99 protein-coding genes, 9 tRNA genes and 1 other RNA gene (1 of these 109 running past the window's edge) are annotated in these 115,343 nt (G+C 27.7%); 48 read left to right on the top strand and 61 right to left on the bottom strand.

Going from position 1 to position 115,343, the window contains the following annotated elements:
- Window positions 1-379, bottom strand: partial view of a riboflavin synthase subunit alpha gene (locus D9V69_RS00545; protein WP_158356401.1) — the 5' portion only. It extends 239 nt beyond the left edge of the window; only the first 379 of its 618 coding nucleotides appear in the window; its start codon is at window positions 377-379; its stop codon lies off the left edge, out of view.
- Between the two features lie 230 nt (window positions 380-609).
- On the opposite strand from D9V69_RS00545, the gene D9V69_RS00540 reads away from it, so the two are divergent.
- Window positions 610-683, top strand: a tRNA-Val gene (locus tag D9V69_RS00540).
- Entirely contained in the window at window positions 660-2,036 is a 1,377-nt protein-coding gene (gene tilS, locus D9V69_RS00535; protein WP_261979631.1) for a tRNA lysidine(34) synthetase TilS, read from the top strand. The genes D9V69_RS00540 and tilS overlap by 24 nt, the downstream gene beginning before the upstream one ends.
- A gap of 5 nt (window positions 2,037-2,041) precedes the next feature.
- Here the strand turns inward: tilS and metG are convergent, their stop codons facing one another.
- The 12 genes from metG to smrB all read right to left on the bottom strand — a co-directional run bounded on the left by metG (window position 2,042) and on the right by smrB (window position 14,207).
- Window positions 2,042-3,676, bottom strand: a complete 1,635-nt coding sequence (metG, locus tag D9V69_RS00530) for a methionine--tRNA ligase (protein WP_410051803.1) — start codon at window positions 3,674-3,676, stop codon at window positions 2,042-2,044.
- 84 nt (window positions 3,677-3,760) lie between these two features.
- The gene (gene dcd / locus D9V69_RS00525; RefSeq protein ID WP_158356399.1) at window positions 3,761-4,342 is read right to left on the bottom strand and encodes a dCTP deaminase; all 582 of its coding nucleotides are present in this window, start codon (window positions 4,340-4,342) and stop codon (window positions 3,761-3,763) included.
- 177 nt (window positions 4,343-4,519) lie between these two features.
- Complete coding sequence (gndA, locus tag D9V69_RS00520; protein ID WP_158356398.1) at window positions 4,520-5,950, bottom strand: NADP-dependent phosphogluconate dehydrogenase; 1,431 nt, start codon at window positions 5,948-5,950, stop codon at window positions 4,520-4,522.
- A gap of 214 nt (window positions 5,951-6,164) precedes the next feature.
- Window positions 6,165-6,779, bottom strand: coding sequence for a bifunctional phosphoribosyl-AMP cyclohydrolase/phosphoribosyl-ATP diphosphatase HisIE (hisIE, locus tag D9V69_RS00515; protein ID WP_158356397.1), 615 nt, complete (start codon window positions 6,777-6,779; stop codon window positions 6,165-6,167).
- Window positions 6,773-7,549, bottom strand: a complete 777-nt coding sequence (gene hisF / locus D9V69_RS00510; RefSeq protein WP_158356396.1) for an imidazole glycerol phosphate synthase subunit HisF — start codon at window positions 7,547-7,549, stop codon at window positions 6,773-6,775. The genes hisIE and hisF overlap by 7 nt, the downstream gene beginning before the upstream one ends.
- Complete coding sequence (hisA, locus tag D9V69_RS00505) at window positions 7,528-8,265, bottom strand: 1-(5-phosphoribosyl)-5-[(5-phosphoribosylamino)methylideneamino]imidazole-4-carboxamide isomerase (RefSeq protein ID WP_158356395.1); 738 nt, start codon at window positions 8,263-8,265, stop codon at window positions 7,528-7,530. Before hisA ends, hisF begins: the two co-directional genes overlap by 22 nt.
- Before the next feature lie 4 nt (window positions 8,266-8,269).
- A complete protein-coding gene (hisH, locus tag D9V69_RS00500) occupies window positions 8,270-8,863 on the bottom strand; it encodes an imidazole glycerol phosphate synthase subunit HisH (protein ID WP_158356394.1) in 594 nt (197 codons plus the stop codon).
- Complete coding sequence (gene hisB, locus D9V69_RS00495) at window positions 8,863-9,924, bottom strand: bifunctional histidinol-phosphatase/imidazoleglycerol-phosphate dehydratase HisB (protein ID WP_158356393.1); 1,062 nt, start codon at window positions 9,922-9,924, stop codon at window positions 8,863-8,865. The genes hisH and hisB overlap by 1 nt, the downstream gene beginning before the upstream one ends.
- Window positions 9,921-11,018, bottom strand: a complete 1,098-nt coding sequence (gene hisC / locus D9V69_RS00490; protein WP_158356392.1) for a histidinol-phosphate transaminase — start codon at window positions 11,016-11,018, stop codon at window positions 9,921-9,923. Before hisC ends, hisB begins: the two co-directional genes overlap by 4 nt.
- Window positions 11,008-12,324 (bottom strand): histidinol dehydrogenase, encoded by a 1,317-nt coding sequence (gene hisD, locus D9V69_RS00485; protein ID WP_158356842.1) that lies wholly within the window; start codon window positions 12,322-12,324, stop codon window positions 11,008-11,010. The genes hisC and hisD overlap by 11 nt, the downstream gene beginning before the upstream one ends.
- A gap of 9 nt (window positions 12,325-12,333) precedes the next feature.
- Entirely contained in the window at window positions 12,334-13,233 is a 900-nt protein-coding gene (gene hisG, locus D9V69_RS00480; RefSeq protein ID WP_158356391.1) for an ATP phosphoribosyltransferase, read from the bottom strand.
- A 440-nt stretch (window positions 13,234-13,673) separates the two neighbouring features.
- Entirely contained in the window at window positions 13,674-14,207 is a 534-nt protein-coding gene (gene smrB, locus D9V69_RS00475; protein WP_158356390.1) for an endonuclease SmrB, read from the bottom strand.
- 227 nt (window positions 14,208-14,434) lie between these two features.
- On the opposite strand from smrB, the gene aroC reads away from it, so the two are divergent.
- The 3 genes from aroC to D9V69_RS00460 all read left to right on the top strand — a co-directional run bounded on the left by aroC (window position 14,435) and on the right by D9V69_RS00460 (window position 17,324).
- On the top strand, window positions 14,435-15,499 hold the full coding sequence (gene aroC / locus D9V69_RS00470) for a chorismate synthase (RefSeq protein ID WP_158356389.1): 1,065 nt from the start codon (window positions 14,435-14,437) through the stop codon (window positions 15,497-15,499).
- 693 nt (window positions 15,500-16,192) lie between these two features.
- Window positions 16,193-17,077, top strand: a complete 885-nt coding sequence (gene dapA, locus D9V69_RS00465; protein WP_158356388.1) for a 4-hydroxy-tetrahydrodipicolinate synthase — start codon at window positions 16,193-16,195, stop codon at window positions 17,075-17,077.
- Complete coding sequence (locus D9V69_RS00460; protein ID WP_158356387.1) at window positions 17,055-17,324, top strand: hypothetical protein; 270 nt, start codon at window positions 17,055-17,057, stop codon at window positions 17,322-17,324. Before dapA ends, D9V69_RS00460 begins: the two co-directional genes overlap by 23 nt.
- 160 nt (window positions 17,325-17,484) lie before the next feature.
- Here the strand turns inward: D9V69_RS00460 and dapE are convergent, their stop codons facing one another.
- The 4 genes from dapE to D9V69_RS00440 all read right to left on the bottom strand — a co-directional run bounded on the left by dapE (window position 17,485) and on the right by D9V69_RS00440 (window position 23,172).
- A complete protein-coding gene (dapE, locus tag D9V69_RS00455; protein WP_158356386.1) occupies window positions 17,485-18,612 on the bottom strand; it encodes a succinyl-diaminopimelate desuccinylase in 1,128 nt (375 codons plus the stop codon).
- Window positions 18,613-18,713: 101 nt separating this feature from the next.
- Window positions 18,714-20,711 (bottom strand): transketolase, encoded by a 1,998-nt coding sequence (gene tkt, locus D9V69_RS00450; protein ID WP_158356385.1) that lies wholly within the window; start codon window positions 20,709-20,711, stop codon window positions 18,714-18,716.
- Between the two features lie 38 nt (window positions 20,712-20,749).
- Window positions 20,750-21,703 carry a transaldolase gene (tal, locus tag D9V69_RS00445; RefSeq protein ID WP_158356384.1) on the bottom strand — a complete coding sequence of 318 codons (954 nt, stop codon included), beginning with the start codon at window positions 21,701-21,703 and terminating at the stop codon, window positions 20,750-20,752.
- Between the two features lie 230 nt (window positions 21,704-21,933).
- Window positions 21,934-23,172: a beta-ketoacyl synthase N-terminal-like domain-containing protein gene (locus D9V69_RS00440; protein WP_158356383.1), complete on the bottom strand. Its 1,239-nt coding sequence runs from the start codon at window positions 23,170-23,172 to the stop codon at window positions 21,934-21,936.
- 157 nt (window positions 23,173-23,329) lie between these two features.
- Here D9V69_RS00440 and rsmI point away from each other — a divergent pair, with 157 nt between their 5' ends.
- Entirely contained in the window at window positions 23,330-24,187 is an 858-nt protein-coding gene (gene rsmI, locus D9V69_RS00435; protein ID WP_158356382.1) for a 16S rRNA (cytidine(1402)-2'-O)-methyltransferase, read from the top strand.
- Window positions 24,188-24,210: 23 nt separating this feature from the next.
- An RNA gene (gene rnpB, locus D9V69_RS00430) (RNase P RNA component class A) lies at window positions 24,211-24,579 on the top strand.
- Window positions 24,580-24,673: 94 nt separating this feature from the next.
- On the opposite strand, the gene pmbA is transcribed toward rnpB, so the two are convergent.
- Window positions 24,674-26,014 carry a metalloprotease PmbA gene (pmbA, locus tag D9V69_RS00425; protein WP_158356381.1) on the bottom strand — a complete coding sequence of 447 codons (1,341 nt, stop codon included), beginning with the start codon at window positions 26,012-26,014 and terminating at the stop codon, window positions 24,674-24,676.
- A 192-nt stretch (window positions 26,015-26,206) separates the two neighbouring features.
- Here pmbA and ppa point away from each other — a divergent pair, with 192 nt between their 5' ends.
- Window positions 26,207-26,746 carry an inorganic diphosphatase gene (gene ppa / locus D9V69_RS00420; RefSeq protein ID WP_158356380.1) on the top strand — a complete coding sequence of 180 codons (540 nt, stop codon included), beginning with the start codon at window positions 26,207-26,209 and terminating at the stop codon, window positions 26,744-26,746.
- Between the two features lie 29 nt (window positions 26,747-26,775).
- On the opposite strand, the gene D9V69_RS00415 is transcribed toward ppa, so the two are convergent.
- Window positions 26,776-29,670 carry a translocation/assembly module TamB gene (locus D9V69_RS00415; RefSeq protein WP_158356379.1) on the bottom strand — a complete coding sequence of 965 codons (2,895 nt, stop codon included), beginning with the start codon at window positions 29,668-29,670 and terminating at the stop codon, window positions 26,776-26,778.
- Window positions 29,671-29,962: 292 nt separating this feature from the next.
- Here D9V69_RS00415 and rpmB point away from each other — a divergent pair, with 292 nt between their 5' ends.
- Both rpmB and rpmG read left to right on the top strand, forming a co-directional pair.
- Complete coding sequence (gene rpmB / locus D9V69_RS00410; protein WP_158356378.1) at window positions 29,963-30,187, top strand: 50S ribosomal protein L28; 225 nt, start codon at window positions 29,963-29,965, stop codon at window positions 30,185-30,187.
- Window positions 30,188-30,355, top strand: coding sequence for a 50S ribosomal protein L33 (rpmG, locus tag D9V69_RS00405; RefSeq protein WP_158356377.1), 168 nt, complete (start codon window positions 30,188-30,190; stop codon window positions 30,353-30,355). It abuts the gene before it with no gap.
- 91 nt (window positions 30,356-30,446) lie between these two features.
- Here rpmG and fliR read toward each other — a convergent pair whose 3' ends face one another.
- From fliR to fliF, 11 genes are all read right to left on the bottom strand, one after another.
- Complete coding sequence (gene fliR / locus D9V69_RS00400) at window positions 30,447-31,223, bottom strand: flagellar biosynthetic protein FliR (protein WP_158356376.1); 777 nt, start codon at window positions 31,221-31,223, stop codon at window positions 30,447-30,449.
- A complete protein-coding gene (gene fliQ / locus D9V69_RS00395) occupies window positions 31,223-31,492 on the bottom strand; it encodes a flagellar biosynthesis protein FliQ (RefSeq protein ID WP_158356375.1) in 270 nt (89 codons plus the stop codon). Before fliQ ends, fliR begins: the two co-directional genes overlap by 1 nt.
- 62 nt (window positions 31,493-31,554) lie before the next feature.
- Complete coding sequence (gene fliP, locus D9V69_RS03100; protein ID WP_410051807.1) at window positions 31,555-32,673, bottom strand: flagellar type III secretion system pore protein FliP; 1,119 nt, start codon at window positions 32,671-32,673, stop codon at window positions 31,555-31,557.
- A 33-nt stretch (window positions 32,674-32,706) separates the two neighbouring features.
- The gene (locus D9V69_RS00385) at window positions 32,707-33,117 is read right to left on the bottom strand and encodes a FliM/FliN family flagellar motor switch protein (protein ID WP_158356373.1); all 411 of its coding nucleotides are present in this window, start codon (window positions 33,115-33,117) and stop codon (window positions 32,707-32,709) included.
- Window positions 33,110-34,054: a FliM/FliN family flagellar motor switch protein gene (locus D9V69_RS00380; protein ID WP_158356372.1), complete on the bottom strand. Its 945-nt coding sequence runs from the start codon at window positions 34,052-34,054 to the stop codon at window positions 33,110-33,112. The genes D9V69_RS00385 and D9V69_RS00380 overlap by 8 nt, the downstream gene beginning before the upstream one ends.
- A 102-nt stretch (window positions 34,055-34,156) precedes the next feature.
- Window positions 34,157-35,299 (bottom strand): flagellar hook-length control protein FliK, encoded by a 1,143-nt coding sequence (locus D9V69_RS00375; RefSeq protein WP_158356371.1) that lies wholly within the window; start codon window positions 35,297-35,299, stop codon window positions 34,157-34,159.
- 8 nt (window positions 35,300-35,307) lie between these two features.
- Window positions 35,308-35,748 carry a flagellar FliJ family protein gene (locus tag D9V69_RS00370; RefSeq protein WP_158356370.1) on the bottom strand — a complete coding sequence of 147 codons (441 nt, stop codon included), beginning with the start codon at window positions 35,746-35,748 and terminating at the stop codon, window positions 35,308-35,310.
- A gap of 19 nt (window positions 35,749-35,767) precedes the next feature.
- Window positions 35,768-37,138, bottom strand: coding sequence for a FliI/YscN family ATPase (locus D9V69_RS00365; protein WP_158356369.1), 1,371 nt, complete (start codon window positions 37,136-37,138; stop codon window positions 35,768-35,770).
- Window positions 37,138-37,809 carry a FliH/SctL family protein gene (locus D9V69_RS00360; protein WP_158356368.1) on the bottom strand — a complete coding sequence of 224 codons (672 nt, stop codon included), beginning with the start codon at window positions 37,807-37,809 and terminating at the stop codon, window positions 37,138-37,140. Before D9V69_RS00360 ends, D9V69_RS00365 begins: the two co-directional genes overlap by 1 nt.
- Window positions 37,799-38,797 carry a flagellar motor switch protein FliG gene (gene fliG / locus D9V69_RS00355; RefSeq protein WP_158356367.1) on the bottom strand — a complete coding sequence of 333 codons (999 nt, stop codon included), beginning with the start codon at window positions 38,795-38,797 and terminating at the stop codon, window positions 37,799-37,801. The genes D9V69_RS00360 and fliG overlap by 11 nt, the downstream gene beginning before the upstream one ends.
- Window positions 38,794-40,425, bottom strand: a complete 1,632-nt coding sequence (gene fliF, locus D9V69_RS00350) for a flagellar basal-body MS-ring/collar protein FliF (RefSeq protein ID WP_158356366.1) — start codon at window positions 40,423-40,425, stop codon at window positions 38,794-38,796. Before fliF ends, fliG begins: the two co-directional genes overlap by 4 nt.
- 245 nt (window positions 40,426-40,670) lie before the next feature.
- Here fliF and fliE point away from each other — a divergent pair, with 245 nt between their 5' ends.
- Entirely contained in the window at window positions 40,671-40,982 is a 312-nt protein-coding gene (gene fliE / locus D9V69_RS00345) for a flagellar hook-basal body complex protein FliE (RefSeq protein WP_158356365.1), read from the top strand.
- 93 nt (window positions 40,983-41,075) lie between these two features.
- On the opposite strand, the gene D9V69_RS00340 is transcribed toward fliE, so the two are convergent.
- Window positions 41,076-41,148: transfer RNA gene (locus tag D9V69_RS00340), tRNA-Ala, on the bottom strand.
- A gap of 215 nt (window positions 41,149-41,363) precedes the next feature.
- On the bottom strand, window positions 41,364-42,773 hold the full coding sequence (gene gltX, locus D9V69_RS00335) for a glutamate--tRNA ligase (RefSeq protein WP_158356364.1): 1,410 nt from the start codon (window positions 42,771-42,773) through the stop codon (window positions 41,364-41,366).
- A gap of 208 nt (window positions 42,774-42,981) precedes the next feature.
- On the opposite strand from gltX, the gene D9V69_RS00330 reads away from it, so the two are divergent.
- Both D9V69_RS00330 and D9V69_RS00325 read left to right on the top strand, forming a co-directional pair.
- Window positions 42,982-43,057: transfer RNA gene (locus D9V69_RS00330), tRNA-Val, on the top strand.
- Between the two features lie 7 nt (window positions 43,058-43,064).
- A tRNA-Lys gene (locus D9V69_RS00325) sits at window positions 43,065-43,137 on the top strand.
- Window positions 43,138-43,186: 49 nt separating this feature from the next.
- Here D9V69_RS00325 and ligA read toward each other — a convergent pair.
- The gene (ligA, locus tag D9V69_RS00320) at window positions 43,187-45,211 is read right to left on the bottom strand and encodes an NAD-dependent DNA ligase LigA (protein ID WP_158356363.1); all 2,025 of its coding nucleotides are present in this window, start codon (window positions 45,209-45,211) and stop codon (window positions 43,187-43,189) included.
- Between the two features lie 206 nt (window positions 45,212-45,417).
- Between ligA and cysK the strand changes: the two genes are divergently transcribed.
- The 5 genes from cysK to D9V69_RS00295 all read left to right on the top strand — a co-directional run bounded on the left by cysK (window position 45,418) and on the right by D9V69_RS00295 (window position 50,108).
- Window positions 45,418-46,383: a cysteine synthase A gene (gene cysK, locus D9V69_RS00315; RefSeq protein ID WP_158356362.1), complete on the top strand. Its 966-nt coding sequence runs from the start codon at window positions 45,418-45,420 to the stop codon at window positions 46,381-46,383.
- A 165-nt stretch (window positions 46,384-46,548) separates the two neighbouring features.
- The gene (locus tag D9V69_RS00310) at window positions 46,549-46,806 is read left to right on the top strand and encodes an HPr family phosphocarrier protein (protein WP_158356361.1); all 258 of its coding nucleotides are present in this window, start codon (window positions 46,549-46,551) and stop codon (window positions 46,804-46,806) included.
- A gap of 147 nt (window positions 46,807-46,953) precedes the next feature.
- Entirely contained in the window at window positions 46,954-48,663 is a 1,710-nt protein-coding gene (gene ptsI / locus D9V69_RS00305; protein ID WP_158356360.1) for a phosphoenolpyruvate-protein phosphotransferase PtsI, read from the top strand.
- A 67-nt stretch (window positions 48,664-48,730) separates the two neighbouring features.
- Window positions 48,731-49,234, top strand: a complete 504-nt coding sequence (gene crr / locus D9V69_RS00300; protein ID WP_158356359.1) for a PTS glucose transporter subunit IIA — start codon at window positions 48,731-48,733, stop codon at window positions 49,232-49,234.
- Between the two features lie 76 nt (window positions 49,235-49,310).
- Window positions 49,311-50,108 (top strand): undecaprenyl-diphosphate phosphatase, encoded by a 798-nt coding sequence (locus D9V69_RS00295; protein ID WP_158356358.1) that lies wholly within the window; start codon window positions 49,311-49,313, stop codon window positions 50,106-50,108.
- Window positions 50,109-50,157: 49 nt separating this feature from the next.
- On the opposite strand, the gene D9V69_RS00290 is transcribed toward D9V69_RS00295, so the two are convergent.
- The gene (locus D9V69_RS00290) at window positions 50,158-51,390 is read right to left on the bottom strand and encodes a tRNA CCA-pyrophosphorylase (RefSeq protein ID WP_158356357.1); all 1,233 of its coding nucleotides are present in this window, start codon (window positions 51,388-51,390) and stop codon (window positions 50,158-50,160) included.
- A gap of 139 nt (window positions 51,391-51,529) precedes the next feature.
- Here D9V69_RS00290 and rfaE1 point away from each other — a divergent pair, with 139 nt between their 5' ends.
- Window positions 51,530-52,477 (top strand): D-glycero-beta-D-manno-heptose-7-phosphate kinase, encoded by a 948-nt coding sequence (gene rfaE1 / locus D9V69_RS00285; protein ID WP_158356356.1) that lies wholly within the window; start codon window positions 51,530-51,532, stop codon window positions 52,475-52,477.
- Between the two features lie 287 nt (window positions 52,478-52,764).
- Window positions 52,765-53,427 (top strand): 3,4-dihydroxy-2-butanone-4-phosphate synthase, encoded by a 663-nt coding sequence (gene ribB, locus D9V69_RS00280; protein ID WP_158356355.1) that lies wholly within the window; start codon window positions 52,765-52,767, stop codon window positions 53,425-53,427.
- On the opposite strand, the gene tsaD is transcribed toward ribB, so the two are convergent.
- Complete coding sequence (gene tsaD / locus D9V69_RS00275; RefSeq protein WP_158356354.1) at window positions 53,419-54,429, bottom strand: tRNA (adenosine(37)-N6)-threonylcarbamoyltransferase complex transferase subunit TsaD; 1,011 nt, start codon at window positions 54,427-54,429, stop codon at window positions 53,419-53,421. The genes ribB and tsaD overlap by 9 nt on opposite strands.
- 230 nt (window positions 54,430-54,659) lie before the next feature.
- On the opposite strand from tsaD, the gene rpsU reads away from it, so the two are divergent.
- From rpsU to rpoD, 3 genes are all read left to right on the top strand, one after another.
- On the top strand, window positions 54,660-54,875 hold the full coding sequence (gene rpsU, locus D9V69_RS00270; protein WP_158337957.1) for a 30S ribosomal protein S21: 216 nt from the start codon (window positions 54,660-54,662) through the stop codon (window positions 54,873-54,875).
- A gap of 84 nt (window positions 54,876-54,959) precedes the next feature.
- The gene (gene dnaG / locus D9V69_RS00265) at window positions 54,960-56,714 is read left to right on the top strand and encodes a DNA primase (RefSeq protein ID WP_158356353.1); all 1,755 of its coding nucleotides are present in this window, start codon (window positions 54,960-54,962) and stop codon (window positions 56,712-56,714) included.
- 134 nt (window positions 56,715-56,848) lie between these two features.
- On the top strand, window positions 56,849-58,690 hold the full coding sequence (gene rpoD / locus D9V69_RS00260; protein WP_158356352.1) for an RNA polymerase sigma factor RpoD: 1,842 nt from the start codon (window positions 56,849-56,851) through the stop codon (window positions 58,688-58,690).
- Between the two features lie 90 nt (window positions 58,691-58,780).
- Here rpoD and cysE read toward each other — a convergent pair whose 3' ends face one another.
- From cysE to metF, 6 genes are all read right to left on the bottom strand, one after another.
- Window positions 58,781-59,608, bottom strand: a complete 828-nt coding sequence (gene cysE / locus D9V69_RS00255; protein WP_158356351.1) for a serine O-acetyltransferase — start codon at window positions 59,606-59,608, stop codon at window positions 58,781-58,783.
- 84 nt (window positions 59,609-59,692) lie between these two features.
- Window positions 59,693-60,139, bottom strand: a complete 447-nt coding sequence (gene secB / locus D9V69_RS00250) for a protein-export chaperone SecB (protein WP_158356350.1) — start codon at window positions 60,137-60,139, stop codon at window positions 59,693-59,695.
- A gap of 91 nt (window positions 60,140-60,230) precedes the next feature.
- Window positions 60,231-60,665 carry a rhodanese-like domain-containing protein gene (locus tag D9V69_RS00245; protein ID WP_158356349.1) on the bottom strand — a complete coding sequence of 145 codons (435 nt, stop codon included), beginning with the start codon at window positions 60,663-60,665 and terminating at the stop codon, window positions 60,231-60,233.
- Window positions 60,666-60,811: 146 nt separating this feature from the next.
- Window positions 60,812-62,191: an argininosuccinate lyase gene (gene argH / locus D9V69_RS00240; protein WP_158356348.1), complete on the bottom strand. Its 1,380-nt coding sequence runs from the start codon at window positions 62,189-62,191 to the stop codon at window positions 60,812-60,814.
- Between the two features lie 46 nt (window positions 62,192-62,237).
- Complete coding sequence (locus D9V69_RS00235) at window positions 62,238-63,443, bottom strand: argininosuccinate synthase (RefSeq protein ID WP_158356347.1); 1,206 nt, start codon at window positions 63,441-63,443, stop codon at window positions 62,238-62,240.
- A 1,019-nt stretch (window positions 63,444-64,462) separates the two neighbouring features.
- Window positions 64,463-65,341, bottom strand: a complete 879-nt coding sequence (metF, locus tag D9V69_RS00230; RefSeq protein ID WP_158356346.1) for a methylenetetrahydrofolate reductase — start codon at window positions 65,339-65,341, stop codon at window positions 64,463-64,465.
- Window positions 65,342-65,462: 121 nt separating this feature from the next.
- Here metF and murB point away from each other — a divergent pair, with 121 nt between their 5' ends.
- The 15 genes from murB (at window position 65,463) to purH (ending at window position 81,355) form a co-directional block, all read left to right on the top strand.
- A complete protein-coding gene (gene murB / locus D9V69_RS00225) occupies window positions 65,463-66,518 on the top strand; it encodes a UDP-N-acetylmuramate dehydrogenase (protein WP_158356841.1) in 1,056 nt (351 codons plus the stop codon).
- 102 nt (window positions 66,519-66,620) lie between these two features.
- A tRNA-Thr gene (locus tag D9V69_RS00220) sits at window positions 66,621-66,693 on the top strand.
- Between the two features lie 15 nt (window positions 66,694-66,708).
- Window positions 66,709-66,790, top strand: a tRNA-Tyr gene (locus D9V69_RS00215).
- 5 nt (window positions 66,791-66,795) lie between these two features.
- Window positions 66,796-66,867: transfer RNA gene (locus D9V69_RS00210), tRNA-Gly, on the top strand.
- A gap of 18 nt (window positions 66,868-66,885) precedes the next feature.
- Window positions 66,886-66,959 (top strand) — tRNA-Thr (locus tag D9V69_RS00205).
- A 200-nt stretch (window positions 66,960-67,159) separates the two neighbouring features.
- Window positions 67,160-67,540, top strand: a complete 381-nt coding sequence (secE, locus tag D9V69_RS00200) for a preprotein translocase subunit SecE (RefSeq protein ID WP_158356345.1) — start codon at window positions 67,160-67,162, stop codon at window positions 67,538-67,540.
- Window positions 67,541-67,542: 2 nt separating this feature from the next.
- Window positions 67,543-68,088, top strand: coding sequence for a transcription termination/antitermination protein NusG (gene nusG / locus D9V69_RS00195; protein WP_158356344.1), 546 nt, complete (start codon window positions 67,543-67,545; stop codon window positions 68,086-68,088).
- Window positions 68,089-68,129: 41 nt separating this feature from the next.
- Entirely contained in the window at window positions 68,130-68,558 is a 429-nt protein-coding gene (gene rplK / locus D9V69_RS00190; protein ID WP_158356343.1) for a 50S ribosomal protein L11, read from the top strand.
- A gap of 1 nt (window position 68,559) precedes the next feature.
- Window positions 68,560-69,255 (top strand): 50S ribosomal protein L1, encoded by a 696-nt coding sequence (gene rplA, locus D9V69_RS00185; RefSeq protein WP_158356342.1) that lies wholly within the window; start codon window positions 68,560-68,562, stop codon window positions 69,253-69,255.
- A gap of 263 nt (window positions 69,256-69,518) precedes the next feature.
- Entirely contained in the window at window positions 69,519-70,016 is a 498-nt protein-coding gene (gene rplJ, locus D9V69_RS00180) for a 50S ribosomal protein L10 (RefSeq protein ID WP_158356341.1), read from the top strand.
- 68 nt (window positions 70,017-70,084) lie between these two features.
- Window positions 70,085-70,450 (top strand): 50S ribosomal protein L7/L12, encoded by a 366-nt coding sequence (gene rplL, locus D9V69_RS00175; protein ID WP_158356340.1) that lies wholly within the window; start codon window positions 70,085-70,087, stop codon window positions 70,448-70,450.
- Window positions 70,451-70,647: 197 nt separating this feature from the next.
- Window positions 70,648-74,673, top strand: a complete 4,026-nt coding sequence (gene rpoB, locus D9V69_RS00170; RefSeq protein WP_158356339.1) for a DNA-directed RNA polymerase subunit beta — start codon at window positions 70,648-70,650, stop codon at window positions 74,671-74,673.
- A 65-nt stretch (window positions 74,674-74,738) separates the two neighbouring features.
- Window positions 74,739-78,959, top strand: a complete 4,221-nt coding sequence (gene rpoC, locus D9V69_RS00165) for a DNA-directed RNA polymerase subunit beta' (RefSeq protein WP_158356338.1) — start codon at window positions 74,739-74,741, stop codon at window positions 78,957-78,959.
- 452 nt (window positions 78,960-79,411) lie between these two features.
- Complete coding sequence (locus D9V69_RS00160) at window positions 79,412-79,687, top strand: HU family DNA-binding protein (RefSeq protein ID WP_410051806.1); 276 nt, start codon at window positions 79,412-79,414, stop codon at window positions 79,685-79,687.
- An 87-nt stretch (window positions 79,688-79,774) separates the two neighbouring features.
- Window positions 79,775-81,355 (top strand): bifunctional phosphoribosylaminoimidazolecarboxamide formyltransferase/IMP cyclohydrolase, encoded by a 1,581-nt coding sequence (gene purH, locus D9V69_RS00155; protein ID WP_158356840.1) that lies wholly within the window; start codon window positions 79,775-79,777, stop codon window positions 81,353-81,355.
- Window positions 81,356-81,523: 168 nt separating this feature from the next.
- Here the strand turns inward: purH and metE are convergent, their stop codons facing one another.
- Window positions 81,524-83,800, bottom strand: coding sequence for a 5-methyltetrahydropteroyltriglutamate--homocysteine S-methyltransferase (gene metE / locus D9V69_RS00150; RefSeq protein WP_158356336.1), 2,277 nt, complete (start codon window positions 83,798-83,800; stop codon window positions 81,524-81,526).
- 140 nt (window positions 83,801-83,940) lie between these two features.
- Between metE and metR the strand changes: the two genes are divergently transcribed.
- Complete coding sequence (gene metR, locus D9V69_RS00145; RefSeq protein ID WP_158356335.1) at window positions 83,941-84,870, top strand: HTH-type transcriptional regulator MetR; 930 nt, start codon at window positions 83,941-83,943, stop codon at window positions 84,868-84,870.
- Window positions 84,871-84,905: 35 nt separating this feature from the next.
- Here metR and D9V69_RS00140 read toward each other — a convergent pair whose 3' ends face one another.
- Window positions 84,906-85,718 (bottom strand): Cof-type HAD-IIB family hydrolase, encoded by an 813-nt coding sequence (locus D9V69_RS00140; protein ID WP_158356334.1) that lies wholly within the window; start codon window positions 85,716-85,718, stop codon window positions 84,906-84,908.
- 195 nt (window positions 85,719-85,913) lie between these two features.
- Here D9V69_RS00140 and glmU point away from each other — a divergent pair, with 195 nt between their 5' ends.
- Both glmU and glmS read left to right on the top strand, forming a co-directional pair.
- Window positions 85,914-87,287, top strand: coding sequence for a bifunctional UDP-N-acetylglucosamine diphosphorylase/glucosamine-1-phosphate N-acetyltransferase GlmU (glmU, locus tag D9V69_RS00135; RefSeq protein ID WP_158356333.1), 1,374 nt, complete (start codon window positions 85,914-85,916; stop codon window positions 87,285-87,287).
- A 76-nt stretch (window positions 87,288-87,363) separates the two neighbouring features.
- Window positions 87,364-89,190, top strand: a complete 1,827-nt coding sequence (glmS, locus tag D9V69_RS00130) for a glutamine--fructose-6-phosphate transaminase (isomerizing) (protein ID WP_158356332.1) — start codon at window positions 87,364-87,366, stop codon at window positions 89,188-89,190.
- Between the two features lie 136 nt (window positions 89,191-89,326).
- Here the strand turns inward: glmS and rpoH are convergent, their stop codons facing one another.
- Entirely contained in the window at window positions 89,327-90,184 is an 858-nt protein-coding gene (gene rpoH, locus D9V69_RS00125; protein ID WP_158356331.1) for an RNA polymerase sigma factor RpoH, read from the bottom strand.
- Between the two features lie 114 nt (window positions 90,185-90,298).
- A complete protein-coding gene (gene ftsY, locus D9V69_RS00120) occupies window positions 90,299-91,504 on the bottom strand; it encodes a signal recognition particle-docking protein FtsY (RefSeq protein ID WP_410051800.1) in 1,206 nt (401 codons plus the stop codon).
- A 112-nt stretch (window positions 91,505-91,616) separates the two neighbouring features.
- Between ftsY and rsmD the strand changes: the two genes are divergently transcribed.
- The 3 genes from rsmD to dnaC all read left to right on the top strand — a co-directional run bounded on the left by rsmD (window position 91,617) and on the right by dnaC (window position 93,500).
- Window positions 91,617-92,195, top strand: a complete 579-nt coding sequence (gene rsmD, locus D9V69_RS00115; RefSeq protein ID WP_158356330.1) for a 16S rRNA (guanine(966)-N(2))-methyltransferase RsmD — start codon at window positions 91,617-91,619, stop codon at window positions 92,193-92,195.
- 70 nt (window positions 92,196-92,265) lie between these two features.
- Complete coding sequence (locus D9V69_RS00110; RefSeq protein ID WP_158356329.1) at window positions 92,266-92,760, top strand: DnaT-like ssDNA-binding domain-containing protein; 495 nt, start codon at window positions 92,266-92,268, stop codon at window positions 92,758-92,760.
- A complete protein-coding gene (gene dnaC, locus D9V69_RS00105; protein WP_158356328.1) occupies window positions 92,760-93,500 on the top strand; it encodes a DNA replication protein DnaC in 741 nt (246 codons plus the stop codon). Before D9V69_RS00110 ends, dnaC begins: the two co-directional genes overlap by 1 nt.
- Before the next feature lie 16 nt (window positions 93,501-93,516).
- Here dnaC and efp read toward each other — a convergent pair whose 3' ends face one another.
- The 3 genes from efp to D9V69_RS00090 form a co-directional block, all read right to left on the bottom strand.
- Entirely contained in the window at window positions 93,517-94,086 is a 570-nt protein-coding gene (gene efp / locus D9V69_RS00100; RefSeq protein WP_158356327.1) for an elongation factor P, read from the bottom strand.
- A gap of 873 nt (window positions 94,087-94,959) precedes the next feature.
- Window positions 94,960-96,606 (bottom strand): chaperonin GroEL, encoded by a 1,647-nt coding sequence (gene groL, locus D9V69_RS00095; protein ID WP_158356326.1) that lies wholly within the window; start codon window positions 96,604-96,606, stop codon window positions 94,960-94,962.
- Between the two features lie 84 nt (window positions 96,607-96,690).
- Entirely contained in the window at window positions 96,691-96,981 is a 291-nt protein-coding gene (locus D9V69_RS00090) for a co-chaperone GroES (protein ID WP_158356325.1), read from the bottom strand.
- A gap of 256 nt (window positions 96,982-97,237) precedes the next feature.
- On the opposite strand from D9V69_RS00090, the gene D9V69_RS00085 reads away from it, so the two are divergent.
- A tRNA-Phe gene (locus tag D9V69_RS00085) sits at window positions 97,238-97,310 on the top strand.
- A gap of 13 nt (window positions 97,311-97,323) precedes the next feature.
- Here D9V69_RS00085 and mnmE read toward each other — a convergent pair.
- From mnmE to rpmH, 4 genes are all read right to left on the bottom strand, one after another.
- Window positions 97,324-98,682: a tRNA uridine-5-carboxymethylaminomethyl(34) synthesis GTPase MnmE gene (mnmE, locus tag D9V69_RS00080; RefSeq protein WP_158356324.1), complete on the bottom strand. Its 1,359-nt coding sequence runs from the start codon at window positions 98,680-98,682 to the stop codon at window positions 97,324-97,326.
- Window positions 98,683-98,755: 73 nt separating this feature from the next.
- Window positions 98,756-100,351 (bottom strand): membrane protein insertase YidC, encoded by a 1,596-nt coding sequence (gene yidC, locus D9V69_RS00075; RefSeq protein ID WP_158356323.1) that lies wholly within the window; start codon window positions 100,349-100,351, stop codon window positions 98,756-98,758.
- Window positions 100,352-100,522: 171 nt separating this feature from the next.
- Window positions 100,523-100,873 (bottom strand): ribonuclease P protein component, encoded by a 351-nt coding sequence (gene rnpA, locus D9V69_RS00070; RefSeq protein ID WP_158356322.1) that lies wholly within the window; start codon window positions 100,871-100,873, stop codon window positions 100,523-100,525.
- Window positions 100,874-100,886: 13 nt separating this feature from the next.
- On the bottom strand, window positions 100,887-101,030 hold the full coding sequence (gene rpmH / locus D9V69_RS00065; RefSeq protein ID WP_158356321.1) for a 50S ribosomal protein L34: 144 nt from the start codon (window positions 101,028-101,030) through the stop codon (window positions 100,887-100,889).
- 445 nt (window positions 101,031-101,475) lie between these two features.
- Here rpmH and dnaA point away from each other — a divergent pair, with 445 nt between their 5' ends.
- From dnaA to gyrB, 3 genes are all read left to right on the top strand, one after another.
- Window positions 101,476-102,828 carry a chromosomal replication initiator protein DnaA gene (gene dnaA, locus D9V69_RS00060; protein ID WP_158356320.1) on the top strand — a complete coding sequence of 451 codons (1,353 nt, stop codon included), beginning with the start codon at window positions 101,476-101,478 and terminating at the stop codon, window positions 102,826-102,828.
- A gap of 6 nt (window positions 102,829-102,834) precedes the next feature.
- Complete coding sequence (gene dnaN, locus D9V69_RS00055; protein ID WP_158356319.1) at window positions 102,835-103,935, top strand: DNA polymerase III subunit beta; 1,101 nt, start codon at window positions 102,835-102,837, stop codon at window positions 103,933-103,935.
- 76 nt (window positions 103,936-104,011) lie between these two features.
- Window positions 104,012-106,414 carry a DNA topoisomerase (ATP-hydrolyzing) subunit B gene (gene gyrB / locus D9V69_RS00050; protein WP_158356318.1) on the top strand — a complete coding sequence of 801 codons (2,403 nt, stop codon included), beginning with the start codon at window positions 104,012-104,014 and terminating at the stop codon, window positions 106,412-106,414.
- A 48-nt stretch (window positions 106,415-106,462) separates the two neighbouring features.
- Here gyrB and D9V69_RS00045 read toward each other — a convergent pair whose 3' ends face one another.
- The 9 genes from D9V69_RS00045 to mnmG all read right to left on the bottom strand — a co-directional run bounded on the left by D9V69_RS00045 (window position 106,463) and on the right by mnmG (window position 115,140).
- Complete coding sequence (locus D9V69_RS00045) at window positions 106,463-106,876, bottom strand: F0F1 ATP synthase subunit epsilon (protein WP_158356317.1); 414 nt, start codon at window positions 106,874-106,876, stop codon at window positions 106,463-106,465.
- 16 nt (window positions 106,877-106,892) lie between these two features.
- Complete coding sequence (gene atpD / locus D9V69_RS00040; protein ID WP_158356316.1) at window positions 106,893-108,290, bottom strand: F0F1 ATP synthase subunit beta; 1,398 nt, start codon at window positions 108,288-108,290, stop codon at window positions 106,893-106,895.
- 25 nt (window positions 108,291-108,315) lie between these two features.
- Window positions 108,316-109,188, bottom strand: coding sequence for a F0F1 ATP synthase subunit gamma (atpG, locus tag D9V69_RS00035; protein WP_158356315.1), 873 nt, complete (start codon window positions 109,186-109,188; stop codon window positions 108,316-108,318).
- 31 nt (window positions 109,189-109,219) lie between these two features.
- Window positions 109,220-110,758: a F0F1 ATP synthase subunit alpha gene (gene atpA, locus D9V69_RS00030; protein WP_158356314.1), complete on the bottom strand. Its 1,539-nt coding sequence runs from the start codon at window positions 110,756-110,758 to the stop codon at window positions 109,220-109,222.
- 14 nt (window positions 110,759-110,772) lie between these two features.
- Window positions 110,773-111,306, bottom strand: coding sequence for a F0F1 ATP synthase subunit delta (locus tag D9V69_RS00025; RefSeq protein WP_158356313.1), 534 nt, complete (start codon window positions 111,304-111,306; stop codon window positions 110,773-110,775).
- Window positions 111,306-111,803: a F0F1 ATP synthase subunit B gene (locus D9V69_RS00020; protein ID WP_158356312.1), complete on the bottom strand. Its 498-nt coding sequence runs from the start codon at window positions 111,801-111,803 to the stop codon at window positions 111,306-111,308. Before D9V69_RS00020 ends, D9V69_RS00025 begins: the two co-directional genes overlap by 1 nt.
- 112 nt (window positions 111,804-111,915) lie before the next feature.
- Window positions 111,916-112,155, bottom strand: a complete 240-nt coding sequence (gene atpE, locus D9V69_RS00015) for a F0F1 ATP synthase subunit C (RefSeq protein WP_158356311.1) — start codon at window positions 112,153-112,155, stop codon at window positions 111,916-111,918.
- A 43-nt stretch (window positions 112,156-112,198) separates the two neighbouring features.
- On the bottom strand, window positions 112,199-113,020 hold the full coding sequence (gene atpB / locus D9V69_RS00010) for a F0F1 ATP synthase subunit A (RefSeq protein ID WP_158356310.1): 822 nt from the start codon (window positions 113,018-113,020) through the stop codon (window positions 112,199-112,201).
- 233 nt (window positions 113,021-113,253) lie between these two features.
- Window positions 113,254-115,140 carry a tRNA uridine-5-carboxymethylaminomethyl(34) synthesis enzyme MnmG gene (gene mnmG, locus D9V69_RS00005; protein WP_158356309.1) on the bottom strand — a complete coding sequence of 629 codons (1,887 nt, stop codon included), beginning with the start codon at window positions 115,138-115,140 and terminating at the stop codon, window positions 113,254-113,256.
- Window positions 115,141-115,343 lie beyond the last annotated feature (203 nt).

The raw sequence follows: 115,343 nt of genomic DNA, 5'->3' as shown, positions 1-115,343 counted from the left end.
CGTTGACCTTTAACCATATAACATGATTATTATCATATTTTTGTACATCAGACACTTCGACTGTACTTATAACGTGTCCAGATATTATATGACCACCTATTTCGTCTCCATATTTTAGTGCGCGTTCAACATTAATTTTATCTCCAATCTTTAACATTCCTAAATTAGTTTTTTTTAATGTTTCTTCTATAACATCACATATTATATTGTTTTGATGAATATGTTTTATAGTGAGACAACATCCGTTATGTGATATTGAATCACCTAATTGCAAAGTTTTAGAAAAATTAGACCATAATTTTACGGTTAATGTATCCATTTTAATTTTTTTTTCTATAAAAACAATAGTAGCAATGCCATTAACAATTCCTGTAAACATAATATTTCCTTGAGCATAAATGTTTAATTTATATGATATTTAATCATAATGTTATATTAAAATTTATATGTTATATTAAAAATAAAAATTTTTATAATAACAAACAACTTTTTTACATTAGTTTTTTAACAGATATACCCTTCAAGTATTCAATAAAATATTTGTATATTTGATGGAAAATAATATATAATAAAAATGGTATAAAATAATTAATCATATTTACAATATTTACGTTCGTAGCTCAATTGGTTAGAGCGCTACCATGACATGGTAGAAGTTAGTGGTTCAAGTCCGCTCGAACGTAGAAAAAATTTTTTTGGATCATAAATTATTGATTAAAAATATTATCTTATCATCTAAATATAAATCTTTTTTAATAGCTTATAGTGGTGGATTAGATTCCACAGTACTACTACACAAATTAATTGAATTAAAAACGCATATTCCAGAGATTACAATCCGCGCCATTCATATTAACCATAATCTTCATCATTTATCAAAAATGTGGAGCAAACACTGTGAAGAGAATTGTGAAAAATATCAAATACCATTAGTAGTAAAAAACATTAATATTGATACGAATAAAAATTACTCTGAAAAAGAATTAAGAATTCAACGTTATCGTCTTATTTATAAATGTTTGTTGATTGAAGAAATATTACTCACTGGTCATCACATGAATGATCAATGTGAAACATTTTTTTTATCTTTAAAAAGAGGTAGTGGCCCTACTGGGTTATCTGCTATGTCATTTCAAACGCAACTCGGTGATAAAAAATTTTTTCGACCGATGTTAAATCAAACAAAAAAAACATTAGAAAGTTGGGCGCGTAATAATAAAATAACATGGATTGAAGATTTTAGTAATTTTAATACAAATTATGATCGCAATTATATCAGACATAAAATTATTCCAATTTTAGAAAAAAAATGGCCTTTTTTTTTAAAAAATTGTTTTCGAACTACAAAAATATGTCAAGAAGAAACTGCTTTATTAAACTATTTTTTAATGAAAAAAATTAAAAAATTCATCAAAGATGATAATTCTTTAAACATAACAGACTTCAAGAACATCAAAAAAGAAATATGCACTGCGTTTATAAGAATGTGGATTGCATTGCAAAAAATAAAAATGCCATCTTATAAAAACATTCAATGTATTTATCATCAAATGATTTTTAGCAAAATAGATGCCAATCCAAAATTTTTCTTAAATAAACACGAGATACGACGTTATAAAAATTCACTTTATTTATTGAAAAAAAAATCTAGTTTAAACAATACCCTGTTATTTTGGCATGACAAAAACCAAACATTAATTCTTCCGAATGATTTAGGATATTTAACTAAAAACAAAAAAGGCATTGATCTTCCGGAACCTGATGACAATGATTTAATCAATATTCGTTTTCAATATGAGGGTAATATCTTAATCTTAGGGAAAAAACATAGCAAGAAAATAAAAAAAATCTGGCAAGAAACAAATATTCCTCCTTGGTTACGTCATCAAATTCCATTGTTATTTTACAACGACACTTTAATTAGCGCATTAGGTGTATTTGTTGTTAAAATTAATAATAGCAAAAAAAAAACATGGAGCATATCTTGGAATAGTAATATAATATTAAACCATCAAAATAATTTTGTATTCGAATAAACAGATTATTGACACATCTTAATTAAGTCATTGATTTTTTTTATATTGATTCTTTGATACAATGGAGTAAACTTGTTTAATTTATGATGTAATAATGGTTGATCTATGCTATCTAAAGTCAATTTTGATATTAAAAAATTTTCTGTTTTTATAGCTAGATCGGGCAATATTGGTTTTAAAAAAATCATTACTATTCTAAATAAATTAATTCCCATGCTGCAAATTTCTTGTAATACATATTGATTTTTTTCTGTTTTTTGAATTGTCCAAGGTTTTTTTTCATTAATATATTTATTTGCAATATCTATTAATCTCATAGACTCTTGAATAACAAGATTGAATTCTCTATTTTCAAAATATTTTTCAATGACAACACTTGCTTCTACAAAATATTGATATATTTTCATATCACTTAATTTTTTAGATAAATAACCATTAAAATTCTTTTCTATAAAACTAACATTTCTTGAGGCTAGGTTTACTAATTTATTTACAATATCGCTGTTAATTTTTTGAACAAATTGTTCTAAATTAATTTCAATGTCATTAGTATTATTTGACAACTTACTTGCATAATAATAACGCAAACTATCTGAATTGAAACACTTAATCCAATCTTTTGCTTTGATCAAAGCAGAAATACGTGATTTCGATAATTTAATTCCATTTATTGTAAGATAACCATGAACAAAAATACCGTTAGGTTTTCTTAAAGATGCAGCTTCTAATATTGCAGGCCAAAACAGGGTATGAAAATAAATAATATCTTTTCCTATAAAATGATATAATTCATAATTCGATTGTTCATTCCAGAGATCATTAAAATTTAATCTAGGTTTTTTATAACACAGATTTTTAAAAGTGCTTATATAACCAATTGGAGCATCTAACCAAACATAAAAATATTTGTTTGGAAATCTTGGTATTTTAAAGCCAAAATATGGCGCATCTCTAGAAATACACCATGATTTCAAACCTAATTCAAACCATTCTTCTGTTTTTTTTAAAACAGATTTTGATAAAACACCAGAATTAACCCATTTTTTTAACATACTTTTGAAAGAAGGCAAACGAAAATATAAATGTTTAGTCTTTTTTAAAATAGGCTTGCTGCCAGAAATGACAGATATAGGATTAACTAAATCTATCGGTTCATAAGTGGCACCACAATGATCACAATTATCTCCATATTGATTTTCTGCATTACAAAAAACACATTGACCTTGGATAAACCTATCTGGAAGAAACATATTTTTTACATTATCGTAAAACTGAAAAATAGTTTTTTCTTGAATCAATTTTTTTTTATTTAATATTGCGAATATCTTTCTAGATAAGAACAAATTTTCTATACTATGCGTAGAATGATAATTATCATGAGAAATATTAAAATTAATAAAATCTTGTTGATGTTCTTTTTGTATTTTTTTAATTAAATCGTTTGGCGATATCCCTAATTTTTTAGATTTTAACATAATAGCTGTTCCGTGTGCGTCGTCAGCAGAAACAAACCAAACTTCATTTCCCTTCATTCTATGATAGCGAACCCAAATATCTGCTTGAATATGTTCAAGCATATGACCAATATGAATAGAACCATTTGCATAAGGTAGAGCACAAGTAACTAAAATTTTTCTCATAAGATTTAACGTAATATTATTTTTTAAAAACATATAATATACAAAATAAAAATATTCGTAAATCATTAATTTATTAACGTCATGTTATTCTTTATCAATACGACTAGGCATGACTCCAGTTTGAATTTTATATTTTGCCTCATTACGAGAATGATAAGGATGTAATACTGCTCTAGAAAGCATTTCAAAACTGAGTGCAGCAATTTTCATTTTAGGATATAATCCTAAAGTTAATTTTCCAGCATTAAAAATTTCTAATACAATATTACCCTTCCATCCAGGATCAATACGATGTGCAGTTGCATGAATCATCAATCCTAAACGAGCTAAAGATGAGCGACCATCTAACCAACCCACTAAATTATTAGGAATTGCAATACTTTCAAAAGTAGAAGATAATACCAACGAACCCGGTTGCAAAAAAAGCGGTTTATTACGAGAAAATATTATCTCATTACTCATAGTTTCTTGTAATGCCAAGTTCATATTTTTTCTAGAATCAGATAAATTAATATAAGATTTAATATGATCATGAAAAAAACGAAATTTGTTACTAAGATGAATATCAACAGTAATACCATGAATCAATTTTTTTTTAGGATAAGGTGTAATAATTAATTTTTTCTGGATTAACAATTCTTCAATCTCTCGATCACATAAACGCATTGTTTTGCCTATTTATAGCATATTTTTTGAAAGGTTTTTATATTTAAAATATATACATAATATATATAATGTTTAATAGCAGAGATTTTTTTTTAACATCGTCTGCTATTGCGATTTTTCAATCCAAATACCATTCGCATTGCACACAGAATGCATCAAAAAAATAACGTCTACAATTTAATTGGTATTAAAGCGTTTTCTTGTACTCTTCCAATCTGTATGAAAATAACCAGTTTTGTCAATTCTTCGATAAGTATGGGCCCCAAAATAATCTCTTTGAGCTTGAATAAGATTAGCCGGTAAATTTATAGAACGATAACCATCATAATACGAAATAGCTGCAGAAAAAGCAGGAACTGCAATACCATATTGTATCGCTTGTATAACTACGTTACGTAATGAAATTTGATATTCATTAGCTATTTTTGAAAAATATGGTGTTAATAACAGGTTAACTATATTTTGATTAGAAACATACTCTTTTTGTATCTTTTCTAAAAAATTTGCTCGGATGATACATCCAGATCTAAAGATTTTAGCAATCTCACCACATTGTAAGTTCCAAGAATATTTTTCTGAAGCTTTATTTAATTGAGCAAAGCCTTGTGCATAAGAAATTATTTTTCCTAAATATAACGCTTTTCTAATTTCTTCAACAAAACTTTTTTTATCTTGAATGCGTTGATTAACACTAGGCCCTGTTAGTATTTTTGAGGCTATTATGCGTTGTTTTTTCAGAAAAGACAAATAACGTAAGAAGACTGATTCAGTGATTAATGAAAGAGGCTCACGAACTTCTAAAGCGTTTTGACTAATCCATTTTCCTGTTCCTTTTTCTTCAGCTATATCTAAAATATAATCTATTAAATATTTGCCATTTTGATCTTTGAATATAAAAATGTCCTTTGTAATATCTATTAAATAACTATTTAATTCACCTTTATTCCATTCAAAAAAAATATCAGATAGTTCTTCATTAGTCATATTCAATAAATACTTTAATAAAAAATATGCTTCTCCAATCAATTGCATATCTCCATATTCAATGCCATTATGTATCATTTTTACATAATGTCCAGAACCATTTGGACCAATATAAGCAACACATGGTTCGTTATCAAATTTTGCTGATATTTTATTTAACATTGAAGATACTAAATCATATGCTTTTTTTTGCCCTCCAGGCATAATTGCAGGTCCTGTTAAGGCTCCTAACTCACCTCCAGAAACACCCATTCCAATAAAATTAATACCATATTTAGATAAATGATTACTTCTTCGCATAGTATCTTTATAAAACGTATTACCCCCATCAATTAATATATCCTCTTTATCTAAATATGGCATAATAGACTCAATAGTATCATCTGTCGCTTTTCCAGCTTGTACCATTAATAAAATACATCTGGGTTTAGTAAGAGATTCTACAAAGTCTTTTATAGAAAAATATGGAAAAATATTTTTCCCTGTATTGTTATGAATCACTGTTTCTGTCACCGATTTAGTACGATTAAAGATTGAGACAGTGTAATCATTACTTGCAATATTTAATGCTAAATTTCTTCCCATAACAGCCATTCCGACTACACCAATTTGTTGTTTTGACATATTATTCTCCATCTATAAAATTTTATAAATTTTTTAAAAAAATTTTTTCTTATATCTGCAATAAAAAAAAATATAAACATTGAATATGTGAGATAAATTTAAACAATATCAATATAGATCATGTATATTTTATATGTTATTGATACTTTATTAATATTAAAATACACATAAAAAAAACAATTTAATCTCATATAATGATGTTAAAGCAATATGTCTATGCAGTTTTATTTCTGCTTTTTAAATTATCAAGAATCATATTGAAATTTAAATGTTGATCGTGCAACAATACAATTAAATGATAAATTAAATCCGAAGATTCATTAATCAATTCATTTTTATCTTTTTTCATTGCAGCTAATATTGTTTCAACCGCTTCTTCACCAACTTTTTGTGCTATGCGACTGGTACCAGATTGATATAAATAAGATGTATATGAATTTTTTGCACAAGTTTTATTATTTTCTATAATTTTTTCTAGTTCAAAAAGAAAATTTGTATTATTATTTTTTAAAGAAAAACAACTTTCATTACCTAAATGACATGTTAAGTTTTTAGAAGTTGTTAAAATTAAAAGCGTATCATAATCACAATCTGTAGTAATTTCAATTACTTTCAAGTAATTGCCTGATGTTTCTCCTTTTGTCCATAAGCGCTTTTTAGTACGCGAATAAAATGTTACTACACCATCTTTTTGAGTTTTTAATAAGGCTGTCTCATTCATGTATCCATGCATTAAAACTTTATGAGAAATATAATCTTGTATAATGACAGGCAACATGCCATTTGTTTTAATCCAATTAAGATTTAGTATATTTTTTTTATTTAACATAGTCTAATTTCTATTCCTTTTTTAATTAAAAAATTTTTTAAATTTTTTATGTTCACTATATTTTTATGAAAAACAGATGCAGCTAAAACTCCATCTACATTAGTACAATACAGTGCTTGATAAAAATGTTCCATATTTCCAGCGCCTCCTGAAGCAATTAATGGTACCTTACAAATTGCTCTCATCTTTTTTAGTTGTGAAATATCATAACCATTTTGCAATCCATCTTTATTCATCATATTTAAAACAATTTCACCTGCACCTTGTTCTTGAACTTTTTTTATCCAATGACATGTTTTCCATTGAGTTTGATATGTTTTGCTGATATCTCCTGTATATTGTTGTACCATGTAACAATTTTTTAATTCATCAAACCAAGAATCTATGCCTACAACCATACATTGAACACCAAAACATTCTGAAATTTTAGTAATTAAATTTGGATCCAACAAAGCTGAAGAATTAATTGAAATCTTATCTGCACCGCTTTCTAAAACATTTTTTGCATCTTTTACTGTTTTAATTCCTCCAGCAACACAAAATGGTATATTGATTACTTTTGCAATTTTTTTTATCCAACTTCTATCGACTAACTTATTACTTGTAGAAGCTGCAATATCATAAAATACTAATTCATCTATACCTTCATCTGCATAACGTTGAGATAATGGCAATATATCGCCTATAATTTGATGATCTTTAAATTGAACTCCTTTGACAACTAAACCATTTCGAACATCAAGACATGCTATGATTCGTTTTGCCAACATTTTAATGCGTCCTCTATAGTAAATTTTTTTTCTAATAAACTACGACCAATAATAACATTGTGTACTCCAGTTTTTTTTAAAGAAACAATATCGTTTAATACTGACACTCCACCAGAAGCTTGAAATTTTATATTTTTAAAGTTTTTAACAAGATCTTGATATAGCTTAAAATTTGGACCTGATAAAGTACCATCTTTAGATATGTCCGTGCATAATACATGTTTTAATTGACTTGACGAAAAATATTCAATAATGTCTTCTAAAAAATAGTTAGTTTTCTTTTGCCAACCATTAATATGAATCTCTTTTTTATTATTATTAATATGTACGTCTAATGCTAAAACGATTCTATCAGGACCATAAATATCTAACCATTTTTTCACTTGAATTTTATTTTTTATAGCACAAGAGCCAATGATGACTCTAGTAGCACCACAATCAAGAAGATTTTGTATATCTTCTATATTTCTAATTCCACCTCCAATTTGTATAGGAATAATACCATACGATAGTATTTTTTTTAATAAATTCAACTGTCTGTTTTTGCTGTTTTTTGCTCCATCTAAATCTACTAGATGCACTATTTTTATTCCCTTTAATTTATACTCTTCTAAACATTCGCGTAAATTTACATTATAATCTTTTTGATTAAGATAATTACCCTGATATAAACGAACTGGTTTTCCATTAATTAAATCAAAAGCAGGAATAATCATTAAATTATATCTCCAAAAAATTTTTTAACAGTATTGATCCCAATTTTCCTGATTTTTCCGGATGAAATTGCACTCCAAAAAAATTGTTTTTTTGTATTGCTGAAGTGAAATGATTACCATAAATTGTTGTTGATAAAGTATATTTATTAATTGGCACAACATAACTGTGAACAAAATAAAATTTAGAATAATTTGGTATGTTTTTAAATAATGGATGTGATTTTTGAAAACTAATATTATTCCATCCAATATGCGGTAATGGTAAGTCATTACTTTTTAAACGCAACACGGAAGATTCAATGACTCCAATAGTTTTTACACCTTGACATTCTTCACTAAAATTACAAAGTAATTGCATGCCAAGACATATACCTAAAATAGGTTTTTTGAAGTTTTTAATAATATTAATTAATTGTTTGTCATATAAATGTTTCATTACTGCAGTAGCAGTACCTACACCAGGAAGAAATATTTTTTTTGCATTCATAATTATAGATAAATCAGAACTAACCGTGGTTCGATAACCTAATTTTTCTACTGCAACCTTGATTGAAGTTAAATTAGCACAACTAGTATCAAGTATAACTATATTATTCATTATAATATTCCTTTTGAAGTTGGCAGTTTTTTCCCTTGCACACTAATTGCTTGACGCAATGCACAACCAAAAGACTTAAACAAACTTTCAGCACAGTGATGATCATTTTTTCCTCTAGCATTAAGATGTAATGTAATTCTCATAGAATAAACTAGGGAATAAAAAAAATGTTCGATCATTGCAGTATTAAGATCACCAACCATTTGATAATGAAATGTCGATTGAAATTTTAAATATGGACGATTTGATATATCTATTACACAATGAGATACGCTTTCATCCATAGGGACATAAAAACCAAATCTAGATAATCCATGTTTACTACCTAATGCTTGCAATAATGCTTCTCCTAAAGCAATACCTGCATCTTCTACAGTATGATGATCATCAACATTAAGATCTCCTATTACAGATATTTTTATACAAATTCCACTATGAACTGATAGTTGTTCTAACATATGATCAAAAAAATTAATTCCTGTACTTATTTCACTGTTTTCTTCTGAATCTAAAAAAACTTGAACATTAATTTTAGTTTCTTTTGTATTTCTTATCACTTGCGCACATCTGTTTTTTTTCATGATTGCGTTTTTGATTTGAATCCAATTAAACATTTTTTCTTTATATTGAATTCCAGAGATCCCAAGATTTTTTGCTAAAATCATATCTGTTTTTCTATCACCGATAACATAACTATGTAGCGAATCTATTTTTTTTAACCATGGTTTTATCATATGAATTTTAGGTTTACGGCATTTGCAATCATCATGTATAAAATGAGGACAAATTAATACATCATCAAAAGTGACTCCTTGTGAATCAAAAACATGCAACATAAATAAATGAGGTTGATTAAAATTTTCTAAGGGAAAAGATGCAGTTCCCAATCCATCTTGGTTTGTAACCATAATTAATTTGTAATCAAGGTTTGATAACTCAGACAATGCAAGAATAACATTTTTTTTAAATTTTAATTTTCTCATTGAATCTATTTGAAAATTGTTATCTGGTTCATCTATTAACGTGCCATCTCGATCAATAAATAAATATTTTTTTTTCATGCTAAACCTCTTTTAGAAAATGCTGCAGAAAATGTTTTTAATTCTTGAATGACACGAAAACATTCTGCACGTGTACCAATAGTAATTCTTAAACATTGTTCTAAATTCATCTTTGAGTTTTGTTTTCTCAAAATAATACCTTTTTTCCAAAATGTGTTAAAAATTTCTTCAAACATAAAAAATCGCACTAATATATAATTAGTATGACTGTTAAATATTTTTTTTACACAAGATAATTGCTTCAATTCATTAATCAACCAAATACGATTATCATTTAACTCTGAAACACGGTTTTTCATTATTTGGATGAAACGTTGACTTAAAGATTGAATAGCAATATTAGATACAGGTATAGATATTGGATAAGGACTAATTACTTTATTTAAAATATGTATTATTTCTTTATGCGCTAAAATAAAACCACATCTTATTCCAGCTAAAGCAAATGCTTTAGATAATGTCCTTAAAATTACTAAGTTCGAATACTTTTTTAAGTAAAATATCATACTTTTTTCAGGTATAAATTCAATATACGCTTCATCCAAAATTATCAAAGCGCGATTTTCAGTCATTTCTAATAAACTTATTAAATCGCCTTTGGAAATAATGTTTCCAGTAGGATTGTTTGGATGGCAAATATATAACAATTTTACATTTTTTAAGTTTAATTGAATATTGAATAAATCTAATTGCCAAGTATTTTTAATAGAAGGAACTTCTTTTATTGTTATGCCAGCAATTTTAGCATTTATTTTATACATATCATACGTTGGAGGACAATAAATGATGGAGTCTTTTCCTGGATCACAAAAAGCTTTAATTAGTAACTCAATTCCTTCATCAGCACCTCTAGTTGCTAAAATTTGTTCAGGAAGTACTCCTGCATATTCAGAATAAGACGATATTAAATCACTCGGTTGGCATTCTGGATATCTATTAAATATTTTTTTTTTTAATTCAAAAGGCGTAAATATAGGTGATTCATTTGCGTTTAATAAAACATCACCATGTTGACCACCAATGCGTCTTGCAGATTCATATGGTTGTAACTTTTGAATATTAGGTCTCACTAGTTTTTTAAAATTATCTATCATATTTTTTTCCCTTTAAAAAATCAGCTCGAATTTTGACAGCATGTTTATGAGCTTGAAGTTTTTCTTCAGAAGATAAAATTTCTAAAGTATTAGCTATATTCAATAATCCTTCAGAAGTTAGCTCTTGAACCAATATACGTTTTTGAAAATCAGCTACGCCTAAGGCTGAATCAACGTTAGATTTTCCATAAGTGGGTAAAACATGATTTGTACCAGAAGCATAGTCTCCTGCAGATTCTGGAGACCATGCTCCTAAAAAAACAGAACTAGCATTTAAAATATGATTGAGAATTGTTCTAGGTTCTTGAGTTTGAATAATTAGATGTTCCGGTGCATACATATTAGATATGTTAATACATTCCGATAAATCCTTGGTAACAATAATCACGCTATTTTTCAAAACCGCTTCAATCTCCAGTAATCTACTTAATGTCTTAATTTGTTGATTTAGAGCAATAATGACTTTATGAGCTAACTTTATACAAGGAGTTAATAAAATTACTTGAGAAGAAGTGCCATGTTCAGCTTGTGATAATAAATCAGAAGCAATAAAATCTGCGTTAGCATACTTATCAGCAATAATCAATAATTCTGATGGTCCTGCTAACATATCTATAGACGATCCATTAAAAACAGAACTTACTTGTCGTTTTGCTTCTGTAACATATGCATTCCCTGGACCAAAGATTTTATCAACTTTAGGTACTGTTTCAGTGCCAAAAGCAAGGGCAGCTATAGCTTGAGCTCCACCAACGCGAAATATTTTATCAATACCACAAACATTCGATGCGTATAATATTTTTTTACTGATTGGAGGCGGTGAGCATAGTACTATTTGTTTACATCCAGCAATTTGAGCGGGTATTGCAAGCATCAAAACAGTTGAGAATAAAGTTGCCGTACCGCTAGGAATATAAATACCAATAGAATTTAGGGGTAAATATATTTGTTGACAACGCACTCCAGATTGCGTTTCTATATCTACATTTGATGACATTTGCGCTTCATGAAAAGATGTAATGTTTTTTTTTGCAATTAAAATTGCATTTTTTAATTTTTTGCTTATATCATAAGACGATTCAGATATTTCTCCTTTCGAAACCTGTAAATCTTTTATACGAATTTTATCGAATAATATAGAGTAATTTTGTATAGCTTGATCACCAAAACATTGCACATCTTTTATAATTTTTTTTACAACTTTTTTTATTTTTCCACCCGTCTGTAAAACAGGTCTACATAATATTTTTTTTTGGTCATGAGAATTTAACTTATTCCAAAAAATAAGATTCTTCACATCTGTCATCATTGTTATTTACTCCATCATTTTTTCGATTGGCAAAACTAAAATAGAACTAGCTCCTAAAAATTTTAACTTTTCCATTGTTTCCCAAAATAATGTCTCACTACTGACCATATGCATGGCTACTCGATTTTCATCACCTGCTAACTTTAAAATAGTTGGTCTTTCCGCTCCATGTAATAAAGATATTACCGCGTCTAGTTTTTTAATTGGAGCATGTAACATGATATATTTCGATTCACGCGCTTTAATTACACCTTGAATACGTGTCATGAGTTTATTAATAATTTCTTTTTTCATATTATTTATATCTCCATTTTTACAAATTAAACATGCATAAGAATGATAAATAACTTGTACTTCACGCAATCCATTAGCTTCTAAAGTTGCTCCTGTTGAAACTAAATCACAAATGGCATCTGCCAAACCAACTCTAGGCGCTACTTCAACAGATCCATTTAACTTACAAGATTTAAACGGAATGTTTTTATCATCTAAATATTTTTTTAACAAATGTGGATAAGAGGTTGCTATTCTAAAATTTTTCAAAGATTCTATACTAGAATATTCAGTATTTAAGGGAAGCGCCAAAGATAATCTACATACTCCAAAATCAAGTCGTCTTAATGTTTGATATGAATATTCACATTTTTGTGATTTACGGTGTAACAGTTCTTCTTCAAGCACATTCTCTCCAACAATACCCAGATCTACCACACCATCCATGACCAATCCAGGAATATCATCATCACGAACTAACATGACATCAATAGGCATATTTTCAGCAAATGCAATGAGTTTTTGCTTTTGTAAATTAATTTTAATACCGCAGCAAGCGAGTAATTTTATAGAATCAGTACTTAATCGACCAGTTTTTTGCATTGCTATACGTACACGATAGTTATCTAACATATTAAAAATTCCTTAAAAATTTTTTGTCTATGCAAATTCGAACTCTTAAAAATAAAAAAACCCAAAAAAGGGCTTTTGAAATATTTTATGATCATAACAACATGAATTATAATGATGTAATAATAAATATAAGAAAAGTTATATTATTATACAATGAACACATAACAAATAAAAAATTGTTATATATCAATATATTAATATACAATATAATAGAAGTTAATTAAAAAAAATAAAAAATTTTTACATTGAAAACAGAACAAGAGTTTTTAGATCATATATAATCATTATTATTTTGGATAAAAAAGATAGAACAAGAACATCAATATAAGTTGATAATTTATTGAAGATAATTAATATTAAAATATAGAAATTATTCAACAAAACGCATATAAATGTTTTTTTCCAAAAAATATTTAAGTACAACTTCTTTACTAAATCATTTAAATTTTAAGTTCAATTAAAACAATAATTGCAGCATCGCTCCCAAACATTTTCGGAGCTTGATGAAATGCTATTATATCTGGATGTTGAGATAGCCAAAAAGGAGTTTGCTTTTTTAAGATATGCTTACCATGTCCATGCATAATATGTGCACAAAATATTTTTTCTTTTTGACATGTCGTAATCAACTCACCTAATGCTTTTTGCGCTTGATATTGATTCAATCCATGTAAATCAAGAAAAATATCCGGATCATATTTTCCATGTTTTAAATTTTTCAAAATATTAAAAGAACGTTTATTTCTAATATAAGACACTGGATTATCTTTAAATAAATCTTTTTTATTTCTATAAGAAAAATAATGACTATGAGCATTTTGCTCGAATATAATACGTTTAGACATTGTGCTAGTATGATTGTGGTTATGGATTCTAGGATGAAAAATAGTATCTTGTACGATCTCACGAGTGCCATTAAGATATTGACGAAATAAAAAATTGCTATTGGCACTGCTAGTCTGATTTTTATTCATAATTTTCACCAAAACATGTCATATTGAAAATACATTTCATTTGTTATTTGTTTAATAATTATATAATTTAGTTTTTATAAAAACAACAAATAAAAAATGTTATAATTAGTAATTTTTTACATCTCAAGATATATTATTTTGATAATATTTAAAAATAAAAAATGATTTTTTATATTTCTTCTGTATAGTTGTAATATTTCATTTTAACAAAAATAATAGAAAAATATATGTCTGGAAATACGATTGGTAAAAATTTTTGTGTCACCACGTTTGGAGAGTCACACGGTACCGCATTAGGATGCATCATTGATGGTACTCCGCCAGGTCTTGAGTTGTCTTGTATAGACTTACAGCACGATTTGAATCGTAGAAGACCCGGCGTTTCTCGTTATACCACTCCTCGTCGTGAATTAGATCAAGTTCAAATTTTGTCCGGAGTGTTTAATGGAATAACCACTGGTACTAGTATTGGTTTAATCATTTACAATAGCGATCAACGTTCAAAAGATTATGAAGATATTAAAGATGTATTTAGACCAGGTCATGCTGATTACACTTATGAAAAAAAATATGGAATCAGAGATTATCGTGGAGGAGGAAGATCATCTGCTCGTGAAACTGCTATGCGAGTTGCTGCAGGAGCTGTTGCAAAAAAATATCTCAAACAAAAATATAATGTTAAAATAGGCGCATATTTATCAGCCATGGGCCATATTAATTGTTCATTTAAATCTTGGAAAGAAAGAGAAAAAAATAGTTTTTTTTGTTCTGATCCTGAAAAAATCTTCGAGCTAGAAGAATTAATAAAATATTTAAAAAAAACCGGTGATTCAATTGGAGCGCAAGTTACTCTTGTTATTGAAAATGTCCCCGTTGGTCTTGGAGAACCAGTTTTTGATCGTCTCGATGCTGATTTAGCACATGCATTAATGAGTATAAATGCTTCAAAAGCGGTAGAAATTGGAGATGGTTGTTCGGTCATTCAACAAAAAGGCAGCGAACATCGTGATGAAATAACGTCAAAAGGATTTACTACTAATCATTCTGGAGGAATTTTAGGGGGTATTAGCAACGGAGAAAATATTGTTATAAAAGTAGCATTTAAACCAACGTCAAGCATCAGAAAAACAGGCAAGACAATAAACAAAAATAAAGAACAAGTAGAAATAAGTGTTAAAGGTCGACATGATCCATGTGTAGGTATTCGTGCTGTACCAATAACAGAAGCAATGGCAGCAATTGTATTAATGGACCACTTATTGCGATTTCAAGGACAATGTAGTAAATCATAATAGCTGCAAAATACTATGTTTTAATTAAAACATTACGCTACTAAATATAATGATATTTAGTAGTTTTACTAAAATATAAAAATGTTTATATCTTGTTTATAAAACAAGATTACTACATTATCAAATTTTTGGATTAAGATTTATAAAATATATTATAATAAAAAACAGTTAATACAAATTAAATTTGTAATATCATTACTATTTTAGTATAAAATATTTTTTATAGTGAATCTTGCAATAAACACACATTCTTAATCATAAAAAATTAACAAAACATGACTTTTACATCAAGTGACATTTTAAAAAAATAATGTTAAAAGCATACTTTCTAAAATTTTAAAATTTTTTAAATCATAATGATTTCTCTCTCATATTATAAATTTTATCATCCCATCTATAGCTATTATCATAAAAAATAAGATATTATCTTTTGTATAAAAATATAATATTTTTATTAGTGTTTTAAAATCATTAATAAAATAAATTACAGAGCATCAGTTTTAGATTCTAGTATGTTCATTGTATAACATACGACTTATACAATTGTGAATTCTATAATTAATGATTCACAATTAACGATATAGCAAGTATTAAATAATCTTTGTACATTGAAAATAATATATTTTTAAAAAATATAATCATTCAAAGAAACATTGAACATGTTGAAAATTTTTTTATTCAGGAGGATAATTAATGTTCACAGGAAGTATTGTTGCACTCATTACACCCATGGATGAAAAAGGTCAAATCTGTCGTACAAGTTTGAAAAAATTAGTAGATTATCATGTATTGAATAAAACTACAGCAATCGTTTCTATTGGAACAACTGGAGAATCTGCAACATTAAGTCAAGAGGAACATATAAAAGTAGTTATGCTTACTTTAGAATTAGCAGATGATCGCATTCCGATTATCGCAGGAACTGGTGCAAATGCGACAACAGAAGCTGTATCTTTAACACAGAGATTTGAAAACTCTGGCATTGCTGCCTGTTTAACTGTTACACCATATTATAATAAACCTACACAAACAGGATTATATCAACATTTTAAAGCTATTTCAGAAAACACTGAATTACCTCAGATTTTATATAATGTTCCTAGTCGTACTGGATGCGATTTATTACCAGAAACAATATCCAAACTATCTGTTTTTAAAAATATTATAGGAATTAAAGAAGCCACTGGTGATTTATCAAGAATTAATAAAATAAAAGCATCAGTGCCAAATGATTTTTTACTAATTAGTGGAGATGATATTACAGCATTAGATTTTATACAGTTAGGAGGAAACGGTGTCATATCAGTGACAGCTAATATCGCAGCTAGAGAAATGACAAAACTCTGTTCATATGCATTAAAAGGTGAGTTTATAAAAGCAAGATTAATAAATCAAAGATTGATGTATTTACATGAAGCTTTATTTTTAGAATCAAATCCTATACCAGTAAAATGGTTAGCTCAAAAAATAGGTTTGATCAAATATAATACACTTCGTTTACCGATGACATCAGCTTCAAAATTTACATGTTTACAACTTGAAAAAGCCATTCAAAATGCTAAAATTCAACAACATTAAAAATAAAAAAACATCTTTTATGCTTAAAATCATCTTTCAAATATTCAATATATTTTTAATCACATCTTGTACATTAGTAGATATAGAAAGAGATAATGATCTTTTATTTCATGAAGCACAAAAACAACTAAAGAAACTGATCATACCAAAAGATGTATTTATTCCAAATATGAATCAAGAATATAATATTCCAAGTGACGACAAAGATTTACAAAAAAACAATTATGATATATTTCCTCCTATATAAACAATTATGTAGTATAGAAAAAATATCTAAAAATCATTTATCAAGATTCTAATAAGTCAATAAAAGATGCAGAGTATCTTTATGATATTCTGCATTGTTAATGCAGTATCGTTTCTAAAAATTTTTTATAATGTACAAATATAGAAAAACATGTTCAAGATTAAGTGAGTAATTCTTTCATAATATTTTCATACATTAAACTTAATAATTGCAAATCTAATATTTTTACGCACTCATTCACTTTATGAATTGTACTATTAACCAAGCCGAGTTCAACGATTTCAGAACCCATTGATGCAATAAACCGTCCATCAGAAGTGCCTCCATCAGTAGAAAAAATAGGTTCTTTTTTATTATAAGATACGATCGATTTTATTACAGAATCTGCTAAAACGCTCTTTTGACTAAAAAATGGTTGAGCAGACAGAAACCATTTTATGGTATAATTTAAATTACTTTTATCTAAAACATCTATAATTTTGTTTTTAATTTGAACATCAGAAATTTCTGTACTAAATCGGACATTGAATTGGACAAACAAGTTTCCTGGAATGACATTATTGGAACCATCTCCAGCATGAATATTAGAAACATTAATAGCAGTTGGAGAAAAATAATTATTACCACTATCAAATTTAATAGATAAAATTTTTAAAATAACAGGTATTCCTTTGTGTATTGGATTTTCAGCTAAATGAGGATAAGCAATATGTCCTTGTATACCATGAATGATAACATCAGCAGTTATTGAACCACGTCTCCCATTTTTTACAACATCTCCTACAATAGCAATGCTTGACGGCTCTCCTATTACACAATAATTAATCGTGTCATGTTGAGATTTTAAGTATTCGACCACTTTAACAGTACCATCAATAGCAGTAGATTCTTCATCTGAAGTAATAAGAAAAGATAAACGTCCTTTGTAGTTTGGAAATTTTTTTATAAATCTTTCAGCAGCAATAATCATTGCTGATAATGCGCCCTTCATATCTACTGACCCCCTACCAAACAAAAATCCATTTTTAATAATAGGTTTAAATGGATGATTATCCCAACACTCTTCATTGCCTGGAGAAACTACATCTGTATGTCCTGCAAATGTTAAAGTCTTTCCTACACCCTTATAAGCCCAAAAATTTTTAGTATTATTCACGTTGATAGTATTAATTTGAAATCCTAGTTTACGTAAACGTTTTATAATAATATTTTGACATCCTAAGTCTTGAGGGCTAATAGATGGAATACGGATTAATGTTTGTGCTAATTGGGTTATTGAGCAAGTCATATTGTTCCTAAATTTTTTTATTTTATAAATATTTTTTCACATTCAACATCAATGGGGCAAAAAATTAAGCCCCATATCTCTTAAAAATTATTAAATAAAATTTAAGATGTTAATAACATCATTGCTTTATTAACTATGTTATCTACACTAAAACCAAACTTTTTAAATAAATGTTCTGCTGGAGCAGATTCTCCAAATGTTTTCATGCCAATAATTACGCCATTCAGACCTATATATTTGTACCAAAAGTCTTCTACACCAGCTTCTATTGCAATTTTTTTATTAAAATTAGACGGTAAAACAGATTCTTTATATGTATCATCCTGTCTATCAAAAATATCAGTAGAAGGCATTGAGACAACTCTGACAGAATATCCTAAAGAAACAATTTTTTTTGCTGCCAATAAAGTAATGTGAACTTCTGATCCTGTCGAAATAAAAATTAAATCTAGTAATGCTTTAGATTCATATAACACATATGCTCCACGAGCAATATTTTTTAACTGTGTTAAATTTTTTTCAGATTGAAAAAGCATCTGACGAGATAAAATAAGAGCTGTAGGTCCTGATTTTTTTTCTATTGCATATTTCCAAGCACATGCTGTTTCTACTTGATCACTAGGCCGCCAAACATCTAGATTTGGAGTCATTCTTAAAGTGGCTAATTGTTCAATGGGTTGATGTGTAGGACCATCTTCACCTAAACCAATAGAATCATGCGTATAGACAAAAATATGTTTTGTGTTCATTAATGCAGCCATACGCACTGCATTACGAGCATATTCAAAAAAGATCAAAAAAGTAGCTGTATATGGAATAAAACCACCATGATGAAATATACCATTAGCAATAGCAGTCATACCAAATTCGCGTACTCCATAGTGAATATAATTTCCAGAAAGATTTTTAAAAATAGAATTAGAAAAAGAACATTTCGTTAAATTACTAGGTGATAGATCTGCTGATCCACCAATTAATTCAGGTAACATTTTTCCAAATTTTTCTAACACATATTGTGATGCTTGTCGACTAGCTATATTTTTTGGATTGTTTTGCAAGTAATCAATATAACTTTGAGCTGTTTCAAACCAGTTTTTAGGGAGCTGATTATTAACTCTTCTTAAATATTCAACAGCTAAATTAGGATATTTTTCTTTATAGAAAAAAAACTTTTTTTTCCATTTCTCTTCTATCTCTATACCTTTTTTAACACAATTCCATTTTTTATACATTTCTAATGGTATTTTAAAAGGAGGATATTTCCAATTTAGTTTTTTTCTTGTTAAAGCAACTTCTTCTTCTCCTAAGGGAGCACCATGTATTTCTGCAGTTCCTGACTTATTGGGCGAACCAAAACCAATAATAGTGTTACAAATAATAATAGAAGGCTGATTTTTTACTGATTTTGCTTTCTTGATGCTGCATATTATCGATTCTGGATCATGACCATTAACATTATCTAATACATGCCAATTATAAGATTCAAAACGTTTCACTGTGTCATCCGTAAACCAATTACATACCGGACCATCTATTGAAATGCCATTCTTATCATAAAAAACAATCAACTTACCAAGATTTAAAGTGCCTGCTAAAGAGCATACTTCATGGGAAATACCCTCCATTAAACAACCATCACCTACAAAAACCCAAGTATGATGATCCACGATATTAAATTCATTTCGGTTAAAATAAGAACTTAAAATTCGCTCTGCAATCGCCATACCAACAGCATTAGCTAAACCCTGCCCTAAAGGACCAGTTGTCACTTCAACACCTGGAGTAACATCTATTTCAGGATGCCCTGGAGTTTTAGAATTAATTTGTCTAAAATTTTTTAATTCTTCTATAGAGAGATCATATCCGGTAAGATGTAATAAACTATATAACAACATTGAACCGTGTCCATTAGATAAGACAAAACGATCACGATTACTCCAAGCAGGATTTTTTGGATTATGTTTGAGAAAATCTCTCCATAATACTTCTGCAATATCTGCCATGCCCATAGGCATTCCAGGATGCCCTGATTGAGCTGTTTGAACAGCATCAATACTAAGAATACGAATTGCATTAGATAATTGTTTTCTTGAAAACATATTTTTTCCTTAAAAAATCAGTTTTAATACTGATGTATTTATATTTTTTTAGATAGTATTTTTTCTAAACAAATCTGATCTTTTCCAAAATTTCGTATACCTTCAGATAATTTTTCGACAGCCATAACATCTTCATTATGTTCCCATCTGAATTCTTCTTCAGACAATGTTTTAGGAGGAGATAGAAAAACATCAGGAAGACCTAGTTGTTTTTTTAATTTCTGAGTATTATTAGATTCTAATTCTTTTAATAAAACAGGCGCTATAGTCAATCGATCACATCCAGATAAATACAATATTTGTTGGACATTACGAAAACTTGCCCCCATAATTATAGTTTTATAATTATGTTTTTTAAAAAAATCATATATTTTACAAACTGATACAACACCAGGATCTTTTCCTACGAAATCTTTTGATATTAAATTTTTTGCAACATACCAATCATAAATACGACCAACAAAAGGAGAAATTAAAAAAACTTTTGATTCTGCACATGCTCGCGCTTGAGCAAATGAAAATATAAGAGTTAAATTACAAAGAATATTTTCTTTTTTTAACTCTTCTGCAGCTTTAATACATTCCCATGTTGCAGCTAGTTTAATTAAAACTTTATTTCTTGAAATTCCTTGCTCTTCATATAAATTAATTAATTTTTTTGCTTTGATGATAGATTTTTCTTTGCTAAAAGATAAACGAGCATCGACTTCGCTAGAAATATAACCAGGTATATATTTTAAAATTTCTATTCCTATATCTACTAATAGTTTATCACTTGCATTTGCGATTCTGTCTTCATATAAACCTCCTTTCTTTTTAGCGTAGGCTACAGCTTGATCAATAAAACGTTGATTCAAACTGGATGTGGCTGCTTGTAGAATTAAAGATGGATTCGTGGTTGCATCATTTGGTTTGTATTTGCGAATCGATTGAATATCACCGGTATCAGCAACAACAACAGTAAATTTTTTTAATTCATTTAATTGATTCATCTTTTCTTGCTCCATCGAAAATATAAAATATCAAAAAACATTTATATCATACATCAAGATTGCTGTGCTTCATACACAATGCACAATTTATAATTAACAAGAAAAAAATCATTTTAATACTATACATATTAAAATGATTTTCTTAATTTAAATCATTAAAACAATACATTCTTTTTATATAAAAATTTTATTTTTGATGGTCTTAATAAAACATTTTTCTCTTTTATTGATTATAAAGTATGTGAATATTTTTTTACTATCAATGAAACATTGTTACCACCAAAACCTAAACTATTTGACATGGCTGTATCAATCTTTATATCCATTCTTTTTTGAATAATATTCATATTTTTTGCATATGGTTCTAATGTTTCAATGTTGATTGAAGGTGCAATAAAATTATATTTAAACATTAACAATATATAGATAATTTCATGTACACCTGCTGCACCTAATGAATGTCCCGTTATTGATTTCGTTGCAGAGATAATTGGTTGTTTTTCATTGATAAAGACTTCTTTAATCGCTTTTAATTCTATTAAATCACCAATTTTAGTAGATGTTCCATGTGTGTTAATATAATCAATAGATGCATTATTTTCTTTTTTAGCTAATTGCATACAACGTACAGTACCCTTTCCTGAAGGAATTATCATGTTATCACCATCAGAAATGCTAGAATATCCAATAATTTCTGCATAAATATGAGCAGAACGAGATAAAGCAAAATTTAATTCTTCAATAACTAATATTCCAGAACCACCAGAAATTACAAAACCATCACGATTTATATCATAAACACGTGATGCAGTTTTAGGACGATTATTGAATTTCGTAGAAAGTGCTTTCATTACATCAAATTCATAAGATAATTCTAGACTAATTTCATCCCCTCCTCCTGCGAAAACAAGATCTTGTATTCCATATTTAATCAATTGAAAAGCATTTCCAATGCAATTAGCTGAAGTAGAACACGCCGAATTAATAGAATAAGTAACTCCATAAATATTAAAAAATGTAGATAAACAAGCTGATATTCCAGAAGGCATTTTTTGAATAGCTAAATATGGATTAATAGAATTAAAAGAACGTTTATTTCGTATAGAACCAGTTAAATTACTGCATGCATAATATTTTGCTGGAGCGCAACCTGAACCTACAATTAATCCGACACGAGGATTTTTTTGATATTGTTGAGTGCTGATTTTAGCATCTTTGATAGCATTTAACATAGCTATATAAGCATATACAGAAGCATCATTCATAAAGCGCAACATTTTTCTTGGGATGATAAAATTTGCATTATTTAATTTTATATTACCCCATACTTGACTATTCATATTGAGTTGTTTCATTGATTCTGAAAAAATCACACCAGAATGTCCATGATATAAAGCATTAAAAATTTCTTTCTCGCTGTTTCCAATACTAGACACAATACCGAAACCTGTAATCACTACTCTCTTCACTGACAATCCTTATACCCATCACAAAATATAATGCAAGTTTTTTATAAGAAATATATATTTTAGATTAGATAAATTAAACATATTGATTACAACTCTTATTTATAAAAAAATGTTAACATTTTAATATAAATATACAAAAATATTTTATGGAGAAAAAATGCATCAATTAAAAACTGGCACTCTTTATATTGTACCAACCCCGATTGGTAACTTATTAGATATTACTTACAGAGGATTAGAAATATTGAAAAATGTTGATTTAATCGTTGCAGAAAATATTCAACATACTAATATTTTACTACAAAAATTCAATATTACAAATCATCTAGTATTAATGAACAAAGATAACGAAAATCAAAAAAGTGATAATTTAATTAAAAAATTACAAGCAGGAGTCAGCATTGCTTTAGTTTCTAATGCAGGCACACCAGTAATCAATGATCCTGGTTTTATTTTAGTAAAAAAATGCTATTTTTTTAATATTAAAGTTATTCCTTTGCCTGGAGCATGTGCTGCTATCACTGCTTTAAGTGCTTCTGGCCTTGCAAATAATCGTTTTTGTTATGAAGGATTTCTTCCTTCCAAAAAAACCGCTAGATGTAATTTATTATTGTCTTTAAAAAATGAAACTCGCACAATTATTTTTTATGAATCGAAATATAGAATATTACAAAGCATGGAAGATATAATAGATCAGATAGATAAAAATAGATACATGGTAATTGCTAGAGAAATAACAAAAAAATGGGAATCTATACATAGAGATAAAGCTCACTTAATGCTAAAGTGGCTTAAAGAAGACAAATGTCGTTACAAAGGAGAACTAGTGATTATCATAGAAGGTTTTAAAAAAATTTTAAAACATAACGTATCAAAAAAGGTATGGGATACTTTTTGTCTTTTAAGAGATGTTTTATCATTGAAAAAATCAGTTACACTCACTGCTAAAATACACCAAGTTAGCAAAAACAATTTATATCAATATGCAATAAAAAAAGACAGTGACAACACCTGATAAATAATATATGATTCAATTTTGAAGTTGACCAAACAGTCGCTGTTTAATTTTTTTATTTACAAAAATTAAAAAGAGGAAAGTCCGGGCTCCATAGAGCAGGGTGCCAGATAACACCTGGAAAGCGTGAGCTTATGACTAGTGCAACAGAAAAAAAACCACCTATTTTTTTAAAAATAAGGCCAGGGTGAAAAGGTGTGGTAAGAGCACACCGCATAATTGGCAACAATTTATGGCATGGTAAACTCCACCCGGAGCAAAGCTAAATATAGGTTAATTTTGTATTGCTCGTACTATACAAACCTGGGTAAGCTGCTTGAATTAATAAGTGATTATTAATCTAGATGAATGACTGTTACATACAGAACCCGGCTTATAGGTCAACTTCATCAATTCAGATTAAATTACCCGATCTGATCATTTTGACGTATTTTGTAACATAATTCATTCATCACGATTAATATGTATATTTAAAAAATAAGATTTTTAATGTCCAGAAATTTGCATTTCCGACAATAATACTGAACCACATTGAATATTATTACGTATATCAACATCATTACTAATACTAAGAATATTTTTCCACATATCCTTCAAATTCGAAGAAATGGTAATTTCATTAATCGGATAGGTGATAGAACCTTTTTCAACCCAAAAACCTATTGCTCCACGTGAATAATTGCCATTAATAATATCCACTCCTTGACCCATTAATTCGGTAACCAAAACACCTTGATGCATTGTTTTTAATAATTCTTTAAATGAAACGTTATGATGAGTAATAATCCAATTAGAAATGCCTCCAGCGTTTCCTGTACTTCTTAGTTGCAACTTTCGAGAATTATACGTATTTAATAACCAAGTTTGTAATATTCCTTTTTTCACAATATATTTTATTGTTGTAGAGACTCCTTCTTCATCAAATGGTTTACTTCCTAAACCCTGTTTTAAATGAGGGTGTTCTTGAATGTTAAGCCAATCAGGAAAGATGTTTTTATCTAAATCATTAATTAAAAATGTAGATTTTTGATAAACTTTATCACCATTAAGAGCGCTGATAAGATGAGAAAAGAAAACATGAGATATTTCTGCAGAAAAAATAACTGGACACTTCTGACTATTTATTTTTTTAGATCCGAGTCTTGATATAGCACGAGAAGAGGCGTTTTTTCCAAGTATTTCTGGTTTTTCTAAATTATTAATTTTTCTAGAAACAGAATAATAAAAATCTCTTTGCATAGAATGTTTATCTTTTGCAATCATGCAATTATAAGAAGTGTAACGAGTAGATTTATATTTTTCTAACATACCTAAGCTATTTCCAAAAACATTAATATCAATATAACTATTAAAAAAACTACCTTCACTGTTAACAATTCTTTTATCAAATTTAAATGCTTCTTTTTCAGACAAAATAAGAAATTTAACAACATCTTCGATATTTAATTCAATGGGATGAAATAAATCAAGATCAAAAGCATTAAAACACAATAACTCAATATCTGGTAATCCTGAAAAAAAATCAGAAGAAGAATATTTTGAAATGTTAATAGCTGTATCTAACATATTTTGAATAGATGAAATACTAAAATCTTTAGAAGATACGCTACCTTTAGAAAATTTATTGTAAACTGTGATAAACAACGCGCCATCTTTATTATACTCTACATTCTCAATAATACCGTTTCTTACATTAACACTAATACCTATTCGTTTTTTTATAAATACTTCAATGCCAATGGTTTTATTTTTTACTAAATTTAGTGTTTTTTTTACAGTGTCTATAAGCTGTATTTCTTCATTGTTTATTTCCTTTACTAATTGCATACATCAATCCTCTAAAAATACATGTAAAAAAATGTTGTATTATTAAAAATCACATACAAACTATAGATATAATTATTTTTGAATGATAATATTGATTTGATATTATACTCTTATTTAAATTATAAAAGAATTATCTGAAAAAAATATATTAAAAAAATCATTCATTCTATAAAAAAATTTGAAGGAATAAATATGAATTTTAAAAAAATACTTGCGGGTAAAAACATACCTCATGACATCTACGTTATTATAGAAATCTCGTTGAACTCATCTCCAATTAAATATGAAATGAACAAAACATTAAATGTTCTTTTTGTAGATCGTTTTATACCTACACCAATGTTTTACCCTTGTAATTATGGATATATTAACCAAACTATCTCTTTAGATGGAGATCCTTTAGATGTACTAGTACCTTCGTATCATCCTATACAATCTAATTGTGTTATTCATTGTAGACCTATTGGTATATTAAAAATGCTTGATGAATCGGGAGAAGATAACAAAATTTTAGCTGTGCCAAGTAATGATGTATGTCTGGAATATGAAAATATGCACAATATATCAGATATATCAGAATTATTAAAAAAACAAATTGCTCATTTTTTTGCGCACTATAAACAATTAGAAAAAGAAAAATGGGTTAAAATAATAGGATGGGGAGATTGTAATGAAGCAAAAGAAGAAATTATGACTTCATACAATCGTGCGATTACTCTAAGTTGTAAGTAAACTATTTATATAAAAATATTTTAAAAATATTAAATCACGAAGTTTTTTTCATTGATTGCAAAATAAAATAAGGGAAATTTCATATATCCAAATATGTCATACTTTTCAAGTAAGTAATGTAAATTTAAACAAGTAGAAAAACAAAATTTTATTTTAGGAATCATTTCTATTGCTATTTTATTGCTCTTAAATAAGAGGGTCCATTCTGCTTTATCAACATTTTTTAATACATTGTGTAACGTAAATACAATCTTACCATGCTTCATAAAAATTGATTGATTAATTTTTAATTTGAATAATTTATTAGAAAAAGAAGGAAAAAATAATTTTATATATTTTAATAAATTATTACTATGAATAACAACTTGTTTGAGAGACATATTCGATAAAACTTTTTTTTGATTCCAATTTCCAGAAATTATTATATCACCGTTCAATGTTCCCATAACTTTTTTAAAATGTCTTGTAAAAAAATTAATAGTAGAGATTGGAAACGCATCAACAAAAAATTTACCATTCAAATTTTTTTTATCATATATATCTATAATATTCAAATATCCGGAAATTTTATTAGATTCTAATAAATTCGTTGTTTTTTTTAATATCCATTGAGTTTGAAGATTGTTTTTGTTCAACTGAATGGATAGTTCTAATCCATCTAAATACTCTGAAAATATCTTGTTTTTAATTTCTCTTTTGAATTCTATTGTATCTGTTTTTAAAAACATTGTTCCGTTAAAACTACTGATTACATCATCCCAATATAATCTTGTATGGATAGAAACTTGGCTTTTGAAATCTATAAAAGATCGATTCAACATGTTAAATAGCATTTTATTAGTGTTATATATAAAAGATGAAAATATATTGTTTATGATAATATGACTTTTGTTCTGATTATCTTTCTTAATATTTTTTTGATATACATCAGAATGAGAATTATTTTTTACTGAAAATATTCCTAAAATAGTGCTAATATTCATTTTTTTAAATGAACCATTCCAACTGTGTTTTTGATCATTTAAAGCGCCATACAAAACAAAATTTGCATACCATGTTTTGTTTTTAATCAAAAACAATAATTTTTGTTTATTTTGTTTCCAAATAGATTGAATATACAAAGAATTAATATAAAATTTTTTAAAATCTATTTTTTTTGCATGAAAAAATATTGATCCTAAAAATTTTCTTTGAATATCTATATTAGCAATCATGTGAAACGATTTTAAATAAAAATCATGAAAATTAATGTTATGACCAAACGTTTTACTATTGATTTTTGTATTTGAAAAATTATAACCATGTATTTTTACATGAGATGTAATATTTCCTTTTAAATGAGGCAAAAAATAATCTAAATAAGAAGCATAAAAAATAGCATCAACATCATATTTTTTTCCTACAATACCTTTTAAAAAAAATTTATTTTGACCTAAAAATACATGTATCTTTGGAATAGCTATTACATCTGCATTATTATAATCAATAGATCCTAGTACAGAGATTGCTTTTTGCATTATATAACCGTGTAAATATATCTTTGGAACAGATAGATCATATGTATGATTATTAGATTGACCTAATATATTTATTGTTCCGATTAAATCGAATATATTTCTATTGATTAAATGTTTTTTAAAGCTATTTCGTTCTGTGATAAATATTTTTTTCTTGACTGAAATAATTTTTACTTTATTAAATAACATTTTACTAAAACTACCCTGTGCGTGCATATTAAATACAAAAGATGATAGATTTTGAAAATTAAAAACACTTTTTATGAAGATTGAATAATTGTTTAATGTTCCTTTTACAACTGCGTTAAAATTTTTTAATTGGATATCATAACTATTTTTTATAAAAATAGGCAGATTAATACTTTTAATCTGCACAAAAAATGGGTATTTAAAAGAATTAAAAAAAAGCACTCCAGAACAGCGTATAAAACGTAAAGTTTTAGATATTATATGAAATTGAAATGTTTCATTTAAGCAACCTATAAATAAGATATCATTGATTCGATAATTTAAACTCGGTATTAATAGGTTGTTATGCATCACACAAGAGATTTGACTATCTTTATTAAAAAAAATTTTTCCATAAGATTCCATCTTAAATAGTTTAGAACATATTTTAATATCTTTGATCTTTAAGATGTTCTGTTTTATTTGAGCCCTTAATATTAATTCAAAAAAATCTATTTTTTTATAGTTTTTAAAATGTATTTTTTTGCATTTTAAAAACATTACATTAATATTTAATGGAAAAAAAATTTTTTTTTCAAGGAAAAAAAGATTTTGTTTTTTTTCGTTTTGATGAAAAGTATTAATATTAAAAAAAGATTTTTCTCGAACAACTTTGTTTAAATAAACATTTTTAGATATTACTTCAATAATATCGATATAAGTAGGAAAGATGGTAATATGATTATTTAAAAATTCTATTTTTGTTAAAACATTCGATAAAAATATTTCTGTTTCAGGTATTTTAAACAATATTTTATCTACATGTATTTTTTTAAAAAAAATAGGATATTCAATATGTTGATTTTTTTCAAAAAAAATATGTTTTATTTGTTTTTGGTTAAAATCATTAAATTGATTTTTATTAATAGAAATCTTTAAATCTTTTGCTTCAATACAGTCAAACATTGTAGATGATTTAAACATAGATTGCATATCTAATAAAACGTGTATACTATTAGCTCTAATAGAAGCTCCAAAAATCTTACAATTGAAATTTTTTAATGTAAAATCATGCCAATTACCAGATACTTCTTCCGTTTGAAAATCTAAAAAAAAGCGACTGGCAACATTTAAAATACATCTAAATCCTATATTACTTTCTATAAATAACAAAAACGCAACAAAAAGAACAGACAAAAAAATCAAAAATCTTGACAAAGATCTATGATATATACTCATAAAACAATTTTCCTGATGAAAATTTCATTTAATATATATAAATATTTAAAAAAAAATATATTATATTTTATATAAAAAATATTATTGAATACATTAAAAAATTATAGAAAGAGTATATTATTCAGATACCATATAAAATATACATATAATATATGTTGACAAATTTCAACATATATTAAAGAATCGTTATAGTTTTTTGATATGTTAAAACATGTTTATAATAAATAAATACTTATAATGCGCGTTAAATTTTCTCAATAATATTAGTTTTTTTTAATTTAAGAGATAAAATATGTCACGTATATGTCAAGTTACAGGTAAAAAAAGAATGATTGGCAACAATCGTTCCCACGCCATGAATGCAACTAAAAGAAAATTTTTAATTAATATAAAATATCATAAATTTTGGATTGCTGATGAAAAAAGATTTATAAAATTACGCATTTCTGCAAATGGCATGAGATATATTAATAAAAAAGGAATAGAAGCTGTTATTAGAAAAATACAGGATAAATAAATGGCAAAAAAAAATCGAGAAAAAATTAAAATGATATCCTCTGCAGGAACAGGACATTATTATACAACAACTAAAAATAAAAGAAATACACCAGATAAATTACAACTTAAGAAATATGATCCCATAATTCGCAAACACGTATTGTATAATGAAGGAAAAATAAAATAATAATTTTATTAAAGTATAATTTTCAAAAAAATTATACTTTAATTACATGCTTTTCGCATCAAAAACCTGACAGGTTCAATATACGAACAAACTATGTTTTTAAAAAAGTTTGTGATATAAAGTACATCAATTCATGTAATGAATTTTCAAAAAACGGGAAAACAATAGATGATAAATAATATAGTGCAAATATTCCTGCTAATAAATTCAATGGAAAACCAATAGAAAAAATAGAGATTTGAGGAGCAAAACGATTAGCTATACTCATAACACATGACACTGTTAATAACGTGATAATTACAGGAAAAATTAGCAAAAGACCACTTAAAAATATATGACTGGAAAATTTCAACAAAATTAAAAAAATACTTGAATTTAAAAAATAATAATCAATCGGCATACTATAAAAACTATCAACTAAAATCGCAATTAAATACAAATGTACATTGAGACTTAAAAAAAACAAAAAAAATATTATATTTAATAAACGCGATATTATGGAAGCACCAATGTGACTGTTGCTATTAAAAAAATTTGCAAACGATAAACCCATTTGCAATCCTATAATTTCTCCGGAAAAATTAACCACAGCAAATAAAAGCTGTGCAGTAAAACCTAAAACAAAACCAATTAATATTTGTTGAAACAATAATAATATTCCAAAATATGAAAATAATACAGTATGTACTTCCGGTAAAACAGGAGATATCAAAAAACTAATAATAACAGCTAATCCAATTTTAATTTTTTTGTTAATGAGTTTATCGTTAAAAACTGGAGCTATAGAAAAAAAAGATAAAATTCTCACCATAGGCCAAAAAATACTACTAATTAATGTTAGCAGTTGAAAACTATTAAGTGTGAACATTATTTAATAATCAATGGTATATTGTAAAATAAGTCATGCGTATAATCAATCATGACTCCCAACATCCAAGGCCCAAGGATTACTATTACACCTAAAACAGAGACAATTTTAGGAATAAACGATAATGTTTGTTCATTTACTTGCGTAGCTGCTTGTAAAATACTGATAATTAAACCACTCATTAACGCTGCTAGTAATAATGGTAATGCAAGAATTAATATAATTTTCATAGCATTATGAAATAATTCCATTACATATTCAGACGTCATAAAAATCTCCATTGTTTCATTTATTATAAATGAATTTATTATATAAAATGTATTAAAATAGATTATCCATTAAAACTTTGCGCTAAAGAAGAAATTAATAATTGCCATCCATCAACTAATACAAATAACATTAATTTAAAAGGTAAAGAAATAGTTGACGGTGGAACCATCATCATACCAAGTGCCATTAAAACACTAGCAACAACTAAATCAATAATTAAAAAAGGAACAAAAATAGTGAAACCAATCTGAAAAGCCGTTTTGAGTTCACTTGTAACAAATGACGGTAATAAAATTCTCATAGGTATATCATATTTATTTTTATAAGAAGAAATATGTGCTAATTTCGAAAACAATTCTAAATCAGGGTTACGTGTCTGATTTAACATAAATTCTTTTAATGGTATGGAACCTGTTATAATAGCATCTTCCATACTGATTTTATCTTTGCTAAATGGTATATAAGCATCTTGATAAATCTTGTCAAAAGTTGGAGACATAATAAAAAAAGTCAAAAAAAGCGCTAAACCGATTAATATTTGATTTGGTGGAGCATAAGGTGTTCCTAATGCATTACGTAGTAATCCAAAAACAATAATAATCCTTGTAAAACTCGTCATCATCAAGAGAAATGCCGGTAGAAAAGTTAAAGATGTAAGAAAAACTAAAGTTTGTATTGGAACAGACCATGTTTGCCCTCCATCGTTTGTAAGATGACTTGTTAATCCAGGAAGTTCTGCACGAGCAGTTGGACAAAATAGTAAAAAAAATAAAAAAGGAATGATTCGATAAAACATTGTTTTTTTCCAAGATGTTTTAGAAATCTTTTTCAAAAAATTCTGAAAAACATTTTTTTTGTAGAACGAACTGCCATGTATTTTATGTTCTGTCTTATCCTTACTTAGAACAGATGGAATAGTATATAAATGGTTGATGTTTGTTGAGGTCACTCCTAAAATCAATTTAACTTCTTTTACGTCTATGATCAAAACAGATGCGTGTGGACCAATAGATAATCTGTCTATGATTTTAATAGAAGATTGTATATGGTGCATTTTAAAAAAAGATGTTTTTTTTAAAAGCCAGCCAATAATTAATATTAATAATATTATTTGAGCTAATGCGCTAACTATTTGCCACAAATTTATACCATTCAACGTTAATTGAAAGGTATTAAGCATAGATTCATAAAATATGTTATTTTTCATAAGATATTATATTTCAGATGAAATATTTATAAATTTTAAATCATTTTTTAAACCAGTAATACGTAAACCATATGTATTCTCTAATACTACAATTTCACCAGATGCAATTAACTGTCCGTTTAAAAAAATATCTAAAGAATCTTGTATACATTTATCTAAAACTAACATACTACCTTTTGAAAAATTTAAAAAATCTTTAATTTTAATTTTTGATTTTCCTAATTGTGCGGTAATAGTAACATTTGCATTAAGTAAGATTTGTTTTTTGTATAATGATTCTTTATCAGTCTCATTTGAGATGTTTTGATCTGTTATTTTTTCGGACAATGCATCACTAATAAATTTATTATTTTTGGATTTTTTTTTATTAGAATTGACTATTTTTTTATTGTTAAATTTCTCTTTTGTACTACTCATAAGAACATTCCTTATCTTTGTTCAATTCTAAATTATAGTGGTTAATAAATTCTTCTACAAACACAACAGTTTGTTGATTAAATCTTTGATAATTCCCAAAAAATATCGGTTTATCATCTAAAACACCTATTATTTGATCAGGTTTTTTCAGAGGTAATACATCACCTACAGATAAAGCGCAAAATTTATCATAAGGCATGGAAATGTCAGTTATTTTAGCTACAATATTCAACTCAATATCATATATATCTTTTAACGAAAAACAATCATTAATATTGTTGCTAATTTTTGGTTTTTTATTAAAAAAAAGTGGTTTTTTATTTAATGTTTTTATAGCAAACAATGGAATTAACACATTAAAAAACACTTCTATACCATCTATATTCAAGTCAAAATAATTAATTAAATACATTTCATTAGAATCAAAAACAGGTGTATTAGGATCTAATATCATTCTTGCATCAATAAAAGTAATATCTGAAGAAAAAAATTCTTTAATACTATCATTTAAATTACTCAGGACAAAATTTGTTATTTTTTGAACAATGAATAGTTCAGCAGACGTCATTTTATTTTTTTCATCTGATTTATAAACTGAATTACCACGACCACCAAATAATAAATCTATAATAACAGACAAAAAATTAACAGAAAAAGTAATAAAAGATTTATTTTTAAATGGTAATATTTGTATCAGATTCGATGTGCCAATATTAATTTTTTTATAATGCAATAACGATTTAATTTGTATACTATGAGAAAATATTTGAACATTTTTTTTAGTAAAAAAAACAAGATCTCTTTTGATTTTCTTTCCAAAAAAATCATTAAAATTTTCTAAAATATTAATTTCATCTTCTTTTAAAAACGCAGATAAACTTTTTTCTCTTTGATAAACCTTTTGGAGTTTATTGTGTAAATTATTACTTTTCCCCATTATACACCTCAAAGGCAAATATTTTTAGAAGATAAACTAAAAACTTTATATTTTAAAAAATATATTGTCAAAGTATTTTATTATAAAAAATATTTTTGATTTTTAAACATATACATCAACTGTTTGATTATTTATTACTGTTTTGATTTTATTTGAATTCAATATTTTGTGAAATTGGTTGCAATTAAATATTCTTGTATTATGTTGAAATTTGTCTTTTAAAACGTTTAAAATATTAATTTTTCTTAATTTAATACCTTTTTTTATTAAAGAATTACGTAACAAATAAACATGATCATCTAAAAAATTTCTTACTTCTTTTTGATTAGAAAACAAATTTAATACTGCATAATCATCGTTCATATTTATTTTTATATATATATCACCCAACTGTTTTGGTTTAAAATAAATATCTGCTTGATGTCTTTTATTATCTAAAGATAAAAGTATCTTGTTAACAATATTTTTTTTCCATTTAATAGAATTTGTAGAATTTTCATTCAATGATTGATTCACTTTAAATTTTAAAGATTTGTTCTTACTACATGACCTTGCAGAATCAATAAAATGTATTATGTTTTTGTTTTTGTTTTTAGAATGATAAAAAAATACCTCATTTTTGTGGTTTTTATCATATTTAGCAATGTTTAAATATGTTTTATTTTGAAGTGTGTGTTTATCATTTTTACTATCATTGATGTTAGGAAAAATTATTTTATTACTATAATGATTATTTAATTCTAATGAATATGATTTTTTCAAGTTGATATCATTGATCAATTTATTTTTTTTGAAAAAGTTTTTTTTACAATGATCAAATTTACCATTAAATAAATCTTGCGCTAATTTTGACAACTTTTGTTCACTGGATTTTATTTGATTTTTTTGCGTTTTTAAATTAACTATATCATCTGATAAAACAGTGTTCATATGATCTAACGTTGTTTTTGGTATTGAATTTTGAAAATCATTTGAATGATCAGATTTAATATTATCTTCTTTTTTATTCAAAATATTTAATAAATGACTCATAATTAAATTAGTATAAAACATGTTTTTGTCATGTTTTTTTTCTTCTGTAACAATATTATCAAATTCTATTTTATTGTTAATAGATTTTTGATTTAATTCGTCATAAATACATTGATATAGTTTTAACGTTTCTATAGATAATTTATGATGTTTTGCATAACCATGAGAAAAATTATTTTTGTGTATTGCAATATCTCCAATGATTTTTAACATGACAATAATTATCCTTTTTTTAAAAATTTCAATTGAATATCATTATCGTTTAAAATACGTGCTTGTATTTTTTTTGATTTTAATATTTTTTTTTTGTTTTTTATGTTTAAAATGTGCCAAATTTTTCTTTTATTTTCATGTTTAAACCAATTTAATATACTCTTTTTAAGAATATTATCATTTTTTTTTAAAAATATTTCATTGTCTTGAATAATTTTTCTTAACAGAATGATGAAATCGTTATAATGTATCCATTTATGCACGCATATTCCGAAAACAATTTCTTTATATATTTTTTTTATGTATTCTTGCTCATAATTATTTAAAACTTGTAATTGTTTTGTATCATGCATTCTTTTATCATGTAATATTTTAATATTTAAAATGGTTTTTCTTAACTGTGTTTTTTGTATTTTTTCTAAAAGAGAAAATGTTATGTTTTTTTTCATAAAATAATATATTGTGCAATCACGCACTACTAGAAAAGATTTCCTTTAATTTTTTAACAGAATCGGCATAAGAACTTTTTTCTGATATATCTTGTTGTAAAAATGCTTCTATTTTTGGCAATAATTTTATAGAATCATCTAAAACCGCATCAGTTCCACTCACATAAGCGCCTACATTTAATAAATCTCGATTTTTCTGATAAACAGAAACTAACTTTTTGAAATATAAAGCTCTTTCATATTGAACAGTATCGATAATATCTGGCATAATACGACTTACTGAAGATTCAATATCGATCGCAGGATAATGACCTAAACTCGCATAATATTGAGACAAAAAAATGTGCCCATCTAATATAGAACGAGCAATATACGCAACCGGATTTTGTTCGTCTTCTTCTTCCATTAAAACTGTATAAAAAGCAGTGATGGAACCCTGTTTTTTGTTAATATTCCCTATACGCTCTAATAAATTGGCAATTTTTGAAAATATAGAAGATGGATAACCTTGAAATACAGGCAATTCTCCTAAAGAAAATGCAATTTCTCGTTCTGCCATAGCATAACGAGTTAAAGAATCCATTATTAATAATACGTGTTTATTTTGTTTGCAAAAATATTCTGCAACACTAGTAGCATAAGATGCCGCCTGTACTTTCAAAAATGGAGAAACACTTGCTGGAGCTGCAATAATGACTGATTTTGATAAATTATTATATTTTGTTACGTTATCTATAAAGTATTTTACTTCTCTTCCTCTTTCCCCAATTAATGCAATGACAAAGACATCTACTTGAGTGTGTCGTGCAATCATTTCAAGTAAAATACTTTTACCAAGACCAGGAGTAGAAAACAATCCTATTCTTTGACCTTTTCCAATGGTTAAAAGTGCATTAATAGATCTTATTCCAACATCTAAAACATCAGTAATTCTTTTTCGATGCAACGGATTAACATAAGCGTTGTTATTAATTGTATAATTTTCAGCATCAATTTTAGGTAATCCATCTAAAGGTGCTCCATTTCCATCTAATATTCTTCCTAAAACTCTATCTCCTAATGGAATCTTTTTAACTACAAAGTTTGTATTGACATCTAATCTTGAAAAAACTTTTGCGCCCGGACAGATTCCATTTGTTTCTGAGAAAGACAATAATAAAGTTTTTTCTTCAGAAAAACTAATTACTTCACTTTTAATATAAACATATTTATCTTCTGATAATATTTCAATAAAACATTGAGATCCAATTGGAACTTTCAACCCTGTTACTTCTAATACTAATCCTTTCACAGAGACAATACTACCATATCGAATAAAATTAGGAAGATTACGAATCTTACTATCCAAAGAAGAAAGTTGTTTAAATAATTGAGTAAATCTCAAAGTCATTAATAGTCCTCTAAATCAATAAGACGACGTAACTCTTGCCATCTAGCTTCAACTGTAGCATCTATATTACTATCACTATTTTGTGACTTGATTTTAAATCCATTTTTATCAATTTTATCATCATAAGTAATTTGCCATTTATAACTTTTAAAGCAATCTTGAAAAGTATTTTCGATAAAATTTTTATTGCTAGGATGCGCTGTAATTATTATATTATTTAAGCATAGTTCTTTTACTTGTAAAATTTTTTTGATGTTATCTTTTAAATATGACTGATCAACATTAATTTTTTTTCCAATTAAGTAAGACGCAAAATGAGATAAAATTTTTAAAATCATGTTGTATAATTTATATTCTGATACAACAAAATGTTTGTCACATTCTAAAAAAAAATTATTTAATGTTTTCTTTAAAAGAATTTGATCTTGTTTTCCTTCTAACAACCCTGTTTCAAAACCCTTTTGATATGAAATATTTTTGATTTTTTCTAATTGTAGATCATTATTAATACTTTCATTAAGAATCGTTTTTTTCTTTTCAAATAAATGAAAATCTTCTTTATTAAATTGATCTACATTGCTTAAAAAAAATTTATTTTTGTTTGTGTTCTTTAAAGATATTTTTTTTGGATACCATTTTGTCCATTTTTTTTTTAAGCTTTCACTCGACATAGTTCTCTCTTAGATTATTTAGTGAAACGTTTCCATTATTTACAATGCTTTTAATCATAATTAAAATTAATTTTTGTTCATTCTGAATAGCAATATCGGAAATGTAAGAGTTCTTTTCTAAAATATCGGATAATTTTTTAGCTTCTGCATCAGGCATATTTTTAAAAAATTTTTCTTTAATAAGAAAATCTACTTTTTGCAACGCAACGCATAATTTTTCTTTTTCTATGTTCTTGATGAGTATTTTAATATATTCATCATCTAAATTAACAATATTATTGAATGAAAACATTTCTTTTAAAAGAATATCTGCTATATTTTTATTTAGTGTACTAATATTTTTTATAGTATCACGTTCATATTGAATCTTCATAGAATTTAAAATACTTACAGCAGTTTTTACACCTCCTTTTTCTGATAAAAGTAACTTTTTATTATTTAATAAATTATTAATGACTTTATTTAATTCTATTAAACTAGATTCTTCAATACCATGAAACTCTGTAATTCTTGAAATAATTTCCGCTCTTTGTTTTGCATTTAAATATGACAAAATTTGTGCTGCTTGATTCTTGTCTAAATAAATTAATATTGTAGTAATAATTTGCGCATGTTCACTACTTAGCAACAAAGCTAATTGTTCGCTATTCATATAATTTAGTGCTTTAATGCATATTTTAGCATTGCGTACTTCTAATGCTTCGTTAATAAGAGAAGTTCCTTTTTGCTCTCCTAACGCTGTTGATAACATATCAAAAAGATATTTATCATTAAAATTTTTTTGTAACGCATTGTTTTGTATTATACAATTATCGCATTCAAGGAGAACTTTATCTAAAACATCTGAAGGAACACCCTGCATATTGATCATAGCATCAACAATCTCTTGTATTTCAAAGGGAGTTAAGTGTTTCAATATTTCCCCAGCTTGAACCGATCCGATTGACATTAATAATAATGCGCTTTTTTGAGTACCGTTTAAAATCATTTTTTATCACTCATCCATTGACGAATAATCAACGCTATAGTACGTGGATTTTGATTAGAAATATTAGAAATATGATCAACTACTTGATTTGAATCATTATTGTTTATTTTGTTTTCAATAATATTCTCATCAAAATTATTGTTTGTCTCTATTGAATTGGTATCATTTTCAATAATATTTTCTCGTAATCTTTTATTTCGAGAGTTAGAGCAAAAATATTTTTTTAAAAAAAATAAAAGTAATAAAGTAGATAAACACCAAGGTGCTAAAGAAAATAAAAAATCTGATATTTTAAAAGACTGCGGAATAAATACATTAATTGGCAATTGTGAATTGTATTTAGCAAAAGGAGCATTAACAAGGTGAATACTATCACCTCTAGATTTAGAATATCCTATAGCTTCACGTATTAAATTTTTAACGTTTTTTATTTTTTCTGAAGTTAAAGGAATTAATTTTCCATTTTGATCTTTAGTAAAATTAATAACAACAGCAGCGGATAATCTTTTAATTTCTCCTACGTTCATTTTAGTATGTGACACGCTATGGTTTAATTCATAGTTTGTAACCTTTTCATGACCAATATTAGCATTAACAGGCGATTGATGATAAAGATTTAAGTTTTTATTTTTTTTCAGAAGATCTGCATTATTCAATTTCTTGTTAGATAAAAAATTATGCATTGCTGTATTATCTTGTTCTGTTTTATCATGAATACTTATTTGTGTAGAACGTATTGATTGATTATCACTATTAGTGTTAGGAGAATATTTTTCTTTTGTTTGTTCTTTTGCATTAAAATCTATTTGAGCGGTAACTTGAGCATAAACATTTCCAAATCCTAGCAGTGGTTCCAAAATATTTTTAATTCTATTTTTATATCGAGACTCAATTTCTTCAGAATATTTAAATTGCAGATTATTCAGTTCATGATTATTACCAAAAGAAGAGGTATCATTCAATAATTTTCCTGATTGATCAACAATAGATATATCGTCTACTGAAAGGTTTGATACGCTACTGGAAATTAAATGCAGTATTGCATTTGTTTGTTCCATATCTAATCTTTTTCCAGTATTTAATTCTATCACTACTGAAGCAGATGGTTTTTTTTTGTCTTCTAGAAACAATGATGATTTAGGAATAGCAAGATGTATTCTTGCATTTTTTATTGCATCAATCCTCTGTATTGTACGTGATAACTCCCCTTCTAATGCACGCTGATAATTTATTTGTTCATTAAATTGACTCATACCAAATCTTGCTTGATCTAATAATTCAAAACCTACTGAACCAATGCGAGGTAGATTTTTTTCTGACAAGCGTAAACGAGTTGTATCAATGTCATTTTTAGGAATCGATATTTTTCCTGAAATATCACTTAATTTATAAGGAATCTTCATATGATTTAACTGATTTACAATAGCATTACTATCTTCATTAGATAAATTATCATATAATGTTTGATATTCTGGAGATTTTATCCATATTGAAACAGAAACGGCAGTAATCACTGCTGCTGCCAACAAAATTACTAAAATACGAGAATTTTTTATAATACGAGATAAAAATTGTTTAAATTTTTTTTTCTCTTCTAAGACTGAATCTTCTATAGTACTGAAATTCATGAAATCTTCCTATCTGAATGGTGAGTTCTAACTATATTAATGAATAAAAATTGACTAATAGCATGAAATAAAAAAATTTCCTGTTAAATTATTTTTAATTCAATTATATTAAGAATAATTACAAAACAATTTTTAATTAATTATGTATAATTGTCTTCAATCTCTCTTGAAAAAATTTTTTCTGAGTTTTAAGAACATTATAATAATTTTTAAAAATTCAAAAAATAAAAATTTTAGAGGAAAATATGTTTATCGATAATATAAATAATCAAAATTTTAATACAAAAATTAATGTGTTAGATAATAATGCAAAAAAACAAAACTACATAGAACCTAAAAGTTTTGTTGATCATATAAAAACAGCATTAGGAGAAATCAGTAGCATTCAAAATAATGCAAAAATTGATGCTGAAAAATTTATGTTAAATAAATCCGAAATACCTTTAAATGATATCATGATAAATATACAAAAATCTGCTATATCTATGCAAATGGCTATTCAAGTAAGAAATAAACTTGTTTCGTCTTATCAAGAGATAATGAATCAACAAATTTAATACATTGAACTGTGCTAATTAATTTAGCACAGTTTTATTATCGAGATATTTCATTGTTATATTTAAACTGCATGCTAAATTTAGAAGTCATTATGGAGCTAAGCGGATTTGAACCACTGACATCTTGCATGCCATGCAAGCGCTCTGCCAACTGAGCTATAGCCCCGAAAAATATTACAATATAAAAACCCATGAATTCTGTCAATATTATTTTTTTAAAATGACCCTATAAGACATAAGATTTCTAAAAATATAAAATACTATTAAAAATATGTGTTTAAATAAAAACAAAAAATATGATCTTATTAAAAAATACAACTGTATCAATCTTTTTGATAAAATATAAAATATATTTTATACAGTCTAAAAAAATACAAAAAATTAAAGATTTTTTTTTCTAACACACTTTATTGCTTTTTTAATTCGGAATAACGTAGTGTTATATCCTAATAAATATATTACTAAATTAATACTCGGCGAATATTGATCGCCAGTGATCGCAGTTCTTAAAATCATATTCAAGTCAGCTTTCTTTAACTTCATTTTTACAGATAAATCATTCATTGTTTGAGATATCATTAAATCATTCCAAATAGATATATTTTTTAAGCAACGATAAGATTCTTCTAAAACAGAGACATTATTCAATATTAAATATTTTTTTGTAGCTGCATTTTCGACTATATCAAACTCTTCATAGAACATGCGAAATGAATTTGCCATTTCATTGATAGTATTAAAACGATGTCTTAATAAATGAATCATCTTCTCTAAACAAGGGCCATTTTTAAGATTAATTTTTTTTTGGTGCATTTTGACTTTTAATAGATTACTAATATTTTCTAACGGTAAATTATTTATATAATGCTTGTTAATCCAAAATAATTTTTTCATATTAATAATACTAGGCGATTTAGTAATAAATTTTAAACTAAACAATTTTATCATTTCTGAAATGTTAAAAATCTCTTGATTACGATGAGACCATCCTAATTTAACAACGTAATTTAGCAATGCTTCAGGCAAAAAACCTTTCTCATCAAAATCCATGATGTTTTCATTTGTATTTCTTTTAGAAATTTTATTCCCTTGTTCATCTAAAATCATAGATAAATGCGCATATACTGGTATTTTTGATCCTAGAGATTGCAAAATATTAATTTGACGAGGTGTGTTATTAATATGATCTTCTCCACGAATAACATGGGTAATTTTCATATCTAAATCATCTATGACTACGCAAAAATTATAAGTAGGCATACCGTTAGAACGTTGAATAATTAAATCATCTAATTCAGAATTTTCAAAAGTGATATTTCCTCTTATCGCATCATTAAATGTCACTTTTCCAGAAATTGGATTTTTAAATCTTATTACATATTCTTTGTTATATATTTTATTAATATTTAAATCTCTACAATACCTAGAATAACGTGGTTTAACACCGTTTTTAATTTGTTTAATTCGATCTAATTCCAATTTTTGAGATGAGCAAAAACATTTATATGCGCTACCTTGTTTAAGCATTCTATTAATAACATCTTTATATCTATCTAAACGTTTAGTTTGAAAATATGGACCTTCATCCCAATTCAATCCTAACCATCTTAATTCATGCAAAATATTGTCAACTGAATGTTTTTGCGAACGTTGAAGATCAGTATCTTCTATACGAAGAACAAATTTTCCGTTATAATGTTTTGCAAATAACCAAGAATATAAAGCGGTTCGAATACTTCCAAGATGCAAGCTTCCAGTAGGACTAGGTGCAAAACGAGTTTTTATATTCATATACGCCTTATTAAAAATATAATTTTGAAAATTAAAAATTTTGTTATTAATGTAAGACACATTGTTCTTTTGTTTAAAAATGTTTATTATTTAGATTAAAATTTAATCATTATGATTAAAATTACAACAAACAAATCTTTTTTTTAAAAAAAAGATTGACTCTATTTCTTCTAGCTTTACAATACAGTTAATAAAAAATTTATTTTAAGGGTGATTAGCTCAGTTGGTAGAGCTCCTCCTTTACACGGAGGAAGTCGGCGGTTCGAGTCCGTCATCACCCACCAAAAATCAGGGTCGTTAGCTCAGTTGGTAGAGCAGTTGACTTTTAATCAATTGGTCGCAGGTTCAAATCCTGCACGACCCAAAATAAATATAATGTGCATATGTCACATTTTAACATTAAAAATATCTTATTAAATTTTATTTTTTGATATTAATTTCGTTAACTCTACTTCATTAATTCTTTTGATATTTAAACGTTCAGCTTTAAAAAATTTAGATCCAAATTTTTTTCCATAAATTAATATATCAGTATTTTTTGAAATGCTATTGGTAATTGTAGCACCTAAATCTATTAATATATCTTTCAATGTTTGTCTTAAAAAACGCTTAAAAACACCAGTTAAAACAATTTTTTTATTAAAGAAAAAAGTGTTCTTCTTGTATTGATGAATATATTTTAAATGATAAACAATTTTTATTTCTTTCAATAATTTAGTCAAAATAATATTATTAGAATCTGTGGAAAAGTAATTAGCAATATTATTCGCCAATACTGTTCCTATTCCAAATATGTCTGTAAGTTCTAGAACATCAGCTGCAATTAATTCCTGAATATTAGAAAAATGATTGGCAATTTTTTTTGCAACAACTTCACCTATGTTAGGTATACCTAACCCATAAATAAAAGATTTAAAATGAACTGTTCTAGATTTATTTAACGAATTAACGATTTGTGTGCTTTTTTTACGTCCAACATTTTTTAATTTAATTAAATCAAAAGACTTAAGATAAAAAAAATCGATTGGATTATTGACAAGTTTTTTTTTTATTAATTCATTTATGATGTTAAGACTAAGACCTGATACATTCAAAGATTTTTTTGAAAAAAAATGATGTAAAGTTTTTGTCTTTTGAGCATTACAAGTTAGTCGAGCATTACAACGAATAACTTGTTCTGCTTTATTTTGTGACAATTTTGTATTACATACAGGGCACAATATGGGAAAAAGTACTTTTTTAGCGTTTTTTGAGCGATTAGTGTTAATAGTTTTTAATATTTTTGGTATAACATCACCAGAACGACAAATTAAAATAGCATCATGAATATGCAAGTTTAATTTTTCTATTTCATTACTATTGTATAATGAAGCTTTTTTAATGATCACTCCAGATATATTAACCGGTTCAAAATAAGCAACCGGCGTGATTACACCAGTTCGACCAACTTGAAATTTTACATCGTTTAAGATTGTGATCTTTTCTTGAGAAGTAAATTTAAAAGCTATAGCCCATTTTGGAGCTTTTGCATTACATCCGAGTTGATTTTGCATATCTATAGAATTGATTTTAATGACAATACCATCTATATCATAATCAAGCATATAGCGTTTTTTTTCAAATTTTTTATAAAAGTTTAAAACTTCTTCATCATTATGACAAATTATCATTTCTTTATTGACTGGTATCCCCCATTCTGCACACTTTATTAATCTTTCATGATGAGTTAAAATTTTTGTTTTTTGATCAAAAAAATAACATCCATAACAATAAAACATCAAATTTCTTGAAGCCGTGATTTTTGGATCAATATGACGCAAAGATCCTGCAGCAGCATTTCGAGGATTAGAAAAACATTTATTTTTATTAATAGTAGATTTTTTATTCAACACTGAAAAATCAGATTTTAACATGAATACTTCTCCTCTAATTTCTAATCTTTTAGGTATTTTAATACCATTTAATTGCACAGGAATTGCTTTGATCATACGTGCATTATTGGTAATATTTTCTCCCTGATAACCATCACCACGAGTGGCTGCTCTTATAAGAACGCCATCTTCATAAATAATACTCACAGCTATTCCATCTATTTTAAGTTCACAACACAATGTTATTGTTTTATTTTTACCAATATGTTTTTCAATTTTTTTTTGAAAATCTAAATAGCCATCTACACTAAATGTATTATCTAAAGACAACATAGGAAAAAAATGTATTATTGTTTTAAACTCTTTTTTCAAACTTGAACCTATATTTTGCGTGGGTGAATCAGAAGTAATGAATTCTTTATGCTCTAATTCTAAAAGATGTAACTGATTTAATAAATAATCATACTCTGCATCAGACACTAAAGATTGATTTAAATTATGATAAAAATATTCATATTTTAATAAGTCTTGTTTTAATTGATTAATTTTTTTTTGAATAGTTTTCATGAAGTAGTCTAAACATAATAAAAAAATGATTTTTAAATAATCATATAGTTTTATAAATATAATAATATTAGTATTTTTTAATATTTTTTATTATATAATTTTTATTTATAATGAAAACATTATTTTGATATAGAAATAGATTTTTTTAAAAAAACAAAAAAACAAGTATAATGAAGCATACTACTAATTAACAAATCGAGAAATATATGAAAAAGATATTTAAAGATAATTCTTTAACAATAGGAAATACACCTTTAGTATGTTTACAAAATATAGGAAATGGTAATATTTTAGCTAAAATTGAATCTAGAAATCCTAGCTTTAGTGTTAAATGCAGAATAGGCGCTAACATGATATGGAACGCAGAAAAAAAAGGTTTTTTACATAAAGACGTAGAACTTATTGAAGCGACTAGTGGCAACACAGGGATAGCATTAGCTTATGTTGCAGCTGCTAGAAATTATAAACTAACTCTTACTATGCCTGATACGATGTCTATTGAACGAAGAAAGTTATTGACGGCTTTAGGTGCTAATTTAGTTTTAACAGATGGAAAATATGGAATGAAAGGAGCAATATCGAAATCTGAAGAAATTATAGCACAGAATCCTAAAAAATATCTTTTATTAAAACAATTTGAAAACCCAGCTAATCCCGAAATTCATGAAAGCACCACTGGACCAGAAATATGGAACGATACTGAAGGTAATTTAGATATCTTTGTTTCAGCAGTAGGAACAGGAGGAACCATTACCGGAGTCAGTAAATATATCAAGTATACACAAAAAAAGAAACATTTAATTAGTGTTGCTGTAGAGCCTGCTGAATCACCAGTAATTACACAATTTTTATCAGGAAAAACTATAAAACCTGGATTACATAAAATTCAGGGTATTGGAGCGGGTTTTATTCCAAAAAATCTTGATTTAAACTTAATCGATCAAGTAATTACAGTATCTAGTGAACAAGCTATATTAACCTCGCAAAAACTAATGAAACAAGAAGGGATATTAGCAGGAATTTCTTCAGGAGCTGCGTTATATGCAGCCTTAAAATTACAAAAAAAATATGGTTTTTCAAATAAAAAAATAGTCATCATTTTACCTTCTTCAGGAGAACGTTATTTAAGCACAGAATTATTCTCTACATTACCCTGTAATCAAAAAAAATAATTTAACAGAATTTCTGTAATAAAAACCTATTGTTTATATAGCAGTATGTTTTTATTGCAGAAATTGCGTTTTAATCTTGTAAAATGTGTATAACATTCAAAAATTAATGTCTTTTTAACGTATCTAATACAATCTTATTTACAAAACTATTATTAAGGAAAAAAAATGTTCCAAAACCAAATTACAATAAAAGCTCCGCATGGACTTCATACTCGTCCGGCTGCACAGTTTGTCAAGGAAGCGAAAAAATTTATTTCTAATATTACCATGATATATAATGGTAAGTCAGTTAATGCAAAAAGTTTATTTAAAATTCAAACATTAGGTTTAGTTCGAGGAAGTCTGATTACATTATCTGCTGAAGGAGAAGATGAACAAGAGGCTATTGAACACTTATCTCAAATCATGACAGAACTCGAATAAATTATCATTAAAAATAATTTCTGAATTTTATAAAATACCGGAGGTTAAATAAAAAAACTTCCGGATTATTCACGTGAAAATATATTCGCCTGACATGTCATCTTTTTCTTCTTTGAATAGATAAACTTTATTATTAAAGGTAATGTTATGATTTCAGGCATTTTAGCATCACCGGGTATAGCTTTTGGCTCTGCTCTTTTGTTAAAAAAAGACAAAATTATTATTAATCGAACAAAAATTAATATTGAACATATAAAAAAAGAAATTAATGATTTTTTTTATGGAAGAGAACAATCCATCATACAATTAAAAGAAATTAAAAATAAAACAAGCAAAACATTAGGTGCGCAAAAAGAAAGCATTTTTGAAGGTCATATTATGCTTCTTAAAGATGAAGAGTTAGAACAGGAAATTATTTCTTTAATCACAGATAAAAAAATGTCTGCTGCTGCAGCGACCGAACTTGTTATTGAAGGACAAGTAAAAGTTTTAGAATCACTAAAAGACGAATATTTAAAAAATAGAGCAATTGATGTAAGAGACATTGGAAATCGTTTATTAAAAAATATACTACATTTAAATATTATTGATTTAAATAATATAAAAAATAAAGTAATTCTTATTGCACAAGACCTAACACCTTCAGAAACTGCACAAATTGATCTAAAATACATTTTAGGATTTATTACCGATCTAGGTGGTGAAACTTCTCATACTTCAATTATGGCAAGATCATTAGAAATCCCTGCTATTGTAGGAACTGGAAAAATTACAAAAATAGTAAAAAACAATGATTTTATCATCTTAGACTCTATTAACAATCAAATTTTTATTAATCCATGTGATGCAGTCATTGCCGAAAAAAAACAAATAGAAAAAACATATTTTTTCAATAAGAAAAAATTAATTAATTTAAAGAATTTATCCGCTACTACTATTGATGGTCATAACATTAAAATTGGTTCTAATATTGGTACCCCAAATGATATTGATTCTGCAAAAAACAATGGAGCTGAATGTATAGGTTTATATCGAACAGAGTTTTTGTTTATGGGTCGCACTTCCTTACCTAGTGAAGAAGAACAATTTCAAGCATATAAAGATATTGCAGAATCCATGGAAAATAGAACTGTTATTATAAGAACTATGGATATTGGTGGCGATAAAGATCTTCCTTATATGAATTTACCTAAAGAAGATAATCCTTTTCTTGGATGGCGTGCAATACGTATCTCAATTGATAGAAAAGACATTTTACATGCACAAATAAATGCTATTCTTAAAGCATCTGCTTTCGGGAAAATACATATTCTTTTTCCTATGATTATTTCAATAGAAGAAGTAAAAATATTAAAGTTAGAAATAGAAATACTTAAAAAAAAATTAGATGAAAAAAAAATTTTATTTGATAAAAACATTAAAATTGGAGTCATGATAGAAACCCCAGCGTCCGCTATCATAGCTGAACATTTAATTCAAGAAGTTGATTTTTTTAGCATTGGCACAAACGATTTAACGCAATATACTTTAGCAGTTGATCGAGGAAATGATTTCATTTCACATCTTTACAATCCTATGCACCCATCTGTTTTACAATTGATTAAAAAAGTTATTGATGTTGCACACAAATATGGAAAATGGACCAGTATGTGTGGAGAACTAGCAGGAGACCAACGTGCTACCATATTGCTATTAGGCATGGGACTAGATGAGTTTAGTATGAGCTCGATAAACATTCCTAAAGTAAAAAAAATTATTCGTCGAATATCTTTTTCTTATGCTAAAAAATTAGCCAACAAAGCACTAAAATTAGGAACTATTAAAGAAATTTTAGATTTATTAAAAACACATATTTAAGATAATATATGCTTATAAACAAAGCATTTAAAAAAATTTGTGTAATGTAAAATCATTAGGAGCAAAAATGAGTTTCTTTTCTAATATTTTTGGTAATAAAAAAAAAGAATTTTCAAAAAAAATAGAAATCATAGCTCCGTTATCTGGAGAGATAATTGATATAGAAGATGTACCAGATCTAGTTTTTTCTAAAAAAATTGTCGGAGATGGAGTAGCCATCAAACCATCAGGAAACAAAATTCTTGCTCCTGTTAATGGAACTATCGGAAATATAGTTGAGAGTATGCATGCTTTTTCAATTATATCAGAAGATAATGTTGAATTATTCGTACACTTTGGTATTAACACAGTTAAATTAAAGGGAAGAGGTTTTAAGAAAATAGCACAAAACGATCAAAAAGTAAAAATAGGAGATGAAATTATTGAGTTAGATTTAAATTTTTTAACAAAAAATGCTGAATCTATTTTAACGCCTGTAGTAATATCTAATATAGAAAACTTTAAAAAAATAAAAAAATTATCAGGAAATATCATTGCTGGTAAAACAGTAATGATGTTTTTATATAATTGATGATTAATATAAAACGGCGCTATTTCTTTAGTGCCGTTTTAAGATATTATTTGATAAAAAATAAACAGGACAATAAATAATGGATTTATATCAAATTATTATTTCACTTTTTATTTGCATAATAGAAAGTATATCAGAATTACTTCCAATTTCTTCTACAGGACATGTTATTATCCTATCGCATTGGTTCAAAATACAAAATCATTACACAAAAAATTTATTGATTTTTATGCAACTAGGTTCGACCTTAGCATTATATTGCTTTTTTCATCAAAAATTATTAAAAATATTAAATATTCGAAGTACATATATTCAGAAAACCAAAAAAATATCACATATATTATGCGCTATTTGTCCAACTATATTTTTAGGATTAATATGTTACAATCAAATTAAAACTATGTCTAATATCTATACTGTTATGTATGGATTAATATTTGGTGGTATAGTCTTAATATTATCTGAAATCTTAAAACCTAAAACATATACCACATACCACATACATGATATTAGTTTATCTCAATCTATTATAATAGGATTATTTCAAACCGTTGCGTTATTTCCTGGTATTTCAAGATCTGGAATGACGATCTCTGGAGGCATGTTATCAGGTATCAAAAAATCAGTGGCAATAGATTTTTCTTTTATTATATCTATTCCACTGTTACTCGGAGTATCATTATTTGATTTAATCAAAAATTTTAATATTATTCGAATAGTAGATCTTCCGATATGTTTTATGGTTTGTATAATAGCTTTTATAATATCTTTCGTTTCGATGAAAAAATTATTCATAATACTAAAAAACACATCCATGGTATATTTTGGTATATATCGTTTTTCATTAGCTTTAGGTATTTATTTAAATGCTTGAATAGCATGTTAATACCAATAGACAAGCAAATAAGATACTATTTAATACATTAAATTCTATTTTTTTTAAGACGCCATAATTTTAGTTTTTGGATTCTTAAACGCATTATTTCATGTTTTATATGAATTCCTGTAAATCCTTGTTTCATAATTAATTTAGTCGATACTTCATTTGTTATGGAAAAACATTGCTTTAAAAAACAATCAGAATAAAAATTAATAACATGAGATTGAAAAGGATTTAAATAATTAAATCGATTTAAAAAAGAAAGTTTTTTTACTCTTTCTGGTTTTCTCCAAGCATCAATTTTATAAAATAATAAAACAATATTTTTAGATGATTGCGTATGAATAACATTTAAAAAATCACGATAACCAGAATTCAATATAGCCATTTCTTTAATATAAGATGGAATTTGAAAACGTTGACATAAACGTTTAACAAAATCTGCTGCATCTTTATTATAAAAATCTTGAGAAACATTTATCGCAATTTTTTTTTTTAAAAAAAATTGACATAAATAAGCAAAACGCACATCAATATCTTTAGAATAAAAAGATATCTTTGCTAATCCCATAAAAATAAAATTTTCATGGTACCATCTATTAAATCTATAAAGGTATAAAGAGCTTTTTTTGTAATATAAAATATACATTTTTGGAAAAAAAAAATGTAATACCTTACATAAGTGTAAAACTTGAAAATACACATGAGGACTTACAGTTTTAAAAGCTTTTTCAGTTTCATTCCATATTCTATTTGCAGTTAAATAATATAACTCCTGATTTTTAACCATTATTTTCATTAAAACCATTGTTTCTTCTGCAATACAAAATCCTAAATGCACTAAAGTCGCCGCGAATCTTGCTGTGCGAAAAACACGCAATGGATCTTCTGAAAAAGAATTTGAAACATGCCGTATTACACGATTTTTTATATCTTCGATACCATGAAAAGGATCAATATATTTACCATTTTGATCTTGTGCAATAGCATTAATAGTCAAATCCCTTCTTATCAGATCTTCTTCTAAAGTAATATTAGCATTTGAATCAGTACAAAAACCGGTATATCCTTTTCCAGATTTTCTTTCTTTTCTTGCTAAAGCGTACTCTTCGTGTGTTTTTGGATGCAAAAATACCGGAAAATCTTTCCCAACTTGTTGAAATTTTTTATCTAATAACATTTTTTCTGTACCGCCAACAACCACCCAATCTTTATCTTTAACAGGTAAGTTCAACAAAGCATCACGAACAGCGCCTCCTACTAAATATATTTTCATAATATTTCTCCGGTTAAAAAAAATAAAAAATTTGTTTTTAAACAATTACATCTTGTCATTGTCTTGTATATAATATATATAAAATACATTTAATGTAATATTAAACTATTGGTTTAACATATTTACATAAAGAGATAATATGAAAAAAAGCACATTCATTGAATTTAAAAATTCTCTGATTCTCGTTGTTGGTGATCTTATATTAGATTGTTACTGGTATAGCAAAAATCATCATTTTGTATCCGAACAGATTACACCAATTGCACCCATTCATAAAATAAAAAAACAACCTGGAGGTGCCGCAAATGTAGTTAAAAATCTTGCGGATGTTGGATGTACATCGAAAATCATTGGGTTTATTGGTATGGATAAAGAAGGATCAATTCTACAAAAACTTTTACATCACATTAAAATTGATTGCGATTTAATTCCTATACCAAAAAATAAAACAATAACTAAAATTCGTGTGATATCGGGAAAAAAACAATTAATTAGGTTAGATTTTCAAGAAAAATATATTTCTAAAAAAATCGATTTGCTATATAAAAGAATCGTTCATTCGTTATCATATATTAAAATTTTAGTGTTATCAGATTATTGTAAGGGAACTTTGATTGATATCAAAAACATTATTTGTATCGCTAAAAAAATGTCAATTCCTATACTAATTGATCCAAAAGGAGTAGATTTCAAAAAATATTCTGGTGCTAGTTTGTTAACACCAAACCTGCATGAATTTGAAAAAATTGTAGGAAAATGTTATAAAGAAACTGAAATTTTAAAAAAAGGAGTGCAATTATTGTCTGAATTGCAATTATCAGCATTGTTAGTGACTCGATCTAAGAATGGTATGACTTTGTTTCAACCTAATAAAAAACCAATACATTTTCCTGCTACATCAGAATATGCACACGATGTAACAGGCGCAGGAGATACAGTTATTGCTATTATTGCAGCCGCTTTATCTGAAGGTTATTCCCTAGAAGAATCGTGTTTTTACGCCAATGTTGGAGCTGGTGTTGTCATACAAAAAACCGGAACTGCAACCATTAACATTCACGAATTAAATGCAGCCTTACATGCGTAATAAAAATGACATAATCTTATTTTTAAAAAATTTATGTGTACAACAAAATATTTTTATGCATATTTATTCTGATCAAAATATTGATGAAACTATATTTTGTGTATAAATATTTTCATGTATCTTTATATTAGTCATCTTGATTTGCAAGGAAAATTTTTCTTGATTATTATATGTAACATAATGCATTATGTTCGATATAAAAACGTTTGACGCGTAATATTAAAAAATACTTTTCTAATCTATTGACTATAACAATTTTATCTTTTAATTTTATAAAGGTTTGAAGAATGAACCGAACAATCCTATCTGAATTTAACCTATCAAAAAAAAAAGTTCAGAAGGCAATATCTGCTTTGAAAGATGGTGAAGGAATAATTATATTAGATGATGAAAAACGTGAAAATGAAGGAGATCTTGTCTTTTCATGTGAAAATATGACCGTAGAACAAATGGCTTTCACTATTAGATACGGTAGCGGGATTGTCTGTCTTTGTATTACCGAATCTAAAAGAAAACAACTACGTTTGCCTATGATGGTAAAAAATAATACCAGTAAATATCAAACAGCTTTTACTGTCACCATAGAAGCTGCAAATGGTATTTCTACCGGTGTATCAGCTAAAGATAGATTGACTACTATTCAAACAGCAATTTCTGATACTTTAAGACCAACTGATCTAAATCGACCAGGACACATATTTCCATTAAGAGCCCATCCAGGCGGAATCTTAGCAAGATCAGGACATACAGAAGCAGCTGTTGAGATTGTCTCTTTAGCAGGATTTAAACCGTGTGCAGTAATATGTGAATTAACAAATAAAGATGGTACCATGTCTCGTTTATCTGATATTGTTAAATTTTCTAAAAAATATAATATAAATATATTAACCATTCAAGACCTAATTTTCTACATCAAAAATCAATCAAAAAAATTATGTAGATCAGGGTAATAAATCACTAATCGGCCATTTTGGTTTAACTAAAATATTTAATTGGTTTTTATTTGCTTCTCGTCGACGTAAAAAACCAAGATGTGCTATCATTGCAGCATTATCAGTCGACAATTCTAATCCTGTATAAAAACATTCTCCATTAAAATCTTTTTTAATCATATTGGCTGCATTTTTGCGTAAAAGAGCATTTGCACTGACACCACCAGCTATCACTAAACGTTTCCATTTTTTTTCTTTTAATGCTTTTTTAGTTTTAATTAATAATATATCGATTACCGCTTCCTCGAAAGCTCTCGCAATATTAGCCTTATCTTGCAAACTATCATTAGATTCTTTGATCACTCTTGATACATAAGTTTTCAAACCAGAAAAACTAAAATTTAAATTAGAGTGATGTATCATCGGTCGAGGAAAATAAAAAACATCTTTTATTCCAATAGAAGCTAATTTAGACAATTCAAAACCCCCAGGATATTTTAATCCTAACAATTTTGCTATTTTATCAAAAGCTTCACCGGCTGCGTCATCTAAACAGTTTCCAAGTAATTCGTAATGACCGATGCTATAGACACCGATAATCTGTGTATGTTTTCCTGATACTAATAATGCAATAAACGGAAATTCTATTTTTTTAAATTCTAACATTGGTGATAATAAATGAGCCTCCATATGATTGACTGGAATAACTGGAACGTTTAAAGCAAAGCCTAAAGTACAAGCAAATGTCGCTCCTACAAGTAAAGAACCTACTAATCCAGGTCCAGCGGTATAAGCGATTAAATCAAAAACAGTATTCATATTATTGCTTTTTAAAATTTTTTTTAATAACATCGCCATTGATTCCACATGTTGACGAGATGCTAATTCAGGAATAATACCGCCATGTATATTATATAAGCTTTTTTGATTATCAACCTTGTTGAGTACAATACCTTTTTTACTATCATAAATGGCTATTCCTGTATCATCACAAGAGGTTTCAATACCTAATACTTTCATAATTATTACATACCCTATAGAATAAAATATTTAAAAAAATAGATATCAATCAATTTTAAATTAGTGTTACTATAAATAGCAAATATATTAATTTTTAAAAAAATAAATCAAAAATTAAAAAAGAAAAAGTATAAAGTACAAACTGTACAACACCATAATTCTTGATAAAATCAATCATAACAAAAACATTAAAAAATATTGAATATTATTACAATAATACGGTGAAAAAAATGCCAATAATCAAAGTACGTGAAAATGAACCATTTGATGTTGCACTACGTCGTTTTAAAAGATCTTGTGAAAAAGCTGGAATTTTAGCTGAAATTCGTAGAAGAGAATTTTATGAAAAACCAACTACTGAAAGAAAAAGAGCAAAAGCTTCTGCCGTCAAACGTCTTGCTAAAAAACTCACACGTGAAAATGCACGACATATTCGTATGTATTAAATATTGTGTATACATTCAAATTAAATAATCAACGTGCCGTTCTTCTTGAAAAAGAACGGAATGCATTTTAAAATATCAAATTATATGTCTGGGAAAATACCTAAATATTTTATTAATGAACTGTTATCTCGAACAGATATAGTCGAACTAATTAATACAAGATTAAGTTTAAAAAAATACGGAAAAAATTATCAAACTCGCTGCCCTTTTCATCAAGATAAAACTCCATCTTTTACCGTTAATCATGAAAAACAATTTTATTATTGTTTTGGATGTAATGCGCATGGTAATGCTATTGATTTTTTAATTAATTATGAGCACTTAAACTTTGTAGAAAGTATTGAAGAGTTGTCTATAATTCATGGTATACCTATACCCTTTGAAAACAATGATAGCAATGTTTTGTATTTAAAAAAACAAAAATTATATTCTCTTATGGAAACACTCTGCAGATTATATCAAAAAAATATACACTTAAATAAATTAGCTACTGAATATTTATTTAAAAGAGGCATCAATAAAAAAATGATTGAAATTTTTTTAATCGGATATTCTGACGTATATTGGCATAATTTTTCAGATAAATTTAATATAAACAAATCATTAGAACAAGATTTATTAAATCACAAAATCATAGCTATTAACAAAACAGGATACAAATATGATATTTTTCAAGGAAGAATAATATTTCCCATACAAGACCAACATGGTAGAATTATAGCTTTTGGAGGTCGTTCTATCAATAATACTTTACCAAAGTATCTTAATACTCAAGAAACAACAATTTTCAGTAAAGGCAAAACAATTTATGGATTATATCAAGTTAAAAAAATATGCAGTAAACCTAAATATCTATTAGTTGTAGAGGGTTATATTGATGTTATAACATTAACTCAATACGATATTAATTATGTTGTTTCTTCCTTAGGAACATCGACTACAAGTGAACACATTAAACTACTTTTTCAATACACTAACACAATAATTTACTGTTATGATGGTGATCAAGCTGGTCAAAATGCCGCTTGGAGAACATTAATAAAAGCATTACCACACATATCAGATCAAAAAAATTTAAAATTTATACTATTACCCAATAATGAAGACCCTGACGCCATTATTAGAAAAGAAGGCAGAGATAATTTTCAAAAAAGAATCGATCATGCTGTTACCATGTCAAGATTTTTTTTTAAATATATTTTAAAAAATGTTAATTTATCATCAATGGATGAAAAATTTCAATTAAGCGCGCTTGCCTTACCTTTAATAAATACTATTTCTAGCGACACCATACGAATTTATTTACGTCAAAGATTAGCTAGAATGATAGGTATCTTAGATGATAATCAATTTGAAAAATTTTTATATGAGCAAGAAATAAAAAAAACAACAAAAAAATTAATTCGCATTAAAGCAACTCCGATGCGAATTCTGATAGCATTAATTGTACAAAACCCTGGATTAGCGAAAATTGCTCCACCGCTTAAAACATTATCAAAATCAAATATTAAAGGATTACAGGTTTTTTTAGAAATCTTACAAACTTGTCTGAATCATCCTAATATTAATACAGGTCAATTATTAGAATTTTACAGAAATAGCAAAATAATACATATTTTAAAAATGTTATCTAAATGGGATCATATGATTATCCAAACAGAAATACATAATATGTTTTTAGATCTATTAAGAAATATATATAATAAAACACTTGAAGAAAGACAAGAATATCTTATTTCTAAAGAACGAAAAAAAGGACTAAACATGCATGAAAAAAAAGAAATTTGGAACATTAACAAAAAACTATCACAAAATAAAATAAAATTATTTAGAAAATAATTTTTAATTTGTTCATGCATTGTGTATGCATTAATATAAATATGTATTTTAATTGATATATATTTAAAAATTTTTATTCTTGATAAACACATTATCAGTTTTCATAAAAAATAATAAAATTTGGATGTCATTGTATGGATCAAAACCCACAATCACAACTTAAGCGTCTTGTTACACATGGTAAAGAACAAGGTTATTTAACTTATGCCGAAGTTAATGATCATCTACCAGAAGATATTGTAGATTCTGAACAAATTGATGATATAATCCAGATGATTAATGATATGGGAATTCCAGTTGTTGAAGAGGCACCGGATGCTGATGATTTAATTTTAAATGAAATACATACAGATACAGATGAAGATGCAGTAGAAGCAGCTACACAAGTTTTATCTAGTGTGGAATCAGAAATAGGACGTACTACTGACCCTGTAAGAATGTATATGCGTGAAATGGGTACCGTTGAATTATTAACACGAGAAGGTGAAATTGATATAGCTAAAAGAATTGAAGAAGGCATAAATCAAGTACAGTGTTCAGTGTCAGAATATCCAGAAGCTATTACATATCTTCTTGAACAATATGATCGCATTAAAACAGGAGAAATAAGATTATCAGATATTATTACTGGTTTTGTAGATCCAAATGCAGAAGAAGTCTTCTCTCCTACGGCTATGCATATTGGTTCAGAATTATTAGAAGACATACAAAATAGTGAGGAAGAAGATCATAATGAAAATCAAACAGAAGATGAAGATGAAAATAGTATTGATCCAGAATTGGCAAACGAAAAATTCTCTGAATTAAGAAAGCAATATAATAATACAAATAATGTAATAAAAAAGAAAAATAGAACACATAAAGATTCATTATTAGAAATATATAATCTTTCAGAAGTTTTTAAACAATTTCGATTAGTTCCAAAACAATTTGATCATTTAGTAAACAACATGCGTTATATGATGGAAAAAGTTAGAACTCAAGAACGTATAATTATGAAATTATGTGTTGAAAAATGCAAAATGCCAAAAAAAATATTTATGAAAATTTTTCCAGAATATAATATTAATTGTGACTGGTTTACAGAAGCACAAAAAGCACAACAACCATGGTCTGAGCATTTAAAAAAAATTCAAGAAGAAATTTTTTTTAGTATAAAAAAATTAGTGCAAATAGAAAGAGAAACTGGACTAACTATTGCTCAAGTAAAAGATATTAACAAAAGAATGTCAATTGGAGAAGCTAAAGCAAGAAGAGCAAAAAAAGAAATGGTAGAAGCTAACTTAAGACTAGTCATTTCAATTGCAAAAAAATACACAAATAGAGGATTACAATTTTTAGATTTAATTCAAGAAGGAAACATTGGTTTAATGAAAGCTGTAGATAAATTTGAATATCGTCGCGGCTATAAATTTTCAACATACGCTACTTGGTGGATTCGACAAGCTATCACTCGATCAATTGCAGATCAAGCACGTACTATTAGAATTCCAGTACATATGATTGAAACAATTAATAAGCTAAATCGTATTTCTAGACAAATGTTACAAGAAATAGGTCGAGAACCTACCCCGGAAGAATTATCTGAAAAAATGCTTATACCCGAAGATAAGATTAGAAAAGTGTTAAAAATTGCGAAAGAACCAATTTCAATGGAAACTCCTATAGGAGACGATGAAGATTCTCATCTAGGTGACTTTATCGAAGATACTTCTCTAGAATTACCTTTAGAATCTGCAACATCTGAAAGTTTACGATCTGCAACGCATGACGTTTTATCTGGATTAACAGCTCGTGAAGCTAAAGTATTACGTATGAGATTTGGAATTGATATGAATACTGATCATACTTTAGAAGAAGTGGGAAAACAATTTGATGTAACTAGAGAAAGAATAAGGCAAATCGAAGCAAAAGCACTAAGAAAGCTACGTCATCCAAGTAGATCAGAAATATTACGTAGTTTTTTGGATGATTAAATCAATATTATAAAATAAAGCTTCTGTGTAAAAATACTGATTACAGTTTTTAAATCACAACAGAAGTTTTATTTTATATGAACAAAACCATCAAATACCTGCTCCATATCCCAAACTATTTGTGATAGATAATGCATGATCTTCATATGTCTTAGAAGATATTTTTTTGCTATCTAATTTACTTACAATTTTCGCCGGAACTCCTGCAACTGTAACGTATGAAGGAATATTATTCAATACTATTGAACCAGCACCGATTTTTGATTGCATGCCCACTTCAATATTACCTAAAATTTTTGCTCCAGCTCCTATTATAACTCCTTTTCGAATAATAGGATGTCTATTTTTACAAAAATTTTTACCAGTAGCACCTAAAGTAACTGAATGAAAAATAGAAACATCATCTTCTACAATTGCAGTCTCTCCAATGACAATGCCAGTAGCGTGATCTAGCATAACACCAGAACCAATCAATGCAGCAGGATGAATATCTACCGAAAAAACAGAAGACATTCTACTTTGCAAATATAAAGATAATGAAGTTTTTTTAAGATTCCATAGGTAATGACTTAATCTATAAGATTGCAATGCATGAAATCCTTTTAAATATAAAAATGGAACTAAATAATTGTTTACCGATGGATCTCGCTCTAGTATAGCTTTTAAATCTGTAAGAATCATTTTTAAAATCGAAATATTATTCAAGTAAATATCATTAAATATTTCTTGAATATTATTTTCAAAAACAGTAGAACTAGATAATTTATTAGATAATATATAACTTAAAGCATGAGTGATGTTTTTATGTTGTAATATGTTATTTTTATAAAAATTTGATAAAATCGGTTCTTGTTTAGATAAATAAGAAACTTCAACTCTTATTTGGTTCCAAATTTCTGATATTTCTACAATACACAAGATTATTTCTCCTAATAAAAATATATGCTATTTTTTTAAACACAATTATTTTTATATTGAGTGAAAATAGAACATAAATTATATCTATATTTTTTGTTGTTGACGTTTTAGATGATCAAAGTAAAGAAAATCAAAATCTACAGGATCAAGATTAATTTGTGGAAAACTCGCATATGCAACTAAAGTTGATATACAGGATCGAGCATATGGAAATAAAATATTTGGACAGTAAGCATGCAGGCAATATTTCAATTTTTTTTCTTTAAAATTACAAATAAAAAATATGCCAGCTTGATCTACGTCACATGCAAAAAGCACTAATTTTTCAGTTTTTACTATTATTTTAATTTTTAAAATAACTTCAAAGACATCACTCTTGATTTTTTTAGAAACAGTGTTCAAATCCAATTCAATAGTAGGTTCTAATATTTTATCAAATACATTAGGTGAATGAGGAACCTCAAAAGATACATCTTTTATGTAAAGACGTTGAATTTTAAAAATTTTTTGTGATTTTTTTTCTTCCAACATAATATATATCCAAAAAAAAATAATTATTACATCAATATTAAAACGTTTTTATCGAACATAGTAATAAGTGCATAGGCTATATTATTATAATTTATTTATCTTTATTAGTCAGTGGCAAATGATTAATATCCCAACCATAAATTCCATCTTTTAAAATATAAACATCTTTAAAACCTTGTTTTGACAAAATATTCATACAAACATGACGGTCATTCATGTCATTCAAAATTAAAATAATAGGATTCATTTTATATACTTGTATATCTTGTAGATATTCTAAAAACATTGTTTTTAGAGGAAAATGAACAGAATTAACAATGTGTCCTGTCTTAAATATTTCTTGATCACGTGTATCAATAACGGTAGCTCGACTATAATTTATTAGTTTTATTGCTTGCATATTATCAATCATGTTATTGTATGAAAAATAAGTCTTCATGATAAAATACAACGAGAAAAAAAGAAAAATAATCCATAAAACAAACAGAACAGAATGTTCTTGTAAAAAAAATACAATGTCTTGCATAAATAATATATCCTTATTTTTTAGAACAAAACTCTGTTGAAGCAAGATTATTAACTTAGCATTTAAATGATTTTTTTAAATGCAAGTTAACGAATAATACTAAAAAATGAAAATGATCATATTCATGAAAAAAATAAGTAAAAAATTTAAATAATGTTTAATCGTTTTTTTTCTTTCATAATTGCTTGACTGGTTTGTTTTGGTGCTACACCGCCTTGAGAACATCTTTTATTTAGACATGCTTCCAAAGTAATATGCTGATATATATCATCTTCAATTAAGTTACTATAAATTTGGAAAGTAGATAGTTGTAATGAACTTAAAGACTGTTTACGAGAAATTGCATGCAATACTAATCGACCAGTTATATCATGAGCTTCACGAAAAGCAACACCTTTTTTGACTAAATAATCTGCAACCTCTGTTGCGTTAGAATACCCTTTTTCCGCAGCTTGTCGACATGAAATATGTTTTATTTTTATATTTTTTAAAACCAATATTGCCATAAACAAACAATTATTCCATGTTTCTATAGCATCAAACAAACATTCTTTATCTTCTTGCATATCTTTATTATAAGATAAAGGAAGCGATTTTAAAACTGTTAAAATAGAAAACAAAGATCCATATACCCGTCCACATTTCGCACGAATCAGTTCTAATCCATCTGGATTTTTCTTTTGAGGCATTAAAGAAGAACCCGATGTAATCGAATCAGATAGTTCAATAAAATTCGCTTCACCAGAATTAAAAAAGATCAAATCTTCAGAAAATCTTGATAAATGCATCATACCAATTGAAGATACAGATAAAATCTCAACAATATAATCTCGATCAGATACACTATCTAATGCATTGTTAGTAGCAGATGCAAAACCCATTGATAATGCTAGTTTTTTACGATCAATATTCCACGCTGTCCCTGATAAAGCACCTGAACCTAAAGGACTTATATTCAACCTTTTTAAAACATCCTTTAAACGACTAAAATCTCTTTTAAGCATTTCTACATAAGCTAGACACCAATAAGCAAAAGTAATAGGTTGAGCACGTTGTAAATGAGTATAACCCGGCATGATAACGTGTTCATTAGCTTCAGCGATAACAATAAAGTTTTTTTGTAATTCAATAATATTTTCTAATAATAAATATATTTTATTTTTGCACCATAATTTCAGATCCGTTGTAATTTGATCGTTTCTACTTCGACCAGTGTGCAATTTTTTTCCAAGCTTTCCAATTTTTTTGATTAAACTAGCCTCTACCCAACTGTGAACGTCTTCATAACTAGTGTTAAGAATAATTTTAGTATCGTCTTGAATCTCTCTTAGCAAAACAAGAAGTGCAGATTCTATTATATTTTGTTCATCTGAGGTAAGTATATTACTTTTCATTAATGCTTGAGACCAAGAAATTGAAGCTTTTATATCTTCTTTGACTAAAATATAATCAAAAGTTAAAGATTTGTTGAATTTTTTAAAAAATGCATCTGATTCATGAATGAATCTTCCACCCCAAAGCGTCATATATATTCTCTATAAATAAAAAGATCAAATAAAATCTATATTTAAATCACTTAATTTGTGTTATTGAACGTATTCTTGAAGAAAGAGTAAAAAGACGAATAAAACCTTGAGCATCAGATTGATTGTATACTTCATCTTTTCCAAATGTAGCATATTCTAAAGAATACAATGAATTCGGAGATTTTTTCTGAACAGCAGTAACATTACCTTTATATAATTTTAATTTTACTTCTCCATTAATTGCAGCAGACAATTCATTAGCTGCAGCCTGCAAGGATTTTCGTATTGGAGAAAACCAGCGACCATCATATATAACTGAGGCCATTTCTAATCCAATCTTCTCTCTCCAATGTAAACTTTCTCTATCTAAAACTAGCTGCTCAATAGCTTTAATAGCTGTTGTAATAATGGTGCCTCCAGGTGTTTCATAACAACCTCTAGATTTAATTCCAATTAATCGATTTTCAACGATATCCACTCGTCCAATACCATGTTTTGAACCCAATTCATTTAATTTTTCAACACATTTTAATGGACTTAATGTTTCATGATTAACGGATACAACACAACCTTTTTTTATAACCAATGAAATATATTCAGATTTTTCGGGAGCATTTTCAGGATCTACTGTCCAATTCCAACAACCTTCATTAGATAGATTCCATGGATCTTCGAGTAGCCCTCCTTCTGTAGAAATATGCCAAGCATTTTCATCTTTGCTATAAATTTTTTCTAATGTTGCGGTAATAGAAATATTTCTTTCTTTTAAATATTGTAATAAAGATTCTCTTGAGTGCAAGTTCCATTCACGCCATGGCGCTATAACATGTAAGTTGGGAGCTAATGCTGCATAAGCCATTTCAAATCGCACTTGATCGTTGCCTTTTCCAGTAGCACCATGACATACTGCATCTGCTCCTATATTTAATGCTAACTCTACTTGCTTTTGTGCGATAATAGGCCTTGCTAATGCAGTTCCTAATAAATAATTTCCTTCATATACAGCGCCAGTTTTTAACACTGGATAAACGTAGTCTCTAATAAATTCGTCTTTTAAATCAAATACATGACAACTAGATGCCCCTGATTCTAAAGATTTTTTTTCAATACCGTCTAAATCTTTTTGAGATTGTCCTATATTGGCTACAAACGCAATAACTTCAACATTATAATTCTCTTTTAGCCAGGGGATGATTGCTGAAGTATCCAAACCTCCAGAATATGCTAAAACTACTTTTTTATTTTTTTTCATAATATTTAAACCTATTATTAAATGTTATACAATAAAAAATATTTTTTCTCTATTACTGTGTTGTTAAAAAATTATTTCAATATAATGAAAAATTTTTGAACAAAATGTTATTAATATAATTTAATCAAAACTTATTACATTACAATTAAATAATATTAATTTTGATTGTTACTCATTTTTTAAAAGAACAAATTAATAAAAAAATAATAATATCAATAATATTTCATGCTAGAAACCACAATAAAATAGAATATATATTAATACTTATTGAAATAGTAATATAAATAATCTTTTTCAAAAAAGACAGAAAAAGTCACAAAATATACTCACACTAATAATAATAGTTTCATTTAAAAAATTCTTTATTTTTTTAAAAAACATTAATAATACGTTCATATTAATGTAATATTTAATCAAAAATAGAAAAATAAAAATTGACATAAAAATTTTTTAATTTTAACAAAATGAAAAGAGATACATTCAATATTATCGTTATTCGTAATATTTTTAAGGCCGTTCTAATTTTCAAATACATTCATGTGACCCTTTAAATGATATGTTTTCATACATTCATCTGTCTCATACTTATAAAATGAATATTAGTGGCATGATAGTCTTTTAATATGTTCTTTGTTATTCTAAAATATACATTATAACGTTATGTAAAGTACATTTGATTACTTTATAAAAAATTTTATCTATTTAAAAAATGTTAAATAATGTATTTTTAAAAAAAAATAAAACAACAGTAAGTGTTTTTAATATCAAAAAAATAACCTTGAATTAAAATTTTAAACTTGATTCTGAATATGAAAAGATGTCTTGTGTCTTTTTTTAAATGATCACTTAATATCAAGAATAAATTATCAAAATATCTAAAAATGTTGTATAGTATAATTAAAGATTATTATTGAAAAAATACTTAATAGTATTTTGATTTAATATAAATTTTTAACTATATTTTTATTTTTAACATTTATAGCTGTAAAAAAATCATGCAATTAAAATATCTTTATTTATTATAAACCTAACATATGACATACAACGTACACTATTTCAGATTTGTTCAATGTATAAAAATGAAAATTCTTTACTCCTTCACGAGATAGAACTTTTACCATATCCAAAACTATACTACAACCAATAAATTGTTGAGTTACTAGATCACTATTTAATCCATAAAATATCTCAAACATCCAATTAGGAATTGTGACATTCGTCATTTTTGAAAAACGTTGCAATTGGTTAAAACTGTACACCGGCAAAATACCAGGTATGATTTCAACATGAATTTTATTTTTAACACAATTATCTCTAAAATATAAATAATGTTCTACATTAAAGAAAAACTGCGTGATAGCTCGATTTGCACCGGCATCAATTTTTTTTTTTAAATTCATGATGTCACATTGAACATTTTTTGACTCAGGATGCAATTCAGGATAAGCGGCTACCGCAATATCAAAGTTTTCTATTTTTTTTAACAAATTAACTAAATCTACAGCATACATATGATGTTTATAATTTTTTTCTGATGTATCACCCCTTAAGGCAATGATACTTTTGATACCATTATTCCAATACTCTTCTGCTGTTTTTTTTAATTCTTTTGTAGAAGTATTGACACAAGTTAAGTGCGCAGCCGTATTAATTCCTGTCTTTTTGTATATTTTTTTTACAAAATCATACGTTTTTTGACGTTCTCCATTGTTTGCTCCATGTGTAACAGAAAAAAATGTTGGTTTTAATTTGCTGAGTTTTTCAACAACATGCCAAAAATGTTCCTCTGCAATAGAATTTTTTGGAGGAAACAATTCAAAAGAACACTTGATGCAATGACGAATATTATCTCTTCTTTGATATATCATGTCTTGATGATACTGTGAAACGGTATACATTTTTAAGCTCCATTAATATAATGAACATCTTAATTATAAAAAACTAATTTATTTTCTTTCTGTTGATAAGAAAAAATTATTATATTCCATGAAACAATTAGATAATATTATTAAATCCAATATGTATCAAAAATCTCATTTGTATAGTCCATCTTTAAAGAATTTAAACACATTTGCAATCGATGTAACAGCAAAAAAAATTATTTTTGTAAAAACTATTCAATCTCTAATTGTAACGGTACAACATTGCAAATGTACTCATACTCCTTATATAATTTTAGGAGAAGGTAGCAACATACTTTTTTTAGAAAATTATGCAGGAGTTGTTATTATTAATAGAATCAAAGGAATGAAAATAACAGACAAAAATAAATTTTGGCTATTACATATTTTATCAGGAGAGAAATGGCATGATGTAGTAAAATATACTTTGAAATGCAATATCTTTGGATTAGAAAATTTAGCTTTAATCCCTGGTTGTATAGGATCTGCTGCAATTCAAAATATCGGTGCATACGGTTTAGAATTTAAAGATATCTGTTTATATGTTGACATGTTATGTTTAAAAAGCTACAAAATTCATCGAATTGATGTCAATAGTTGTGAATTTTCTTATCGCAGTAGTATTTTTAAACATAAATATAATATCGATTGCTTTATTATTGCAGTAGGAATAAAATTAACAAAAAAATGGACGCCTATTATTTTTCCATTATTAAATGTCAATTATAATACTCAAATAAAAAATCTCACACCCTATAAAATTTTTTCTGAAATATGTAAAATTCGAACAAAGAATTTACCAAATCCTAAAAAAATTGGTAACGCAGGGAGCTTTTTTAAAAATCCTATTATTACAAAACAACAAGCAAATAAGATGTTATCTTTATATAATCTTCCATGCTACCCACAAGAAAACGGACTCATAAAAATTTCTGGTGGTTGGTTAATTCAAAAATATCGATTTAAAAATATAAATATTGGCGATGCTGCCATCCATAAAAAGAAAAAATTAATACTAATCAATAAAAAAAATGCAACAGCTAATGAAATAATAAATCTGGCTATAATTATACATAACGGAATTATGAGAAAATTTAATATATTTTTAGAACCTGAAGTAGATTTTATTGGCATTAAAGGGAAAGTTCATCCATCAAAAATTTTTAAATCGTAATTAAAAAAAATACTTTCATATTATTCAGAATTATTTTTATAAAATACTTGCAATAATAATGAAAAATATTATAATATTATAATCAAAATTCTTTAAAAAAATGCCGGCTTAGCTCAGCAGGCAGAGCAACTGACTTGTAATCAGTAGGTCACCAGTTCAATTCCGGTAGCCGGCAAGAAAATGCTGTTTAGGTGGGGTTCCCGAGCGGCCAAAGGGAGCAGACTGTAAATCTGCCGTCATAGACTTCGAAGGTTCGAATCCTTCTCCCACCAAAAATGCGGACATCGTATAAAGGCTATTACCTCAGCCTTCCAAGCTGAAGATACGGGTTCAATTCCCGTTGTCCGCTAAAAAATTTTAATAGATTGCTGATATGGCTCAGTTAGGTAGAGCACACCCTTGGTAAGGGTGAGGTCCCCAGTTCAATTCTGGGTATCAGCATATTTTTTAAAAACTCTTAACAATCTATCATAAATCTCACCCTTTTTTTAATTTTTAAATTAAATTATTCTAAATTTCTTCATAAAACAGCTAAAAATGCTTAAAAAAATTAACAATTTTTAAAAAATGTAATGTTTTAAAAAAATAAAAAATGAATATGTATCATATATTTTTATATTTTTATAACGTTAGGAGAAATAATGATAAAAAAAACTCATCGAAAGATGTGTGCCATTTTAGAAAAAATAAAATGGTTGTCCATACTAATACTGTTATTCATGTCATTTTTAATTAATTATTACTTTTATACAACAAAATTTTTTATTCGTTTATGTATTTTTATTTTTTTCAGCATATGTGCAATTAAGATTTTTCTCTGCACAAAACAAGGAAAATATATTTTTTCACATATAAAATCACTACAACAAGAAATAGAAAAAATAGCATTTCCTAAATATAAAGACACTTTATACACTACTCTCATCGTGATAGTGATAACAATTATTATGTCTCTTATTTTATGGGCATTAGATAACATTATATTGCGTTTAATAACAATGATTATTGGTTTAAGGTTCTAAAAATGTCTGAAAGAAAAAAAAAAAAATGGTACGTATTGCAAGCTTTTTCCGGATTTGAAAGTCGTGTAGCACAATCAATAAAAGAATATGTTAAATTAAATAAAATGGATGATTTCTTCGGAGAAGTGATGGTTCCTTCACAAGAAGTAGTTGAAATTCGCTCAGGACAACGTAGGAAAAGCGAATATAAATTTTTTCCTGGATATGTCCTGATTCAAATGATCATGACAGATTCTACATGGCATTTAATAAGAAAAATTCCCAGAGTACTAGGTTTTATTGGAGGCAAATCTGATAAACCCTCACCAATTAGTGATAAAGAAGTAGAAATTATAGTGAATAGATTAAAACAAATTGGGGATAAACCTAGACCGAAAACTTTATTTGAACCAGGAGAAATGATTCGAGTGAATGATGGGCCTTTTGCAGATTTTAATGGAGTCGTAGAAGAAGTTGATTATGAAAAAAGCAGACTAAAAGTTTCTGTATCAATTTTTGGAAGGTCTACCCCTGTAGAATTAGATTTTAGACAAGTTGAAAAAAACTAAACAGATTTAAAAAAAATATCTTAAATATACTCGAGAAAAAAATGGCTAAAAAAATACAATCTTATATTAAACTGCAGGTCTCAGCAGGAATGGCTAGTCCTAGTCCACCTATAGGACCGGCATTAGGTCAGAAAGGTCTAAATATTATGGATTTTTGTAAAACATTTAACAAAAAAACAGAAAATATGGAAAAAGGACTTCCTATACCCGTCGTTATTACAGTATATTCAGATCGTTCCTTTTCATTTATAACAAAAACACCGCCGGCATCAATTTTATTAAAAAAATTCTCTGGAATTAAATCAGGATCGAATAAAGCAAAATTAAGTTCAATAGGAAAAATTAATCGTTCTCAAATTGAAGAAATTGCAAAAATTAAGAAAAGTGATATGACTGGATCTAATATCCAAAGCATGATGCGTTCTATTGAAGGAACAGCTAAATCTATGGGATTAATTATTGAGGAATAAAATGAGAAAAATTAGCAAACGCATGAAAAATATCAAAAATAATATTGATTCAGAAAAGTTATATCCTCTTGAAGAAATTATTTCTTTATTAAAGAAATCATCAAAAGTAAAATTTAAAGAAAGCATTGATATTGCTATTAATTTAGGAATAAACGCTAAAAAATCTGATCAAAATATACGTGGTTCAACAATATTACCACATGGTATCGGACGTGCTATAAAAGTAGCAGTATTTACTCAAGGTGATAATGTTGAAAAAGCTAAAAAATCTGGTGCAGAACTAGTAGGAATGGAAGATTTAGTTGAAAAAATAAAAAAAGAAGGAATAAATTTTAATGTAGCTATTGCTTCACCAGATGCAATGAAAATTGTTACACAGTTAGGACAAATATTAGGACCGCGTAATTTAATGCCAAATCCAAAATTTGGAACAGTTACAGAAAATATTTCTGAAGCCGTTAAAAACGCAAAAAATGGACAAATAAGATACAGAAACGATAAAAATGGAATAGTACATGCTACTATTGGTCGCGTTGATTTTGAAAAGGATCTCATAAAAAAGAATTTTGATGTATTTTTGGAATCAATAAAAAAATCAAAACCACCTCAATCTAAAGGAACATATATCAAGAAAATTGTTTTATCGACTACTATGGGAATAGGATTAACAATTGATCCATCAAGTTTAAGTTTTTGAAAAAAGCATTTTATCTTTACGCTAGAAAAAAAGTTATCTATAATAATAACCCCTTTCAATCAAAAATATAAAAAATTTTTATTAAAAACCCTGCTTATAATCAGATACTGGTAGTAGCATAACATAATTGTTACAAAAATTATTTTTATGGTTATAACACTACATATAAATTATAAAAAATAATCACGATATTTTTGTTTTTTATCATAAAATTTATTATAAATTATTTTTCTCTAAATTACACTAAGGAGAATGGAATAACAATGCCTTTAAATCTTGATAAAAAAAAAATAATTGTTTCGAACATTAACAAAATATCTAATACCGCGCTATCAGCTATTACTGCGGATACCCAAGGTATCGCAGTCAATGACATAAATGAATTGAGAAGATCCGGAAGAAAGATAGGAGTTAAAATGAGTATTGTTCAAAATACTTTACTATCTTTAGGAATACAAAACACAAGTTTTGCGTGTTTAAAAAAAAAAATAAAAGGTTCTACTTTCATAGCTTATTCAACCCAACATCCCGGAAGTGGTGCTCGATTATTTAAAGATTTTTCAAAAATAAACCCGCGTTTTAAAATTACTGGAGCAGCTTTTGAAGGAAAATTACTCTCAATCTTAGAAATTAATCAACTAGCAGATATGCCAACGTATAACGAAGCAATTATAAAAGTTTTATTTGTATTAAAAATGGCATCTGCTGGTAAACTCATTAGTATATTATCAGCTATAAAAAAGCAAAAAGAAACCTCTTAAAGGTTATTATTTTTGATGTATGAACAAACATCTAAAAATAATTCTAATTCTTATTAGGAATTATTGTCATGTCTATTACTAAAGAACAAATATTAGAAGCTGTATCAGAAATGTCAGTAATGAATGTTGTAGAGCTTATATCAGCTATGGAAGAAAAATTTGGAGTGTCAGCTGACATCTCAAAACACTCTAATAACACGCATGAACATGCTGTAGAAGAAAAAACGGAATTTGACATTTTTTTGAAAGCTATTGGGCCTAATAAAGTATCAGTTATTAAAACTGTACGAAGTGCAACTGGATTAGGACTAAAAGAAGCAAAAGATTTAGTAGAATCTGCCCCAATCGTTTTAAAAGAAAACATCAGTAAGGAAGATGCGGAATCACTTAAAAAAACATTAGAAGATGTTGGTGCCGAAATCGAAATTAAATAAAAAATAACAATTGATAATTTAATTAATTTTCAAGAACGGCTGGTGATTTTTTTATTCACCGGCCTTTTTGATTAAAATTTTTTTCATTCATTCTAAATAAACATTTTTACATTCTCTACATAATTAACAACCGTTTCCTCTTTCAGATAAAAGACTGTGTTCTTTTGATTTTATCTATGAACGAACTTAGGAATTCTATGGATTACTCTTACACCGAAAAAAAACGAATTCGTAAAGATTTTGGTAAACGTCCTCAGGTTCTGGATATACCTTATCTTCTTTCTATTCAATTAGATTCTTTCAAAAAATTTATTCAACCGGATTTAAAAGGGCAACAAGGATTAGAAGCAGCATTTCGTTCGGTTTTTCCAATACGAAGCTATAATGGCAATTCTGAACTGCAATATGTTAGTTATCGTTTAGGCAAAGCTATTTTTGATGTCAAAGAATGTCAAATTAGGGGTGCTACTTATTCGGCTGCACTCAGAGTAAAACTGCGTCTTGTAATTTATGAACGTGATATATTAGAGGCAACCGTCAAAGATATTAAAGAACAAGAAGTGTACATGGGTGAAATTCCACTAATGACAAATAATGGGACATTTATAGTAAATGGCACAGAACGAGTCGTAGTGTCTCAATTACATCGCAGTCCTGGCGTTTTTTTTGATAGCGATAAAGGCAAAACACATTCCTCAGGAAAAGTTTTATATAATGCACGTATTATTCCATATAGAGGTTCGTGGTTAGATTTTGAATTTGATCCAAAAGATAATTTGTTTGTAAGAATTGATAGACGTAGAAAATTACCAGTAACAGTTATTTTACGAGCTTTAGATTATAATATAGAAGAAATATTAAATTTATTTTTTGAAAAAAATATTTTTAAATTACAAGAAAATACCATTGAACTAAAACTAGTTCCAGAAAGACTGCGTGGTGAAACTGCATCATTTAATATTGAAAAAAATGGAAAAATATATGTAGAAAAAGGTCGTCGCATCACTGCTAAACACATTCAGGAACTAAAAAATGATCAAATAAATTCTATTGTAGTACCGAATGAATACATTTTAGGTCGAATCGTATCTAAAAATTATTTTGATATAACAGGTGAAATGATTATTTCTGCTAATACAGAATTATCATTAGAAATTTTAGCAAAGTTAAAACAATCAGGTTTTACAACGATTGAAACACTTTTTACTAATGATTTAGATCATGGTCCTTATATATCAGAAACACTTAGAATAGATTCTGCTCATGATCGCATGAGTGCATTAATAGAAATTTATCGAGTAATGAGACCTGGAGAACCACCTACTAAAGAAGCTACAGAAAATTTGTTTGAAAACTTATTTTTTTCTGAAGATAGATATGATCTTTCTTCTGTTGGTAGAATGAAATTTAATCGATCTTTGCTACGTAAAGATATTAAAGGTTTAGGTACGTTAAATAAAGAAGATATAATTGATGTTATAAAAAAAATCATTGATATTAGAAATGGTAAGGGAGAAGTGGATGATATCGATCATTTAGGAAATAGACGTATTAGATCTGTAGGAGAAATGGCAGAAAATCAATTTAGAATTGGTTTAGTACGAGTAGAACGTACGGTTAAAGAACGATTATCTATAGGTGATTTAGATACGTTAATGCCACAAGATATGATTAATGCTAAACCCATCTCAGCAGCCGTAAAAGAATTTTTTGGTTCTAGTCAATTATCTCAGTTTATGGATCAAAATAATCCATTATCAGAAATTACACATAAAAGAAGAATTTCAGCTTTAGGACTAGGAGGTTTGACTAGAGAAAGAGCAGGTTTTGAAGTTAGAGACGTTCATCCTACTCATTATGGACGAGTCTGTCCTATAGAAACACCAGAAGGCCCGAATATTGGACTGATTAATTCTTTGTCTGTATATGCAAGAACAAATGTATATGGTTTTCTAGAAACACCTTATAGGAAAGTTCAAAACGGTTTAGTAACTCAAGAAATACATTATTTATCTGCTATTGAAGAAGGGAATTACATTATTGCACAAGCTAATACGAATATTGATAAAAAAGGGTACTTTACTGATGATTTAGTAACCTGTAGACATAAAGGAGAGTCTAGTCTATTTAATCGCAATCAAGTTAACTATATGGATGTTTCTACACAGCAAATTGTATCAGTTGGTGCATCTTTAATTCCGTTCCTCGAACACGATGATGCGAATCGCGCTTTGATGGGTGCGAATATGCAACGTCAAGCTGTTCCTACTTTAAAAACTGATAAACCGTTAGTAGGAACAGGAATGGAAAGAGCAGTAGCAGTAGATTCAGGCGTGACAGTAGTATCTAAAAGAAGTGGTTTTGTACAATATGTTGACGCTTCTAGAATCGTAGTAAAAATTCAAGAACAAGAAAAAGACTTAGAAGAAGCGGGAATAGATATTTATAACTTAACTAAATATACTAGATCTAATCAAAATACGTGTATCAATCAAAAACCTTGTGTCAAGTTAGGTGAAATAATTAAAAAAGGTGATGTACTCGCAGATGGCCCGTCTACTGATTTAGGAGAACTTGCATTAGGACAGAATATGCGAGTAGCATTTATGCCTTGGAATGGATATAACTTTGAAGATTCTATTTTAGTTTCGGAAAGAGTTGTCCAAGAAGATCGTTTTACTACTATTCACATTCAAGAACTATCTTGCATATCAAGAGATACAAAACTAGGACCAGAAGAAATTAGTGCAGATATACCTAATGTAGGAGAAGCTGCTTTATCTAAATTAGACGAATCAGGTATTGTATATATTGGAGCAGAAGTCGCTGGAGGTGATATATTAGTAGGAAAAGTGACACCAAAAGGAGAAACACAGCTGACACCAGAAGAAAAGTTATTACGTGCTATTTTTGGTGAAAAAGCATCGGATGTAAAAGATTCTTCATTACGTGTTCCCAATGGTGTATCTGGAACCGTTATAGATGTGCAAATATTTACTCGCGATGGCGTAAAAAAAGATAAAAGAGCTGTAGAAATTGAAGATATGCAGCTCAAAAAAGTGAAAAAAGATCTTACTGAAGAATTTAAGATATTTGAATCTAGTTTGTTTGCACATATAAAAAACACTCTTATTTCTTTTGATATAAAAGAAGAAAATTTAAATCAATTACCCTATGAAAAATGGTCGTCCATTGAAATAAAAAAAACAGAAAACAAAAAAGAAATAGAAAAACTTTTTAAACAACATAATCAATTAAAAGAAACATTTAATAAAAAAATTGAAATACAAAGAAAAAAAATTACACAAGGAGATGACCTTGCTCCAGGAGTATTAAAAATTGTAAAAGTATATTTAGCAGTGAAACGTCAGATTCAACCCGGTGATAAGATGGCTGGAAGACACGGAAACAAAGGAGTAATTTCAAAAATTAACCCTATTGAAGATATGCCTTATGATGAAAACGGTATACCGGTAGATATTGTTTTAAACCCATTAGGGGTTCCTTCACGTATGAATATTGGACAAATATTGGAAACACATTTAGGTATGGCAGCAAAGGGTATCGGTGATAAAATTAACACTATGCTTAAAGAGCAAAAAAAAATATCTCATTTAAGAACATTTATTCAAAAAGCATTTAATCTAGGAAATAATTTACGACAACAAATCAATTTAGAAACCTTTTCTAATGAAGAAATCTTATGTTTAGCCCATAATTTAAAAAATGGCATGCCTATAGCCACTCCTGTTTTTGATGGAGCTCAAGAACATGAAATCAAACAATTATTAAAATTCGCCGATTTACCTACTTCAGGTCAAATTACGCTGTTTGATGGAAGAACAGGAGAAAAATTTGAAAGACCAGTGACAGTAGGTTATATGTACATGTTAAAATTAAATCATTTAGTAGATGATAAAATGCATGCTCGTTCTACTGGTTCTTATAGTTTAGTAACTCAACAACCATTAGGGGGAAAAGCTCAATTTGGTGGACAACGTTTTGGTGAAATGGAAGTTTGGGCACTAGAAGCGTATGGAGCGTCTTATACATTACAAGAAATGTTAACTGTAAAATCTGACGATGTCAATGGAAGAACTAAAATGTACAAAAATATTGTAGATGGAAACCATCAAATGGAACCTGGAATGCCAGAATCTTTTAATGTTTTATTAAAAGAGATTCGATCATTAGGCATTAACATTGAATTAGAAAGTGAATAATTTATTTCAAAAACATCTTTTAGATTCATTACCTTAAAAAGGTTTACTCCGACGGGAGCTAATGCGTGAAAGATTTATTAAAATTTTTAAAATCCCAAACTAAAAATGAAGATTTTGATGCAATTAAAATTTCGTTAGCCTCACCTGATATGATAAGATCTTGGTCATTTGGTGAGGTAAAAAAACCTGAAACTATCAATTATCGAACATTTAAACCAGAACGAGATGGATTATTTTGTGCTCGTATTTTTGGTCCTGTAAAAGATTATGAATGTTTGTGTGGTAAGTATAAAAGACTCAAACACCGAGGTGTTATTTGTGAAAAATGTGGTGTTGAAGTAACACAAAGTAAAGTTAGAAGAGAGCGAATGGGGCATATAGAACTATCTTCACCAACAGCACACATTTGGTTTTTAAAATCCTTACCATCACGAATTGGCTTACTATTAGATATGCCTTTAAGAGATATTGAAAGAGTACTATATTTTGAATCTTATGTTGTTCTAGAATCGGGAATGACCAGCCTTGAAAAACGTCAAATCTTAACAGAAGAACAATACTTAGATGCATTAGAAGAATTTGGAGATGAATTTCATGCTAATATGGGGGCAGAAGCAATTCAATTTTTATTAAAAGATATCAATCTCGTTCAAGAATGTGATACGTTAAGAATTGAATTAAACGAAACCAATTCTGAAACAAAAAGAAAAAAGCTCACAAAAAGAATTAAACTATTAGAAGCTTTCATTCAATCTCATAACAAACCTGAATGGATGATTCTTAATGTGTTACCGATTCTGCCACCTGATCTGAGACCTTTAGTTCCATTAGATGGAGGGCGATTTGCTACATCAGATTTAAATGATTTATATCGCAGAGTGATTAATAGAAACAATCGTCTTAAACGTTTATTAGATTTAGCAGCTCCAGATATTATTGTCAGAAATGAAAAAAGAATGCTACAAGAAGCAGTTGATGCTTTATTAGATAACGGACGAAGAGGACGAGCAATTACCGGATCAAATAAAAGACCGCTTAAATCATTAGCTGATATGATTAAAGGGAAACAAGGACGATTTCGTCAAAATCTTTTAGGAAAAAGAGTGGATTACTCTGGTCGTTCAGTTATTACTGTAGGCCCATATCTTCATTTACATCAATGCGGATTACCTAAAAAAATGGCTTTAGAGCTTTTTAAGCCTTTTATATATGGAAAATTAGAAGTACGAGGTTTAGCTACTACTATCAAAGCCGCTAAAAAAATGGTAGAACGAGAAGAATCTATAGTCTGGGATATTTTAGATGAAGTCATTCGTGAACATCCAGTTCTTCTAAACCGTGCGCCTACACTACATAGATTAGGAATACAAGCATTTGAACCAGTTTTAATAGAAGGTAAAGCTATCCAACTGCACCCATTGGTTTGTGCAGCTTATAATGCTGATTTTGATGGAGATCAAATGGCGGTGCATGTCCCGTTAACTCTAGAATCACAATTAGAAGCTCGAGCATTAATGATGTCAACTAATAATATTTTGTCTCCAGCAAATGGAGAACCTATTATTGTTCCATCTCAAGATGTAGTATTAGGGTTATATTACATGACTCGTGAAAAAATTAATGGAAAAGGCGAAGGAATGTTTTTAAAAGATACTAATGAGGCTGAAAAAGTATACCGTTTAGGCATTGCAGAACTGCATTCATTGGTAAAAGTACGAATAGTAGAATACAAAAAAGATGCAGATAATGATTTTATACCAATTGAAAAAATAATTCACACGACTATAGGTAGAGCAATTTTATGGATGATTGTTCCAAAAGGATTACCTTTTAACATTGTAAATCAAACTTTAGGTAAAAAAGATATTTCTAAAATGATCAATACTTGTTATCGCATTTTAGGACTTAAACCAACTGTAGTTTTTGCTGACCAGATTATGTATACTGGCTTTGCTTATGCTGCAAGATCTGGTGCTTCAGTTGGTATCGATGATATGGTTATACCAGAACAAAAAGCAAATATCATTAATGATGCTGAAATTGAAGTTGCTGAAATACAAGAACAGTTTCAATCAGGATTGGTTACAGCAGGAGAAAGATATAATAAAGTCATTGATATTTGGGCTGCAGCTAATGAAAGAGTCGCTAAAGCAATGATGAAAAATTTATCTACAGAATCTGTAATTGACAAATCCGGAGAACAAAAAAAACAAATATCTTTTAATAATATATTTATGATGGCAGATTCAGGAGCTCGTGGCTCTGCTGCTCAAATTCGTCAATTAGCTGGAATGCGCGGTTTAATGGCAAAACCTGACGGTTCTATCATTGAAACTCCAATTACAGCAAATTTTAGAGAAGGTTTAAACGTACTTCAATATTTTATTTCGACTCATGGAGCACGAAAAGGATTAGCAGATACAGCATTAAAAACTGCTAATTCTGGATATTTAACACGTCGTCTTGTGGATGTTGCTCAAGATTTAGTTGTAACTCAAGATGATTGTAAAACACACGAAGGTATTTTAATGACACCTCTCATTGAAGGAGGAGATGTTAAAGAACCCTTAAGAGAACGTGTTTTAGGTCGTGTTACTGCTGAAAATGTGATTGTTCCAAATACTAATACTGTCTTGATCAAACGAAACACATTGCTTAATGAACAATGGTGTGACATTTTAGAAAATAATTCTATAGACAATGTGAAAGTGAGATCAGTAGTAAATTGTGACACAGATTTCGGTGTATGTGCTTACTGTTATGGAAGAGATTTAGCTCGTGGAAATTTAGTAAATAAAGGAGAAGCGATTGGGGTTATTGCAGCTCAGTCTATAGGAGAACCTGGTACACAACTTACAATGAGAACTTTTCATATCGGTGGTGCAGCATCAAGAGCAGCAGCAGAATCTAGTATACAAATCAAAAATCAAGGTATTATCAGTCTTCACAATGCAAAATTTGTCACTAATTCTACAGGAAAAATAGTTATTACTTCTAGAAATGTAGCACTGAACATAATCGATAATTTTGGTAGAACAAAAGAAAGCTATAAAGTTCCTTATGGTGCAATCATGGCTAAAGGACATGGTGCCACGGTTAAATCTGGAGAAACCGTAGCAAAATGGGATCCACATACAATGCCTGTTATAACTGAAGTAAATGGGTTAGTCCGTTTTGTAGATATGATCGATGGTCAAAGCATTATAAGACAGGCAGATGAACTAACAGGGTTATCTTCTATCGTTATACTAGACACAGCAGAAAGAACATCAATCGGCAAAGATTTAAGACCTGCATTAAAAATAATTGATCATAATGGAGATGATGTTCTTATATCAGGAACAGATATGCCTGCACAATATTTTTTACCTGGAAAGGCTATTGTACAACTTGATGATGGAGTAGAAATTAGTTCAGGTGATACTTTAGCACGAGTACCGCAAGAATCAGGTGGAACTAAAGATATAACTGGTGGACTACCAAGGGTTGCAGATTTATTTGAAGCTAGAAGACCAAAAGAATTAGCTATTTTAGCTGAAATCAGTGGCATTATTTCTTTTGGAAAAGAAACTAAAGGCAAAAGAAGATTAGTTATTACACCATTAGATGGTAATAATACTTATGAAGAAATGATTCCAAAATGGAGACAACTAAACGTATTTGAAGGAGAACGAGTAGAAAGAGGAGATGTCGTATCTGATGGACCAGAATCTCCACATGATATTCTTCGTCTAAGAGGTGTTCAAGCTGTAACAAAATATATTGTAAACGAGGTACAAGAAGTATATCGTTTGCAGGGTGTAAAAATTAATGATAAACATATTGAAGTAATTATCAGACAAATGCTTCGAAAAGCTACCATATCAAAATCAGGAGATTCTAATTTTTTAGAGGGTGAACAAGTAGAATTTTCACGAATAAAAATTTCAAATCGTCTTTTACGTCAAAATAGCAAAATTTTAGCAACTTATTCACGAGATTTATTAGGTATTACAAAAGCATCTCTTGCAACAGAATCTTTTATATCAGCAGCATCGTTTCAAGAAACAACAAGAGTATTAACCGAATCTGCAGTGGCAGGAAAAAAAGATGAATTAAGAGGATTAAAAGAAAATGTGATTGTTGGACGTTTGATCCCTGCAGGAACAGGATATGCATATCATAAAGAACGTTTCAATCGTCGTCAAAAAAAACACAATAATTCTACAGTAAGTAACTCTGCTATTAGTGCTGAAGAAGCTTCTGCTAGTCTTTCAGAGCTATTAAATTCCACTCTTAAACAATAAAAAATTTTTTAATATTTCTTTAATATTTCGACACCATGGCTGCTCTGAACAGCAGCCAACGAAAAATTTGATAAATTATATTAATGATGAAGAATATTAGTTAGTATAATGAAATATTATGCATTTGTTTAAAAAATGATAGAGATATAAATATCTTAAAATACTAATGAGTTTTTCAAATAAAAATACAATAATATTACATTATACTTTTGAGTATTATACTAAAGATATTATGTTCAATATAATAAAAAATATTTAACAAATTTATTCACATCGTAAATATAATTTTTATAACATTTTTTAATTCTATTTATATATTATATATTCAAAAAATCTTAAACTAAAAGTTTTTGCATTCATTTTTTGCATTTATTTTTTCATAAAATTTTATCTCTAATTTCATTTAAAAAATTTAAATATATCATTGGTTTTTAAATATTAAAAAAGGAAAAATAATGAATAAAACTCAATTGATTGATATCATTTCTAAGAAATCTAATTTATCTAAGACACAGGCTAAATCTACTCTAGAAGCAACACTATCGACTATTATTCACTCTTTAAAAAAAGGAGAGCCTGTACAAATAGTTGGATTTGGTACTTTTAAGGTCAATTTACGTGCATCCCGTATAGGCAGGAATCCTCAAACAGGAAAAGAAATACACATTCCTGCTACAAAAGTACCAAGCTTTACATCAGGAAAAACATTAAAAAATGCAATCAAATAACACAAACTTTAAAAATATTTAAAGGGGCATTGTGCCCCTAATATAAAAATTTTATATTTCATGCTAAATAGAAAAAGAAAATATATTATGCCCGCGATCAATATTATAAAAAACGCTTTAATTAGTGTTTCAGAAAAAAAAAATATCGTATACATATCAAAAATACTTGTTAAAAATCAAGTCAATTTGTTTTCTACAGGAGGAACGGCAAAACTTTTAAAACATAATAAAATACCTGTCACAAAAATATCAGATTATACACAATTTCCAGAAATTATGAATGGACGTATTAAAACATTACATCCAAAAATTATGGCAGGTATATTAAGAAGGCCAGATAAAGATCAAGATATAATAAAATCGTATCATATCTCACCTATAGATATGGTCATTGTCAATTTTTATCCATTTCAAGCAATAAAAAATCTAAAACAACACAATTTAGATCAGATGATTGAAAATATTGATATAGGTGGACCAACGCTCGTTCGAGCTGCTGCAAAAAATTATAAAAATGTTATAGTAATTACAAATACTGAAGATTTTCAAGATGTAATAGATTCTATCAAGAATAATACTATGACATTAGAAAAAAGATTTCATTTAGCAACTAAAGCATTTGCTCATACTCTTGCTTATGAAAACTCTATTTTTCAATATTTTGCAAAACATAATACTTGCAAAACAAAACATCCAGAAACATTATTTCCTAAAGAAATTAATTTTTCTTTTATAAAAAAACAAGATTTAAGATATGGAGAAAATCCACATCAAAAAGCATCTTTTTATATAGAAAAAGGTACTTTAAGTTCTGGAACAATTAGCATTTCTCGTCAAGTACAGGGAAGACCTTTGTCATATAACAATGTTTCGGATGCGAATCTAGCGTTAGAATGTGTACAAGAATTTGTTCAACCAGCATGTGTTATTGTAAAACATGAAAATCCTTGTGGTGTTGCAGTAAGTAATTCGACTTTAGAATCATATTTATTAGCATATAATGCTGATCCTATTTCTGCCTTTGGAGGGATAATTGCTTTTAATAGCATATTAGATCAAAATACCGCCCAAAAAATTATCGATTTAAAACAATTTATTGAAGTTATAATTGCACCTGAAGTATGTATTATAGCTCTAAAAATATTGCAAAAAAAACCGAATATTCGAATACTTATTACTGGAAAAATAAACAAACAACAAAAAAGATTAGATTTTAAAAAAATTAATGATGGTTTACTTATTCAAGAACAAGACTCTTATGATATAAACATTAAACAATGGAATTTTGTCACTAAACGTTTACCGACTAAAATAGAATTACAAGATGCTATTTTTTGTTGGAAAGTTTCTAAATTTGTAAAATCTAATGCAATTGTGTACGGAAAAGATCAAGTTACGATTAGTATTGGTGCAGGTCAAATGAGTAGAATATATTCTACTAAAATTGCTAATATTAAAGTAAAAGATCAAAATAACGATACAGTTGGTGCTACGATGGCCTCTGATGCTTTCTTTCCATTTAGAGATGGAATAGATAGTGCTGCCTCAGTCGGTATTAATTGCATTATTCAACCAGGTGGGTCCATACGGGATAAAGAGGTTATAGAAGCAGCTAATCAATATAACATGACAATGATTTTTACAAAACAACGTCATTTTAAACATTGAAATACTCATATAATATACTTAAATATTAAGTATTTTTTTATTCAATATTATAACAGTTTGACTATAAATATTCACTATTTGAATAAATCATCATTTAGACATTTATAAAACGTCTAAAAGATGATTTCAGTCTACACATAAAATATTTTTAAAAAAAATAATCGTGTTTTAAACATGATTATGATCTTGAATATTTTTTCTTATTTGTTTTGTTGCTTCCATCATATTTTTTAATGCTAACACTGTTTCATTCCAACTTCTTGTTTTCAAACCACAGTCTGGATTCACCCATATACGACGTAACGGGATATATTGCATTGCTTTATTCAATAACGTTTTGATTGATTCTACACTAGGTATATTAGATGAATGTATATCATATATTCCAGGTCCTACTTCGTTAGGATATTTAAAATTTTTGAAAGATTCTAATAATTCCATATCGGAACGGGCAGTTTCTATTGTGATCACATCAGCATCTAATAAAGCAATAGAATCCATAATGTCATTAAACTCACAATAACACATATGTGTATGAATTTGTGTAGTATTTTTTACTCCAGAAGAACATAAACGAAATGCATTCACAGACCATGATAAATATTCGGACCAAGCATACGTTCTTAATGGTAGGCCTTCTCGTAATGCTGGCTCATCAATTTGAATTATTTCTATTTTTTCTTTTTCTAGATCTAAAACTTCATCACGCAACGATAAAGCAATTTGCATAGCAATTGTGCTTAAAGAAATGTCTTCGCGAGGAAACGACCAGAATAAAATTGTAATTGGACCTGTTAACATACCTTTTATTGGTTTTTTTGTTAGTGATTGCGCATATTTAGACCATTTTATAGTAATTGGTTTTGGACGACTAATATCACCAACAATTATAGGGGGTTTTACACAACGAGAACCATAACTTTGAACCCATCCATTATCAGTAAATACAAAACCATCTAAATGCTCACTAAAATATTCTACCATATCATTGCGTTCTGCTTCACCATGAACGATAACATCTATCTCTAATTCTTCTTGTAATTTTACTGCTTTTTCAATATTTTTTTTAATTTCTATTGAGTATTGTTGTTCATTTATCAATCCATTTTTAAAATTATATCTTGTCTTTCTTATATCAATAGTTTGAGGGAACGAACCAATAGTAGTAGTTGGCAAAATAGGAAAATTAAATTTTTTATTTTGTTCTTGAGCTCGAATGTCATAATTATTTGCACGTTTATATTGTTCTACAAGCAGATCAGATAAACGTTTTTTTACTGCATTTTTGTGAACTCGTTTTGACGTTATACGTTCATAAATAGGGGCGCTCCATTTTTCAATCGAAGATATATTATTCGTATTTAATGCACTAGACAATAATGATAATTCATGACATTTCTGAACAGAAAAAGAAAACCATTTTTTTACTTCTACATCTAATCTGTTTTCTTCATTTAAATCTATTGGTGTATGTAATAAAGAACATGATGAACCAATCAAGATTACTTTACGATATTTTAATATTTGTGAAATAGTTTTAAACCATTTTAGAAGGTCAGAACGCCAAACATTACGCCCATTTATAACCCCTAAAGATAAAATCCATTCTGCAGGCAATTGAGCAATAAAATCAACTAAATTATATTTTCCACAAACTAGATCAATATGAATACCTTGAACCGGCAAATTACGAATAAACTCTAAATTATGTTCAATACTTCCAAAATATGTAGTGAGTAATATTTTAGTTGTTCCATACAGTTTTTTATAAGCATAGAGATACGCTTCTTGCCATTTTTTTGGTAAATCTAATACTAAAGCTGGTTCATCAATTTGAACAAAATCAATATTTCGATTAGATAATTCTTTCAAAACTATTTTATATATTAAGAGTAAATTTTCTAACATATCTAAACGATCAAAAACTTTACCCTTTACTTTTCCTAACCAAAGATAAGTAATAGGCCCTAAAAGTACCGGTTTAACTTGGTAACCTAACAATAATGCTTCATCTACTTCTTCTAAAATTTGTCTCCAAGAAAATTGTAATACTTTATTTTTATAAAATTCAGGTACAATATAATGATAATTTGTGTTAAACCACTTAGTCATTTCTGCAGCAGCAATATCTGGAGCACAACCTCGTGCTACACGAAATAAAGTATTTAAATCAATATTTTTCTTGTTATCATGATGCCTTTCTGGAATATTTCCTAACATCATACTAGTAGTTAATACATGATCATACCAAGCAAAATCTCCAACTGGTATATAATTAATTCCTAAATCTTTTTGTTGCTTCCAATTCTTTTTTCGTATTTCGTATCCTGTTGATAATAATTCATTGATTGAAATGTGACCTGACCAATACTTTTCTTGAGATTTTTTTAATTCGCGATGCAAACCTATTCTTGGAAAACCAAGAGTATGATTAAAAATAGTCATTATATATAATCCTTTTTATATTGAAATTATTTACTTGTAACAAATTTATAATTGCTTTACTAAAAATATATAATCTATAATTCTAGTATTAATAAAAATTATCAAGCGTAAATAATTAATCATTAATATGAAGGAATATCATGATTGAAATAAAACATCTTAAAACCATGCAAGCATTAAAAAATAATGGATCATTAAGTGCTGCTGCAATTCAATTGCATCAAACACAATCAGCTATATCTCATCAATGTAATAAATTAGAAAAAAAATTAGGATTTAAATTATTTATTAGAAAAAGTCATCCTATAAAATTTACAATTCAAGGGAAAATATTATTACAATTGTCTGAGGAAATACTGCCAAAAATAGAAAAATCAATACAAAAATGTACTGATTCTTATCACACAGTCATTCAATTAGCTATTGAATGTCATAGCTGTATTCAATGGTTAACACCAGCATTAAAAACTTTTCAAAAACAATTTCCTAATGTGAAAATAGATTTCTATTCAGATATGATGTTTAGTCCGCAGCCGTTACTTCAAAATGGAAAATTAGATATTGTACTAACCTCTGAAGTATTGCCAAGAAGCAATTTATTTTACATACCCATGTTTGATTTTGAAGTGCGTCTTATTCTATCTCCAAATCATCCTTTAGTTGTGAAAAAACATAAAATCACACCAGAAGATTTAAAATTTGAAACACTTATGACTTATCCTATTCAAAGAAATAGATTAGACATATGGAAGCGTTTTTTAAAACCTGCCGGCATCGTTCCAATTTTTAAAAATGTAAATAATACATTGCTTTTAATACAAATGGTCTCAGCTCAAATGGGAATCGCTGCACTACCACATTGGGTAGTAGATAATATTGAACGTCAGGGATTAATCGTAACGAGAAAAATAGGAAAGGGAATATGGAGACGATTATATGCAGCTACACGCAATGGCGAACAAAAAGAACTAGTAATACAAAAATTTATTAATTCTATACATATTCATGCTTGCACTCATTTGCAATTTATTCGTGGTATTTTAAAATCTCGTTATTTTAAAATATCATAAAAAACATATTTTTTTGCGTGCATAGTTAAATTGTTTTATATTATTTTATTATTTTGGATAAAAATATCATGTAAACATTGTGCAACACCATCTTCATCATTACTTTTAATAATACATACATGTGGTAATAAATTTTTTAAATGCAAATCAGCATTTTGCATGATATATGATTTTCCAACAATAGACAACATATCTCTATCATTCATTCCATCTCCAAAAGCAATAAAACGATTCAAAGAGATACCCAATAACTTAGATATTAATGTTAAGCCATGACCTTTTGAAGTTTTTCCCGAAACCACTTCCAGGCAACCTGGTACTGAAAAATGAACATTTACTTTAGCGCCCCATACGTCCATAATTTTTTTTTTAAGCTCATATAATTTTTGAAAATTTTTACTAGTAAAAAATACTTTATTTACTTTGCTATAGTTAAATTTTTTTAAATCAAGATATGTATATTGTAAAGATGTCAATGAAGGACAAAAGTTATTTTCTAATTTATTATTATTGATATACCATCTATTGCGTTGATACACCTGAGTGATAATGTCTGTATCCGTATATACTATATTACACAAATCTAAAGTAACGGCTTCTTCTAAATCATTCTTAAAAATTAATTTATTATTAAGATCATATACTCGAGCGCCATTGGAAGTAATCATAAAAGATTTAATATTTAAAAAATTTCTCACTTTTTCTACATCTAAGTAGTGACGACCTGAAGCAAGAACAAAAATATTGTTTTTAATTAACAAATTGATGATCTTTTTAGTGTATTCTGTAATTTTATTCGATGAATTCAGCAAAGTACCATCTAAATCTGTTGCAATAATACGATTCATACAAACACCTCAAAAAAATATAATATATATTATATTAAAAATGTTGTTATATAAATGTTTTTATGAAAAATTTATTTTTAAATATAAAAAAATTTTTAGATACGATTTATGCAATTGAATTAATTAAAACTATTCAATTAAAAATCTTTTATTTAATATAAATAAATCAATACAAATTTTATAAAAAGGTTTTTTATGTCGAAAAAGACAAGTGTAATAATACTTGCAGCAGGAAAAGGAAGCAGAATGAAATCCAACCGACCGAAAGTACTGCATGATTTGGGCGGAAAAACCATTCTAGAATATGTAATTAACACTGCACAATCTATAAAACCAAAAAAAATTATAATTGTTTATCATGATAAAAAAACAACAACATTATCTAAACATTTTAATAGTTCTATTGAATGGTTAGTGCAAAAAAAACAAGAAGGTACAGGTCAAGCTATATTATTAGCTTCAAAAAAAATATTAGATGATGAAAATGTATTGGTTTTATATGGAGACATGCCTTTTATTTCCAAAGCATCAATAAACAAATTAAAAAATTGCAAAAAAACTGCAAAAATCAGCATTTTAACAACAAAAATAAAAAATCCTGATGGATATGGACGTGTTTTAAGGAAAAATGGAAAAGTCCGAGCTATAGTAGAAGAATTTGAAACTAATCACCAACAAAAAAAAATTAAAGAAGTATATTCTGGTATTTTTTTAGCTAATAATTATGATTTAAAAAGATGGTTAAAACAGGTTACAAATAATAACTCTAAAAAAGAATTTTATGCTACAGACATTATCTTTTTAGCTTATTGTGAAGGAAATATTATTAAGACTACAGAACCAATGAGTTCTGAAGAAATACTAGGTATAAATAATAAATTACAATTGTCTATTTTAGAAAATATTCTTCAAGAAAAACAAATTAAACAACTACTTATTAATGGAGTAATGTTAAAAGATCCTACTCATTTTATTTTAAGAGGACGGTTAAAATATGGAAATAATGTTGAAATAGAAACAGGTGTTGTTTTAGAAAAAGATGTGTTTTTAGGTGATAATGTTACTATTGGTGTCGGTTGTATTATTAAAAATAGCATTATTGACAGTAACACTAACATTCAAGCATACACGATCATAGAAGATACTAAAATAGGAAAAAATTGCATTATAGGTCCATTCGCTCATTTACGAACTAAAAATATATTGCATAATAATGTTCAAATAGGCAATTTCGTTGAAATTAAAGAAAGTATTATAAAAACAAAATCTAAAATCAAACACTTAAGTTATATTGGAAACTCTGAAATTGGTAGTAAAGTTAATATTGGAGCAGGTAGTATCACATGCAATTATGATGGTTTTAAAAAATTTAAAACTATTGTTGGCGATAATGTTTTTATAGGTTCTAATACAGAATTAATCGCACCTATTAAAATTGCTGATAACAGCACGATTGCAGCCGGTACAACATTAATGAAGGATATTAATGAACCTTCTTTAGTGTATAACATCAAAACACAAAAACATAAAAAAAACTGGACACGTTCTAACAGAAATTATCAAAAATAAATATATAAAAATAACTCTTCTTAATTAAATTTTTTATAAAAAATAAACTATATCAAAAAATATAAAAGGTATTAATATGTGTGGTATTGTGGCTTCTGTAACACAACGTAATGTCATCAATATTCTTGTAAAGGGTATTAAAAAATTAGAATATAGAGGATATGACTCTGCAGGATTAGCTATAATAAATGATCAAAAAAATATTATGAGAATTCGTTGTGTAGGAAAAGTAAATGAACTCATCAAAAAAGTGAAGGAAAAAAACATTTTTGGTAATATTGGGGTAGCTCATACTAGATGGGCTACTCATGGAAAAATTTCTAAAGAAAATACTCATCCACACATTTCTTCAAATATTGTTGTTGTGCATAATGGTATTATTGAAAATAGTTCTCAATTACGAAATTTTCTAATTAAAAAAGGATATATATTTTATTCTGAAACTGACACAGAAGTAATTGCACATTTATTACATTGGGAACAAAACAAAAAAAAAGAACACCTTAAAACAGCAATACAAAAGACTATAAAACAGTTATATGGTAATTATAGCATGGTAGTAATAGATCAACGTAGTCCATCAGAACTAATCGCTGTAAGATCTAGTAGTCCATTAGTTATTGGGTTAGGTTCAGAAGAAAATTTTGTTGCATCTGATCAAATAGCATTATTAGATGTAACAAAACGCTTTATATATTTAGAAGAAGATGACATTGCTATTATAAAAAACAGAGAAATTAATATTTTTAACAAACGCAATACGATAATACATAGAAAAGAAATGTACTCTAATATTCAATATAATACAGTAGAAAAAACAGGATATCGTCATTATATGGAAAAAGAAATATACGAACAACCAGAATCTATTCGAAATACTTTGAAATATCGTTTACAAGAAAATAATACCGTTTATTTTTCCGAGTTAGAAAAAAAAGAAAAAAAATTATTAAAAAATTTAGAAAACATTCAAATAGTGGGATGTGGAACGTCATACAACGCAGCAATGGTTGCTAAATATTGGTTTGAATCATTGGTTAATATTCCTTGTCATGTAGAAATAGCTTCTGAATTTACTTCAAGAAAACCTGCTATTAGCAAGAATACTGTTTTAATTACACTATCTCAGTCAGGTGAAACTGCAGACACATTATTGGCGTTAAGATATGCAAAAAAACTTAATTATTTAGGAAATTTAACGATATGCAATATGGAAGGATCATCTTTAGTTAAAGAATCAGATTTGTGTTTGTTAACAAAATCTGGTATAGAAATAGGTGTTGCTTCAACTAAATCTTTTACAACACAATTAACTGTACTACTTATGTTAGTCGCTCAAATTGCTCAAATTAAAAAAAAAACTCACATAGAAAAAAAAATCGTACAAAATTTATATATGTTACCAATTAGAATCGAAAATGTTCTAAAAAAAGATCAATCAATTAAAATTATAGCTGATCAAATATGTGACAAAAATAATGTTTTATTCGTAGGAAAAGGAGAACTATATCCTATTGCAATAGAAGGCGCTTTAAAGTTAAAAGAAATTTCTTATATTCATGCTGAAGGTTATCCTGCTGGAGAACTAAAACATGGACCCCTTGCCTTAATTGATCAAAATACACCAGTCATTGTTATTGCTCCAAAAAATGCTTTATGGTTAAAAATTCAGAAAAACATACATGAAATTGCTTTAAGAGATGGTTTAATATACATTTTTTCTAATTATAATGATTATCATGAAAACAATACTTTCTTTATTAAGTTACCTTATGTAGAAGAACTAATAGCACCAATTTTTTATACAATTCCTCTGCAATTACTCGCTTATCATGTCGCTTTGAATAAAAATAGAAATATTGATCAACCAAGAAATCTTGCGAAATCAGTAACAGTTGAATAAAAAATTTTTTTAGATTGCATTAATATAATTGTAAATTTTGTTTGAAAACGGAGTATGAGTTTTTAATTGCACAAACTTAATCTCATACTCTACATAAAAAATTTGATTTTTTACATATAAAATTGCGTTTTTAATACTAAGATTCTATAGCTATTTTTAATTTTTTCATAGCATTTTTTTCCAATTGTCGAACTCGTTCTGCTGAAATTCCATAATTACTGGCTATGTTTTGTAAAGTATTTTTTTTATCTTTATCTAACCAGCGCGCATGAATGATATCACGACTTCGTTTATCTAAACCTAATAATGCATTGCTTAATTTATTAGTAGCATGTTCGTCCCAATTCTCTTCTTCTACACCATGAGCAAAATTAGACGTTTTATCTTGTAAATATTGAACAGAATGATAATTTCTTCCATCTGTATGATCATCTTCTGGCAACGGATTAAAAACGACATCTTGCACTGACATTCGAGACTCCATTTCTCGAACATCTTTACTACTAACTCCCAACTCTTTAGCAACTATACTAATTTCCTCTTCGTTAAACCATCCTAATCTTTTCTTAGTTTTTCTTAAATTAAAAAATAATTTTCTTTGTGATTTCGTAGTAGCAACTTTAACAATACGCCAATTCCGCAACACATACTCATGAATTTCTGATTTAATCCAATGCACCGCAAATGATACTAAACGTACTCCTATTTCTGGATTAAATCTACGTACTGCTTTCATCAAACCTAAATTCCCTTCTTGTATCAAGTCAGCTTGCAGTAAACCATATCCTGAATAACTGCGTGAAATATGAATTACAAAACGGAGATGAGATAAAATTAAAGTTTTTGCAGCGTCTAAATCACCATTATATCGTAATCGTTTAGCCAGTGATTTTTCTTCTTTTATTGACAACATAGGCCACAAATTAGCTATTCTAATATAAGCATCTAAATTACTTGGTGGCGTAACAGATAAAACTTGTACTTTATCAATCATATTTATTCCCGCGTCAACAGATTATATTTACTAAAGTATAAACGTGTGGAACTATAATATGATACTGTAATTAAAAATATAAATCAAAGATTTATCTGAATAAAAACATGATATTTATTTATTATCAAAAATAGCATCAATAAACTCTTGACTACTAAAAACTCCTAAATCTTCTGTTTTTTCGCCAATTCCGATATAGCGAATAGGAATTTTAAATTGATTTGCTAATGAAAATATAACACCACCCTTTGCTGTGCCGTCTAATTTAGTAATAATGATTCCTGTAATATGTAATGCTTTATGAAATATTTCTGTCTGTTGTATTGTATTTTGTCCATTACATGCGTCTAAAATTAATATTGTCTCGTGGGGTGCAGATACGTTGATTTTTTTGATTACTCTCACTATTTTTTTTAATTCTTCTACTAAATGTGACTTGTTGTGCAATCTTCCTGCTGTATCAATAATTAAAACATCAATATTTTTTGATTTCGCTGATTGTATAGCATCAAAGACTACTGCTGCTGGATCAGAACCAAAATGTTGAGCTATTACAGTTATTTTATTTAATTTTCCTAAAATTTGTAACTGTTCTATACCTGCGGCTCTAAAAGTATCTGCTGCAGCTAACATGACAGATTTTCCTTCTAATTGGTATTTTTTTGCTAACTTCACCACTGTTGTAGTTTTTCCTGTTCCATTAACACCAACGACTAAAATAACAAAAGGATGCAAAACAGATACTTTCAAAGGCTTTTCTACATGTTTAAGAATATCATACATATTTTTTTTTAATAAAAAATATACCTTTTCAGAAGTTTTTAAATCTTTACGCTTGCTATCTTTAATTAAGTTACTGATGATTTGTTCTGTAGTCTCTAAACCTATGTCAGCAAGTAACATTTTTTCTTCTAGTTCTTCAAATAAAACATTATCAACATGTTTTAACAAAAAAATACGATTTATTCCATCTCCAAAAAATTTTTTAGTCTTTTTTAATCCATTTTTTAAACGTGAAAAAAAACTTATTGGCGTATTTTTAATTATTTTTACATTGTTACTTTCATTATTCAAGATTCTAGTTTCTGTTTTGGTTACATTATTTTTTTTAATTAATTGATTTTTTATATTATATGCTTGATTATCATCTTTATTTGTTTTTTGAATGATTAAATTTGAAACCATGTGAGAGTTTTCTGTTTGTTTTTTTAAATCTTGTTTTGGTTCATTTTTTAAATCCTTTTTTTTTCTTATAGTCGTATTAAACCAAGAAAAAAAACCACTTTTTTTATCGTCTTGCATATTATCACCACTTTTCATCGTTTAGAAATAGTCTTTATTAAAAAAGAATATTGTTTCAAAAAAATACTTATTTAGATTATCATTTAATAATAGAAAAAAATTATATCATTAACACAAGTAATCTAATAAAATGAACAATGTTTTTCTCAAAAAAAACAATAAAATTTACGTCATTTCTGGAAAACTTAAGGGAAGAAAAATACCCTTTCAATATCATTCAAACTTACGTCCGACTACCAATCGAATAAGAACAATGCTTTTCGAATGGTTATCTGAATATATTCCACGCTCTAGATGTCTTGATTGTTTTTCAGGGAGTGGCGTGCTAGGAATTGAAGCCATTTCACGTCATGCTAAATTTTTAACATGTTTAGAAATAAATAAAAAAAACATTGTCAATATCAAAAAAAATACCAAAAAATTAAATTTATATAATATAGAAATTATACATACTAACACTTTATATTGGCTAAAAAAAAAAGGAAAACCGTATGATATAATATTTGTTGATCCGCCTTTTCATCAAGGACTGGTGCAATCTACTATAAAGTTATTAGAAAATAACAATTGGGTAAAAAAAAATTCACTGCTTTACATTGAAACAGAAAATAAAACACCTATTTTAATATCTAAAAATTGGGTTTTATATAAAAAAAAGATCACAAAAAAAATCGCATGTTATCTTTATATATTTAATAGACACATTTGATAAAATACATTCACAATTTTAATCAAAATCAATGTGAAACAATCAAATAAATATAAGGTTTAAAAAAATCATGAAAATTTTAATTTCTAAAAATGCAACGTTAAATGCATTTTGTAAAAATCCAATTCAAATTATAGAAGCATCTAGTAATGGAGCGGTAAGAATTATAAACAATAAACAACCTATTTTTTATGCGATGACTCCAGAGTTTTTAAAAAAAATATTTGATATTAAATATCATTGTCTCAAACAAGAAAAAATAAAAGAAAATATCAATAATAAATTTGCTATGCATGCTAACTGGACTCCAGATAAAGATTTCATTCGTCAAGCTGCATTATGGGGTATTTTTTTAAATAAAGAAGTCTCGGAATTTGAATTAGCATCTTTTATTTCTTATTGGAAAGAAGAAAATTGTATGTGCTATCACATGCAATGGCAACAAAAGTTAGCTAGAAGTATATATAACAGTAGAATGATTAATAATAATGCAAAACAAAAAAGAGATATTACTTTTATACCAAAACCAGATAAAATTATACCCAATGGATTCAGGGGTAAATAATGACATTTTATACTGAATTTTTTAAACGTCTTCAACGCTTAATGCCTCATAACATAAAACCAAAATTTAAAAATGAAGAAGACTTATTATCTTGGAATCAAGAACAAGGCCGACTATCTTCTGAGTTTATAATACGTGAAAATAAAGCAATGAAAATGCAACGCGTACTGGGTCGATCAGGTATTCGAGAATTGTATATGAATTGTTCATTTGACAATTACAAAGTTGAACACGATGGTCATAGAAGAGTGCTAAAAGCATCAAAAAAATATGCAGAAGAATTCAATAAAAATATTGCAAGCTTTATCTTTTCAGGAAAACCAGGAACAGGAAAAAATCATTTGGCATCGGCAATAGGTAATTATTTAATTTTACATGGAAAAAGTATTTTACTGGTTACAGTAGCTGATTTAATGTCTAATATGAAGGGTACATTTAACGGGTCTAGTAACATGACCGAAGAACACTTGTTGCATAATCTTAGTAGTGTTGATTTGCTCATGATCGACGAAATTGGAATGCAAACTGAATCTCGTTATGAAAAAGTAATCATCAATCAAATAGTGGATAGACGATCATCATCTAAACGTTCGACTGGAATGCTGTCTAATTTAGATCACAAAGGTATGCAAAATTTATTAGGAGAAAGAGTAATTGATAGAATGCGTTTAGGAAATAGTCTATGGTTAACATTTGAATGGGAAAGCTATAGACAATACGTTACAGGAAATGAATATTAATAAAAATGATAAAATTTTACTTAATTCTAGAAACATATTCTCCAGATCTAGTGTCTACCTTTACTAATGAACCATTTTGAATAAATAAAGGTACTCTTATCACTGCTCCAGTTGTTAAGGTAGCCAGTTTGGTGACGGATGTATTAATAGTATCTCCCTTTAAAGTTACTGCAGTACTAATTACTTTAGCCTCGATAAAAGTTTTTGGTACTATGGAAATTGGTTTTTGATTCCATAGAATTACAAGGCATTCATCTTGTTCTAATAACCATTTTTTGTGAGGACCAATAATGTTTTTCTCTACTGTAAGTTCTTCAAAGGTACTGTTATTGATAAAGTACCAAAAATAACCATCATTATATAAATAACACAATTTATATTCTATAACATCAGCTACTTCTAAAGTATCTGTCGATTTAAATGTTTTTTCTATTAATTGCTTTGTAGAGAATTTTCTTAATTTTACGCGAACAAAGGCCTGTCCTTTTCCCGGTTTCACAAATTCGCTAGATTCAATTAAATAAGGTTCTTTTTCAAAAATAATTTTATTACCAGAACGGAAATTATTGCTATGATATATTCTCATAAAAACCTTTATTATTTAATATCATAAATATACACAAAATAAAAACAATAATAAATATAAAAAATGATTATTGATATTACACCGTTAATATTCTATCATGAAAATAAAAAATAATTAATAAAATTTGGCTTGAAAACTAATGAAAAATGTTTTGAATACAACAGTATTAATATTTTTGATTTTTTCTTTTTGGTCTTTTATTAAAAAAATAAAATATTTTGATATTTTCTATAAACAATAAGAAAAAAATCAAGAATTTTCTGTTTTTTAAAAATTCGAAAAAACGAAGAAAAAACAAAAAATATGATGTTTTACTAGATTGTACTAGATTTTAAGTAAAAACTTTATAGTAAAGTTTTATGGATGATAAAAATTTTTGCACTATGAATTATCATTACTGTTTGAAAAACATTTTCTATTTTTTATATCTAATTCAATCACTAAACATTTTTATAGATCTTCTAAATTCCTATAAAATTAGAAGGTCACTTATATGCATTTTGTAATATTAATACTCTATAAAAAACATGAATTAGGTAATAGACAATAAACCACTAAAAAATTGCATAACACTTTATTACGTTAAAATATATTATAAAGCATAATTTAAAAATCATCGAAAAAATTTTATCAAATTGCAGTGATGCATCATTCTAAACATTCTCGCACATTATTTAAATAATATCTAAATATCTAATTTTTAGATTAATTTACAACACTGCTGAAAAAAACACAATCAATTCATAATACTGTCATAGTAAATAGTGTTAATAAAATACATTAAATGCAAAATAAACAAAAACTTTCCTCAGAAAAAATATCTGAGGAAAGAAGTTGTTAAATAGTTTTAATAACAAATAAAATAGGGTATTGTTACATCATACCACCCATTCCACCCATTCCTCCTGCAGAAGAAGGAGCAGAATCAGAAGATTTATCTTCTTTTGGTAAATCAGTGACCATGCATTCTGTAGTAATCATTAAACCAGCAACTGAAGCAGCATACTGTAAAGCAGAACGTGTGACTTTAGTAGGATCTAAAATCCCGAAATCTATCATGTCACCATATTCATCAGTGGCTGCATTATAACCATAGTTACCTTTTCCATCTTTTACATTGTTTGTAACAACAGAAGGTTCTTCACCAGAATTAGAAACAATTTGACGTAAAGGAGCTTCCATAGCACGTAAAGCTACTCTAATACCTACATTTTGATCTTCATTTTGACCACGAAGTGTAGATAACTTACCAGCTACCCGAACTAACGCAACACCTCCACCAGCAACAACGCCTTCTTCTACTGCGGCACGGGTTGCATGTAATGCATCTTCAACGCGAGCTTTTTTCTCTTTCATTTCTACTTCGGTAGCAGCTCCTACTTTCAGTACTGCAACTCCACCTGATAATTTTGCTAATCTTTCATTTAATTTTTCTTTATCATAATCAGACGTTGCTTCTTGAATCTCTTGACGAATTTGACTGATACGACTTTGAATAGTGTGTTTTTCACCGATACCACCAATAATAGTTGTAGTATCTTTGCTGATCACAACACGTTTTGCTTGTCCTAAATCTTCTAGAGTAGATTTTTCTAATTCCATTGCTAATTCTTCGGAAATAACAGAACCACCAGTAAGAATAGAAATATCTTGTAACATTGCTTTTCGACGATCTCCAAAACCAGGAGCCTTTACTGCAGCTACTTTAACAATGCCTCTCATCGAATTAACAACTAATGTCGCTAAAGCTTCACCCTCTAAATCTTCTGAAATAATTAATAGCGGTTTACTAGATTTTGCAACAGATTCTAATATTGGTAACATTTCACGAACATTTGAAATTTTTTTATCCGCCATTAAAATATATGGATTTTCTAATTCAACGATACCTGTTTCTGGTTTATTAATGAAATAAGGAGACAAATAACCTCGATCAAATTGCATACCTTTAACAACTTCTAATTCATTTTGTAAACCTGTTCCTTCTTCTACCGTGATGACTCCATCGTTCCCAACTTTTTCCATTGCTTCAGCAATTAACGCGCCTACTTTTTCATCTGCATTTGCGGAAATAGTGCCTACTTGCGTAATAGCTTTAGAATCAGAACATGGTACTGATAAATTTTTTAATTCTTCTACGGCGCTGATGACGGCTTTATCAATTCCACGTTTAAGATCCATGGGATTCATTCCAGCAGCGACTGCTTTCAAACCTTCATTAACTATAGATTGTGCTAATAACGTTGCTGTTGTTGTACCATCTCCAGCTGCATCATTTGCTTTAGACGCAACTTCTTTAACCATTTGAGCGCCCATGTTTTCAAATTTATCTTCTAATTCGATTTCACGAGCAACTGATACACCATCTTTAGTAATACTAGGTGCTCCAAAAGACTTATCTAGAACAACATTTCTACCCTTTGGGCCTAATGTCACTTTTACCGCATCTGCTAAAACATTTACACCACGAAGCATTTTAATTCGCGCTTCATTACCAAATTTTACATCTTTAGCGGCCATTTTACATTTCCTTAAATAAATTTTTTAATGTTTTAATGGATAAGCGTCTAGTAATATACTTATGTTCTTTTCTTTCTAAGTTTACTATTCAACAATTGCTAAAATGTCACTTTCAGTTAAAATTAACAACTCTTCATTATCAATTTTCTCTGTTTTTGCGCCATAACCTTCATTAAAAATCACAACATCACCAACTTTCACATCTAGTGCTTTAATTTGCCCATTATCTAATGTACGTCCTTTACCGACAGCAGTGACAGTCCCTCGAGTAGATTTACCTGCAGCAGAGCCTGTAAGAACAATTCCACCTGCAGATTTTGATTCAACTTCTTGACGCTTAACAAGAACACGATCATGCAACGGACGAATTTTCATATAACAATACCTCTGTGAATAATCTTGCTTAGTAATTTTATTTATAATTTACTTCATAAAATCTTGTCTTAATTTAAATATAGGGATCTTTATAGAAACTTTCAAGGGTAAATATTGTTTTTTTATTTTTTACTGAAAAAAATTTTATTAAAAAATATATATTATGATTTTAAAAAACAAAAAAGACGTTGTTACAAATAAAAAAAACAATTGACAATGTTTTACATTTGATGATTTAATATAATTTCTCAAATAAGCCCGGATAGCTCAGTCGGTAGAGCAGGGGACTGAAAATCCCCGTGTCGGTGGTTCAATTCCGCCTCCGGGCATATTATTTTGGCCTTACTTACCAATACAAAAATTAGAAAAAATATTTTTTAACAAATCTTCAGTGCTAAACTTTCCCGTAATTTCTCCTAAAAATTTATTCATTAAATTTAATGATTCAGCTAATAGTTCAATATTTTCATACGATGACCAATTTTTTTGAGCTCTTGATAATTCATTATATGCTAAATTAATTTGATTAATGTGACGTCTACGAGCAATGAACACACCTTCTTCGCTTTTATTTTTTTCAATATTTACAATATGATTTCGCAAACTATCAATTCCTTCACCTGTCAAAGCAGAAACTCTGAAAAAAAACATATCTTTAATTTTTTTAACACCAAATCGCTTATTCAATAAATCATTTTTATTTAAAACAAAAGTAACTTCAATGTTTGTTGGAATTTTGTTTAAAAAATCTTTGGATATTTTTTTTTGTTCTAATGGTTCTATGGTTGCATCGATAACAAAAAGAATGTGATTTGCGGTTTGAAGTATATTCCAAGCTCGCTTTATACCAATTCGTTCTATTTCATTGTGTGTATTGCGTAATCCTGCAGTATCAATTAATTCACATACAATACCATTGATATTAACATACTGATAGAGAAGATCTCTTGTAGTACCAGCAATATTTGTTACAATTGCTCTATCAGAACATGACAAAATATTTAATAAACTCGACTTTCCTGTATTTGGAAAGCCAACAATTACTATTTTTTTCCCTTCTTTAAGTAACTTACCTTCTGCAATAGTTTTTTTTAATTTTTTAAAGTGATGATCTAATTGTTTTAATTGACTATTAATGATCTGATTGATATCAATATTGATATCTTCCTCTGAAAAATCTATAGTAGATTCGACATGCATACGTAATGCTACAATAACATTTATTAACTTTTCAATAGAAGAAGAAAAATCTCCTTGTAATGAATTTAAAGATGCACGTATTGATAATTCAGTTTCAGCATTAATTAAATCATCGATAGCTTCTGCTTGAATTAAATCTATTTTACCATTTAAAAAAGCACGTTCAGAAAATTCTCCTGGTCGCGCTATTCTAGTATGCATAATTGATGTAATTCTTTGTATTAGTAAATCTATTATTAATGGACTACCATGACCCTGTAATTCTAGTATATCTTCTCCTGTGAAAGAACAAGGAGCTGGAAACCATAAAGCGATACCCTTATCTAATACTCTTTTTTGAGAATCTAAAAAATTTGAATAAGTAGCATATCTTGCTCGAGGTAATGCTCCTAAAATTTCTATAGCAATAGTTTTCGTTTTCGGTCCAGAGATTCTTAATATTCCAACAGAACTTTTTCCAGGATGAGTCACCTGAGCTACAATTGTATCATTATTAATCATAAATTCTTTCTTAAGAAGTGTTACAAAAATTAAAAAATTTTATGTTTTTTAGGTGAGTTAAAATATTTTCTATTTAATCTTTATTACATGTAGAAAAAATGAACTTTTGTTGTATAATCGTAACTAAATTACTAACAATATAGTATAATACTAATCCTGAAGGAAACCATAAAAAAAATACTGTAAAAACTACAGGAACAAAATTCATAATTTTTTGTTGAATGGGATCAGCAATATTATTGCCAGTAGATGACGTTTTTTGAATAAAAAACATTGTTAAACCCATAATAATAGGCAACACATAATATGGATCTTGACTAGATAAATCGTGAATCCAAAAAATAAAAGGAGCATGACGTAATTCAACAGAACCTACTAGCATATAATACAGAGATAAAAAAATTGGCATTTGAATAAAAATAGGCAAAAAACCACCTAATGGATTAATTTTTTCTCTTTTATATAAATTCATCATCTCTTGACTAATGCGTTTTTTATCACGTTTAAATTGCTCTTTTATTTCTTCAATTTTCGGTTGTAATCGACGCATTTTTATCATTGCAATGTATTGAGATTTTGTTAATGGATATGTTATAGCTTTCATGATAAAGGTGATTAAAACAATAGATACACCCCAATTACCTATAAATTTATGCAAAATAGTTAATAATTTAAATAATGGTTGCGATAAAAACCACAGCCATCCATAATCTACAGTTAAATCTAAATTTGGTGCAACTAATCTCATTTCTTCTTGTATTTCAGGTCCTACCCATAATTTTGCTTTCGTAATGGTATGTTTATTAGGAAAAACTTGAATTGGAGATGATTTATAACCAATAGCAGCGACATCATGAGTTAAATTAGATGTATATATAGTGTTAACACCTGTGTTACAAGGAATCCAAGCAACTGCAAAATATTGCTGTAACATAGCGACCCAACCGTTTTCAGTCATCACGTGCAAATTCTTATCATCAGCAATATTATCAAAGTTATATTTTTCATATTTCTTATCTAAACTAGAGTAGGCAGCACCTCGAAACGTTTGCAAAGCAAAATTTCCACTGTAAATATCATGTTTTTTTAATGTATGCATAGTCTGTTTTATCTGTCCAAACATATTTAATTTTAAAACTTTTTTTGTTGGATTATAAATATCATATTCTATTTCAATATCGTATTTTTTCGGTTTGAGAATGAAGGTTTTTGTATAAGTTATACCATTTTGACTGATCGATTTTATTGGTACACGTAATTCTTTTTGATCAGCTTTTAATTCAAAAAACTTTTTGTCTGAAAAGTATAATGGTCTGTTTCTTTTTTTTGAACTATCTGGTCCATCTTTTCCAACTAAACCACTTTGTGCTTGATAAATAAAATTAGGTGAAGTTTGAAGTAACTTTAAAGATTTAGAAGAATGCAATTTTTCTTTATATGCAAGTAAATCAGCTTCTTCTATATCTCCTCCACGCATATTTACAATCATGCTAATGACGTCATTTTTAATGATAATTTGATCTTTATGTTGTTCGTTATTAACAAGATGCAGTGTTCTAGTATTTTTACTAGTTTTATTATTTAGCAGCGATTGACTTTGCCACGCCTGAAAAAGCAAAAAGGAAATAAATAAAAAAGAAAAAATAAAAAAATTACGTTGTACTTCCATAATTAGTGTTCACTTTTACCTTTAATGTTTGAAGATGCATGATGACGTTTATATTAAAAAATCTTTATAATGATTAAAAAAATTACTTTTTACATCATATTATAATAAAATAATGAGAATTTTAAACAAAAAGTGGACTATATTGATAGTTAAATTAATTTCACAATGTGATTAAGATTTGTGATGATAATGCGACCATAGAGTTTCTAGCATATTAATAATCTTTTTATTATTTAAAAAAAGAATATTTTTTTTTGTTATCACTATAAAATCCATAGCTATCAATCGATATTGCAAAATACGAAATGTTTCTCGAATTAATCGTTTGATTAAATTTCTGTCATGAGCATACCTAATGTTTTTACGAGATACACTCAAGCCTAGCCTAGGATAGCCTAAGATGTTAAAACGTCCTAAAATACTTATTTCTTGAGTGTTTTTTTGATAAAATTCTGAAAAAACATATTTAAAATCTATAGAACTGGATAATCTCAATTTTTTTTTAAAAAAATAATTCAACACGATTAATAACCTACTATTTACTAGAAACGGTTAAACGTGTTCTTAACTTAGCACGTCTACGTGATAAAATATAACGACCATTTTTTGTGGACATACGAATTCTAAATCCATGAGAACGATTACGTTTTAATACTGATGGTTGAAAAGTTCGCTTCATTTTTTTGTTTACCCGATAATTATTTTATAAAATATTGTTTATTTAGATAGGTTGTTATCTTAAGAGTAATTATTCTACATCATATAGTCAATCAACTTTGTTTGAAAATATTGACAATAGAAATTATTTTAAAAAAATTTATAATATATCGCTAAATAAATTTGTCTTAAATAATATGTTTAATATGTGATTCTGATATAATTAAGTACATTTTGTGATATAACATTTAAAATAAAAAATAAAAAATCACTTCTTTAAAGAATAGAAAATATCTCAGTAATATATTACATCCTTTTCGTTATACTCACCAATCTAAAATTGTATAACTTTTAACGTAAAAAATATAATTTTATATTAATTTTTTACATAAAATTATGTACATCAAAAAACATAAAATACAATAATTTTTAAATTTTTTATTAATTTTGTTTAATTGGAGTCTACCGTGTCACCTTGTCTTTGGAAACAGTGCCTCGACCGGTTGCAGAATGAGCTTTCTAATACAGAGTTTAGTATGTGGATACGTTCTCTGAAAGCTAAACTAAACAATAATATCTTGGAAATATACGCGCCAAATCAATTTGTTTTGGATTGGGTAAAAGATAAATACTTGATTCATTTTAAAATTATATTAAAAGATTTTTGCGGCTCTAATTCTCCATTTATAAAATTTAAAATATATAAAAAAATTGAAGAAAAAAATACATCGAACACTCATGGCAATCAAGATAAAAAAAAAATATGGAACACATTTTTAACATTAAAAAAGAAACATTTTTTTTCTAATATTAATAAAAAACATAATTTTGAAAATTTTATAGAAGGAAAATCTAATCAACTTGCACGAGCTGCAGCATCTCAAGTGGCAAGCAATCCGGGAAATGCTTATAATCCATTGTTTCTATACGGTGGTACCGGGTTAGGAAAAACACATCTTCTTCATGCTATAGGAAATAAAATTTTATCACATAAATATAACATTAAAATCGTCTATATGCATTCTGAACGTTTTGTTCAAGATATGGTAAAAGCATTGCAAAATAATGCTATTGAAAAATTTAAATTATACTATCGTTCTGTTGATGCACTGTTAATTGATGATATTCAATTTTTTGCTCATAAAGAACGGTCACAAGAAGAATTTTTTCACACGTTCAATGCATTACTAGAAGGCAATCAACAAATTATTTTAACCTCTGACCGCTATCCTAAAACAATAAATGGAATGGAAGATCGTCTTAAATCAAGATTTGGTTGGGGTCTCACTGTGGCAATAGATCCGCCTGAATTGGAAACTAGAATAGCTATTCTTATAAAAAAGGCAGATGAAAGCAATATAATATTATCTGATGAGGTAGCGCTTTTTATTGCTAAACGTTTACGCTCTAATGTTAGAGAATTAGAAGGAGCGCTTAATAGAGTTATTGTGAATGCAAGATTTACACATCGCTTAATTACTGTTGAATTTGCCAGAGAAGCGCTGCGAGATATACTAGCTTTACAAGATAAAATTATGACTATTGATAATATTCAAAAAACCGTTTCAGAATATTATAAAATAAAAGTCACAGATTTACTCTCTAAAAAACGCTCAAGATCAATAGCTCGACCAAGACAAATGGCAATGGCTCTTGCCAAAAAACTAACTAATCATAGTTTCCCTGAAATCGGAGATGCATTTAATGGAAGAGATCATACAACAGTTTTACATGCGTGTAGAAAAATTAAACAATTACGAAAAGAAAATTCAGATATAAAAGAAGATTTCTTAAATTTAATTAGAACCTTATCAGTGTGATAATATATGAAATTTTACATTCAAAGTAACAGTTTAAGTAAATATTTGCAAAAAACAAATCGATTAATTGTTAAAAACGTGTCTAATCCAATTTTAGAAAATATTTTAATAACTATTCATAATGGAATTTTGTCTTTAACTACAACAAATTTAGAAATAGAGTTAATTGTTAATATAAAAATATCAACAAAACATACTCCAGGATCCACTACTGTGTCAGGAAGAAAATTATTAGATATTTGCCGTCATTCATTAGAATCATCCGAGATAAAAATTGAAGCAAAAGAAAACAAAATGTATATTACTTCTTGTAACAGCAAATATATACTGAACACTTTACCCTCTAATACTTTTCCGAATCACAACGATGTGAGTTACATTTCAGAATTCTTCATCTATTCAGATGTTTTAAAAAACATGATCAAAAAAACAAAATTTTCTATGGGAAAAGAAGATGTACGTTATTATCTAAACGGTGTTTTATTAGAAAAAAAAAATATATCACTGTATATTGTGGGTACCGATGGATACCGTCTAGGTGTGTCAAAAATATCTCTTGACAAAAACATTAACCCTTTCTCTATTATTATTCCAAGAGCAGCAGTTATTGAACTATATAAGTTATTAAACGTTAAAAAACAGTTAATACATGTTCTGATTAGCAAAAATAACATTAGAATACATATAGAAGAATTGATTTTTACTGCTCAGTTGATATCAGGAGAATATCCAGATTATCAAAGTATTTTAATGCAAAATAAACAGTATTCTGTTCTTTTAAATCAAGCATTATTAAAAAAATCACTATTACGCGTGTCTATTCTAGCAAATAAAAATTTTTGTGGAATAGAAATAAATATCAAGAACAATCGATTTGAAGTATTATCAGATAATCAAGAACAAGAAAGAGCAGAAGATTCATTTGATATAAATTATTGCGGCAAAAACATAGACATATCAATTAACGTATACTATATATTAGATATATTAAATACAGTTGATAGTGAAAATATTTTATTTACATTCAATGATGCTAATAATGCTATACACATTGCAGCAGAAAATGATGATAAAACTTTGTACGTAATAATGCTGTTAAGACGTTAAATATTAAAAAATAATAATTTTATTTTTTACAAACAGATAACAAAATATTTAACAAAACATGTTAAAAAGGAAGATTATGAAAAACACATACGATTCTTCTAACATTAAGATTTTAAGAGGATTAGATGCTGTCCGTAAAAGACCAGGTATGTATATTGGCGACACAGATGACGGTAGTGGACTACATCATATGGTTTTTGAAGTAGTAGATAATTCTATTGATGAAGCATTATCAGGGTTTTGCAAAGAAATTATAGTGACAATTCATACAGATAATTCAGTGTCTGTTCAAGACGATGGAAGAGGTATTCCTACTGATATACATCCAGAAGAAAATGTTTCAGCTGCAGAAGTAATAATGACAGTATTGCACTCTGGAGGTAAATTTGACGATACCTCGTATAAAATATCAGGAGGATTACATGGTGTAGGAATATCGGTCGTCAACGCTTTATCTGAAAAACTAGAACTTATCATTTATAAAAATGAAAAAAAATATCGACAAATATATAAAAATGGTACACCACAACATCCTCTTTCAATAGTTGGTCAAACACACGATACAGGTACATATATAAGATTTTGGCCTAGTTATAAAACATTTACAAATAATATAACATTTCAATATGAGATTTTATCTACACGTTTGCGTGAATTATCTTTTCTTAATGCAAATATTTCAATCTATCTGCACGATGATCGTACTAAAACAAAAAATTACTATCATTATAAAGGAGGACTCAAAGCATTTGTAAAATTTTTAAATGCTACAAAAACTTCTGTTCATACGCGTATATTTTATTTTAAAGCCCGTAAAGATCAAATAGAATTAGAAATAGCAATGCAATGGAATACATCACATCAAGAAAATATACTATGTTTCACAAATAATATACCACAAAAAGATGGTGGCACACATTTATCTGGCTTTCGTTCTGGAATGACGCGAACGTTTAACTTACATATAGAAAGAGAAGGATACAATAAAAAAAATAAAACCACTGTTATAGGTGAAGATATTCGTGAAGGCTTAACAGCAGTTATATCGATCAAAATAACTGATCCAAAATTTTCTTCTCAAACTAAAGATAAATTAGTTTCTTCTGAAGCCAGATCAGTAATAGAATCCTTAATTAATGAATATTTAATTGAGTACCTCTTAGAAAACCCTACTGATGCCAAAAACATTATACAAAAAATAATTCATGCGTCCAAAACAAGAGAAGCATCTAAACGAGCAAGAGAACTCAACAAAAAAAAAGGTATGCTAGAATTAGGTACGCTACCTGGAAAATTATCTGATTGTCAAGAAAATGATCCTAAACTATCAGAAATTTACTTGGTAGAGGGTGATTCAGCAGGTGGATCAGCGAAACAAGGTAGAAATAGAAAATATCAAGCTATTCTACCATTAAAAGGCAAAATACTAAACGTTGAAAAATCTACATTTGACAAAATGATTTTATCACAAGAAGTATCTTCTCTGATTACTGCATTAGGTTGTGGAATTGGAAAAAATGAGTATGATTTAGAAAAACTAAGATATAATTATATTATTATCATGACTGATGCAGATGTAGATGGAGCACATATTCGCACATTACTTTTAACATTCTTTTATCGTCAATTACCTGATTTAATTGAACAGGGTTATGTTTACATTGCACAGCCACCACTATATAAAGTCAAAAAAGGAAAAAAAGAAATATATATTAAAAACGATGATGAGTTAAAAAAATATCAAATTAAAATTGCTTTACAAGACATTAATTTAAAAAAAAATAACAATGTTTTTAATCAACATCTTGAAACATTTAAAAAAATTATATCTAAATACCATATAATTCAAAATATCTTTAATAATAAATATGTTTTACCTAAAATTCTATTAAATGAACTTATTTATCATTTTCCATTATATGATTTAAAAAATTTTGAAAATATCGATCTATGGATAAGTACATTAGTGACTACACTAAACAAAAAAGATCACAATAATCATTATTCGAAAACAATCACTAAAAATATTAATAAAAATATTTTTGAAGCAACAATAAAAATATCTCATGGTTCTTATATTAAAAAGTATTTTTTTGGAGAAAAATTTATCAAAAGTAAAGAATATTTTTTAATTACCGATTTAGGTAATAGATTTAAAAAATTTCTTTCATATAAATTATCAATAGAAAAATCTGGTCTTATATATAAAATAAAAGATATTTACAATACTTTAGCATGGTTGATGAAACACACTAAGCATGGTTTATTTATACAACGTTACAAAGGTTTAGGTGAAATGAATCCAGAACAACTTTGGAATACTACAATGAATCCTGAAACTAGAAATATGTTACAAGTGACTATTAAAGATGCTATTTCTGCAAATAACTTGTTTAATATTTTAATGGGTGACGCGGTAGAACCGAGAAGAGAATTTATACAAAAAAACGCTTTAAACGCAGAAAATATTGATGTTTAAAAAAACTATACTTGCGGCGGGCAACACCAGCCGCTTAACGAGTTAGTTTCATTTAAACTTATCCATCATCTCTAGAACACGTAACTTAGCAATTTCTTGAGAAATTTTTACAAGAATATGATTCTTATTGATTTTAAAACTATCATCAAGCACTGCTTCTTCTGCTTTTTTTTTGTCTTTTAAGATAAGTTCACGATCTAAATCAACAGCACGAATTGCTATATCTGCTAAAACAGAGACGATAAAAGGCTGAATCTCTAATATTCCTCCAGATATGTAAAGACATTCTTTTTTGTGATTTTTATGAACAACATATAATATACCAGGCTTAATCAGAGTTAATAACTGCAAATGTCCTGGATAAATACCTAGCTCTCCTTCACTACCAGAAACGCGTAATTTCTTAATTTCTCCTGAAAATATACGCTTTTCTAGACTTACAACATCTAAATGAAAATTCATTGATCTATCCTAAATATTATAATATTTTAGATTTTTGTATCATATCTTCAATAGAGCCTACCATATAAAAAGATTGTTCCGGAAAAGTATCAAATTCACCTTCTATAATTCCCTTAAACCCGCGAATATTATCTTTTAACGAAACATATTTACCAGGAATACCAGTAAATACTTCCGCTACAAAAAATGGTTGAGATAAAAATTTTTGAATTTTTCGTGCTCGTGAAACTAAGATTTTATCTTCTTCTGACAATTCATCCATTCCTAAAATGGCAATAATATCTTTTAGTTCTTGATATCTTTGTAATATAGCTTGCACACCTAAAGCAGTTTGATAGTGCTCTTCCCCTACTATATATGGATCTAATTGACGACTGGTAGAATTCAAAGGATCGACTGCAGGATAAATACCTAAAGAGGCTATCTGACGACTTAATGTTACAGTAGAATCTAAATGCGCAAATGTTGTTGCAGGAGAAGGATCTGTTAAATCATCTGCAGGCACATATACTGCTTGAACGGAAGTGATGGAACCTTTTTTAGTTGAAGTAATTCTTTCTTGTAATAAACCCATTTCTTCTGATAACGTGGGCTGATAACCTACTGCAGAAGGCATACGTCCGAGTAAAGCAGAAACTTCGGTGCCTGCAAGCGTATAACGATATATGTTATCAATAAATAGCAATACATCTTTTCCTTCATCACGAAATTTTTCGGCAACTGTGAGACCTGTAAATGCTACTCGTAATCTATTTCCTGGTGGTTCGTTCATTTGTCCATACACAAGAGAAACTTTATCTAGAACTTTAGATTCATTCATTTCATGATAAAAATCGTTACCCTCACGTGTTCTTTCCCCTACTCCAGTAAAAACTGAATAACCAGAATGTTCTATTGCAATATTTCGAATTAACTCCATCATATTAACTGTTTTACCAACTCCTGCACCACCAAATAAACCAACTTTCCCTCCTTTTGAAAAAGGACACATTAAATCTATCACTTTAATACCGGTTTCTAGTACTTCTTGAGAACTCGATTGATCTCTATAATTTGGAGGAGAACGATGAATTTCCCAATATTCAATATCGGTATCATTTGTACTTTTTAACGAACCCTTTTGATCTATAGTTTCACCTAATACATTCATAATACGACCTAATGTAACTTCACCTACTGGTACTTTAATATAATGTCCAAGATCTTTGACTGCTAGCCCTCTTCTTAAACCATCAGAAGAACCCATAGCAATAGTTCTTACTATACCTGATCCTAATTGTTGCTGTACTTCTAAAATCAATTTAGAGTCTTTATTTACTACCTCTAAAGCATTATATATTTTCGGAACTGAATCCTGATTAAATTCTACATCGACTACAGCACCAATAATTTGGACAATCTTTCCAGTAGCCATGATATCTTTAAACCTCTAACTTATTTTATTGAATTGAAACCGCTGATGCACCAGCAACAATTTCATTTAATTCTTGAGTAATATTCGCTTGACGAACTTTATTATAAAACAATTGTAGTTCTTTAATGCGATTGCTACTATTATCAGTTGCTGTTTTCATAGCCATCATACGAGCAGCTTGTTCACTTGCAATGTTTTCTAAAACACTTTGATATACTTGAGATTCTACATATCTTTTAAATAATACATCTAAAATTAATTTAGATTCAGGTTCATATAAATAATCCCATTTTTTTGCGCCTTGAACTGCTGTTGTTATTCCGGAACAAGGTAAAAGTTGATTTAATGTTGGTATTTGCGACATTTTATTATGAAATTTATTATAAGCTAAAAAAACTTTATCAATTTTTCTTAAATCATACTCCTTTAATAAAATATTTACAGAATTAATTAATTCTAATAAATTAGGATTTTCTTCTATATTAGAAACAGTAGCAAGAATATTACTACCACATGATTTAAAAACAGAGATGCTTTTCAGACCGAATAATACTAAATCACATAAAACATTAACGCGAGCATACTGTTGCATTTTTAACAAAACTATTTTAAACAAGTTAGTATTTAAACTTCCACACAAACCTCTATCAGTAGATATTACAATAACACCAACACGTTGTGTTTTTCTACTTTCCAAATAACTATGCTTATATTCTAAATTTCCTTGTACTACATGAGCAATCACTTTTTTAATAATTTCTGAATAAGGTCTTCCTAATTGCATTCTTTCTTGAGTTTTTCTTATTTTAGATGCCGAAACCATTTCCATAGCTTTAGTTATTTTTTTAGTATTAACTACACTAAGAATTTTATTTTTTATTTCATTAATACTTGCCACTATTTTCTCTTATTTTTTAAAATTGATAATATTATAACCGATTTTTTTTAAATTCAGTAATTAATTGTATAAATTGTGTTGCAATATCAGTATTAAAAGAACCATTTTGATCGATTTGATGCATTAAATCAGAATATTGATTTGCTGCATAAATTAATATCTCTGTTTCAAATGCAACAATATCATTTATGGGAATATCATCAAGAAAATGATTTTCAATGACAAAAAGTATAAGACTTTGTTCGGATAGAGACATAGGCGAATATTGTTTTTGCTTAAATAATTCTGTAATTTTTTGACCGCGACTCAATTGTGTTCTAGTGACATCATCTAAATCAGAAGCAAATTGCGAGAAGGCTGCAAGTTCTTGATATTGCGCTAATACTGCACGAATTCCAGATGATAACTTTTTAATAATTGTGCTTTGTGCTGCACTACCAACACGAGAAACAGAAATGCCAGGATTTACTGCAGGACGAATTCCTGCATTAAATAAATTTGATTCTAAAAATATTTGCCCATCTGTAATAGAAATAACATTAGTAGGTACAAATGCTGAAACATCTCCAGATTGTGTTTCAATAATCGGTAATGCAGTAATTGAACCAGTTTTGCCGACAATTTTATTACTAGTTTTTTTTTCTACATATTGCGCAGAAACACGCGCTGCTCTTTCTAGTAAACGAGAGTGAAGATAAAATATATCTCCTGGAAATGCTTCTCTACCCGGAGGTCGACGCAATAATAAAGAAATTTGCCGATATGCTACTGCGTGTTTTGATAAATCATCATACACAATTAATACATCATTTCCTTGATTACGAAAATATTCTGCCATTGCACAACCAGAATACGGAGATAAATATTGTAAAGATGCTGCTTCCGAAGCTGAAGCAACAATAATAATGGTATTAAATAAAGCATCATATTCTTCTAATTTCTTAACTACATTAATAACTGTAGATAATTTTTGACCAATTGCTACGTAAATACATTTTACATCTAACTTTTTCTGATTAATAATTGTATCTACAGCCAGTGCAGTTTTTCCAGTTTGTCGATCACCAATGATCAACTCACGTTGTCCTTTTCCAATAGGAATAATTGAATCAATGACCTTATAACCAGTTTGTATCGGTTGACTAATTGACTGACGTTCAATCACGCCAGGAGCCTCAGTTTCTACGGGAAAAAATGCATCATTTATTATTGATTTTTTTCCATCTATAGGGATTCCTAATGCATTTACTACACGGCCTAAAAAATCAAAACCAACTGGAACCTTTAATATTTGACCAGTACATTTAACCTTTGTGCCTTCAGATATTTGAATATAAGGACCTAGAACGACTGCACCAACAGTATCTCTTTCAATATTTAATGCAATAGCATATTCATTGTTAGAAAGTAAAATCATTTCTCCCAACATAACATTAGAAAGACCGTTAATTTTGATAATTCCATCACTCACCGAAATAATAGTGCCTTCATCATATGATTGATTGAATATTTCAAATTCAGATATTCGTTTTTTAATTAAGCTGCTAATTTCTGTAGAATTCAGTTGCATTGATTATAGTTCTCTCAAAAATTTAAAACATTAGAAAGTTGTTTAAGATAGTTTTGAATAGATAAATCAAACACTGTATCATGCACTTTTATAATTATACCATCAAGTATATGACAATCTACTATATATATAAAATTAATCTGTCTCAAAAATATTTTTTCTAACAACTTTTGTATTTTAAGTTTCTCTTTTTCATTTAGAGCATATGCTGTTTTTAATTGAACAATTAACCTATTTTTATGAGATGCTTCTAAATGTAAAAATTGTTCTAATATGTTATTGATAATATTCAAACGTTGATGTTCAGATAATAATTTTATTAAATTTTTTGCTTGCTCATCAATCATGCGATTGCCAATCTTAATAAACGCTAAAGATAAAAAATGAGAAGACAGTGATCCGGATAAAAATCTTTTAACCTTGTGATGCCATGCAATTTCTTGAATAACAAATAACGTTTTTTTCCATTTTTCAATAGAATGTTCATTGACTGCAATTTCAAAAATTGCTTGCGCATAAGGTCTTGCAATAGTATCTGAAACGGACATTAATTTTTTACCTGTCTCGTCATTTGTGATAAAGAGGTTAACAATTCATCTAAAAAACGCTTTTTGTCTTCTTGAAAAAGGTTCTTTTTGATAATTTTTTCTGCCATAAAAAGAGACAAATCAACAATTTCTTTACGTAAGTGTTTGCGTGCATTGATAAGACTAATTTCAATTTCCGATTCAGCGTTTTTAAGAATCTTTTTGCTTTCTAATACAGCTTGATATTTAGCTTCTTCCAAAATTAACAATTTCTTTCTATTAGCTTCTGTTAAAATAAAAGATGCTTTTGTTTTAGCTTGTTTCATTGTAGTTTGTATTTTTTTTTCGAGAATACATAATTCTTCTTGAGCTTTTTTTGCATTGACCAACGATTCTTTAATATCATGTTGTCTAGTTTCAATAGCTAAAATAATAGGCGGCCAAATATATTTCATACAAAACCAAACAAATAAAAAAAACGATATAGCCTGTCCAAGAATTGTCGCATTAAGATTCACAATAATGCACCTTATATATTAAAAATCAAAAATTAATCTTTACGCTATTTAAAAAAGAACGTAAAGATTGTATTAGGAAATCTAAAATACGTATATTCTTCAAATCAAAATGTTATGAAATAGCAAACAACATATATAATCCTAGTCCGACAGCAATCATTGGAATAGCGTCAACAAGACCCATCACAACAAAAAATTGTGTTCTTAATAAAGGAACTAAATCAGGTTGTCTGGCTGCACCTTCTAAAAATTTACTTCCTAAAATACCAATACCAATTGCTGCTCCAATTGAAGCTAATCCGACCATTATAGCCACTGCTATATAAAGCGTATCAACATTCAAGTGATTCATTATAAACTCCCGTTTTCAATAAAACGACACAACAAGATAAATTCTAATTTTTATGAGATTGAGAAGCCATGGATAAATAGACAATCGTTAAAACCATAAAAATAAAAGCCTGTAGTGTAATAATTAAAATATGTAAAATAGCCCACGGAACACTTAAAAAACATTGCAACCACCATGGAAGCAAACCTGCGATTAAAATAAAAATCATCTCTCCTGCATACATATTTCCAAACAAACGTAATGCTAAAGAAATCGGTTTAGATAACAAAGCAACAAATTCTAAAACAAAATTAAACATAAAACATACAGGATGGTGAAAGGGTTGTAAAGTAAGTTCTTTAAGAAATCCTATATATCCTTTTATCTTTATTGTATAAAATAAAATAAGAACAAAAACACCTAATGACATGGATAATGTAATGTTAATATCGGCAGAGGGTACAGTACGCATAGCTGGTAATTTAAATACTTTTTCACAAAACAACGGAATAAAATCAATGGGCACTAAATCCATAAGATTCATTAAAAAAACCCACACAAAAACAGTTAATGATAAGGGTGCTATCAAATAATTTTTTCCTTGATACATGGTTTTTACATTAAAATTTATAAATTCAAAGATTAACTCAATAGCAGTTTGTAATTTACCTGGTACTTCTGTAGTAATCTGTTTTCCTATAACATAAAAAAAAACCAAAAACAAACTTCCTAAAATAAAAGAAAAAAAAATTGAATCAATATTTAAAGCCCAATAATTCGAAGACGTTCCTGGTCCAATAATCTTTAAAGTATGCAAATCTATTTGTAAATGCTTTAAGTGATGAATAATGTATTTCTGAGGATCAGACATTGTTTCTAAAACCATAGCACGTTCTCGTTTATTTGAATTTTCAAAAATATCCAATAAAAATAATAATTTGTTTCATCTCACATTGTATATCGAATACTATAAAACATGAAGCATAATTAAATATAGATTATGTTGCTTATTAAAAAATTTAAAAATTATGTAAAATATACTAAAAAAATATTATGTATTTTAAATTCACTAAAATCAAATTTTAATTTTTTAAAATCAGAAAACTATGTAATTATATACTATAAATTTTTTTTATAAGATGCTTTTTTTAAATAAATTAATAATATTGATATGGTTGCCGGCGTAATCCCAGAAATACGTGAAGCCTGACCAATAGAAACAGGCTGATAATCATTTAATTTTGTTACTGCTTCACGAGATAATCCTTTTATCTGGTTATAATCAAAAATCGTTGATAAAACAGTATTTTCATGTTTAATAGACCTATGAATTTCGTCTAATTGTCTTTTAATATAACCCTCATATTTTACTTCATTCTCTATTTGTTCAATCGCTTCTAAGTCGCATAAACCTGTTTTAAACAACTGCAAATTTTGCAGATCTTTATATTGAATATTCGGTTTTTTTAACAATTGCAGCAAACTGATTTCTTGAGTTAAATCAATATTGTATAATTCATTTAATATACTTGCATCAGATGAGTTAGGATAAACTTTAATTGTTTTCAAACGTTTAGTTTCAATAGTGATACTAGATAGTTTTTCATTATAACGACGCCATCTAAAATCTTGTACTAAACCTAGTTTTCGACCAATGTCTGTTAAACGCAAATCGGCATTATCTTCTCTTAGCATTAAACGATATTCAGCTCGTGAAGTAAACATTCGATAAGGTTCATCCGTTCCTTTTATAGTTAAATCATCTATTAAAACACCTAAATAGGCTTGATCTCTTCTAGGAAACCAACTGTCTTGATTCTTAGCATTTAACCCTGCATTTAAACCGGCTAACAATCCCTGTGCAGCTGCTTCTTCATAACCTGTTGTACCGTTAATTTGACCAGCAAAAAAAAGATTTTTAATTAACTTGCTTTCTAATGTCAAGTGCAAATCTTTAGGATCAAAAAAATCATATTCAATGGCATATCCAGGAGTAGTAATTTTTGCATGTTCTAAACCATGAATAGAATGCACGAGTTCAGTCTGAACATTTAAAGGAAGACTAGTTGAAATTCCATTTGGATATATTATAACGCTAGACAAGCCTTCTGGTTCTAAAAAAACTTGATGTGATTCTTTATCAGGAAAACGAACTACTTTATCTTCAATAGAAGGACAATAACGTGGTCCTATACCTTCTAAAATACCCTGATATATTGGACTTTTGTCTAAATTTCTACGTATGATATCATGTGTTTTTTTATTCGTATATGTTAGATAACAGGGTCTTTGACGAGGATGATGAGAAACATTTCCTAAAAATGAAAAGACTGGTATTGGATCATCACTATACTGAACAAATAAATTTTTAAAATTAACACTATTAATATCAATTCGGGGCGGAGTTCCTGTTTTTAATCTATTAACACGCAAAGATAAATCTCTTAAACGAGAAGATAAATCTATAGAAGATTTAGCTCCTATTCTACCAGCAGAATAACTATCTAGTCCTATATGAATTTTACCATCTAAAAAAGTTCCTGTTGCTAAAACAATTGACGTAGCATAAAAATTAATATCACTATTTATTAAAACGCCTATCGCAGTATAATTTTTAAAAACTAAATCTTTAACTTCTGCTTCTAAAATGAACAAATTAGACTGTCTTGTCAAAATCTTCTTGATATTTTGATGGTACAAAAACCTATCTGCTTGCGCTCTAGTTGATCTGACAGCAGGACCTTTCTTAGAATTTAAAATACGAAATTGAATACCTGAATAATCGATGGCTTCAGCCATTACTCCACCTAATGCATCTATTTCTTTAACTAAATGACTTTTTCCAATGCCACCAATAGCTGGATTACAAGATAAAACACCCAAATCTGTTATTTTTTGAGTTAATAATAAAGTTTTACAACCCATTCTTGAGGATGCCATGGCCGCTTCCGTGCCAGCATGTCCTGCACCAATAACAATAACATCAAAATTTTTTAAATTGGACATAAAAAACCTTTAAAAATTTTTAAACATGTAAAATAGTATTAATTTTTGTAAACACACAAATAGTATTAATCTTTAATAAAGATAACACATTTTAATATTAAAAATAAGATCTTAAAAAAGTAATTAAACAGGTTTTTTTGTTTTGTTTTTTAAAAAATAAATATAAATAATATTATAATTATTATTATTATTATTAGTGAAGA

The organism is Buchnera aphidicola (Hyadaphis tataricae) (genome assembly GCF_005081445.1).
GTDB classification, from domain to species: domain Bacteria; phylum Pseudomonadota; class Gammaproteobacteria; order Enterobacterales; family Enterobacteriaceae; genus Buchnera; species Buchnera aphidicola_AE.
Note: the sequence above shows the minus strand (reverse complement) of the source record. Positions and strands in the feature narration are given on the sequence as shown.

What these genes read in the sequence shown, in the direction of transcription:
- rplK (WP_158356343.1), top strand. Translation starts at nt 68,130, where the DNA reads ATGGCTAAAAAAATACAATCTTATATTAAACTGCAGGTCTCAGCAGGA.
- glmS (WP_158356332.1), top strand. Translation starts at nt 87,364, where the DNA reads ATGTGTGGTATTGTGGCTTCTGTAACACAACGTAATGTCATCAATATT.
- groL (WP_158356326.1), bottom strand. Translation starts at nt 96,606, where the DNA reads ATGGCCGCTAAAGATGTAAAATTTGGTAATGAAGCGCGAATTAAAATG.
- fliP (WP_410051807.1), bottom strand. Translation starts at nt 32,673, where the DNA reads ATGCTTAATACCTTTCAATTAACGTTGAATGGTATAAATTTGTGGCAA.
- mnmE (WP_158356324.1), bottom strand. Translation starts at nt 98,682, where the DNA reads ATGATTAATAATGATACAATTGTAGCTCAGGTGACTCATCCTGGAAAA.
- D9V69_RS00110 (WP_158356329.1), top strand. Translation starts at nt 92,266, where the DNA reads ATGAAAATTTTAATTTCTAAAAATGCAACGTTAAATGCATTTTGTAAA.
- rpoH (WP_158356331.1), bottom strand. Translation starts at nt 90,184, where the DNA reads ATGATTGATAAAGTACAAGTTTTATCTGTTACGCCACCAAGTAATTTA.
- metE (WP_158356336.1), bottom strand. Translation starts at nt 83,800, where the DNA reads ATGACTATTTTTAATCATACTCTTGGTTTTCCAAGAATAGGTTTGCAT.
- rpsU (WP_158337957.1), top strand. Translation starts at nt 54,660, where the DNA reads ATGCCAATAATCAAAGTACGTGAAAATGAACCATTTGATGTTGCACTA.
- ribB (WP_158356355.1), top strand. Translation starts at nt 52,765, where the DNA reads ATGAACCGAACAATCCTATCTGAATTTAACCTATCAAAAAAAAAAGTT.
- D9V69_RS00140 (WP_158356334.1), bottom strand. Translation starts at nt 85,718, where the DNA reads ATGAATCGTATTATTGCAACAGATTTAGATGGTACTTTGCTGAATTCA.
- secE (WP_158356345.1), top strand. Translation starts at nt 67,160, where the DNA reads ATGATAAAAAAAACTCATCGAAAGATGTGTGCCATTTTAGAAAAAATA.
- dnaC (WP_158356328.1), top strand. Translation starts at nt 92,760, where the DNA reads ATGACATTTTATACTGAATTTTTTAAACGTCTTCAACGCTTAATGCCT.
- metR (WP_158356335.1), top strand. Translation starts at nt 83,941, where the DNA reads ATGATTGAAATAAAACATCTTAAAACCATGCAAGCATTAAAAAATAAT.
- rsmI (WP_158356382.1), top strand. Translation starts at nt 23,330, where the DNA reads ATGCATCAATTAAAAACTGGCACTCTTTATATTGTACCAACCCCGATT.
- metF (WP_158356346.1), bottom strand. Translation starts at nt 65,341, where the DNA reads ATGTATACCGTTTCACAGTATCATCAAGACATGATATATCAAAGAAGA.
- atpB (WP_158356310.1), bottom strand. Translation starts at nt 113,020, where the DNA reads ATGGTTTTAGAAACAATGTCTGATCCTCAGAAATACATTATTCATCAC.
- efp (WP_158356327.1), bottom strand. Translation starts at nt 94,086, where the DNA reads ATGAGAATATATCATAGCAATAATTTCCGTTCTGGTAATAAAATTATT.
- fliQ (WP_158356375.1), bottom strand. Translation starts at nt 31,492, where the DNA reads ATGACGTCTGAATATGTAATGGAATTATTTCATAATGCTATGAAAATT.
- rpoB (WP_158356339.1), top strand. Translation starts at nt 70,648, where the DNA reads ATGGATTACTCTTACACCGAAAAAAAACGAATTCGTAAAGATTTTGGT.
- D9V69_RS00365 (WP_158356369.1), bottom strand. Translation starts at nt 37,138, where the DNA reads ATGACTTTGAGATTTACTCAATTATTTAAACAACTTTCTTCTTTGGAT.
- fliR (WP_158356376.1), bottom strand. Translation starts at nt 31,223, where the DNA reads ATGTTCACACTTAATAGTTTTCAACTGCTAACATTAATTAGTAGTATT.
- metG (WP_410051803.1), bottom strand. Translation starts at nt 3,676, where the DNA reads ATGAGAAAAATTTTAGTTACTTGTGCTCTACCTTATGCAAATGGTTCT.
- hisF (WP_158356396.1), bottom strand. Translation starts at nt 7,549, where the DNA reads ATGTTGGCAAAACGAATCATAGCATGTCTTGATGTTCGAAATGGTTTA.
- hisC (WP_158356392.1), bottom strand. Translation starts at nt 11,018, where the DNA reads ATGATAGATAATTTTAAAAAACTAGTGAGACCTAATATTCAAAAGTTA.
- D9V69_RS00370 (WP_158356370.1), bottom strand. Translation starts at nt 35,748, where the DNA reads ATGAAAAAAAACATAACATTTTCTCTTTTAGAAAAAATACAAAAAACA.
- gyrB (WP_158356318.1), top strand. Translation starts at nt 104,012, where the DNA reads ATGAAAAACACATACGATTCTTCTAACATTAAGATTTTAAGAGGATTA.
- crr (WP_158356359.1), top strand. Translation starts at nt 48,731, where the DNA reads ATGAGTTTCTTTTCTAATATTTTTGGTAATAAAAAAAAAGAATTTTCA.
- murB (WP_158356841.1), top strand. Translation starts at nt 65,463, where the DNA reads ATGTATCAAAAATCTCATTTGTATAGTCCATCTTTAAAGAATTTAAAC.
- yidC (WP_158356323.1), bottom strand. Translation starts at nt 100,351, where the DNA reads ATGGAAGTACAACGTAATTTTTTTATTTTTTCTTTTTTATTTATTTCC.
- D9V69_RS00415 (WP_158356379.1), bottom strand. Translation starts at nt 29,670, where the DNA reads ATGAGTATATATCATAGATCTTTGTCAAGATTTTTGATTTTTTTGTCT.
- mnmG (WP_158356309.1), bottom strand. Translation starts at nt 115,140, where the DNA reads ATGTCCAATTTAAAAAATTTTGATGTTATTGTTATTGGTGCAGGACAT.
- rpmH (WP_158356321.1), bottom strand. Translation starts at nt 101,030, where the DNA reads ATGAAGCGAACTTTTCAACCATCAGTATTAAAACGTAATCGTTCTCAT.
- D9V69_RS00375 (WP_158356371.1), bottom strand. Translation starts at nt 35,299, where the DNA reads ATGTTAAAAATCATTGGAGATATTGCAATACACAAAAATAATTTTTCT.
- aroC (WP_158356389.1), top strand. Translation starts at nt 14,435, where the DNA reads ATGTCTGGAAATACGATTGGTAAAAATTTTTGTGTCACCACGTTTGGA.
- D9V69_RS00360 (WP_158356368.1), bottom strand. Translation starts at nt 37,809, where the DNA reads ATGTCGAGTGAAAGCTTAAAAAAAAAATGGACAAAATGGTATCCAAAA.
- rplL (WP_158356340.1), top strand. Translation starts at nt 70,085, where the DNA reads ATGTCTATTACTAAAGAACAAATATTAGAAGCTGTATCAGAAATGTCA.
- hisA (WP_158356395.1), bottom strand. Translation starts at nt 8,265, where the DNA reads ATGATTATTCCTGCTTTTGATTTAATTAATGGAAAACCAGTTCGTTTA.
- rpoD (WP_158356352.1), top strand. Translation starts at nt 56,849, where the DNA reads ATGGATCAAAACCCACAATCACAACTTAAGCGTCTTGTTACACATGGT.
- tsaD (WP_158356354.1), bottom strand. Translation starts at nt 54,429, where the DNA reads ATGAAAGTATTAGGTATTGAAACCTCTTGTGATGATACAGGAATAGCC.
- ptsI (WP_158356360.1), top strand. Translation starts at nt 46,954, where the DNA reads ATGATTTCAGGCATTTTAGCATCACCGGGTATAGCTTTTGGCTCTGCT.
- rsmD (WP_158356330.1), top strand. Translation starts at nt 91,617, where the DNA reads ATGAACAATGTTTTTCTCAAAAAAAACAATAAAATTTACGTCATTTCT.
- tal (WP_158356384.1), bottom strand. Translation starts at nt 21,703, where the DNA reads ATGAATCAATTAAATGAATTAAAAAAATTTACTGTTGTTGTTGCTGAT.
- argH (WP_158356348.1), bottom strand. Translation starts at nt 62,191, where the DNA reads ATGACGCTTTGGGGTGGAAGATTCATTCATGAATCAGATGCATTTTTT.
- atpE (WP_158356311.1), bottom strand. Translation starts at nt 112,155, where the DNA reads ATGAATCACTTGAATGTTGATACGCTTTATATAGCAGTGGCTATAATG.
- tkt (WP_158356385.1), bottom strand. Translation starts at nt 20,711, where the DNA reads ATGTTTTCAAGAAAACAATTATCTAATGCAATTCGTATTCTTAGTATT.
- fliG (WP_158356367.1), bottom strand. Translation starts at nt 38,797, where the DNA reads ATGATTTTAAACGGTACTCAAAAAAGCGCATTATTATTAATGTCAATC.
- dcd (WP_158356399.1), bottom strand. Translation starts at nt 4,342, where the DNA reads ATGCGTTTATGTGATCGAGAGATTGAAGAATTGTTAATCCAGAAAAAA.
- D9V69_RS00460 (WP_158356387.1), top strand. Translation starts at nt 17,055, where the DNA reads ATGCTAAAATTCAACAACATTAAAAATAAAAAAACATCTTTTATGCTT.
- D9V69_RS00385 (WP_158356373.1), bottom strand. Translation starts at nt 33,117, where the DNA reads ATGAGTAGTACAAAAGAGAAATTTAACAATAAAAAAATAGTCAATTCT.
- secB (WP_158356350.1), bottom strand. Translation starts at nt 60,139, where the DNA reads ATGTTGGAAGAAAAAAAATCACAAAAAATTTTTAAAATTCAACGTCTT.
- D9V69_RS00380 (WP_158356372.1), bottom strand. Translation starts at nt 34,054, where the DNA reads ATGGGGAAAAGTAATAATTTACACAATAAACTCCAAAAGGTTTATCAA.
- rplA (WP_158356342.1), top strand. Translation starts at nt 68,560, where the DNA reads ATGAGAAAAATTAGCAAACGCATGAAAAATATCAAAAATAATATTGAT.
- gndA (WP_158356398.1), bottom strand. Translation starts at nt 5,950, where the DNA reads ATGTCAAAACAACAAATTGGTGTAGTCGGAATGGCTGTTATGGGAAGA.
- hisD (WP_158356842.1), bottom strand. Translation starts at nt 12,324, where the DNA reads ATGACAGATGTGAAGAATCTTATTTTTTGGAATAAGTTAAATTCTCAT.
- dapE (WP_158356386.1), bottom strand. Translation starts at nt 18,612, where the DNA reads ATGACTTGCTCAATAACCCAATTAGCACAAACATTAATCCGTATTCCA.
- pmbA (WP_158356381.1), bottom strand. Translation starts at nt 26,014, where the DNA reads ATGCAATTAGTAAAGGAAATAAACAATGAAGAAATACAGCTTATAGAC.
- D9V69_RS00290 (WP_158356357.1), bottom strand. Translation starts at nt 51,390, where the DNA reads ATGAAAATATATTTAGTAGGAGGCGCTGTTCGTGATGCTTTGTTGAAC.
- smrB (WP_158356390.1), bottom strand. Translation starts at nt 14,207, where the DNA reads ATGAATAAAAATCAGACTAGCAGTGCCAATAGCAATTTTTTATTTCGT.
- fliF (WP_158356366.1), bottom strand. Translation starts at nt 40,425, where the DNA reads ATGAATTTCAGTACTATAGAAGATTCAGTCTTAGAAGAGAAAAAAAAA.
- D9V69_RS00045 (WP_158356317.1), bottom strand. Translation starts at nt 106,876, where the DNA reads ATGAATTTTCATTTAGATGTTGTAAGTCTAGAAAAGCGTATATTTTCA.
- atpA (WP_158356314.1), bottom strand. Translation starts at nt 110,758, where the DNA reads ATGCAACTGAATTCTACAGAAATTAGCAGCTTAATTAAAAAACGAATA.
- D9V69_RS00245 (WP_158356349.1), bottom strand. Translation starts at nt 60,665, where the DNA reads ATGCAAGACATTGTATTTTTTTTACAAGAACATTCTGTTCTGTTTGTT.
- ftsY (WP_410051800.1), bottom strand. Translation starts at nt 91,504, where the DNA reads ATGAAAAGTGGTGATAATATGCAAGACGATAAAAAAAGTGGTTTTTTT.
- hisG (WP_158356391.1), bottom strand. Translation starts at nt 13,233, where the DNA reads ATGTTAGATAACTATCGTGTACGTATAGCAATGCAAAAAACTGGTCGA.
- D9V69_RS00310 (WP_158356361.1), top strand. Translation starts at nt 46,549, where the DNA reads ATGTTCCAAAACCAAATTACAATAAAAGCTCCGCATGGACTTCATACT.
- purH (WP_158356840.1), top strand. Translation starts at nt 79,775, where the DNA reads ATGCCCGCGATCAATATTATAAAAAACGCTTTAATTAGTGTTTCAGAA.
- D9V69_RS00025 (WP_158356313.1), bottom strand. Translation starts at nt 111,306, where the DNA reads ATGTCCGTTTCAGATACTATTGCAAGACCTTATGCGCAAGCAATTTTT.
- D9V69_RS00235 (WP_158356347.1), bottom strand. Translation starts at nt 63,443, where the DNA reads ATGAAAAAAAATAAAAAAGTAGTTTTAGCATATTCTGGAGGTTTGGAT.
- dapA (WP_158356388.1), top strand. Translation starts at nt 16,193, where the DNA reads ATGTTCACAGGAAGTATTGTTGCACTCATTACACCCATGGATGAAAAA.
- ligA (WP_158356363.1), bottom strand. Translation starts at nt 45,211, where the DNA reads ATGAAAACTATTCAAAAAAAAATTAATCAATTAAAACAAGACTTATTA.
- ppa (WP_158356380.1), top strand. Translation starts at nt 26,207, where the DNA reads ATGAATTTTAAAAAAATACTTGCGGGTAAAAACATACCTCATGACATC.
- rfaE1 (WP_158356356.1), top strand. Translation starts at nt 51,530, where the DNA reads ATGAAAAAAAGCACATTCATTGAATTTAAAAATTCTCTGATTCTCGTT.
- nusG (WP_158356344.1), top strand. Translation starts at nt 67,543, where the DNA reads ATGTCTGAAAGAAAAAAAAAAAAATGGTACGTATTGCAAGCTTTTTCC.
- hisB (WP_158356393.1), bottom strand. Translation starts at nt 9,924, where the DNA reads ATGAAAAAAAAATATTTATTTATTGATCGAGATGGCACGTTAATAGAT.
- hisIE (WP_158356397.1), bottom strand. Translation starts at nt 6,779, where the DNA reads ATGTTAAATAAAAAAAATATACTAAATCTTAATTGGATTAAAACAAAT.
- glmU (WP_158356333.1), top strand. Translation starts at nt 85,914, where the DNA reads ATGTCGAAAAAGACAAGTGTAATAATACTTGCAGCAGGAAAAGGAAGC.
- dnaG (WP_158356353.1), top strand. Translation starts at nt 54,960, where the DNA reads ATGTCTGGGAAAATACCTAAATATTTTATTAATGAACTGTTATCTCGA.
- D9V69_RS00090 (WP_158356325.1), bottom strand. Translation starts at nt 96,981, where the DNA reads ATGAAAATTCGTCCGTTGCATGATCGTGTTCTTGTTAAGCGTCAAGAA.
- rpmG (WP_158356377.1), top strand. Translation starts at nt 30,188, where the DNA reads ATGGCAAAAAAAAATCGAGAAAAAATTAAAATGATATCCTCTGCAGGA.
- hisH (WP_158356394.1), bottom strand. Translation starts at nt 8,863, where the DNA reads ATGAATAATATAGTTATACTTGATACTAGTTGTGCTAATTTAACTTCA.
- rplJ (WP_158356341.1), top strand. Translation starts at nt 69,519, where the DNA reads ATGCCTTTAAATCTTGATAAAAAAAAAATAATTGTTTCGAACATTAAC.
- atpD (WP_158356316.1), bottom strand. Translation starts at nt 108,290, where the DNA reads ATGGCTACTGGAAAGATTGTCCAAATTATTGGTGCTGTAGTCGATGTA.
- gltX (WP_158356364.1), bottom strand. Translation starts at nt 42,773, where the DNA reads ATGAATATAAAAACTCGTTTTGCACCTAGTCCTACTGGAAGCTTGCAT.
- dnaN (WP_158356319.1), top strand. Translation starts at nt 102,835, where the DNA reads ATGAAATTTTACATTCAAAGTAACAGTTTAAGTAAATATTTGCAAAAA.
- rpmB (WP_158356378.1), top strand. Translation starts at nt 29,963, where the DNA reads ATGTCACGTATATGTCAAGTTACAGGTAAAAAAAGAATGATTGGCAAC.
- cysK (WP_158356362.1), top strand. Translation starts at nt 45,418, where the DNA reads ATGAAAAAGATATTTAAAGATAATTCTTTAACAATAGGAAATACACCT.
- fliE (WP_158356365.1), top strand. Translation starts at nt 40,671, where the DNA reads ATGTTTATCGATAATATAAATAATCAAAATTTTAATACAAAAATTAAT.